This is a genomic window from Kitasatospora cineracea (genome assembly GCF_003751605.1).
GTDB classification, from domain to species: Bacteria; Actinomycetota; Actinomycetes; order Streptomycetales; family Streptomycetaceae; genus Kitasatospora; species Kitasatospora cineracea.
Genome location: NZ_RJVJ01000001.1, coordinates 1477172 through 1592514, shown reverse-complemented (window position 1 = coordinate 1592514; position 115343 = coordinate 1477172). Strand labels below are relative to the sequence as shown.

General features: G+C 73.9%; 97 protein-coding genes, 2 tRNA genes and 3 pseudogenes (2 of these 102 running past the window's edge). 56 read left to right on the top strand and 46 right to left on the bottom strand.

What is annotated here, in order from left to right; all coding sequences use genetic code 11:
* From EDD39_RS07195 to pyrE, 9 genes are all read left to right on the top strand, one after another.
* On the top strand, positions 1 to 825 hold the 3' portion of the coding sequence (locus tag EDD39_RS07195) for a LysR family transcriptional regulator (RefSeq protein WP_123554111.1). 105 nt of this gene lie to the left of the window's left edge; 825 of the gene's 930 nt are visible here — the last part of the coding sequence; its start codon lies beyond the left edge, outside the window; it ends in the stop codon at positions 823 to 825.
* 101 nt (positions 826 to 926) lie between these two features.
* The gene (gene clpB / locus EDD39_RS07190) at positions 927 to 3530 is read left to right on the top strand and encodes an ATP-dependent chaperone ClpB (protein WP_123560198.1); all 2604 of its coding nucleotides are present in this window, start codon (positions 927 to 929) and stop codon (positions 3528 to 3530) included.
* A gap of 179 nt (positions 3531 to 3709) precedes the next feature.
* Positions 3710 to 4270: a type III secretion system chaperone family protein gene (locus EDD39_RS07185; RefSeq protein WP_123554109.1), complete on the top strand. Its 561-nt coding sequence runs from the start codon at positions 3710 to 3712 to the stop codon at positions 4268 to 4270.
* A 129-nt stretch (positions 4271 to 4399) separates the two neighbouring features.
* Positions 4400 to 5716: a DUF4419 domain-containing protein gene (locus EDD39_RS07180; RefSeq protein ID WP_123554107.1), complete on the top strand. Its 1317-nt coding sequence runs from the start codon at positions 4400 to 4402 to the stop codon at positions 5714 to 5716.
* Positions 5717 to 5784: 68 nt separating this feature from the next.
* A complete protein-coding gene (locus EDD39_RS07175; RefSeq protein ID WP_123554105.1) occupies positions 5785 to 6954 on the top strand; it encodes a pyridoxal phosphate-dependent aminotransferase in 1170 nt (389 codons plus the stop codon).
* A 484-nt stretch (positions 6955 to 7438) separates the two neighbouring features.
* Positions 7439 to 8026, top strand: a complete 588-nt coding sequence (locus tag EDD39_RS07170) for a DUF2617 family protein (RefSeq protein WP_123554104.1) — start codon at positions 7439 to 7441, stop codon at positions 8024 to 8026.
* 79 nt (positions 8027 to 8105) lie between these two features.
* Positions 8106 to 9791 carry a spermine/spermidine synthase domain-containing protein gene (locus EDD39_RS07165; RefSeq protein WP_208765460.1) on the top strand — a complete coding sequence of 562 codons (1686 nt, stop codon included), beginning with the start codon at positions 8106 to 8108 and terminating at the stop codon, positions 9789 to 9791.
* A 174-nt stretch (positions 9792 to 9965) separates the two neighbouring features.
* Positions 9966 to 10847: an SRPBCC family protein gene (locus EDD39_RS07160; RefSeq protein WP_123554102.1), complete on the top strand. Its 882-nt coding sequence runs from the start codon at positions 9966 to 9968 to the stop codon at positions 10845 to 10847.
* Positions 10848 to 10909: 62 nt separating this feature from the next.
* On the top strand, positions 10910 to 11446 hold the full coding sequence (pyrE, locus tag EDD39_RS07155) for an orotate phosphoribosyltransferase (RefSeq protein ID WP_123554101.1): 537 nt from the start codon (positions 10910 to 10912) through the stop codon (positions 11444 to 11446).
* 98 nt (positions 11447 to 11544) lie between these two features.
* Here pyrE and EDD39_RS07150 read toward each other — a convergent pair whose 3' ends face one another.
* Entirely contained in the window at positions 11545 to 12273 is a 729-nt protein-coding gene (locus tag EDD39_RS07150; protein ID WP_030457554.1) for a DedA family protein, read from the bottom strand.
* Between the two features lie 267 nt (positions 12274 to 12540).
* Between EDD39_RS07150 and fbaA the strand changes: the two genes are divergently transcribed.
* The 4 genes from fbaA (at position 12541) to EDD39_RS07130 (ending at position 16258) form a co-directional block, all read left to right on the top strand.
* Positions 12541 to 13563: a class II fructose-bisphosphate aldolase gene (gene fbaA / locus EDD39_RS07145; RefSeq protein WP_123554099.1), complete on the top strand. Its 1023-nt coding sequence runs from the start codon at positions 12541 to 12543 to the stop codon at positions 13561 to 13563.
* Between the two features lie 184 nt (positions 13564 to 13747).
* Positions 13748 to 14173, top strand: coding sequence for a DUF3151 domain-containing protein (locus EDD39_RS07140; protein ID WP_100837278.1), 426 nt, complete (start codon positions 13748 to 13750; stop codon positions 14171 to 14173).
* A 293-nt stretch (positions 14174 to 14466) separates the two neighbouring features.
* Complete coding sequence (locus EDD39_RS07135; protein ID WP_123554097.1) at positions 14467 to 15306, top strand: DUF3152 domain-containing protein; 840 nt, start codon at positions 14467 to 14469, stop codon at positions 15304 to 15306.
* A 91-nt stretch (positions 15307 to 15397) separates the two neighbouring features.
* The gene (locus tag EDD39_RS07130) at positions 15398 to 16258 is read left to right on the top strand and encodes a nucleic acid/nucleotide deaminase domain-containing protein (RefSeq protein ID WP_123554095.1); all 861 of its coding nucleotides are present in this window, start codon (positions 15398 to 15400) and stop codon (positions 16256 to 16258) included.
* 18 nt (positions 16259 to 16276) lie between these two features.
* Here EDD39_RS07130 and EDD39_RS07125 read toward each other — a convergent pair whose 3' ends face one another.
* The 4 genes from EDD39_RS07125 to purS all read right to left on the bottom strand — a co-directional run bounded on the left by EDD39_RS07125 (position 16277) and on the right by purS (position 20362).
* Entirely contained in the window at positions 16277 to 17089 is an 813-nt protein-coding gene (locus EDD39_RS07125; protein ID WP_162869960.1) for a maleylpyruvate isomerase family mycothiol-dependent enzyme, read from the bottom strand.
* An 89-nt stretch (positions 17090 to 17178) separates the two neighbouring features.
* A complete protein-coding gene (purL, locus tag EDD39_RS07120; protein WP_123554091.1) occupies positions 17179 to 19434 on the bottom strand; it encodes a phosphoribosylformylglycinamidine synthase subunit PurL in 2256 nt (751 codons plus the stop codon).
* Positions 19434 to 20111 (bottom strand): phosphoribosylformylglycinamidine synthase subunit PurQ, encoded by a 678-nt coding sequence (gene purQ, locus EDD39_RS07115; protein ID WP_123554089.1) that lies wholly within the window; start codon positions 20109 to 20111, stop codon positions 19434 to 19436. Before purQ ends, purL begins: the two co-directional genes overlap by 1 nt.
* The gene (purS, locus tag EDD39_RS07110; RefSeq protein WP_033250393.1) at positions 20108 to 20362 is read right to left on the bottom strand and encodes a phosphoribosylformylglycinamidine synthase subunit PurS; all 255 of its coding nucleotides are present in this window, start codon (positions 20360 to 20362) and stop codon (positions 20108 to 20110) included. The genes purQ and purS overlap by 4 nt, the downstream gene beginning before the upstream one ends.
* Before the next feature lie 422 nt (positions 20363 to 20784).
* Here purS and EDD39_RS07105 point away from each other — a divergent pair, with 422 nt between their 5' ends.
* The 7 genes from EDD39_RS07105 to EDD39_RS07075 all read left to right on the top strand — a co-directional run bounded on the left by EDD39_RS07105 (position 20785) and on the right by EDD39_RS07075 (position 25383).
* Positions 20785 to 21102 carry a histone-like nucleoid-structuring protein Lsr2 gene (locus EDD39_RS07105; RefSeq protein WP_014136949.1) on the top strand — a complete coding sequence of 106 codons (318 nt, stop codon included), beginning with the start codon at positions 20785 to 20787 and terminating at the stop codon, positions 21100 to 21102.
* A gap of 151 nt (positions 21103 to 21253) precedes the next feature.
* Positions 21254 to 21326: transfer RNA gene (locus EDD39_RS07100), tRNA-Gly, on the top strand.
* 52 nt (positions 21327 to 21378) lie between these two features.
* Positions 21379 to 21454: transfer RNA gene (locus EDD39_RS07095), tRNA-Gly, on the top strand.
* A gap of 222 nt (positions 21455 to 21676) precedes the next feature.
* Positions 21677 to 22666, top strand: coding sequence for an ABC transporter ATP-binding protein (locus EDD39_RS07090; RefSeq protein ID WP_123554087.1), 990 nt, complete (start codon positions 21677 to 21679; stop codon positions 22664 to 22666).
* Entirely contained in the window at positions 22663 to 23475 is an 813-nt protein-coding gene (locus tag EDD39_RS07085; RefSeq protein ID WP_123554085.1) for an ABC transporter permease, read from the top strand. The genes EDD39_RS07090 and EDD39_RS07085 overlap by 4 nt, the downstream gene beginning before the upstream one ends.
* 49 nt (positions 23476 to 23524) lie before the next feature.
* Positions 23525 to 24772, top strand: a complete 1248-nt coding sequence (locus EDD39_RS07080; RefSeq protein WP_123554083.1) for a sensor histidine kinase — start codon at positions 23525 to 23527, stop codon at positions 24770 to 24772.
* The gene (locus EDD39_RS07075) at positions 24769 to 25383 is read left to right on the top strand and encodes a response regulator transcription factor (protein WP_030905727.1); all 615 of its coding nucleotides are present in this window, start codon (positions 24769 to 24771) and stop codon (positions 25381 to 25383) included. Before EDD39_RS07080 ends, EDD39_RS07075 begins: the two co-directional genes overlap by 4 nt.
* A 31-nt stretch (positions 25384 to 25414) precedes the next feature.
* On the opposite strand, the gene EDD39_RS07070 is transcribed toward EDD39_RS07075, so the two are convergent.
* The 4 genes from EDD39_RS07070 to purD form a co-directional block, all read right to left on the bottom strand.
* On the bottom strand, positions 25415 to 26314 hold the full coding sequence (locus EDD39_RS07070; protein WP_123554080.1) for a phosphoribosylaminoimidazolesuccinocarboxamide synthase: 900 nt from the start codon (positions 26312 to 26314) through the stop codon (positions 25415 to 25417).
* 58 nt (positions 26315 to 26372) lie between these two features.
* Positions 26373 to 27914: a N,N-dimethylformamidase beta subunit family domain-containing protein gene (locus EDD39_RS07065; RefSeq protein ID WP_123554078.1), complete on the bottom strand. Its 1542-nt coding sequence runs from the start codon at positions 27912 to 27914 to the stop codon at positions 26373 to 26375.
* A gap of 163 nt (positions 27915 to 28077) precedes the next feature.
* On the bottom strand, positions 28078 to 29568 hold the full coding sequence (locus EDD39_RS07060) for a hypothetical protein (RefSeq protein ID WP_123554076.1): 1491 nt from the start codon (positions 29566 to 29568) through the stop codon (positions 28078 to 28080).
* Between the two features lie 428 nt (positions 29569 to 29996).
* Positions 29997 to 31250 (bottom strand): phosphoribosylamine--glycine ligase, encoded by a 1254-nt coding sequence (gene purD, locus EDD39_RS07055; protein WP_123554074.1) that lies wholly within the window; start codon positions 31248 to 31250, stop codon positions 29997 to 29999.
* Between the two features lie 485 nt (positions 31251 to 31735).
* Between purD and EDD39_RS07050 the strand changes: the two genes are divergently transcribed.
* On the top strand, positions 31736 to 32521 hold the full coding sequence (locus EDD39_RS07050; RefSeq protein WP_030457575.1) for an SLATT domain-containing protein: 786 nt from the start codon (positions 31736 to 31738) through the stop codon (positions 32519 to 32521).
* 16 nt (positions 32522 to 32537) lie between these two features.
* On the opposite strand, the gene EDD39_RS07045 is transcribed toward EDD39_RS07050, so the two are convergent.
* From EDD39_RS07045 to EDD39_RS07035, 3 genes are all read right to left on the bottom strand, one after another.
* Entirely contained in the window at positions 32538 to 33185 is a 648-nt protein-coding gene (locus EDD39_RS07045; protein WP_123554072.1) for a hypothetical protein, read from the bottom strand.
* Positions 33186 to 33229: 44 nt separating this feature from the next.
* A complete protein-coding gene (locus EDD39_RS07040; RefSeq protein ID WP_123554070.1) occupies positions 33230 to 34126 on the bottom strand; it encodes a GntR family transcriptional regulator in 897 nt (298 codons plus the stop codon).
* A gap of 131 nt (positions 34127 to 34257) precedes the next feature.
* Positions 34258 to 35055, bottom strand: coding sequence for a carbon-nitrogen family hydrolase (locus tag EDD39_RS07035; RefSeq protein WP_123554068.1), 798 nt, complete (start codon positions 35053 to 35055; stop codon positions 34258 to 34260).
* Between the two features lie 159 nt (positions 35056 to 35214).
* Between EDD39_RS07035 and EDD39_RS07030 the strand changes: the two genes are divergently transcribed.
* Positions 35215 to 36042, top strand: coding sequence for a maleylpyruvate isomerase family mycothiol-dependent enzyme (locus EDD39_RS07030; protein ID WP_123554066.1), 828 nt, complete (start codon positions 35215 to 35217; stop codon positions 36040 to 36042).
* Positions 36043 to 36060: 18 nt separating this feature from the next.
* Here the strand turns inward: EDD39_RS07030 and EDD39_RS07025 are convergent, their stop codons facing one another.
* Entirely contained in the window at positions 36061 to 37419 is a 1359-nt protein-coding gene (locus EDD39_RS07025; RefSeq protein ID WP_123554064.1) for an MFS transporter, read from the bottom strand.
* 65 nt (positions 37420 to 37484) lie between these two features.
* On the bottom strand, positions 37485 to 38708 hold the full coding sequence (locus EDD39_RS07020) for a M64 family metallopeptidase (RefSeq protein ID WP_148089403.1): 1224 nt from the start codon (positions 38706 to 38708) through the stop codon (positions 37485 to 37487).
* Between the two features lie 266 nt (positions 38709 to 38974).
* Between EDD39_RS07020 and EDD39_RS07015 the strand changes: the two genes are divergently transcribed.
* Entirely contained in the window at positions 38975 to 39238 is a 264-nt protein-coding gene (locus EDD39_RS07015) for a helix-turn-helix domain-containing protein (protein ID WP_123554060.1), read from the top strand.
* Positions 39239 to 39317: 79 nt separating this feature from the next.
* Here EDD39_RS07015 and EDD39_RS07010 read toward each other — a convergent pair whose 3' ends face one another.
* Genes EDD39_RS07010 through pdhA form a run of 3 tightly spaced genes read right to left on the bottom strand, consistent with a single transcriptional unit; the run spans position 39318 to position 42896 of the window.
* Entirely contained in the window at positions 39318 to 40757 is a 1440-nt protein-coding gene (locus tag EDD39_RS07010; RefSeq protein ID WP_123554058.1) for a dihydrolipoamide acetyltransferase family protein, read from the bottom strand.
* Between the two features lie 13 nt (positions 40758 to 40770).
* Positions 40771 to 41745, bottom strand: coding sequence for an alpha-ketoacid dehydrogenase subunit beta (locus EDD39_RS07005; RefSeq protein ID WP_425269653.1), 975 nt, complete (start codon positions 41743 to 41745; stop codon positions 40771 to 40773).
* Positions 41745 to 42896, bottom strand: coding sequence for a pyruvate dehydrogenase (acetyl-transferring) E1 component subunit alpha (gene pdhA / locus EDD39_RS07000; protein ID WP_244256628.1), 1152 nt, complete (start codon positions 42894 to 42896; stop codon positions 41745 to 41747). The genes EDD39_RS07005 and pdhA overlap by 1 nt, the downstream gene beginning before the upstream one ends.
* Before the next feature lie 311 nt (positions 42897 to 43207).
* Between pdhA and EDD39_RS06995 the strand changes: the two genes are divergently transcribed.
* Both EDD39_RS06995 and EDD39_RS06990 read left to right on the top strand, forming a co-directional pair.
* Positions 43208 to 43867, top strand: coding sequence for a response regulator (locus EDD39_RS06995; protein ID WP_030457586.1), 660 nt, complete (start codon positions 43208 to 43210; stop codon positions 43865 to 43867).
* A gap of 58 nt (positions 43868 to 43925) precedes the next feature.
* Positions 43926 to 45011 carry a phosphotransferase enzyme family protein gene (locus tag EDD39_RS06990; RefSeq protein ID WP_123554054.1) on the top strand — a complete coding sequence of 362 codons (1086 nt, stop codon included), beginning with the start codon at positions 43926 to 43928 and terminating at the stop codon, positions 45009 to 45011.
* 14 nt (positions 45012 to 45025) lie between these two features.
* On the opposite strand, the gene EDD39_RS06985 is transcribed toward EDD39_RS06990, so the two are convergent.
* From EDD39_RS06985 to EDD39_RS06965, 5 genes are all read right to left on the bottom strand, one after another.
* Entirely contained in the window at positions 45026 to 46732 is a 1707-nt protein-coding gene (locus EDD39_RS06985) for a protein kinase domain-containing protein (protein WP_123554052.1), read from the bottom strand.
* Positions 46733 to 46911: 179 nt separating this feature from the next.
* The gene (locus tag EDD39_RS06980; RefSeq protein ID WP_123554050.1) at positions 46912 to 48225 is read right to left on the bottom strand and encodes a protein kinase domain-containing protein; all 1314 of its coding nucleotides are present in this window, start codon (positions 48223 to 48225) and stop codon (positions 46912 to 46914) included.
* 103 nt (positions 48226 to 48328) lie between these two features.
* On the bottom strand, positions 48329 to 48949 hold the full coding sequence (locus EDD39_RS06975) for a bacterial proteasome activator family protein (RefSeq protein WP_380370763.1): 621 nt from the start codon (positions 48947 to 48949) through the stop codon (positions 48329 to 48331).
* Positions 48950 to 49069: 120 nt separating this feature from the next.
* Positions 49070 to 50047 carry a hypothetical protein gene (locus EDD39_RS39380; RefSeq protein ID WP_162869959.1) on the bottom strand — a complete coding sequence of 326 codons (978 nt, stop codon included), beginning with the start codon at positions 50045 to 50047 and terminating at the stop codon, positions 49070 to 49072.
* 103 nt (positions 50048 to 50150) lie between these two features.
* Positions 50151 to 51143 carry an NAD(P)H-quinone oxidoreductase gene (locus EDD39_RS06965; RefSeq protein ID WP_123554048.1) on the bottom strand — a complete coding sequence of 331 codons (993 nt, stop codon included), beginning with the start codon at positions 51141 to 51143 and terminating at the stop codon, positions 50151 to 50153.
* 226 nt (positions 51144 to 51369) lie between these two features.
* Between EDD39_RS06965 and EDD39_RS06960 the strand changes: the two genes are divergently transcribed.
* Positions 51370 to 52428, top strand: a complete 1059-nt coding sequence (locus tag EDD39_RS06960; protein WP_425269740.1) for a potassium channel family protein — start codon at positions 51370 to 51372, stop codon at positions 52426 to 52428.
* 72 nt (positions 52429 to 52500) lie between these two features.
* Here the strand turns inward: EDD39_RS06960 and EDD39_RS06955 are convergent, their stop codons facing one another.
* The 3 genes and pseudogenes from EDD39_RS06955 to EDD39_RS06940 all read right to left on the bottom strand — a co-directional run bounded on the left by EDD39_RS06955 (position 52501) and on the right by EDD39_RS06940 (position 55696).
* Positions 52501 to 53733: a molybdopterin molybdotransferase MoeA gene (locus tag EDD39_RS06955; RefSeq protein WP_244256627.1), complete on the bottom strand. Its 1233-nt coding sequence runs from the start codon at positions 53731 to 53733 to the stop codon at positions 52501 to 52503.
* Positions 53730 to 54732: pseudogene (locus EDD39_RS42655) on the bottom strand (NTP transferase domain-containing protein). The gene EDD39_RS06955 and the pseudogene EDD39_RS42655 overlap by 4 nt, the downstream one beginning before the upstream one ends.
* A gap of 10 nt (positions 54733 to 54742) precedes the next feature.
* Positions 54743 to 55696, bottom strand: coding sequence for an MBL fold metallo-hydrolase (locus EDD39_RS06940; RefSeq protein ID WP_123554041.1), 954 nt, complete (start codon positions 55694 to 55696; stop codon positions 54743 to 54745).
* A 197-nt stretch (positions 55697 to 55893) separates the two neighbouring features.
* On the opposite strand from EDD39_RS06940, the pseudogene manA reads away from it, so the two are divergent.
* Positions 55894 to 57095, top strand: a pseudogene (manA, locus tag EDD39_RS06935) (mannose-6-phosphate isomerase, class I).
* A gap of 23 nt (positions 57096 to 57118) precedes the next feature.
* On the opposite strand, the gene EDD39_RS06930 reads toward manA, so the two are convergent.
* A complete protein-coding gene (locus EDD39_RS06930) occupies positions 57119 to 57670 on the bottom strand; it encodes an HD domain-containing protein (RefSeq protein WP_123554039.1) in 552 nt (183 codons plus the stop codon).
* Between the two features lie 104 nt (positions 57671 to 57774).
* Here EDD39_RS06930 and EDD39_RS06925 point away from each other — a divergent pair, with 104 nt between their 5' ends.
* On the top strand, positions 57775 to 58986 hold the full coding sequence (locus EDD39_RS06925; RefSeq protein WP_123560186.1) for a GNAT family N-acetyltransferase: 1212 nt from the start codon (positions 57775 to 57777) through the stop codon (positions 58984 to 58986).
* A gap of 27 nt (positions 58987 to 59013) precedes the next feature.
* On the opposite strand, the gene EDD39_RS06920 is transcribed toward EDD39_RS06925, so the two are convergent.
* Complete coding sequence (locus EDD39_RS06920; RefSeq protein WP_123554038.1) at positions 59014 to 60453, bottom strand: acyltransferase family protein; 1440 nt, start codon at positions 60451 to 60453, stop codon at positions 59014 to 59016.
* Positions 60454 to 60596: 143 nt separating this feature from the next.
* Positions 60597 to 63263 carry a replicative DNA helicase gene (dnaB, locus tag EDD39_RS06915; protein WP_244256626.1) on the bottom strand — a complete coding sequence of 889 codons (2667 nt, stop codon included), beginning with the start codon at positions 63261 to 63263 and terminating at the stop codon, positions 60597 to 60599.
* A 442-nt stretch (positions 63264 to 63705) separates the two neighbouring features.
* Between dnaB and EDD39_RS06910 the strand changes: the two genes are divergently transcribed.
* The gene (locus EDD39_RS06910) at positions 63706 to 65058 is read left to right on the top strand and encodes an MATE family efflux transporter (RefSeq protein ID WP_123554036.1); all 1353 of its coding nucleotides are present in this window, start codon (positions 63706 to 63708) and stop codon (positions 65056 to 65058) included.
* A 73-nt stretch (positions 65059 to 65131) separates the two neighbouring features.
* Here EDD39_RS06910 and rplI read toward each other — a convergent pair whose 3' ends face one another.
* The 4 genes from rplI to rpsF all read right to left on the bottom strand — a co-directional run bounded on the left by rplI (position 65132) and on the right by rpsF (position 66892).
* Positions 65132 to 65578: a 50S ribosomal protein L9 gene (gene rplI, locus EDD39_RS06905; RefSeq protein ID WP_030457604.1), complete on the bottom strand. Its 447-nt coding sequence runs from the start codon at positions 65576 to 65578 to the stop codon at positions 65132 to 65134.
* Between the two features lie 17 nt (positions 65579 to 65595).
* Entirely contained in the window at positions 65596 to 65832 is a 237-nt protein-coding gene (gene rpsR / locus EDD39_RS06900; protein WP_030457605.1) for a 30S ribosomal protein S18, read from the bottom strand.
* Between the two features lie 68 nt (positions 65833 to 65900).
* On the bottom strand, positions 65901 to 66500 hold the full coding sequence (locus EDD39_RS06895) for a single-stranded DNA-binding protein (RefSeq protein ID WP_123554033.1): 600 nt from the start codon (positions 66498 to 66500) through the stop codon (positions 65901 to 65903).
* A gap of 101 nt (positions 66501 to 66601) precedes the next feature.
* Positions 66602 to 66892, bottom strand: coding sequence for a 30S ribosomal protein S6 (gene rpsF, locus EDD39_RS06890; protein WP_030457607.1), 291 nt, complete (start codon positions 66890 to 66892; stop codon positions 66602 to 66604).
* Between the two features lie 236 nt (positions 66893 to 67128).
* On the opposite strand from rpsF, the gene EDD39_RS06885 reads away from it, so the two are divergent.
* The 3 genes from EDD39_RS06885 (at position 67129) to EDD39_RS06875 (ending at position 69882) form a co-directional block, all read left to right on the top strand.
* Positions 67129 to 67449, top strand: a complete 321-nt coding sequence (locus EDD39_RS06885) for a hypothetical protein (RefSeq protein WP_123554032.1) — start codon at positions 67129 to 67131, stop codon at positions 67447 to 67449.
* 188 nt (positions 67450 to 67637) lie between these two features.
* A complete protein-coding gene (locus EDD39_RS06880) occupies positions 67638 to 68756 on the top strand; it encodes a lipid II:glycine glycyltransferase FemX (RefSeq protein WP_123554030.1) in 1119 nt (372 codons plus the stop codon).
* Between the two features lie 94 nt (positions 68757 to 68850).
* A complete protein-coding gene (locus EDD39_RS06875) occupies positions 68851 to 69882 on the top strand; it encodes an alanine racemase (protein ID WP_123554028.1) in 1032 nt (343 codons plus the stop codon).
* Between the two features lie 93 nt (positions 69883 to 69975).
* On the opposite strand, the gene EDD39_RS06870 is transcribed toward EDD39_RS06875, so the two are convergent.
* Together EDD39_RS06870 and EDD39_RS06865 are read right to left on the bottom strand one after the other, a co-directional pair.
* A complete protein-coding gene (locus EDD39_RS06870; RefSeq protein ID WP_123560182.1) occupies positions 69976 to 71538 on the bottom strand; it encodes a glycosyltransferase family 87 protein in 1563 nt (520 codons plus the stop codon).
* 103 nt (positions 71539 to 71641) lie between these two features.
* The gene (locus EDD39_RS06865) at positions 71642 to 74392 is read right to left on the bottom strand and encodes a transglycosylase domain-containing protein (protein ID WP_244256625.1); all 2751 of its coding nucleotides are present in this window, start codon (positions 74390 to 74392) and stop codon (positions 71642 to 71644) included.
* Between the two features lie 296 nt (positions 74393 to 74688).
* Between EDD39_RS06865 and EDD39_RS06860 the strand changes: the two genes are divergently transcribed.
* The gene (locus EDD39_RS06860) at positions 74689 to 75351 is read left to right on the top strand and encodes a PadR family transcriptional regulator (protein WP_123554026.1); all 663 of its coding nucleotides are present in this window, start codon (positions 74689 to 74691) and stop codon (positions 75349 to 75351) included.
* 145 nt (positions 75352 to 75496) lie between these two features.
* Positions 75497 to 76579 carry an inositol-3-phosphate synthase gene (locus EDD39_RS06855; protein ID WP_123554024.1) on the top strand — a complete coding sequence of 361 codons (1083 nt, stop codon included), beginning with the start codon at positions 75497 to 75499 and terminating at the stop codon, positions 76577 to 76579.
* Positions 76580 to 76725: 146 nt separating this feature from the next.
* On the opposite strand, the gene EDD39_RS41945 is transcribed toward EDD39_RS06855, so the two are convergent.
* The gene (locus tag EDD39_RS41945; protein WP_123554022.1) at positions 76726 to 78543 is read right to left on the bottom strand and encodes a peptidoglycan-binding protein; all 1818 of its coding nucleotides are present in this window, start codon (positions 78541 to 78543) and stop codon (positions 76726 to 76728) included.
* 163 nt (positions 78544 to 78706) lie between these two features.
* On the opposite strand from EDD39_RS41945, the gene EDD39_RS06845 reads away from it, so the two are divergent.
* Together EDD39_RS06845 and EDD39_RS41940 are read left to right on the top strand one after the other, a co-directional pair.
* Positions 78707 to 79999, top strand: a complete 1293-nt coding sequence (locus EDD39_RS06845) for an MFS transporter (protein WP_123554020.1) — start codon at positions 78707 to 78709, stop codon at positions 79997 to 79999.
* Between the two features lie 65 nt (positions 80000 to 80064).
* Positions 80065 to 80775 carry an LppU/SCO3897 family protein gene (locus EDD39_RS41940; RefSeq protein WP_123554018.1) on the top strand — a complete coding sequence of 237 codons (711 nt, stop codon included), beginning with the start codon at positions 80065 to 80067 and terminating at the stop codon, positions 80773 to 80775.
* A 6-nt stretch (positions 80776 to 80781) separates the two neighbouring features.
* Here the strand turns inward: EDD39_RS41940 and EDD39_RS06835 are convergent, their stop codons facing one another.
* On the bottom strand, positions 80782 to 82218 hold the full coding sequence (locus tag EDD39_RS06835; RefSeq protein ID WP_123560178.1) for a CCA tRNA nucleotidyltransferase: 1437 nt from the start codon (positions 82216 to 82218) through the stop codon (positions 80782 to 80784).
* A gap of 264 nt (positions 82219 to 82482) precedes the next feature.
* Here EDD39_RS06835 and EDD39_RS06830 point away from each other — a divergent pair, with 264 nt between their 5' ends.
* The 7 genes and pseudogenes from EDD39_RS06830 to trxA all read left to right on the top strand — a co-directional run bounded on the left by EDD39_RS06830 (position 82483) and on the right by trxA (position 93255).
* Positions 82483 to 84846: a DUF6049 family protein gene (locus EDD39_RS06830; protein ID WP_123554016.1), complete on the top strand. Its 2364-nt coding sequence runs from the start codon at positions 82483 to 82485 to the stop codon at positions 84844 to 84846.
* Between the two features lie 51 nt (positions 84847 to 84897).
* On the top strand, positions 84898 to 87300 hold the full coding sequence (gene murJ, locus EDD39_RS06825; protein ID WP_244256624.1) for a murein biosynthesis integral membrane protein MurJ: 2403 nt from the start codon (positions 84898 to 84900) through the stop codon (positions 87298 to 87300).
* Positions 87301 to 87587: 287 nt separating this feature from the next.
* A complete protein-coding gene (locus EDD39_RS06820) occupies positions 87588 to 89720 on the top strand; it encodes a protein kinase family protein (protein WP_123554014.1) in 2133 nt (710 codons plus the stop codon).
* Between the two features lie 115 nt (positions 89721 to 89835).
* Positions 89836 to 90564: pseudogene (sigM, locus tag EDD39_RS06815) on the top strand (RNA polymerase sigma factor SigM); the annotation flags it as partial.
* Between the two features lie 137 nt (positions 90565 to 90701).
* Entirely contained in the window at positions 90702 to 91628 is a 927-nt protein-coding gene (locus EDD39_RS06810) for a hypothetical protein (protein WP_123554010.1), read from the top strand.
* Between the two features lie 153 nt (positions 91629 to 91781).
* The gene (gene trxB, locus EDD39_RS06805; protein ID WP_123554008.1) at positions 91782 to 92753 is read left to right on the top strand and encodes a thioredoxin-disulfide reductase; all 972 of its coding nucleotides are present in this window, start codon (positions 91782 to 91784) and stop codon (positions 92751 to 92753) included.
* A gap of 175 nt (positions 92754 to 92928) precedes the next feature.
* Positions 92929 to 93255, top strand: coding sequence for a thioredoxin (trxA, locus tag EDD39_RS06800; RefSeq protein ID WP_014137010.1), 327 nt, complete (start codon positions 92929 to 92931; stop codon positions 93253 to 93255).
* Positions 93256 to 93466: 211 nt separating this feature from the next.
* Here trxA and EDD39_RS06795 read toward each other — a convergent pair whose 3' ends face one another.
* The 9 genes from EDD39_RS06795 to rpmH form a co-directional block, all read right to left on the bottom strand.
* Positions 93467 to 94084: a GNAT family N-acetyltransferase gene (locus tag EDD39_RS06795; protein ID WP_030457631.1), complete on the bottom strand. Its 618-nt coding sequence runs from the start codon at positions 94082 to 94084 to the stop codon at positions 93467 to 93469.
* A 118-nt stretch (positions 94085 to 94202) separates the two neighbouring features.
* Entirely contained in the window at positions 94203 to 95255 is a 1053-nt protein-coding gene (locus EDD39_RS06790; RefSeq protein WP_123554006.1) for a ParB/RepB/Spo0J family partition protein, read from the bottom strand.
* Complete coding sequence (locus tag EDD39_RS06785) at positions 95252 to 96217, bottom strand: ParA family protein (protein WP_279638434.1); 966 nt, start codon at positions 96215 to 96217, stop codon at positions 95252 to 95254. The genes EDD39_RS06790 and EDD39_RS06785 overlap by 4 nt, the downstream gene beginning before the upstream one ends.
* A 278-nt stretch (positions 96218 to 96495) precedes the next feature.
* Positions 96496 to 97272: a 16S rRNA (guanine(527)-N(7))-methyltransferase RsmG gene (gene rsmG, locus EDD39_RS06780; protein WP_123554002.1), complete on the bottom strand. Its 777-nt coding sequence runs from the start codon at positions 97270 to 97272 to the stop codon at positions 96496 to 96498.
* A gap of 139 nt (positions 97273 to 97411) precedes the next feature.
* Positions 97412 to 97933 carry a Jag family protein gene (locus EDD39_RS06775; protein WP_030457635.1) on the bottom strand — a complete coding sequence of 174 codons (522 nt, stop codon included), beginning with the start codon at positions 97931 to 97933 and terminating at the stop codon, positions 97412 to 97414.
* Positions 97934 to 97991: 58 nt separating this feature from the next.
* On the bottom strand, positions 97992 to 99158 hold the full coding sequence (gene yidC, locus EDD39_RS06770; protein ID WP_123554000.1) for a membrane protein insertase YidC: 1167 nt from the start codon (positions 99156 to 99158) through the stop codon (positions 97992 to 97994).
* Positions 99159 to 99161: 3 nt separating this feature from the next.
* Complete coding sequence (gene yidD, locus EDD39_RS06765) at positions 99162 to 99476, bottom strand: membrane protein insertion efficiency factor YidD (RefSeq protein ID WP_030457637.1); 315 nt, start codon at positions 99474 to 99476, stop codon at positions 99162 to 99164.
* A complete protein-coding gene (gene rnpA, locus EDD39_RS06760; RefSeq protein ID WP_123553998.1) occupies positions 99473 to 99901 on the bottom strand; it encodes a ribonuclease P protein component in 429 nt (142 codons plus the stop codon). Before rnpA ends, yidD begins: the two co-directional genes overlap by 4 nt.
* A 19-nt stretch (positions 99902 to 99920) precedes the next feature.
* A complete protein-coding gene (rpmH, locus tag EDD39_RS06755; protein WP_030457638.1) occupies positions 99921 to 100058 on the bottom strand; it encodes a 50S ribosomal protein L34 in 138 nt (45 codons plus the stop codon).
* 428 nt (positions 100059 to 100486) lie between these two features.
* Here rpmH and dnaA point away from each other — a divergent pair, with 428 nt between their 5' ends.
* The 4 genes from dnaA to recF all read left to right on the top strand — a co-directional run bounded on the left by dnaA (position 100487) and on the right by recF (position 106879).
* The gene (gene dnaA, locus EDD39_RS06750) at positions 100487 to 102352 is read left to right on the top strand and encodes a chromosomal replication initiator protein DnaA (RefSeq protein WP_123553996.1); all 1866 of its coding nucleotides are present in this window, start codon (positions 100487 to 100489) and stop codon (positions 102350 to 102352) included.
* 1203 nt (positions 102353 to 103555) lie between these two features.
* Entirely contained in the window at positions 103556 to 104686 is a 1131-nt protein-coding gene (gene dnaN, locus EDD39_RS06745; protein WP_030457640.1) for a DNA polymerase III subunit beta, read from the top strand.
* A 144-nt stretch (positions 104687 to 104830) separates the two neighbouring features.
* On the top strand, positions 104831 to 105706 hold the full coding sequence (gene gnd, locus EDD39_RS06740) for a phosphogluconate dehydrogenase (NAD(+)-dependent, decarboxylating) (RefSeq protein WP_030457641.1): 876 nt from the start codon (positions 104831 to 104833) through the stop codon (positions 105704 to 105706).
* 36 nt (positions 105707 to 105742) lie between these two features.
* Entirely contained in the window at positions 105743 to 106879 is a 1137-nt protein-coding gene (gene recF, locus EDD39_RS06735) for a DNA replication/repair protein RecF (RefSeq protein ID WP_123553994.1), read from the top strand.
* Between the two features lie 43 nt (positions 106880 to 106922).
* Here the strand turns inward: recF and EDD39_RS41935 are convergent, their stop codons facing one another.
* Positions 106923 to 107939: a helix-turn-helix domain-containing protein gene (locus EDD39_RS41935; RefSeq protein WP_123553992.1), complete on the bottom strand. Its 1017-nt coding sequence runs from the start codon at positions 107937 to 107939 to the stop codon at positions 106923 to 106925.
* Between the two features lie 333 nt (positions 107940 to 108272).
* On the opposite strand from EDD39_RS41935, the gene EDD39_RS06725 reads away from it, so the two are divergent.
* The 9 genes from EDD39_RS06725 to EDD39_RS06685 form a co-directional block, all read left to right on the top strand.
* The gene (locus EDD39_RS06725) at positions 108273 to 108566 is read left to right on the top strand and encodes an Os1348 family NHLP clan protein (RefSeq protein ID WP_123817860.1); all 294 of its coding nucleotides are present in this window, start codon (positions 108273 to 108275) and stop codon (positions 108564 to 108566) included.
* A 185-nt stretch (positions 108567 to 108751) separates the two neighbouring features.
* Positions 108752 to 110122 (top strand): B12-binding domain-containing radical SAM protein, encoded by a 1371-nt coding sequence (locus tag EDD39_RS06720; protein WP_162869958.1) that lies wholly within the window; start codon positions 108752 to 108754, stop codon positions 110120 to 110122.
* Positions 110115 to 110927, top strand: coding sequence for a GNAT family N-acetyltransferase (locus tag EDD39_RS06715; protein ID WP_148089401.1), 813 nt, complete (start codon positions 110115 to 110117; stop codon positions 110925 to 110927). Before EDD39_RS06720 ends, EDD39_RS06715 begins: the two co-directional genes overlap by 8 nt.
* Positions 110921 to 112156: a hypothetical protein gene (locus EDD39_RS06710; protein ID WP_123553984.1), complete on the top strand. Its 1236-nt coding sequence runs from the start codon at positions 110921 to 110923 to the stop codon at positions 112154 to 112156. The genes EDD39_RS06715 and EDD39_RS06710 overlap by 7 nt, the downstream gene beginning before the upstream one ends.
* Positions 112153 to 113463 (top strand): class I adenylate-forming enzyme family protein, encoded by a 1311-nt coding sequence (locus EDD39_RS06705; protein WP_123553982.1) that lies wholly within the window; start codon positions 112153 to 112155, stop codon positions 113461 to 113463. The genes EDD39_RS06710 and EDD39_RS06705 overlap by 4 nt, the downstream gene beginning before the upstream one ends.
* Positions 113453 to 113749, top strand: coding sequence for an acyl carrier protein (locus EDD39_RS06700; RefSeq protein ID WP_123553980.1), 297 nt, complete (start codon positions 113453 to 113455; stop codon positions 113747 to 113749). Before EDD39_RS06705 ends, EDD39_RS06700 begins: the two co-directional genes overlap by 11 nt.
* 75 nt (positions 113750 to 113824) lie before the next feature.
* The gene (locus EDD39_RS06695) at positions 113825 to 114541 is read left to right on the top strand and encodes a 2OG-Fe(II) oxygenase (RefSeq protein WP_123553978.1); all 717 of its coding nucleotides are present in this window, start codon (positions 113825 to 113827) and stop codon (positions 114539 to 114541) included.
* Positions 114538 to 115233 carry a 2OG-Fe(II) oxygenase gene (locus tag EDD39_RS06690; RefSeq protein WP_123553976.1) on the top strand — a complete coding sequence of 232 codons (696 nt, stop codon included), beginning with the start codon at positions 114538 to 114540 and terminating at the stop codon, positions 115231 to 115233. Before EDD39_RS06695 ends, EDD39_RS06690 begins: the two co-directional genes overlap by 4 nt.
* On the top strand, positions 115233 to 115343 hold the start of the coding sequence (locus tag EDD39_RS06685) for an MFS transporter (RefSeq protein ID WP_162869957.1). Its footprint extends 1203 nt past the window's final position; the window shows 111 of its 1314 coding nt (coding positions 1–111); the start codon lies at positions 115233 to 115235; its stop codon lies off the right edge, out of view. Before EDD39_RS06690 ends, EDD39_RS06685 begins: the two co-directional genes overlap by 1 nt.

The window sequence follows — 115343 nt, the reverse complement described above, 5'->3', positions numbered from 1 at the left end:
CAGCCCGCCGCCAGCGCCCGGATCAAGGGCATGGAGCGGCAGATCGGGGTGGCGCTGCTGGAGCGCTCGCCGCGCGGCTCCCGGCCCACCGAGGCGGGCCGGCTGGTGGTCGAGTGGGCCCGGCAGGTGGTGGAGGCCGCGCAGGCGCTGGACGCCGGGATCGACGCGCTGCGCGGCCGCCGGGACGCCCGGCTGCGGGTGGTGGCCAGCCTGACCGTCGCCGAGTACCTGATGCCGGGCTGGCTGCTGGCCCTGAACGAGGCCAGCCCGGGCACCGCCGTCACGCTGCGCACCGCGAACTCGCACGACGTCGCCGCCCAGGTGCTGGCCGGCGAGGCCGACCTGGGCTTCGTCGAGGGCACCTCCACCCCGGCCGGCCTGTCCGGCGCGGTGGTGGCCGCCGACCGGCTGGTGGTGGTGGTCTCCCCCGAGCACCGCTGGGCCCGCCGCCGCGCCCCGGTCACCGGCGCCGAGCTGGCCGCCACCCCGCTGGTGCTGCGCGAGGTCGGCTCCGGCACCCGGGAGGTGCTGGAGGAGGCGCTGGCCCCGTACGGCGGCCCGGCGGCGCCCCGGCTGGAGCTGGCCTCCTCTACGGCGCTGAAGGCGGCCGCGATGACCGGAGCGGGCCCGGTCTGCCTGAGCGAGCTGGCGGTGAAGGAGGAGCTGGCCACCCGCCGGCTGGTGGCCGTTCCGCTGGACGGGCTGGAGCTGCAGCGCCCGCTGCGCGCGGTCTGGCCGGCCGGTCAGCGCCCGGCCGGACCGGCCCGCCAGCTGCTCGGGCTGACCCGGGCGGCCCGGCCCGCCGGGACCGCCCGGAAGAACTGAGCGGAAACCCTTCGCAAAACCTGAGCGGAATAGACTCAACTTAGTGCATGCTGTAGTCAGCAGACTCGCACCAGTCCCGAGACGAGAGGGGTATGCCCGCAGTGGACGCCAGTAAGTTCACCAGCAAGACGCAGGAGGCGCTGTCCTCCGCCATCCGGCAGGCCAGTGCCGCGGGGAACCCGGACGTCAAGCCGGTGCACATCCTGCTGGCCCTGCTCGACCAGCCGGAGGGCCTGGCCCGCCCGCTGCTGGAGGCCGTCGGGGCGGACGCCGCGCGCGTCACCGCCGCCGCCCGCCAGCAGGCCGCCGCCCTGCCCGCCGCCCAGGGCTCCACCGTCGCCGCGCCGAACCTCGCGCGCGACACCCTGGCCGTGCTGGAGGAGGCCGGGAAGCGCGCCGCCGACCTGGACGACCAGTACGTCTCCACCGAGCACCTGCTGGTCGGCCTGGCCGCCGAGGGCGGGCAGGTCTCCGAGCTGCTGAAGCAGCAGGGCGCCACCGCCAAGGCGCTGCTGTCCGCGTTCAAGGAGGTCCGCGGCAGCGCCCGGGTCACCTCGCCGGACCCGGAGGGCACCTACAAGGCCCTGGAGAAGTACGGCTCCGACCTGACGCAGGCCGCCCGGGACGGCAAGCTCGACCCGGTGATCGGCCGCGACCAGGAGATCCGCCGGGTGGTGCAGGTGCTCTCCCGGCGCACCAAGAACAACCCGGTGCTGATCGGCGAGCCCGGCGTCGGCAAGACCGCCGTGGTCGAGGGCCTGGCCCAGCGGATCGTCGCGGGCGACGTGCCCGAGTCGCTGCGCGGCAAGCGCCTGGTCTCGCTCGACCTGGCGGCGATGGTCGCGGGCGCGAAGTTCCGCGGCGAGTTCGAGGAGCGGCTGAAGGCCGTCCTGAACGACATCAAGGCCTCCGACGGCCAGGTGGTCACCTTCATCGACGAGTTGCACACCATGGTCGGCGCGGGCGCCGGCGGCGACTCCGCGATGGACGCGGGCAACATGCTCAAGCCGATGCTGGCCCGCGGCGAACTGCGGATGGTCGGCGCCACCACGCTGGACGAGTACCGCGAGCGGATCGAGAAGGACCCGGCCCTGGAGCGCCGCTTCCAACAGGTGATGGTCGGCGAGCCGACCGTCGAGGACACCATCGCGATCCTGCGCGGCCTCAAGGGCCGCTACGAGGCGCACCACAAGGTGGAGATCACCGACGCCGCCCTGGTCGCCGCGGCGACGCTGTCCAACCGGTACATCACCGCCCGCTTCCTGCCGGACAAGGCGATCGACCTGGTCGACGAGGCCGCCTCCCGGCTGCGGATGGAGATCGACTCCTCCCCGGTCGAGATCGACGAGCTGCAGCGCTCGGTCGACCGGCTGCGGATGGAGGAGCTGGCGCTGGAGAAGGAGTCCGACCCGGCCTCGGTCGAGCGGCTCGGCAAGCTCCGCCGCGACCTCGCCGACAAGCAGGAGCAGCTGAGCACCCTCAACGCCCGCTGGGAGCAGGAGAAGAAGTCGCTCAACCGGGTCGGCGAGCTCAAGGAGCGCCTCGACGACCTGCGCGGCGCCCTGGACCGCGCCCAGCGCGACGGCGACTTCGAGCGCGCCTCCAAGCTGCTGTACGCCGAGATCCCGGCCGCCGAGCGGGAGTTGACCGAGGCGCAGGACCGCGCGGCGGACGAGCCCAGCACCACCATGGTCAAGGAGCAGGTCGGCCCGGACGACGTGGCCGACGTGGTCGCGTCCTGGACGGGCATCCCGGCCGGCCGGCTGCTGGAGGGCGAGAGCGCCAAATTGCTGCGGATGGAGGAGGAGCTCGGCAAGCGCCTGATCGGCCAGCACGAGGCCGTCCGCGCCGTCTCCGACGCGGTGCGCCGCACCCGCTCCGGCATCGCCGACCCGGACCGTCCGACCGGCTCGTTCCTGTTCCTCGGCCCGACCGGCGTCGGCAAGACCGAACTCGCCAAGGCCCTGGCCGACTTCCTCTTCGACGACGAGCGCGCCATGGTCCGGATCGACATGAGCGAGTACGGCGAGAAGCACTCGGTCTCCCGCCTGGTCGGCGCCCCGCCCGGGTACGTCGGCTACGAGGAGGGCGGCCAGCTCACCGAGGCGGTCCGCCGCCGCCCGTACAGCGTGGTCCTGCTGGACGAGGTGGAGAAGGCCCACCCCGAGGTCTTCGACGTGCTGCTCCAGGTGCTCGACGACGGCCGGCTCACCGACGGCCAGGGCCGCACGGTGGACTTCCGCAACGCGATCCTGATCCTCACCTCCAACCTCGGCTCGTCGTACCTGGTCGACCCGAACACGCCGGAGGAGCGGAAGAAGGAGCTGGTGCTGGAGACGGTCCGGCAGTCCTTCAAGCCCGAGTTCCTGAACCGGCTGGACGACATCGTGGTCTTCGACCCGCTGGGCACCGAGGAGCTCAGCCGGATCGTCGACCTCCAGGTCGCCGCGCTGGCCCGCCGACTGCACGAGCGCCGGCTCACCCTGGACGTCACCCCGGCGGCGCGGGACTGGCTCTCGCTCACCGGCTACGACCCGGCGTACGGCGCCCGGCCGCTGCGCCGGCTGGTGCAGTCCGCGATCGGCGACCAGCTGGCGAAGGAGATCCTCTCCGGCCGGGTGCACGACGGCGAGACGGTCGTGGTCGACCACGACGGCGTCTCCGACCGGCTGAGCGTCGGGCCGCGCACCTCGCTGGACAAGTGACGATCCGTCACCGGATGCCGGTGCCGCCACGGCCGGCGGCACCGGCGGCACGGCCCGCCGGGACATGATCACGCGGCGGGCCGCACCCTGTGCCGCGGGCCCCGAATGAGGCAGGATGGAGGCCAGGAAAGGCGGCCCCCCATCGGCAGCCGACCGTGCACCGTGAAAGGGACACCCCCGTGAGCATCGACCCGTCGTCCATCCCGTCCTTCGGCCTGCCTCAGCCGCCGCAGGGGGGCGGCCAGCCCGGTGGCGCTCCGGCCGGACCGCCGGTGATCGTCCCGGACCAGAACCTGGTGGCCCAGCTGCTCGACCAGATGCAGCTCAAGCACGTGGTGGACGAGGAGGGCGACCTCACCGCCCCCTGGGAGAACTTCCGCGTCTACTACATGTTCCGCGGCGACCACAAGGAGCTGTTCGCGGTCCGCGCGTTCTACGACCGCCCGTTCCCGCTCGAGCAGAAGCCCGAGATCCTCGCCCTGATCGACGAGTGGAACCGCGAGACCCTGTGGCCCAAGGTCTACACCCACACCCACGACGACGGCATCGTCCGGCTGATCGGTGAGTCCCAGATGATCGTCGGCAGCGGCGTCAACCTGGAGTACTTCGTCGGCACCACCGCCAACTGGACCCAGGCCGCGGTCGGCTTCGAGCAGTGGATGGCCGAGCAGCTCGGCGACCAGGCCAAGCCCGCCGACGGCGAGGCCGCCCCCGAGGACGGCCCGGCCGACGAGGCCTGAGCCCCGCCCCGCACCCCGAACGGGCCCGCCCCTGCACCCGCAGGGGCGGGCCCGTCCGCGTGAACGCCCCACCCGCACCACGACGCCCCGCCCGGAGGACGCGCCCGGGCCCGCTCCCGGGAGGCCGCGATGGCCGTCGAGATCGACCTGCCGCTCGCCGCGGACCCCGCGGCGGACGCCCGGGCGGCCCGGCTCGCCGAACTCGGCAACGACGCCTTCCTGCGGGCCGCCGTCGGCGAGCCGCACACCGTCCACCACCGCTCCACCGACCGGCTGCTCGGCGACCCGCAGGCCCCCCGGTCCGCGGACTCCGCCGCCAGCCTGCTGATCCGCGCCCTGCACCTGTGCTTCGGCGCGCACCTGCCGCTGAGCCTCTCCCCCGACCTGCTCTGGTACGCGGTGGTGCACGAGGTCGCCGTCCACGTCCGGCTGAACGCCGACACCCACGCCGGGCTGTTCACCGACACCCCCGGCGCGAAGCCCGCCCTCACCGTCCGGGACGACGAGCTGACCGGCTCCGCCGACTGGCGGCGCTCGCTGCACCTCGTCCAGCAGCCGCTCCGGGAGCGGATCGGCGCGGACACCGCGGAGCTGTTCCGGCCGGACTTCTCCACCACCGGCCCCGCCGAGTCCTGCGCCGCCCTGGTCGCGCTGATGGACGTGGTCAGCCCGTACTACGACTTCCGCTGGGTCACCCTGTGCGGCATCCCGCGGATCCGGCTGGAGGGCACCGCACGGGACTGGCGGCTGCTGGCCGACCGGGTGGACGGGCTGGCGGAACGCTTCGCGGGCCTGCGGCCCTGGCTGGAGGCGCTGCGGCCGGTGCTCGCCGAGATCGCCGCCACCGCGGCCGGCGGGCCGGTCGACCGGGGGTTCTGGCGCTCGATCTACAAGTGGGAGTCCCGCTCCGGCTCCGCCGCGGTGACCGGCTGGATCACCCGGTTCTTCGCCCACCGCTACGACGGCGGGGCGCCCGTCCCGGCCGTGGCCGGGCGGATCGAGGACGGGTGCTTCCCCGCCCACCTGTCCGTGGTCCCGTTCGAGTGGCAACTGCCGGGCGGCACCCACCGGATGGCCTTCGTCGGCGGCGTCCTGGGCATCGAGCGCGACCAGGAGTGGGTCCGCCCCCGGCTCGGCTTCGCCGTGCTCCTCCGCACCGCCCCGCCGCTGCCCGCCGACTGGACCCTCGACGACGTCCGCGCCGCCACCGGCCGCAGCGACGTCACCCTGCTCACGGGCGGGCAGGTGGTCGGCTTCACCGCGGAGCACCGCCCGCTGCCCGCCACCCGCGCCCTGGTCTTCGGCGACCCGGGCGGCGACGCCTGCACCGCGCTGCTGGAGTCCGGCGGGCTCTGGTACCCGGCCGAGTGCTACGGGCCCGAGATCGTGGCCCGGGACACCGCCGGCAGGACGCTCGCCGAGGCGCTCCGGGCCGTCCCGCGCTGAGGGGCCTTGGCGGGTGCTGCGCGCGGCTGGATGATGGGGCCCGACCACCCGTCTGTGAGGAGCCACCGATGAGCACCAGGCCGCTGCTGAACCGCCGGCTGGAGGGCATGGGCACGACGATCTTCGCCGAGATGTCGGCCCTGGCCACCGCGACCGGTTCGATCAACCTCGGCCAGGGCTTCCCGGACACCGACGGGCCGGAGGAGGTCCGCGAGGCCGCGGTGCGGGCGCTGCGCGCGGGCCTGGGCAACCAGTACCCGCCGGGGCCGGGCGTCCCCGAGCTGCGCGCCGCGATCGCCGAGCACCAGCAGCGGTTCTACGGCCTCTCCCACGACCCGGACACCGAGGTGCTGGTCACCGCCGGCGCCACCGAGGCGATCGCCGCCGCCCTGCTGGCCCTGTTGGAGCCCGGGGACGAGGTGATCGCCTTCGAGCCGTTCTACGACTCCTACGCCGCCTGCATCGCCATGGCCGGCGCGGTCCGCGTCCCGCTCACCCTGCGCGCCCCCGCGTTCCGGCCCGACCTGGACGAGCTGCGCTCCCTGATCACCCCGCGCACCCGGCTGCTGCTCGTCAACACCCCGCACAACCCGACCGGCACCGTCCTCACCCCCGAGGAACTCGCCGCCGTCGCCGAACTCGCCGTAGAGCACGACCTGTTGGTCATCACCGACGAGGTCTACGAGCACCTGGTCTTCACCGGCGCCCACCACCCGCTCGCCGCCCTCCCCGGCATGCGCGAACGCACCGTGGCGATCTCCTCGGCCGGCAAGACCTTCTCCTTCACCGGCTGGAAGGTCGGCTGGGTCACCGGCACGCCCGCACTGGTCTCCGCCGTCCGGACCGCCAAGCAGTACCTCACGTACGTCTCGGCCGGCCCGTTCCAGTACGCCGTCGCCGAGGCCCTGCGCCTGCCCGACAGCTACTACGCCGACTTCCGCGCCGACCTGCACCGCAAGCGCGACCTGCTCGCCGCGGGCCTCGCCGCCGCCGGTTTCCGGGTCTTCGAGCCGCAGGGCACGTACTTCATCACCACCGACATCACCCCGCTCGGCGAGAAGGACGGCACCGCGTTCTGCCGCACCCTCCCCGAGCGCTGCGGCGTGGTCGCCATTCCGAACGCGGTCTTCTACGACGACACCGAGGCCGGTCTCAGCCAGGTCCGGTTCGCCTTCTGCAAGCGGACCGAGGTGCTGGAGGAGGCGGTGGAGCGCCTGCACGGCCTGCGCGCCCGGTAGCGGACCCGCCCGGCCCCGGTGACGGCAGCACGCCGTCACCGGGGCCTTCGCACGCCCGTCACCGGGTTCCTCGGCCGGTGCGGCGCGGTCCAGGCCGGCGGCCGCCCCGGTTCCCGGGGCGGGACGGAGCGCCCGGCGACGGCCGGGGGCGGGCGGGGACGGGTGGGCGCTGGGGTGTGCGGGGTGCACCACCGGCGCGCACGGCGCGTGACACCCGCGCAGGGGAGTGCGGTGAGCAGAGTGCAACTCGGGACCGATCACACCCAGTCGGGCACAGGCCCCAGAACGGTGAATGAGTGCCAAACATGGGTAAATCCCTGACGGACCCGGAGAATTCGTGCTTCTCTGCTGCTGAATCTCCAGCCGGAATCCTTCCTTCCACGGTCGGCCGCGCCCCGGATCGGACAGTCTCGAACAGCCTCACGGATGAGGGGCGGACTCCGGTCCCAGGGGGCGCGCACGGAGCTGAAACGCGGAGCCGAGCATGCTCACCACCCTGCAGACCTCCTACACGGACACCCGCGCCGGCGACCTGGCCTGGCAGCTGGGCGGCGAACCGCTGCCCGCGCTGGCCGTCCGCGACCTCAGACTCGACGGCGCCCCCGGCGCCCCGGACGGCCTCCGGGGCACCCTCCAGCTGCGGCTGCTGGGCGCCTCGCACCAGGTGGTGCTGGCGGCCGGCCCGGGCGACTGCCTGGAGACGGTGGCCTGCCTGCCGGGCCGCCGCACCCCGCTGCCCGCCCGGGTCGCGGAGCAGGTGGCCGGCTGGGAGTACGAGTTCGCCGCCCGGATCGAGGAGCTGCCGCCGTACGTGTTCGAGGCCCGGGCCCAGGAGCTGCTGGCCCTGGTCGAGGGGCACCCGCGGGCGCTGGCGGGGGTCTTCCCGGGCGACCCGAGCGCCTTCACCGCGCTGGTCGCGCACTGCGAGGACCGCCGGGTGCACTGGCGGACGTGGCACGCCTACCCGCAGGAGGGCCGACTGGTGTGCACCCGTTCCTCGCTCTCGCTGCCGGGCGTCGCACCGGCCGACGGCCCGGCCGGGCCCGGGGAACCGGCGCAGGTCGGCTGGTGAGCGGACGTCAACCCGGCACCCCGCCCTGTCCCCCGGATGGGTGCAGCCATTCACCCGGGCTCTCGCCTAGCGTTCATTCATGATCAACCACCCGGTCGGACGGCCCGCGCAGCCGGGTCCGGACGCCGCCCCGCCCCCGCCCGCGGCCGACCCCCGGCCCACCGCCCCGCGCGCCGCGGGCCCCGGCGGCGCGGTCCGGGCCGGCGGCGCCGTACCGACGGCGGTGGCTCCCCGTCCGGCCCGGATCCTGGTCCTGCTGGCCGCGTTCGTCTGCGCGGCCTGCGGCCTGGTGTACGAACTCGAACTGGTCGCCCTCGGCGGCTACCTGCTGGGCGACTCGGTCACCCAGACCTCCGTGGTGCTGTCGGTGATGGTGTTCGCCATGGGCGTCGGCTCGCTGCTCGCCAAGGGCCTCACCCGCCGCCCGGCCACCTCCTTCGCGCTGGTCGAGTACGCGCTGTCGCTGGTCGGCGGCCTGTCCGCGCTCGCCCTGTACTGCGGCTGGGCCTGGCTGCACCAGCCGCGCGCCACCCTGGTGGCGCTGATCGCCGCCACCGTGCTGATCGGCCTGCTGATCGGCGCCGAGATCCCGCTGCTGATGACGCTGATCCAGCGGATCCGGCAGGAGCACGCCGGCCGCGCCGTCGCCGACCTGTTCGCCGCCGACTACGTGGGCGCGCTGATCGGCGGCCTGGCCTTCCCGTTCGTACTGCTGCCCGCCCTCGGCCAGACCGCCGGGGCGCTGCTGACCGGCGCGGTGAACGCGGTGGCGGGCGCCGCCGTGGTGCTCTGGCTGTTCCGCACCGAGCCCGCCCCGCGCACCCGGCTGCTGCTGTGGACCGGCTGCGGCCTGGTGCTGGCCCTGCTCGCGCTGGCCGCCGCCTGCACCGGCGCGATCGAACGGGCCGCCCGGCACGCGCTGTACGGCGGCCCGATCCGGTTCGCCACCCAGAGCCGCTACCAGGAGATCGTGCTGGCCGGCGGCGCGGACGAGGCCCCCCGGGTGCCCGCGCAGCGCGGCGCGCCGCCGCTGGAGCTGTTCCTGGACGGCCGGCTGGCGGTCTGCGGCCCCGACGAGTACCGCGACCACGAGGCGCTGGTGCGCCCCGCGCTGGCCGCCGGGCCGAGCGGCCGGGTGCTGGTGCTGGGCGGCGACGGCCTGGCGCTGCGCGAGGTGCTGCTGCACCCGGCGGTGCGCAGCGTGCTGGTGGTGGAGCGGGACCCGGAGCTGTCCGGGCTGGCCCGCCGGGACGCCGCGTTCGCCGCGCTCACCGGGAACGCCTTCGACGACCCGCGGGTGCGGCTGGTCCAGGCCGAGCCGATGGGCTGGCTGCGCGGGTCCGCCGAGCGGTTCGACGTGATCGTCTCGGACCTGGACGGCGCCGTCTCGGGCGGCAAGTACCGCTCGCTGGAGTTCTTCGGCCTGGCCGCCGGACGGCTGGCCCCCGAGGGCCGGCTGGCGGTCCGCGGCGGGGCGCCGGACGCCCCGGGCGGCGGGCTGTGGGCGGACGAGTCCGGGCTGGCCGCCGCGGGCCTGTCGGCCGTCGCGTACCGGGCGGGCGGACCGTCCGGCGAGGACTGCGGGGAGCCGGGCCCGGCCTCGGCCTTCCTGCTGGCCGCCCGCACCGCCCCCGGCCTGGGCCTGTCCCCGGACGTCCCGGCCCCGCGCTCGCTGACGGTGCCCGCGCTGCGGGCCGCCGAGGCCCGGCTGGCCGCCGGCCGGCCGTCCCCGCTGCCGCCGCCGCACACCCTGCTGGGGCCGTGAGCCGCACACCCTGCCGGGGCCGTGAACCGGCCTGCGCCACCGGGCAGTTCGGGCCGCGCACCGGGCCGCCGGGGCGGCCGGGCCCGGTGCGCGCTGCGCCCATTGGCGGGTTGGTCGGCCCGGCTTCGCGTGGAGGGCTCGGCACGGCGGCGGGCGGTCGGTAGGCTCGCCGGTATGGAGCATGAGGTTGTCGTCCCGGTGCCCGCCGAGGTGGTCCGGGAAGCGCTGCTGGACCGTGAGCTGCTGGCCCGCTGCGTGCCGGGGCTGAGCGCGGTCGCGTCGGCGTCCGCCCCCGAGGGGGCCGACAGCCGGCTCAGGATCCGGGTCGCCGGGTCCACCATCACCTTCGCCGGCCGGCTGACCGTGGGCGACTGGCAGGACGGCGCGCTCGCCGTGCGGCTGAGCGGCGAGGAGATCCGCGGCGCGGCCCCGGTGGCCGCCGGCCTGCGGATCACCCTGGCCGAGCGCACCGGCGAGACCGCGGTCCGGTTCGCCACCGAGCTGACCGCCGCGGGCCGGCTGGCCGGTTTCGAGGCCGAGGCGCTGGAGGCGACCGGCCGCCGGCTGATCGACCGGGCGGTGGCGGCCCTGGTCGCCGAGGTGTCCGAGCCCGCCGACCGGGACGGCGAGGACGCGGACGACGACCCGGCCGACGGCGCGACGGTGGTCTTCCTGGACGAGCGCGAGCGCGGCCAGGACCTCGACGACGACCTCTCCGACCTGATCTCCTTCGACGACGCGGACGACCTGCCCGCCCCGGTGCCCGCCGCCCCGCGCCCGGAACCCGGCTACGACCAGGAGGGCGCCCCGGTGCGGCGCAGCATCGTCGGCCGCTCCGCGGAGGAGGTCGACCACGCCCCGCCGCACGGCCGGTACGCGCCCGCCCCGCCGGCCCACAGCGCCCGGGCCCGGGCGGCCTCCCGCTGGGGCGGCTCGGAGCCGACGCTGCTGCCCGGCGCGCACGGCGAGCGCAGCGCGCTGCCGTGGATGATCGGCGGCGGGGTGGCGCTGATCGGCGGCGCGGTGGTGCTGGTCCGGGCCCTGCGGCGGCGCTGAGTGCCGTAGTGGGTGCCCGCGACGCCGCCCTCCATGTGCCGGTCGGTCTAAGCTGGCTGTCCATGAGCAACGACCGCGACGCCCTGCTGGCGCAGATCAAGGACAAGGCCGTCGTGCACGGCAAGGTCACCCTCTCCTCCGGCCTGGAAGCCGACTACTACGTCGACCTGCGCCGGATCACGCTGGACGCCGAGGCGGCGCCGCTGGTCGGCAAGGTGATGCTGGACGCGGCCGCGGACCTGGAGTTCGACGCGGTGGGCGGCCTGACCCTGGGCGCCGACCCGGTGGCCGCGGCGATGCTGCACGCGGCGGCGGCCCGCGGCCGCAAGCTGGACGCCTTCGTGGTCCGCAAGGCGGGCAAGGCGCACGGCCTGCAGCGCCGGATCGAGGGCCCGGACGTGAAGGGCCGCCGGGTGCTGGCGGTGGAGGACACCTCGACCACCGGCGGCTCGGTGCTGACCGCCGTGGAGGCGCTGCGCGAGGCGGGCGCCGAGGTGGTCGGCGTCGCGGTGATCGTGGAGCGCGGCGCGGCCCCGGCGATCGCCGGGGCGGGCCTGCCGTACGTCACCGCCTACACCCTGGACGACCTCGGGCTCTGAGCCTCCGGCCGGCCCGCGTTCCACGTGGAACAACGGCGAGGGCCCCGACCACCGGGTGGTGGTCGGGGCCCTCGCCGTTGCCGGGCCGGGGCCGCGGCTCAGTGCTTGCGGTGGCGGCCGCTGGAGACCGGCTCGCCCTGCTGCGCGGCGGCGGTGCCGCCCTCGGCCGCGGCGGCCTTCTTCTTCTTCCGGTCGCGGATCACCTCGACGAAGATCGGCGAGACCGAGATCAGGATGATCAGCGCCATCGCGGGCAGCAGGTACTTGTCGATCACCGGGGCGAGCTGGTCGCCGGTGAAGTAGCCGATCAGCAGCATGGTCTCGGTCCACAGCACCGCGCCCACGACGTTCCAGACGAAGAAGGTCTTGGCGGGCATCTGCAGGGTGCCGGCGACCGGGTTCAGGAAGGTCCGCACGATCGGGATGAAGCGGGCCATCACCACGGCCTTGGCCGGGCCGAACTTCTCGAAGTACTCCTCCGCCTTGCCCACGTACTCGGGCCGGAAGATCTTCGAGTTCGGCTTGTCGAACATCTTCGGGCCGACCTTGCGGCCGAGCAGGTGCCCGAGTTGCGCCCCGACGATCGCGCACAGCGGCGCGCCGATCAGCAGGACGGCGATGTTCATCTGGGCCCCGGGGCCGAGCACCTTCTCGGCGGCACCTGAGGCGGCGACGCCGGCCAGGATCAGCAGCGAGTCACCGGGGAAGAAGAACCCGACCAGCAGGCCGGTCTCGGCGAAGATGATCGCCAGGATCCCGATGGCGCCGACGGAGGCGACGAGCTGTTTGGCGTCAAGGACATTGACGGCGAGCTGGATGTGTTCCACGCGCGCAGGATAGCCCGTACTGCTTTGCGAAGCCTTAACCGGCGGCCCGCGGGCGGCGGCGCGCGGGGGTTCCACCGGTCGGCCGTCCCAAGTGGCGGGCCGCTGGGTGTGTCCGGAGGGGGAGTCTGGGAGGATGGCCGAGGTGTCCGGCCCGCGGTCGAGCTGCCACCCTCATCGCTCGTACCGCATCGATGTCGTGAACCACAGGCGTATCGAGCCTTCGGACAGCGTCGTCCGATCGCCCCACACCGACAGGAGCGGATTCGCATGCCCATCGCAACTCCCGAGGCCTACAACGAGATGCTCGACCGGGCCAAGGCGGGCAAGTTCGCCTACCCGGCCATCAACGTCACCTCGACGCAGACCCTGCACGCCGCCCTGCGCGGCTTCGCCGAGGCCGAGAGCGACGGCATCATCCAGATCTCCACCGGTGGTGCGGAGTTCCTGGGTGGCCAGTACAACAAGGACATGGTGACCGGCGCCGTCGCGCTGGCCGAGTTCGCGCACATCGTCGCGGCCAAGTACGACATCACCGTGGCCCTGCACACCGACCACTGCCCGAAGGACAAGCTGGACGGCTACGTCCGCCCGCTGATCGCCGTCTCCGCCGAGCGGGTGGCCCGCGGCGAGAACCCGCTGTTCCAGTCGCACATGTGGGACGGCTCGGCCGAGACCCTGGCCGACAACCTGGCCATCGGCCAGGAGCTGCTGGCCCAGGCCGCCGCCGCCCGGATCATCCTCGAGGTCGAGATCACCCCGACCGGCGGCGAGGAGGACGGCGTCACCCACGAGATCAACGACGAGCTGTACACCACCGTCGCCGACGCGGTGCGCACCGCCGAGGCCCTCGGCCTGGGCGAGAAGGGCCGCTACCTGCTGGCCGCCTCGTTCGGCAACGTGCACGGCGTCTACAAGCCGGGCAACGTCGTGCTCCGCCCGGAGCTGCTCGCCGACCTGCAGGCCGAGATCGGCAAGCAGTACGGCAAGCAGGACCCGTTCGACTTCGTCTTCCACGGCGGCTCCGGCTCCACCGAGCAGGAGATCCTGACCGCGCTGGAGAACGGCGTCGTCAAGATGAACCTCGACACCGACACCCAGTACGCCTTCACCCGCCCCGTCGTGGACCACGTGTTCCGCAACTACGACGGCGTGCTGAAGGTCGACGGCGAGGTCGGCAAGAAGAGCACCTACGACCCGCGCACCTGGGGCAAGCTGGCCGAGGCCGGCATGGCCCACCGCGTCACCGAGGCCGCGCAGCAGCTGCGCTCGGCCGGCAAGCGCATGAAGTAGGGCGCCCGCGCGCCCGCCGCCGGAGCCCCCGCGTCCCAGCCCCGGGACGCGGGGGCTCCGCCGTTCCCGGGGCGTTCCGGGCCACCGGGGTGTTCCGGGCCACCGGGCTTCCGCTGCCGTCCGGACCGGAAGTTCCGGCCGGACCCGGTCGGTCCGGCCGGGACGGGTGGCAGACTGGCACACCATGGAGATGCACAAGAACCTGCTCGACGGCCCCGAGCCGACCCTCCTGCCCGAGGAGGAGCAGCCCTACCGGATGCTCGCCGAGGAGTCCGCCTCGCCGACCCAGGTCGCCGCCGAGTACCCGGCGTTCTGCCTGGCCTGGGCGATGCTCGCGGACGACGCCTTCGCCGCCGGCCGGACGGTGGAGTCCTACGCCTACGCCCGCACCGGCTACCACCGCGGCCTGGACGCGCTGCGCCGCAACGGCTGGCACGGACACGGCCCCGTCCCGTGGGAGCACCGCGGCAACCGCGGCTTCCTGCGCTGCCTGGCGGCGCTCGCCCGGGCCGCCGGGGCGATCAAGGAGACCGAGGAGGAGGCCCGCTGCTGGCAGTTCCTGAAGGACAGCAGCGCCGAGGCGTACACCGTGCTCAAGCAGGAGCACTGAGCGGCGGCCCCGTGCCTACCGGACGGGCCGTCCCCCACCAGGGGGGCGGCCCGTTCCCGTGGGCGGGCCCGGCTCTCGACTCCCCGTCGCCGCAAGGGACTGGCCCGGTCCGCCGACCGCTGCCCCGGCCCGGCCGTCCGCCGGCTGCCGGTGCCGCCCCCGCGCCGAGCGGGGAGCCGGACGACCGGATCGGGGGCCGACCCGGAACCAAACGGGGCCATACCGCGTATGTTCTCGATGCGGCCCGCTCCCGGGTGGGCCGTCCACACTGTCACCACCCCGGGGGGACCCAGATGCGCGCAGCCCGCAGGAGCATCCGCCGTCGGCGTGCCCGCCGCCGGGCGGTCCTCGCCGTGGGCTGCGTCCTGGCCTTCGGCGTGCTGGGCACCGCCGGGTACGTCGCCCTGCGCCCCACCGTCGCCGGGCGGGCCGACGACGCGTCCCTGCAGGCCCGCCCTCTCACCCCGCCGCTGACCGACTCCCCCTCCCCCGCGCCGTCGCCGACACCGTCCCCGACGCCTCCGCCGAGCACGTCGCCACCTGCCTCCAGTGCGCCGCCGCAGATCGTCGGGCACGGCAGCGGCGACTTCACCAGCGCCACCGCCTCCGGCGGCCGGGTCGGCAGCGGTGCGACCCTGCGCCGCTACCGGGTGGAGGTGGAGGACGGCATCGGCATCGACCCGAACGGCGCCGCGGCCGCCGTCCAGGCCGTGCTCGCCGACCCGCGCAGCTGGACCACCGACAGGCGCGACAGCTTCCAGCTGGTCTCCTCCGGCAGCTACGACTTCACCGTCAAGATCGCCTCCCCGGACACCGCGGACGCCATCTGCGCGACCGGCGGCCTCAACACCCGCGGCGAGGTGAACTGCGACGTCGGCAAGCAGGTGGTGGTCAACTCCAAGCGCTGGCTGACCGGTTCACCCGAGTTCGACGGCCCGCTGGCCGACTACCGGGCCCTGATCATCAACCACGAGGTCGGCCACCGGATCGGCCACGGCCACGAGACCTGCCCCGGCAAGGGCAAGCCCGCCCCCGCGATGATGCAGCAGATCTACGGCCTCAAGGGCTGCACCGCCAACGCCTGGCCCTACGACGCCGACGGCAGCTACCTGAGCGGCCCGGCCGTCCCCTGACCCCGGCCCCTCGCACACCTCGCACCCCTCGCGCACCGGACTCCGCCGGCCCGTCGGCTACGGTTGCTGCCCCCGACCGAACGACGGAGCCATGACCACCGAACCCACCCAGCGCCTGCTCGACCGCTTCGGCCCGACCGGCCTGCACCGGCCCGCCCCCGCCGAACTCGCCGCCACCGCGGTGCCCGCCGAGGCGGCCGCGCTGCTCTCCGCCGCCGGGCTGCCGCTGCAGGTCGGGCCGTACTTCGCCGCCGACCCCGGCCGGCCGGTGCGGCTCGCCGACTGGGCCCGCGCGGTCGGCCGGTCCGTGGACGGCCGCCCCGAGGCCGACTGGGCCCGGCTGGGCAGCGACCGCGGGGCCGAGCTGTGCGTGGACGACGCGGGCCGGGTCCGGGCGGTGTACGTGGCCCTCCAGGGGCCGTCGGTGCCGGTCAACGCCTCGCTCGGGGCGTTCCTCGACAACCTGTGCACGCTGGACGAGAACCTGCGGGCGCTGGCCGCCGCCGAGCAGCCGGACGAGGTGTTCCGGCTGTTCTCGGCCGCGGAGGGCCGGCTGCGCGGCACCGACCTGCGCGCCTTCGAGAGCGACGAGCAGTGGTGGCCCCGGGTGCTGGAGGACGTCCGGCACACCCGGGGCGTGCCGGGCTACGCGGCGTTCAAGGTCCGCGGGCAGGACGGCGAGCCGCAGATCGTCACCGCCGACGGCTCGCTCGCCCTGCACGCCGAGGAGGCGCTGTGGCACCGGCTGTCCGCGGCCGGCCTCGACCCGGACGACGTGCTCGAGGTCTACACCGAACTGCAGGCCTGCCTGATGCCGGGCCACTACTGCGCCGTGTGGCTGGGCCGGACGTTCCCGAACGCCGCGTTCAGCCACAGCTACGACTACGGCGACACCGCGGCCGAACGCGAGGCGGGCGTAAGGGAGTTGGCCGCCGCGCTGACCGAGGGCTGAGCGTCGGGGGCCGAGCGCTCAGCCCAGCACCGGCAGGTAGCCGCTGAGGTCGCTGCGCTCGCCGCTGGCGGTGAGCGCGGTGTCGAGGGCGTCGGCCCAGGCGAGGCGGCCGGTGGCGAGCCGGATCCAGGTCAGCGGGTCGGTCTCGACCACGTTGGGCGGGGTGCCCCGGGTGTGCCTGGGGCCCTCGACGGCCTGCACCACCGCGTACGGCGGGATGCGCAACTCGACTGCGCCGCCCGGCACTTGGACGGCGAAGGCGTCGGCGAGCAGCCGGGCGGCGGAGGCCAGCGCGAAGCGGTCGTGCGGGAAGGCGTCCAGGCCCAGCGCGTCGGCCAGGTCGTCGGCGTGCACCACCGTCTCGACCAGCCGGGTGACCAGGAAGTCCGCCAGCGGCATCGGGCCGAACCGCATCGGGATGATCCGGCCGGGCTCGCGGCCCTCGTCGCTGTCCAGGGCCTTCCACAACTCGCCGATCTGCCGGTCGAGTTCGCCGGACACCTGGGCGGCGTCCCCGGCGAACTGCTCGGCCACCAGCTCGACCGCGGTGGCGTCGATGACGGCGGCCGCGGTGCGGGTCTGCGAGGCCCAGTACAGCGGGGTGATCGGGGCCTGCGGCGGCAGCGGGTCGTGCAGGTGCAGCGGCACCCAGCTGGCCACCATGCCGAGGTGGGCGACGAGTTCGCGCACCCGCCACTCCCCCAGCCGGGTGGGATGGGCGAGCCGCTCGTCGTCCAGTTCCCGGACGGCGGCGGCGATCGCGTCGAGCTGCCCGGTGAGCGCGGCGCGCACCTTCACCGGGTCGTAGGTTCGGGGCTTCACGGTAGGCATGCCCGCAGCGTACAAAACGCCGACGGGCGGCCGGCCCGAATAAATCCGGTCCGACCGCCCGCAGGGTGACGCGCCGTCAGCGCGGAACGTCAGGCGAGCAGCGCCTCGATGACGCCGGTGTGGGCGTCGCGCAGCTCGGCCAGGGTGACGGTGAACTGGCCCTGGACCTCCAGCGCCTCGCCGTCCACCACGCCGATCCGGGCGGCGGGCAGGCCGCGGGCGCCGCACATGTCGTTGAACCGGAGCTCCTCGCTGCGCGGGACGGCCACCACGGCACGACCGGCGGACTCGGAGAACAGGAACACGAACGGGTCGGTGCCCTCGGGGACGACCACGCGGGCGCCCTTGCCGCCCTTGAGGCAGCTCTCCACCAGGGCCTGCGCGAGGCCGCCGTCGGAGAGGTCGTGCGCGGCGTCGACCATGCCGTCGCGGGAGGCGGCGATCAGGATCTCGCCGAGCAGCCGCTCGCGCTCCAGGTCGACCTTGGGCGGCAGGCCGCCGAGGTGGTTGTGCACGACCTGCGACCAGGCGGAGCCGCCCAGTTCGTCGGCGGTGTCGCCGAGCAGGTAGAGCAGCTGGCCCTCCTCGGCGAAGCCGACCGGGGTGCGCCGGGTGACGTCGTCGATGACGCCGAGCACCGCGACCACGGGGGTCGGGTGGATGGCGACGTCGCCGGTCTGGTTGTACAGCGAGACGTTGCCGCCGGTGACCGGGGTGCCGAGCACCTGGCAGGCGTCGGCCAGGCCGCGAGTGGCCTCGGCGAACTGCCACATCACGTCCGGGTCCTCGGGGGAGCCGAAGTTGAGGCAGTCGGAGACCGCGAGCGGCTTGGCGCCGCCGGCCGCGACGTTCCGGTACGCCTCGGCCAGCGCCAGCTGGGCGCCGGCGTACGGGTCCAGCTTGGCGTAGCGGCCGTTGCCGTCGGTGGCGACCGAGACGCCGAGGTTGGTCTCCTCGTCGATCCGGATCATGCCGGAGTCCTCGGGGGTGGCGAGCACCGTGTTGCCCAGCACGTAGCGGTCGTACTGGTCGGTGATCCACGCCTTGGACGCCTGGTTCGGCGAGCCGGCGACCTTGAGCAGCGCGTCCTTCAGCTCGGCGCCGTTGGCCGGGCGGGCCAGCCGCTCGGCGGTCGGGGCGTCGGCCTGCAGGGCGTCCTGCCAGGACGGGCGGGCGAACGGGCGGTGGTACGTCGGGCCCTCGTGGGCGACGGTGCGCGGCGGCACGTCGACCACCAGCTCACCGTGCCAGAAGATCTCCAGCCGCTCGCCGTCGGTCACCTCGCCGATGACGGTGGCGATGACGTCCCACTTCTCGCAGATCTCCAGGAAGCGGTCGACCTTGCCGGGCTCGACGATCGCGCACATGCGCTCCTGCGACTCGCTCATGAGGATCTCCTCAGGAGAGAGCGTGTGGTCGCGCAGCGGGACGGTGTCCAGCTCGATCCGCATGCCGCCGGTGCCGGCGCTCGCGAGTTCGCTGGTCGCGCAGGACAGACCGGCGCCGCCGAGGTCCTGGATGCCCGCGACCAGGTCTTCCTTGAAGATCTCCAGGGTGCACTCGATGAGGAGCTTCTCCTGGAACGGGTCGCCGACCTGGACGGCGGGGCGCTTGGCCGGGCCGGTCGCGTCGAAGGTCTCCGAGGCGAGCACCGAGACGCCGCCGATGCCGTCGCCGCCGGTGCGGGCCCCGTACAGGATGACCTTGTTGCCGGGGCCGGAGGCCTGCGCGAGGTGGATGTCCTCGTGCTTCATCACGCCCACGCAGAGCGCGTTGACCAGCGGGTTGCCCTGGTAGCAGGAGTCGAAGACGACCTCGCCGCCGATGTTCGGCAGGCCCAGGCAGTTGCCGTAGCCGCCGATGCCCGCGACGATCCCGGGCAGCACCCGACGGGTGTCCGGGTGGTCGGCCGCGCCGAAGCGCAGCGGGTCCATCACGGCGACCGGGCGGGCGCCCATCGCCAGGATGTCGCGCACGATGCCGCCGATGCCGGTGGCCGCGCCCTGGTAGGGCTCGATGTACGACGGGTGGTTGTGCGACTCGACCTTGAAGGTGACCGCGTAGCCCTGGCCGACGTCGACGACGCCGGCGTTCTCGCCGATGCCGACGAGCATCGCGTCGTTCTCCGGGGCCTTCTCGCCGAACTGCTTGAGGTGGACCTTGGAGCTCTTGTACGAGCAGTGCTCCGACCACATCACCGAGTACATGGCGAGCTCGGCGCCGGTCGGGCGGCGCTCCAGGATCTCCCGGATCCGCGCGTACTCGTCCTCCTTGAGGCCGAGTTCGGCCCAGGGCTGGGCCGCGTCCGGGGTCTGCTCGGCGTTCTTGACGGTGTCGAGGCTCATCAGGCGTTCACCAGCTGCTTCAGGACGGAAGTGAAGAAGCCCAGGCCCTCGGTGGTCGGACCGGTGAGCGGCTCCACGGCGTGCTCCGGGTGCGGCATCAGGCCGACGACATTGCCGGCCGCGTTGGTGATGCCGGCGATGTCGCGGTACGAACCGTTCGGGTTCACCTCGAGGTAGCGGGCCACGATCCGGCCCTCCGCCTCGAGTTCGTCGAGGACGTGCTCGTCGGCCACGAACCGGCCCTCGCCGTTCTTCAGCGGAACGACGATTTCCTGGCCGGCCGAGTAATCCCGGGTCCAGGCGGTGGAGGCGTTCTCGATGCGGAGCTTCTGGTCGCGGCAGATGAAGTGCAGCGAGTCGTTCCGGGTGAGCGCACCGGGCAGCAGGTGCGATTCGCACAGCACCTGGAAGCCGTTGCAGATACCGAGGACCGGCATTCCGAGCTTCGCCTGCTCGATGACGGTGTCCATCACCGGCGAGAAGCGGGAGATGGCACCGCAGCGCAGATAGTCGCCGTAAGAGAATCCGCCGGGCAGGACGACGGCGTCGACCTGGTGGAGATCCTTGTCACGGTGCCAGAGGGCGACCGGCTCGGCGCCGGCCAGGCGGACCGCGCGCTGGGCGTCGCGGTCGTCGAGGGAACCGGGGAAAGTGACGACGCCGACTCGGGTGGTCACTTCCCCTCCTCCTCGACGCGGACGGTGAAGTCCTCGATCACGGTGTTGGCGAGGAAGGTCTCGGCGGCCTCGCGGATGCGGGCGAGCGCGGCGTCGTCGACCGGCCCTTCCAGCTCCAGCTCGAAACGCTTGCCCTGGCGGACGTCGGCGATCCCGGCGAACCCGAGACGCGGCAGTGCACGCTGCACCGCCTGGCCCTGGGGGTCGAGGATCTCCGGCTTGAGCATGACGTCGACTACGACGCGTGCCACTGGCACTCCCGGTGGTGATTGCGTGAAGGCGGGGGAACTCCAGACTACCTGGGCGGCGGGGGCGTCTTGCGGGCCACCAGCGGCAACGCGCGTAGACCCACACCCCTTACGCCCCAAGGGCCGCGGGCTCCCGCCGCCTCCGGGACGCATCCGATTTCGCCGGTTTAATCCCGTCTCCGGCGGACGGGTATCGGCCCGGGTATCCGCCCCTGGCGGAAGCACGTGAATATCCCGAAAAAAGGAATCCCCAACTCTACGATTTCACTGGCCCCCGGGTGCAGAATAGGGCGACCGGCAGCCGAACGCGCCGCATCTCGGCGTGGGCTCCCCTGCCCTCCGGCGGATGCCGCGATCCCGGCCCAGCGGACCGGCGGGGCATCCGAGACCCCCGACGGCCGAATTGCCCGAGAGGATTGACACCCATGGCTCAGCGTGTAGTCGTCACGCTCTCCGACGATCTGGACGGCGGCACCGCCGCGGAAACCGTTCACTTCGGCGTGGACGGGAAGTCGTACGAGATCGACCTGTCCGCCGACAACGCGGAAAAGCTCCGGGAGGCCCTCGCCCCGTTCGTCGCCGCCGGCCGCCGGCAGAGCCGCAGCGGAAAGTCCTTCCGCCGCACCGCGCTCACCCCCGACCCGGCCGCCGTCCGCGCCTGGGCCCAGTCCAACGGGCACGAGCTGCCCGCCCGCGGCCGCATCCCGAAGCACGTGTACGAGGCGTTCGCCGAGAGCAACTGACCGTCGCCACGGGCCCGTTCCGGGCCCGCCGGCCTTCCCCGGCCGCGCCGCCGGGGAAGGGTGGGGCGAGCAGGCCGATCGATGTTGTAGAGTAATTCTCGTCGCCGCAACCGGGGGAACCCGAACGGGGCGGCCGGCGCCCAGGCGCCGTGCGGACGTGGCTCAGTTGGTAGAGCATCACCTTGCCAAGGTGAGGGTCGCGAGTTCGAATCTCGTCGTCCGCTCGCAGTCAGCGTGAACAGACTGGTGCAGTACAGCAGTACAACTCCATATCCTGCGGACGTGGCTCAGTTGGTAGAGCATCACCTTGCCAAGGTGAGGGTCGCGAGTTCGAATCTCGTCGTCCGCTCCAGTACCGAAGGCCCCCCTCCACCGAGGGGGGCCTTCGGCGTTCCCGCCCGGTTTCCCGCCGTCCGGTTTCCGGCCGCCGGTTCCCCGCCCGTTCCCCGTCCGTTCCCCGTCCCGTCCGGCCCGGCACCCGATGACATTTGTCACCGCCGACCCGTGCGGACGCACCGGCGCCCGGTGAAGGACCGCACTACTGGCGGGCCCCGGCCGCCGGGAGGCTGGAGCCATGACCGACACCAGCCGCCCCCGCCCCGCCGTCACGGCCCGCGGGCTGCACCGCCGTTACGGACCGTCCGGCCGGGACGGCTTCGAGGCCGTCCGCGGCCTGGACCTCGACGTCGCCCCCGGCGAGCTGTTCGCCCTGCTCGGCACCAACGGCGCGGGCAAGACCTCCACCCTGGAGGTGCTGGAGGGCCTGGCCGCGCCCAGCGGCGGCGAGGTCCGGGTGCTCGGGCTCGACCCGCTCCGGGAACGGGCCGCGCTGCGCCCGCGGATCGGCATCATGCTCCAGGAGGGCGGCTTCCCCGGCGAACTGACCCTGGCCGAGACCGGCCGCTGCTGGGCCGGGCTGACCACCGGCGCCCGGGCCGTCGACGAGGCGCTCGACCTGGTCGGCCTGCTGCCCCGGCGCACCGTGCGGGTCAAGCAGCTGTCCGGCGGCGAGCGCCGCCGGCTCGACCTGGCGATGGCCCTGCTCGGCCGCCCCGAGGTGCTGTTCCTGGACGAGCCGTCCACCGGCCTGGACCCGGAGGCCCGGGCCTCGGTGTGGCGGCTGATCCGCGAACTGCGGGCGGCCGGCACCACGGTGGTGCTCACCACGCACTACCTGGAGGAGGCCGAGGAGCTCGCCGACCGGCTGGCGATCATGCACCACGGCCGGGTCGTCACCGGCGGAACGGTCGCCGAGGTGCTGGCCGCCCACCCCGCCCGGATCAGCTTCGAACTCCCCGAGCGCACCGGCCCGCACGCCGCGCTCGACCTGCCGGTCCTGCCCGGCGCCGTCCCCGAACTGGACGGCCGCCGGGTGCTGCTGCGCACCCCCGACCTGCAGGGCACCCTGACCGAGCTGCTCGGTTGGGCCGCCCGCCACCGGGTCGAGCTGGCCCGGCTGGACGCCCGCAGCGCCTCCCTCGAGGAGGCGTTCCTCGCCGTCGCGGCCTCCGCCGACCCGGCCGCCGCCCCCGTCGCCCCGTCGCAGATCGGACGTGCCGCATGACCGCCACCGCGCCCGCCCTCACCCCGTTCTCCCGGCTGCTGGCCCTCGGCCGGGCCGAGACCGTGCTGCTGCGCCGCAACCGCACGGCGGTGTTCCTGGCCCTGGTGCTGCCGTTCGTCCTGGTCGGCTCGCTCCGCTCGGTCCTGCGGGCCGCCGCCGAGCGCACCCCCGGGTTCGACGTGAACGGCAACCTCGTCACCAGCTCGATGGGCATCGTCCTGCTGGTGGTCGTCTACACCAACCTGACCACCGCCTACACCGCCCGCCGCAACGACCTGGTGCTGAAGCGGCTGCGCACCGGCGAGGCCGCCGACGCCGAGGTCCTGCTCGGCACCGCCGTCCCCTCGATCGGGCTGGCGCTGCTCCAGTGCCTGCTGCTCGGCGTCGGCGGCTTCGCCCTGCTCGGCCTGCGCGCCCCCGCGAACCCGCTGCTGGTGCTGGCCGGACTGGCCCTGTCCGCCCTGCTGCTGACCGGCCTGGCCGCGCTGTCCAGCGCGGTCACCAAGACCGTCGAGACGGCCGGCATCACCACCCTCCCGCTGCTGCTGGCCGCCCAGTTCGGCTCCGGCCTGATGATCCCGCTGGAGTCCATGCCGGACGCCGTGGCGAACGTCTGCCGCCTGCTCCCGACCACCCCCGCCTTCCAGCTCCTGCACATCGGCTGGCTCGGCACCGCCGGCACCGGCCCGTCCGAGGGCTTCCTCGGCAGCTGGGGCCCGGCCGCGCTGCCGCTGCTGCTGGCCCTGGCCTGGGCGGCGGTGGCGGCCTGGGCGGCCCGCCGCTGGTTCCGCTGGGAGCCGCGCCGCTAACCGCTAGATTCGTCGGACGATCATCCTGTAACGACGAGGGGGCCCAGCCGTGCGGGTCAGCAGCCCACGACCGGTCCGCCGCTGGCGGGCGCTGTCCAAGCCGCAGCGCACCGAGCTGTACGTGCGCTGGTCGCTGTACGCGGTGGCGCTGGTCCAACCGGTGGTGACGCTCGGCGTGGTGGCCGGGAGCTTCGGCCGCGACGGGGTGACGGACGCCGAGTCTGCGGTGGCCGTGGTCGGCTCGCTGGCGGCGGCGGCGCTGAACGGGGTGCTGGTCCGCGTCGGCATGGCCGCCTACCTGGGGCGGCGGGGACGCCCGTACGCCTGGGTGGCCGTGGCGGGCACGGCCTCGGCGGCCGTCTCGGTGGCGGAACTGCTGCTCGGGCCGCCGGTGGAGGCGGAGGGCGCGTCGTTCCCGCTGACGGTCTCGATCCTGACGATGACCTTCTGGATCGCCGCCACCGCGGTCGCCCTGTCGGTCCTGGAGACGGCCGCGGCCGCCGTGGCGGGCCTGCTGCTGGTCGCGCTGCCGCTCCTGCTGACGGGCGCCTCCCCCGGGTTCGTGGCCGGGCTGCTGACCGGTTGCCTGCTCGGGTCGTCGATCGCCGCCTGCACCGCCCGCGGCTCGGCCTGGACCGCGAAGGTGGTGTGGGAGCTGGACGCCGCCCGGGAGGCCCAGGCCCGGCTCGCGGTCGCCGAGGAGCGGCTGCGGTTCTCCCGGGACCTGCACGACGTGCTGGGCCGCAACCTGGCCACCATCGCGCTGAAGAGCGAGCTGGCGGTGCAGCTGGCCCGCCGCCGGCGGCCGGAGGCGGTGGACCAGATGACCGAGGTGCAGCGGATCGCGCAGGACTCGCAGCGCGAGGTGCGCGAGGTGGTGCGCGGCTACCGCACCGTCGAGCTGCACACCGAACTGGCCGGCGCCGCCTCGGTGCTGCGGGCCGCGAACGTCGACTGCCGCACCGAGCTGTCCGGTGCGGGCGGCCTGCCCGCCGAGGCGCAGTCGGTGCTGGGCTGGGTGGTCCGGGAGGCCGCGACCAACGTGCTGCGGCACTCGGAGGCCGCCAACTGCCTGTTCCGGCTGCGGGTGGCGGGCGGCACCGCGGTGCTGGAGGTGGAGAACGACGGCGTCCCGGCCGTTCCGCCGCCGCGCGCGGAGGGCGCGGGCAGCGGCCTGCGCGGCCTGGGCGAGCGGCTGGCCGCGCAGGGCGGCACCCTGAGCACGGCCGGCAGCGGCCCCGGGCGGTTCCGGTTGACCGCCGAACTACCGATCACAGCAAGGGGACTGGCGTCATGACCGACCTGGTGCGGGTGCTGCTCGCGGACGACGAGCACCTGATCCGCGGCGCCCTGGCGGCGCTGCTCGCCCTGGAGGACGACCTGACGGTGGTCGCCGAGGCGGCCTCCGGCCCGGAGGCGCTGGCGATGGCCGCCGCGCACCGCCCGGACGTGGCGGTGCTGGACCTGCAGATGCCGGGCCTGGACGGCCTGGAGGTGGCGGCCGAGCTGCGCCACCGGCTGCCGGAGTGCCGGGTGATGATCGTGACCGGGCACGGCCGCCCGGGCTACCTGAAGCGGGCCCTGGAGGTCGGGGTGCGCGGCTTCCTGCCGAAGACCGTCTCGGCCTCTGACCTGGCCGGGATCATCCGCACGGTCCGGGCCGGCGGCCGCTACGTGGACCCGGAGCTGGCGGCCGAGGCGATCAGCGCGGGCGACTCCCCGCTGACCCCGCGCGAGACGGACGTGCTGGAGCTGGCCGCGAACGGCTCCTCGATCGCCGAGATCGCCGACCGGGCCGCGCTCTCGCCGGGCACGGTACGCAACTACCTGTCCTCGGCGGCGGGCAAGCTCGGCGCGGAGAACCGGCACGCGGCGGTCCGGATCGCCCGCGAGCACGGCTGGCTGTGACCCGGAGGCCGCAGCCGGCCGCGCGGGGGCGTCACTTCCAGTCGAGGCCGGTGAGCTTCTCGTAGGCGTCGATGTAGCGCTGCCGGGTGTGGGTGACCACCTCGTCGGGCAGCCGCGGCGGCGGGTTCTCGCTCCTGCGGTCCCAGCCGGAGGCGGGCGAGGTCAGCCAGTCGCGGATGATCTGCTTGTCGAAGGACGGCTGGTCGTGGCCGGGCTCCCACTCGTCGGCGGGCCAGAACCGCGAGGAGTCGGGCGTGAGCACCTCGTCGCCGATCACCAACTCGCCGTCCAGCAGGCCGAACTCGAACTTGGTGTCGGCCAGGATCAGGCCGCGCTCGCGGGCGATGTCGCGGGCCCGGGAGTACACCGCGAGGGTGGTCTGGCGCAGCGTGGCGGCGAGTTCGGCGCCGATCCGGCGGGCGGTCTCCTCGTAGGGGACGTTCTCGTCGTGCTCGCCGACCTCGGCCTTGAGCGCCGGGGTGTAGATCGGGCCGGGCAGCTCGGAGCCGTTGTCCAGGCCCGCGGGCAGGCCGACGCCGCACACCGTCTGGGAGACCCGGTACTCCTCCAGGCCGGAGCCGGCCAGGTAGCCGCGGGCGACGCACTCCACCGGCACCATGTCGAGGCTGCGGCAGACCAGGGTGCGCCCGGCCCAGTCGGCGGGGGCGCCCGCGGGCAGCTCGGTGGAGACCACGTGGTTGGGGACGATGTCGGCGATCCGCTCGAACCACCACAGCGAGAGCTGGGTGAGGACGCGGCCCTTGTCGGGGATCTCGTTGGGCAGCACCCAGTCGTACGCGGAGGTCCGGTCGCTGGCCACCATCACCAGGTTGCCGTCGGCGTCCCGGTACAGGTCGCGCACCTTGCCGGTGTGCAGGTGGACCAGGCCGGGCACCTGGACCGGCTCGGGCTTGGTGACGAATCCGCTCACGCTCAGTCAGTCCTCACAGCTGGGGGGCTCTGCGGCCGAGTCTTTCACGCCCGCCCGCTCAGGAGCCGGTGCGCCCCTCCTTGCAGAGGTGGTCGAGCAGGTTGGCGGTGGCGCGCTGGATCCGCTCGTCGGTGTGCCCGGGCCGGTCCAGCGCGGGCGACCAGGCGAACGTCCCGGCGGCGAACACGTACGCGCCGCTGGGCGCCCGGTACAGCGAGGTCTCCTGGTGGCTGGGCCGCCCGGCGGCGTCCCGGTACGGGGAGTGGGCGAGCAGGACGCGTTCGGTGTGCGCGGGCAGCGGGACCTTCGGGTAGTAGCGGTCGGCCTCCCCGGCGACCAGGTCGGGCAGTTCGTCGCCGTCCGCCAGCCCGGTGCCCTGCCAGAGCCAGTGGCCGGTGTTGCGGGCCACCAGCGGCACCGGGGCGGGCACGCTGCCCGCGTACTGGATGCCCAGCAGGTGCTGCTCGGGCTCGCCGGCGTCCCGCCAGAGCGCGGACACCGCGCCGGGCACCCCGGCGGCGGGGTGGTCGGGCGCGACCCGCTGGCGCTTGCGGCAGTTCAGCAGCCGGGACGGTTCGCCGTTCGCCCCGGCCGACAGCTCGACCCGCCAGTACACGGCGTTCGCGGACAGGAACACCAGCGAGGTGCCGCCGTCCCGGGCCCGTTCGGCGGCCCGCCGCATCGGCTCCGACCAGTACTCGTCGTGGCCGGGGAAGACCAGCGCCTTGTAGCGGGAGGCGTCGACCAGGCCGGCGTGCAGGTCGGTGGCGGTGGCGTAGCCCAGGTCGTAGCCGTAGCGCTCGGCCCAGCGGATGAAGTCGTAGGCGTGCCCGACGTGCAGCGGCAGCCCGGCCCCGGCGTGCGGCCGGTCGAAGGAGACCGTGACGGCCGCCTCCCCCTCCCCCGCCAGGCGCCCCGCGCCGTCCCAGGCGTGGTAGAGGCTGGCCCCCAGGTGCCCGTCCTCGGGGAACAGGTTGTACGCCTGCCAGGTCACGTCGGGCAGCACCAGCAGCAGGTCGGCCGGGTCGAAGTCCCGCACGGTGAACGGGATGTGGCTGCGGTGGCCGCCGTCGGCGGTGGTCAGCACGGCGACGTACGCGCCGGAGCGCCAGTCCGCGGGGACCTGCAGCCGCCAGGACTGCCACCAGTGGTGGCAGGAGACGGTGCGGTCGGCGACCATCGGGGCGGGCTGGGCCAGGCCGGAGATCAGCGGGCTGGAGTACACCTGCCGGGCGCCGTCGCCGCCGTCGTGGCCGATCCGGTAGACGTCGACCTGGAACTCCTGCGGCGGGTTGACCGTGACCCGGAAGTCCACCGCGCCGCCGGGCCGGGCGGTGCCCGCCGAGGCGAAGCCCTTGATCTGCTGGCGCACGTCGTCGGAGTTGCGCGGGCCGCTGACCGCCGGACGCGGCCGGGCCGACCCGTCCACCGGGCGCTGCCCCGGGGCGTCCACGCTCACGTACCAGGGGACCACGCCCTCGCCGTCGGCCAGGTAGTGGTCGGGGCTGCGGAGCCAGGGCAGCGGGCCCTGCCCGAACGGGTCCGAGACCCCGTGCGCCAGCGTGCCGGACTCCCACCGGCGGTTGGATTCCGTCCCCACACGCCCTCCCCACCCTTCGCCCATCCACCGAGGGTTTTGGCAATTGCCATGCGGATGTGCGTGCGGACCAGCACACCACAGTTGGACGGCGAAGCGTCACCCCACCGTAGCAATTGGTACGGATGAAACCGGGTTTCCCGAGACACTCCCGAACCGTCCTGGTTCAGCCCGAAAGGCGCACCGGGCGCTCCAGCCGGACCCCGGCCCGTTCCAGCCAGGCGCGCAGCGGTCCGTCCTGCCCGTCCTCGACCGCGCGGGCCACCGCGGGGGCCAACTCGGCCCGGGGGGCGGCCGGGCAGACCAGCACCGGGCCGTCCAGCCAGTCCAGGCCGGGAGTGGCGGTGCCGGCGTCCACCGCGGCGCAGCAGACGGTGGCGGTCAGGTGCTCGACCAGCAGGTCGCGGCCGCTGCGCACGGGGGGCAGCGGGGGCGCGACCCGGGCGGCGCGCGCCACCTGGCCGGCCAGCGCGGCGGACAGCTCCTCGGCCTCGCCGGCGGCCAGCCGGGCCAGCAGCTTGTCCAGCGCCGGGCCGGTGTGCGGGCGGTCGTCGCCGAGCGCGGCCTGCAGCGCGGCGGCCTGGGCGCGCCAGCCGCGGTCGACGACCCGGTGCGGGTAGTCCGCCCAGTCGAGCGGCTGCCAGCCGCCGGCCGGCTCCTCGTGCAGCAGTTCGGCGGCCAGCCGGGACACCCGGGTGTCGACCAGGCCGGGTTCCTCCAGCAGGTCGCAGGCGGGGCGGTCGCCGAGCCGGTTCTCGTAGCCGTCGGCGAGCCGGTCGCGGCGGGAGAGCTCGGTGAGCGCGGAGACCACGCCGGCGTTCAGGTGCGCGGGGTGCAGGCCGAGCCGCCAGGCGGGCAGCGCGACCCGGGTGAGCAGCCGGTCCCAGCCCGCGTAGGCCAGGCCGACCTGGGCCTGGGCGGCGATCCGCGGCCCGTAGTCGACGGCCCGGGCCTGCTCGGAGGCCCAGGCGGCGACGGCGTGCTCGAGTTCGGCGGAGTGCTCGCGGCAGGCGCCGAGCAGTCGGCGGTCGACCGCGCCGGCCAGCGCGGCGGGGCCGCGGCGGCGCTCGCCCAGTGCGGCGTCCAGGGTGCGCACCCAGCGGCGGGCGGCGGCGATGTCGGGGTCGGCGGCCGCGGCGGTGCCGGCCACCACGGGGGCCAGCAGGGCGCGCAGTTCGCCGGCCCGCATCCACCACAGGAAGGGGGAGCCGATCACCAGCACCGGGGCGGCGGGGCCGGTCCGGCGCCCGGCGGGGTGCGGTTCCTCCAGCCAGCTGTCGCAGTCGGGGGTGAGCGCGATCGCGGCGGGCGCCGGCACGTCCAGGCGCTCGGCGAGCTCCTCGATCAGCCGGTACAGCTCGGGGGCGTCGGCCCGGGCCAGCGGCACCGCGGGGGTGACCGGCGGGACGGCCCGGCGGTGGCCCCGGGCGACCAGCGCGGCCAGGGCCAGGGTCAGCGCGGCGACCGCGCAGACCGCCCATCGGATGCCGTCCCAGAGCGGGGCGTCCGGCGCCCCGGGGGCGCCTATGTGTCCGGTGAACCGCCCGGCCAGCAGCACCGCCGCGCAGGCGGCGGGCAGCGCGGCGGCGGCCACGGCCCGTCCGCGCAGACGCAGGACGGCATGGGCTCGTGCGCGTGCGGTGTCCACTGCAGCCATCGCCGCGGCACCCCCTTCGCAGCCGACTCGACTCGATCAATTCCGGTACGGGAAGCGGCGGGTGCCGAACCCGGTGGTACGACTCGCGTGGCGCTCTCCCGCCAGTCTCGACGCCCCGGTGCGGGCGGGTGTTCCGGAAGTCCGGCGATTCCACCCGTCCTGGTGACACCGCGGCGGGGTGCGCCACGCTCCCAGCATCCCCCCGGCGCACCGGCGCGACGAGCCGCGTCCGCGCCGGTGCCCCCGCCCCGGCGCGATGCAGCGCACCCTAAGGCCCGCGCTCCCGCCCCGTCAGCGGGATGCCCGGGGCATCACCCGAAGGGCTGGTTTTCCGACCGCGGCGCTGACCGCGGCGACCTCGGGAAACGCCGCGGGGCGCTGCGTCCGGACGGGTCGGTCCGGGCGCAGCGCCCCGCGGGCGCGTTCTGCTACGGGAGTTGCTGCCCGGCGGCGGCCGCCGCGATGTCGGTGCGGTGCTGGGCCCCCTTGAAGGAGATCTCCGCGACGCCCGCGTACGCCTTCGCCCGGGCCTCGGCGAGGTCCGCGCCGACGGCGGTCACCGACAGCACCCGGCCGCCCGCGGTCAGCACCTCGCCGGCCGGGCCGGACCTGGTGCCGGCGTGCAGCACGGACGCGCCGTCGGCCTCCGCCGCGTCCAGGCCCTCGATCGGGTCGCCGGTGCGCGGGCTCGCCGGGTAGCCCTCGGAGGCCATCACCACGGTGACCGCGGCCTCCTCGGACCAGCGCAGCGGCTCCAGTTCGCCGAGCGTGCCGTCGGCGGCGGCGAGCAGCACGCCGGCCAGCGGGGTGCGCAGCCGGGCCAGCACGACCTGGGTCTCCGGGTCGCCGAAGCGGGCGTTGAACTCGATCACCCGGGTGCCGCGCGAGGTCAGCGCCAGGCCCGCGTACAGCAGGCCGGAGAACGGGGTGCCGCGGTGGCGCAGCTCGTCGACGGTGGGCTGCAGGACGCTCTCCAGCACCTCCGCGACCAGGCCCTCGGGGGCCCAGGGCAGCGGCGAGTAGGCGCCCATGCCGCCGGTGTTGGGGCCCTGGTCGCCGTCCAGCGCGCGCTTGAAGTCCTGCGCCGGGACGAGCGGGAGCACCGTGCTGCCGTCGGTGATGGCGAACAGCGAGACCTCGGGGCCGTCCAGGTACTCCTCGATGACCACGCGCTCGCAGGCCGCGGCGTGCTCCAGCGCGGCGGCCCGGTCCTCGGTGACCACGACGCCCTTGCCGGCCGCCAGGCCGTCGTCCTTCACCACGTACGGGGCGCCGAACGCGTCGAGCGCGGCGGCGGCCTCCTCCGGGGTGGTGCAGACGTAGGAGCGCGCGGTGGGGACGCCGGCCGCGGCCATCACGTCCTTGGCGAACGCCTTGGAGCCCTCCAGCTGGGCGGCCTCCCGGCCGGGGCCGAAGACCGGGATGCCGGCCGCCCGCAGCGGCTCGGCGACGCCGGCCACCAGCGGGGCCTCCGGGCCGACCACCACCAGGTCGGCGCCCAGTTCCCGGGCCAGCGCGGTGACGGCGGCGCCGTCCAGCTGGTCGACCGGGTGCAGGGCGGCGACCCGCGCGATCCCGGCGTTGCCCGGGGCGCAGTGCAGCTCGCTGACGGCGGGGTCTTGGGACAGTGAGCGGCACAGGGCGTGTTCGCGGGCGCCGGTTCCGATGACGAGGACCTTCACGCCTGCCAAGCCTAGTCGGTGGCCGGTTCCGCCCCGTCGGCGGCTCCGGTCGGAAGCTCCAAGTGCAGGGGCGGTCGACACCCGGTGATTCGTGGGAACGCACAAGCGTCCCCCCGAACGGCGGCCGCGTCACGTCGACGTCCCCGGCCCGGCTCGCTCGGACGGGTGAAATCCGGCCACCCGGCGCAACCCTCCCACCTCGGCTTCCGGAGGTGAAATCACATAACGATCACTGCGGAAGCGCCCCCACGCTCAGCCATTTGGCGGTAAGAAGTGCTGTTGGACCAGGACCCGGCCCCGCCGCCGGGCACGGCACCATGGGCGGCTCCAGACCCGCGCGCGGCGCCACGGGTCCGCACCGCCACGCAACGAACCGCGGGTTCCGCGCGCCGACGGCCCGACCCGCCGGGCCGTTCGGGTTCCGTACCGTCAGTCCCGGTGCCCGCCGGGCCTCCGCAGTCACCCCGCCACAGGGAGCGCCACAGGTGAGCCAGCCGGAAATGCAGCCCGAGGAGAGCCCCTGGGGCAAGGAGGTCGCCGACGACGACCAGTCCGTCCCGGGTGCCGCCGGACGGACCCCGACCCGGCGCCGCGCCGACCTGAGCGCCCGTCAGTTCCCGCTCGGCGACTGGGGCGAGCCCGCCGAGCGGCTGGAGGAGCTCTACCGCTGGTCGGAGGAGCGCGCGGTCGAGGCGATCGACTGGTACCGCCGGGACCGGGTCTGGAAGCGCCGCTGGGCCCGCCTGCTGCGGTTCTCCGCCACGGTGTTCGGCGTCGGCGGCGTCACCGCCCCGCTGGTCTCCCTCACCGGCGAGCTCCCGCACGCCATGGAGTGGGGCTACACCGGCCTCGCGCTGGCCGCCGCCTCGCTGGTCGCCGACCGCGCCTTCGGCCTCACCTCCGGGTGGATGCGCGACGTCTCCACCTCGCAGGCGCTGCAACGCCGCCTGGAGGCCTTCCAGTTCGACTGGGCCTCCGAGTGCGTCCGGGAGGTCCTGGGCCCCACCGAGGGCACCGCGGGCGAGGCCGCCGAGCGCTGCCTGGGCGTGCTGCGCCGGTTCTGCGAGGACGTCTCCGACATGGTCCGCACCGAGACCTCCGAGTGGATGCTGGAGTTCCGGGCCGGCATGAGCCAGCTGCCCACCCAGGCCCCCGGTTCCTGGGGCGGCCGCAACGAGGGCGGCTCCGGCGCCCAGGTCCGGGTCCTCCCCCCGCCGGGCACCCGTCCCACCATGCCCCGCCAGCGCCCCCCGGAGGGCCCGCTGCGCTGACCGGCCCGCCCGGCCGCTACGCGAAGACGACCATCGAGCCCTGGGTGACGCTGCGGGTGGCCGCCGTGTAGAGGCCGGACCAGGCGTGGCGTTCGCGGGCGTAGGGGTGGAAGTCGTCGATCGGCGGCCCGAAGGGCTGCTCGAGCCGGGTGGGGCCGAGCGGGCGGGTGGGCAGCGGCGGGTCGAGCGGGTCGATGCCCAACAGCGGTGCCACCGCCTGGAGTTCGCGCAGCAGCCCGTAGGATGAGCCCAACGGGCCGCCCGCGGCGAGGAGTTCGTCGGCGACCAGCGGGAGCTGGAAGTCCACCGGCAGGTACGCGCCCGCGTGGTCGAAGTGCCAGACCAGGTGCGACTGTTCGGCGGTGGTCTCGAACATCTCGAGCAGCTGCTCGTAGTCGCTGCCGAGCGCGTCCACCGGGGTCACCTCGAACCCGGTGAGCCCCAACAGGTAGGCGCGGCGCAGGAAGTGGAGCGAGTCGTAGTCGAACGCGGCTATCGACTCGACCTCCCCGGAGAAGCCCGGCACGTACGGGTGCACCGGAACCGGCGGCAGCCCGTGCTGGGCGAGCACCGCGTTGTAGCGGTCGAGGTCCTCGCGGAACGGGTTCTCGGGGCTGTGGGAGAGCACGTCCACGAGCGGGACGAGCCAGAGGTCGCAGGCCATGGGCCGGCTCATCCTCTCGGGTGGCGGGGCAACGGGCCCCAACCCTACCGGCCCGCGGCGGGCTCCCCGCTGCCCGGGCGGAACGGCCGGGCGAAGCGTCCGGGCGGCACGAAGCGGGGCATCGGCACCCGGCCGAGGCCGACCGCGGCGGAGGCCGGCCGGGGGGCGGCGGCGGGCGGCCGCTCGGCCGGCGCGGGCGGCGGCGGGATCAGCGGTTCGCGCAGCAGCCGGAGCACCGCGACGCCCTCGAGCGGCTGGCCGAGCCGCCGGGCCAGCAGCTCGACGGTGGCCAGGTTGTAGTCGTTGACGATCCGGTGCGCCCCGGCCCGGTCCCGGGCCTCGATCCGGTCGACCAGCTCGCCGTGCCGGTCCCAGCAGACCCCGGCCAGGTCGCCGCCGGCCCGCAGGTGCGGGGCGGCGAACATCCAGGACTGGATCCGCAGCCAGCCCAGGTAGTCGGCGATCCGGCCGTTGCACAGCACCCCGGCGGCCTCCTGCCAGAACCGCAGGTCGCAGCCGACCAGGACGTCGAGCTGCCCGGCCCGGGCGGCCCGGGCGGCGGCGTCGGCCCGGCGGCGCAGCGAGGACAGCCGGGACCAGTCGTAGCCGTGCGGCCGGCCCGACAGGTGGCGCAGCGCGTTGTCGGTGAGCAGGGTGCGGGCCTCGAAGATCTCCAGGAAGTCGTGCCAGCTGAACTCGGGGACGGTGAAGCCCCGGTGCGGTTCGCTGACCAGCAGGCCCTGGGCGGCGAGGTCGACCAGGGCCTCCCGGGCGGGGGTGGCGGAGACGCCGTAGATGTCGGCGATCTCCTTGACGGTGAAGTTCCGTCCGGCCGGGAGCCGACCGGCCATCATCTCGTCGCGCAGGGCGTCGGCGATCTGCTCGCGGAGGCTGTGGCGCCGGATCAGGGCGCGCCCGCCCCCGGTTCCCGCAGCGGTCATGGCCGCCCCCTCTCCGTGCCGCGCGCGCCCTCCTGCGGCCGGGACCCGGCGCGCAAAACGCGCACAGAGTACCCCGGAATGGTCAATCCGGACCAAGGGCACGGAAAATCCGCGCCCCCGTTCCGGCGGGGTCAGCGTTGCACGGGTGCGGGGATGCCGAGCAGCCGGTCCCGGTGGACCGGGAAGTCGGCCCGGCACGCGGCGACCTCGGCCGGGTCGAACTCGACGGTGAGCACCTGCTCGTCCGCCCCGGCCTCGGCCAGCACCCGGCCCCAGGGGTCGACCACGATGCTGCGGCCGGCCTGCTCGACCCCGCCGTGGGTGCCGGCGGTGTTGCAGGCGAGCACGAAGGCCTGCTCCTCGACGGCGCGGGCCCGGGCCAGCAGGTTCCAGTGCTCGGCCCGCCGGGCGGGCCAGGCGGCGGGGACCACCAGCAGTTCGGCGCCGGCGTCCAGCAGGGCCCGGAACAGCTCGGGGAAGCGCAGGTCGTAGCAGGTGGCCAGGCCCAGCACGGCGGGGCCGGCGTCCGCGGTGACGATCTCCTGGCCGGCGCCCATCACCACCGCCTCGCCGCTGTCGAAGCCGAAGCGGTGGATCTTGCGGTAGGTGCGGACCAGTTCGCCGTCGGGGGCGAACAGCAGCGAGGTGTTGTAGATCGGCCCGTCCGGGTCCCGTTCGACGATCGACCCGGCGTGCAGCCAGCAGCCGACCGCCTTCGCGGCGGCGGACATCGCCTCCGCGGTGGGGCCGTCCAGCGGTTCGGCGCCGGTCGGCCAGGCGTCGTAGGCGAAGCCCCCGACCGGCCACAGTTCGGGCAGCACCACCAGGTCGGCGCCGTCCTGGGCGCGGACCATCGCCGCCGCCCTGGCCCTCCGCTCGGCTGCCGGCTCGGCGTCCGACACGGCGAGTTGGATCAATGAAGCGCGCACAGTACCACCGTCCACGACAAGAGTCCTACGATCGTCACCCGAAAGCGCTGCCCTGCTCTCACCCGGCAGCGTAACGTGCCGTATGCGCGTCCGTGCGGAGGTCTCGGCAGCCCGGGCGACGTGGGACGACGCAAGCCGACGGAGGGGCCGGAGATACCCGTGACGGACAAGCAGACCGTGCAGGCGTACACCGATGCGTGGACGCAGTCGATCGAGTCCATATCCGAGCTGCTCGCCCCGCTGCCGACCGACGCCTGGAACCGGGCCACCGAGTGCCCGGGCTGGTCCGTGCGGGACGTGGTCTCGCACATCATCGGCGTCGAGTCCGAGCTGCTCGGCGACCCGCGCCCGATCCACGCGCTGCCGCGCGACCTGCGGCACGTCACCGACGACTTCTCCCGGTACATGGAACTGCCGGTCGACAAGCGCCGCTGCTGGACGCCGGTGGAGGTGACCAGCGAGCTGGAGTACACGGTGATCCGCCGCTCCCGGGCGCTGCGCAACGCCCGCCACGAGCCGACCGACCTGGTGCGCTGGCCGGCCGGCCCGCTGGCCCGGGACGTCCCGTACGCGACGCTGCTGCGGCTGCGGGCCTTCGACGTGTGGGTGCACGAGCAGGACCTGCGCCGCGCGCTGCAGACGCCGGGCAACCTGGACTCCCCGGCCGCCGTGGTGACCAGGGACCTGCTGATCGCTTCGCTGCCCAAGCAGGTCGCCAAGCAGGCCGGTGCGCCGATCGGCGCCACGGTGGCCTTCGACGTCGCGGGCGCGCTGCCGTTCCACCGCACCGTGCGGATCGGCCCGGACGGCCAGGGCACGGTGGACGACTCGGTGGTGCTGGCCCCCGAGGTGCGGCTGTCGATGGACTGGCAGACCTTCGTGCGGCTGTGCTGCGGCCGGGTCCGCCCGGAGACCGCGATCGTGAACGTGATCGGCGACCAGGAGCTCGGCAACCGGGTGCTCGCCCACCTGACGAGCACTCCCTGACGAGCACCCCCTGAGCCGCTACCGGTCCAGCTTGCGGCGCAGCCGCAGGATCATCGTCGTCCCGAGCAGCAGCGGCAGCAGCTGGAAGCAGAACGCCAGCTGGTAGGCGTGCGCGCCGTAGCTGTCGCTGCCCGGCTCGGCGAGCGCGTCCAGCAGGACGCCGATCCCGAGCAGGGTGATCATCGAGCCGATGAAGCCGCCCATGTTGGCGATGCCGGAGGCGGTGCCCATCCGCTCGGCCGGGTTGTACGCGCGGGCGTAGTCCAGGCCGATCAGCGAGGCCGGGCCGTTGCTGCCCATGACCAGCATCAGCACCACCAGCAGCCACAGCGGCGGGTGCCCGTGCGGCCAGGCCAGGGTCGCGGTCCAGCAGAGCGCGGTGACGGCGAGCACGGTGAACGCGATCGGCAGCCGGGAGGCGGCCGAGCGGGACACCAGCCGGCCGAACAGCAGGCCGAAGGCCATCCCGCTGAGCACCAGCAGGCTGAGCATGCCGCCCGCCCCGGCCCGGGACATGCCCTGCCCCTCGACCAGGTAGGGCAGCCCCCACAGCAGGCCGAACGCGGACGCCGGGAACGCCGTGGTGAAGTGCACCCACATGCCGAGCCGGGTGCCGGGCTCGGACCAGGCGGCCCGGATCTGCTGCCCGACCGGCAGCCGCAGGCTCTCCTGCCGCACCGGCACCGGCCCCGGCAGTCCGGGCGGGGCCTCCTTGAGCAGGGCCAGCACGGCGACGAAGACCGGCACGCCGGTCAGCGCGATCGCGCCGAAGGTGGTGCTCCACCCGGCGGTGTGCAGCGCCTGCGCGAGCACCATGGTGGTGACCAGGTTGCCGCCGGTGCCGACCAGGCCGGTGAGCTGGGCGACGAACGGGTTGCGGGCGGCCGGGAACCAGCGGGCGGCGACCCGCAGCACGCTGATGAAGGTCATCGCGTCGCCGCAGCCGAGCACCGCGCGGGAGGCCAGCGCGGGCGCGAACGCGGTGGAGAAGGCGAACGCCAGCTGCCCGGCGCTCATCAGCGCCACGCCCAGCAGCAGCACCCGGCGCGGGCCGATTCGGTCGACCAGCAGCCCGACCGGGACCTGCATCCCGGCGTACACCAGGACCTGCAGGATGGAGAAGGTGGACAGTGCGGAGGCGCCGATGCCGAACCGGGCGGCGGCGTCCAGCCCGGCCACGCCGAGGCTGGTGCGGTGCACCACGGCGAGGACGTAGACGGTGACGCCGACCGTCCAGGCGAACCAGGCGGCGCGGCCGCCCGGCGGGTGGAGGACGGCGGGCGGGGTGGCGGACGGGGCGGCGCCGGGGGCGTCGGCGGGCCGGCGGGGAGCGGGTGCGGACAGGGACGGTGCGGTGCGGGCGGGGTCCACGCTCATAGTGGCACCAGGCTAGTCATCCCATGACCTGACCTTTGTCCCGGGGTGCCCCCGGGCGTCCGGTTTCAGCCGGTGAGCGTCCAGCTCTCGGTCCGGGTCATGTACTGGTTGCGGAAGCCCTCGTCGCGGACCCAGTCGGTGGTGTCCCGCACCGTCGCGGTGACGGTGTGCCGGCCGCCCGGCTCCAGCCCCAGCGCCCCGGTGTCCAGCCAGGTGCCGTCCGCGCTGCCGGCGTCCACCGGCCGGCCGTCCAGCGTCCAGCCGATCTGCAGCTGCCGGGGGCCGGTCAGCGCCAGCGGCCGCACGTGCAGCCTGGGCCGCCCGGACACCGGGCCGGGGGCCGGCTCGGGCGGGTCGGCCGGCTTCACCCGGCGGTACAGCTGCTCGACGATCGCCTCCCGGGAGGGCAGGTTGTAGCTGCCGCCGAGGGTGCGCATCACCGAGTCCGCGGTCGGCCGGTACAGGCCGTTGGCACTGCGGTAGGCGCCGATCACGCCGCCGCCGTCCGGCGACTGGGTGCCCAGCCAGTGCCACCACTTGGTCTTCTCGCGGAGCATGTCCTCGGCGTCCACCGTGGACAGGTTCGGGTAGTCCGGGTCGTTCGGCGCCGAGTCGTACTCGTCGCCGAGGGTGCCGATGGTGTGGCCGATCTCGTGCTGGATGATCCGCCCGGCGTCCGGGCTGCCGCCGGACAGCGTGGTCACCCCGGTGCCGCCGGCCCCGCCGTACTCGGTGGAGTTGGCCAGCGCGATCAGGTACTGCGGGCCGTCGCCCTGCCCGGCCCAGCGGGCGGTGGCCTCCTCGTCCGCGCACAGCAGGCGGGCGGTGCCCTCGCACCAGAAGCGCATCCCGAGCGGGGTGGCGGGGGACTTCCCGGCGCTCTCGGTCTCCGCGATGCCGGGCACCGGGGAGGCCACGTCCACCCGCCGTATGTTGAAGAACCCCTGGTAGGTGCGGAACGGCTCGATCTCCAGCAGCGCCCGCCAGGCCCGGTCCGCCTGCTCGTGGAACAGCTGCTGCTGGGCCGCGGTGTAGCCGTCGCCGAGCAGCACCAGGGTGATCCGGTTGGACGCGTCGCCGGTCAGCCGCAGGTCCACCGAGGGCGCGCCGGGGGCCCGCAGGTCGGGGCGGGCCGCGGGCGGCGCGGGCCGGTCCGGGCCGGGCGGCGGGCCTATCGCCGTCGAGGGCGCGGGCGAGGCCAGCTCCACCGCGGCGGGCAGCACGGCGGCGGCCACCAGCAGCAGGGCGGCGGCAGAACGCATCACGGGGCCGGGGGCACCAGTCGGCATACGCGGGGGTCCTCGCTGCGACGGTCACCCGGCCTGGCTGCGCGGGTGGATTGATCGCACACACGTACCCATCCGGGCCGGGGGCCCGGCGGGGCCGGCGCGAAACTCCCTCGGGCGGCCCAATGCACGACCCGCCCGGACGCGTTCCGCCCGGACGCCACCGGGGCCCCCAAGTGCCGACCAGCACGCCGGAGTTGGAAATCCGACCGGCCGCCCGCCGCGCGGGATACGCTGCCGAACGGGGCAACGACAGGGGGGAACACCGCATGGAGACCCGGCAGCGCACCGACCCGCGCGAGACGTTCGGACGCGCACTGCGCGGCCACCGGCAGGAGGCCCGGCTCACCCAGCAGGAACTCGCCGCCAAGGCCGGGCTCGGCGTCCGCACCCTGTCCGACCTGGAACGCGGCGCGGCCGGCCCGCGCCCCGCCACCGCCGCCCTGCTCTGCGCCGCCCTCGGCCTCGGCGCCCCGGACGCGGAGGGCTTCCACGCGCTGGCGCTGGCCAGCTGGCACGCCGCCCGCCGCTGACCGGCCCCAGGAAGGGCCCCGGAAACGGCCACGGGCCCCGCTCCGGCACGCGGAGCGGGGCCCGTGGGGCGGGGCGGGATCAGCCCCAGGTGATCAGGCGCTTCGGGTGCTCCAGGACCGCGGCGGTGTCCGCCAGCACCTTGGAGCCGAGCTCGCCGTCGACCAGCCGGTGGTCGAAGGAGAGCGCCAGCGTGGTGACCTGCCGGGGCACCACCTTGCCCTTGTGCACCCAGGGCAGCTCCCGGACCGCGCCGAAGGCCAGGATGGCGGCCTCGCCGGGGTTGAGGATCGGGGTGCCGGTGTCGACGCCGAACACGCCGACGTTGGTGATCGTGATGCTGCCGCCGGACATGTCCGCCGGGGAGGTCTTGCCCTGGCGCGCGGTCTCCACCAGGTCGCCCAGCGCGACGGCCAGTTGGGGCAGCGTGCGGGAGCCCGCGTCCTTGATGTTCGGGACGATCAGGCCGCGCGGGGTGGCCGCGGCGATGCCGAGGTTGACCGCGCCGCGGACGACGATCTCCTGGGCCGCCTCGTCCCAGCTGGCGTTGACCTCCGGGTGCCGCTTGACGGCGGTCAGCAGCGCCTTGGCGACCAGCAGCAGCGGGCTGACCCGCACCCCGGCGCCGAGCTCGCCGCTCTCCTTGAGCTTGCGCACCAGCTTCATCGTCCGGGTCACGTCGACCTGGACGAACTCGGTGACGTGCGGCGCGGTGAACGCCGAGGCCACCATCGCCTGCGCGGTGGCCTTCCGGACGCCCTTGACCGGCACCCGGACGTCCCCGGCCGCGGTCGGCACCGGCAGCGCCACCGCGACCGGCTCGGCCGCGGGGGCCGCGGGGGCCGCCACCGGCTCGACGACCGCCTCGGCGGCGGTGTTCGCCGCGGCGTGCACGTCCTCGCGGGTGATCACGCCGTTCGGGCCGGTCGGCACCACGGTGCGCAGGTCGATCCCGAGGTCCTTGGCGAGCTTGCGCACCGGCGGCTTGGCCAGCGGGCGCTCCCCCTCGGCGACGGCCGGGACCGGCGCCGCGACCGGAGCGGGTGCCGCGACCGGAGCGGGCGCGGCGACCGGAGCGGGCGCCGGAGCCGCGACGGGCGCGGGCGCGGCGACAGCGGCGCCCGCCCCGTTGGTGCGGCGGGCCCGGCGCTGCGCCGAGCCGGTGCGCGGGCCGTAGCCGACCAGCACCTCGCGGCGCTCCGGCTCCGGCTCGGCGGCCGGGGCCGGGGCGGCGGCGGGTGCGGCGGCCGGTGCGGGCGCGGCGCCCGCGACGGCCACCGCGATGATCGAGGTGCCGACGTCGACGGTGGCACCCGCCGGGAAGTGCAGCGCCTCGACCACGCCGGTGAACGGGATCGGCAGCTCGACGGCGGCCTTGGCGGTCTCCACCTCGCAGACCACCTGCCCGTCGGTGACGGTGTCGCCCGGCTTCACGTACCAGGTGAGGATCTCGGCCTCGGTGAGGCCCTCGCCCACGTCGGGCATCTTGAACTCGCGGAGCGAGTGAACGTCAGTGGTCATCTCCGCCCCCTGTTCAGAACGCGAGCGCGCGGTCGACGGCGTCGAGCACGCGGTCCAGGTCGGGGAGGTAGGTCTCCTCGACGCGCGACGGCGGGTACGGGGCGTGGTAGCCGCCGACCCGCAGGATCGGCGCCTCCAGGTGGTAGAAGCAGCGCTCGGTGAGCCGGGCGGCGAGTTCGGCGCCCAGGCCCAGGAAGACCGGGGCCTCGTGCACGACGATGCCGCGGCCGGTCCGCTTGACGGACTCCTCCACGGTGGCGAAGTCGACCGGCGACAGCGAGCGCAGGTCGACCACCTCCAGCCGGCGGCCGTCCTCCTCGGCGGCCTGCGCGGCCTCCTGGCAGACCTTGACCATCGGCCCGTACGCGATCAGCGTGGCGTCGGTGCCGGGCCGCACGATCCGCGCCGAGTGCAGGGGCAGCATCGGGTCCTCGCCGACCTCGCCCTTGTCCCAGTAGCGGCGCTTGGGCTCCAGGAAGACCACCGGGTCGTCCGACTCGATGGCCTGGCGCAGCATCCAGTGCGCGTCGTGCGCGTTGGACGGGCTGACCACCCGCAGGCCGGCGGTGTGCGCGAAGTACGCCTCGTGCGACTCGCTGTGGTGCTCGACCGCGCCGATGCCGCCGCCGAACGGGATGCGCACGGTGATCGGCATCTTGACGTGGCCGAGCGCGCGGGCGTGCATCTTGGCGAGCTGGGAGACGATCTGGTCGAAGGCCGGGTACACGAAGCCGTCGAACTGGATCTCCACCACCGGGCGGTAGCCGCGCAGCGCGAGGCCGATCGCGGTGCCGACGATGCCGGACTCGGCGAGCGGGGTGTCGATCACCCGGTCGTCGCCGAAGTCCTTCTGCAGGCCGTCGGTGATCCGGAAGACGCCGCCGAGCTTCCCGATGTCCTCGCCCATCAGGACGGTCTTCGGGTCGCTCTCCAGCGACTTGCGCAGCGCCTCGTTGAGCGCCTTGGCGATGCTGAGCTGGCCGGCCATCAGTGGTGCTCCCCACCCTCGAAGGAGGCGGCGTACGCCTCGTACTCGGCGCGTTCCTCGTCGACCAGCGGGTGCGGCTCGCTGTAGGCGTGGTCGAAGATCAGGGTCGGGTCCGGGTCCGGCATCGAGCGGACGCCCTCGCGGACCCGCAGGCCCAGCTGCTCGCTCTCGGCCTCGATCCCGGTGAAGAACGCCTCGTCGGCGAGGCCCTCCTTCTCCAGGTGCGCCTTCAGCCGCAGGATCGGGTCCTTGGCCTTCCAGGACTCGGTCTCCTCGGACTGCCGGTAGCGGGTCGGGTCGTCGGAGGTGGTGTGCGCGCCCATCCGGTAGGTGAACGCCTCGACCAGGACCGGGCCCTGGCCGGTGCGGGCGTGGTCGAGCGCCCAGCGGGTGACCGCGAGCACGGCGAGCACGTCGTTGCCGTCGACCCGGACGCCGGGGAAGCCGAAGCCGGAGGCGCGGCGGTACAGCGGGATGCGGGTCTGCACCGTGGTGGGCTCGGAGATCGCCCACTGGTTGTTCTGGCAGAAGAACACCACCGGCGAGTTGTAGACCGAGGCGAAGGTGAAGGCCTCGTTGACGTCGCCCTGGCTGGAGGCGCCGTCGCCGAAGTAGGCGATCACCGCGTCGTCCGCGCCGTCCTTGGTGATGCCCATCGCGTAACCGGTGGCGTGCAGGGTCTGCGCGCCGATCACGATGGTGTAGAGGTGGAAGTTCTTCTCGTTCGGGTCCCAGCCGCCGTTGTTCACGCCGCGGAACATGCCGAGCAGGTTCAGCGGGTCGACGTCGCGGCACCAGGCCACGCCGTGCTCGCGGTAGGTGGGGAAGGCGTAGTCGCCGGTGCGCATCGCGCGGCCGGAGCCGACCTGGGCCGCCTCCTGGCCCAGCAGCGAGGCCCACAGGCCCAGTTCGCCCTGACGCTGGAGCGAGGTCGCCTCCGCGTCGAAGCGCCGCACCAGGACCAGGTCCCGGTAGAGCGAGCGCAGTTCCTCGGGCGTCACGGTGAGCGGGAATTCCGGGTGCTCGACCCGGTCGCCCTCCGGGGTGAGCAGCTGGACGAGCTCCGGTTCGGCGGTGGAGCCGGCCCGGGCCGGGTCAGGGACGCCGGGGGCGGCCTTCTTGCGCGCCCTCGACGTGCTTTTGACGGTCACGTTCACTCCTCGGTCTGTCCGGCCACCCGGGGTCGCCGGCGACCGGTCCGGTCGCCCCTCCGACCCGCGCGCGTGGGTGTGCGCACCGGTGCGGACAGGCGGTGTTCCCTTTCCGACGGCGTCCTCACGAGAACGTTACCCAGCGACGCCCTTTGGCGCGCTTGCGCTAGGACGTCCTAGTTGTTCTCCGGTAGGGAAACCGACGGTGTGACGCGGCTTACCCGTTCCGGTCAGGACACCAGCGCACGGTATCCGGGCACGGCCCGCTGCGAAAGGGGGTAACGGGCATCGATTTGTGCGACGCTTTGCAAATGACTGATAACGGACATATCAGGGTGTTTCTCCTCGATGATCACGAAGTGGTCCGACGCGGCGTGCACGACCTGCTCTCCATGGAGGGCGACATCGAGGTGGTCGGCGAGGCGGGAACGGCGGCCGAGGCGCTCAACCGCATTCCGGCGGTCCACCCGGACGTGGCGGTGCTCGACGTCCGGCTCCCCGACGGCAACGGCGTCGAGGTGTGCCGGGAGATCCGCTCCCAGGACCCCTCGGTGAAATGCCTGATGCTCACTTCCTTCTCCGACGACGAGGCGCTGTTCGACTCGATCATGGCGGGGGCCTCCGGATATGTCCTGAAAGCGATCCGCGGAACCGATCTGCTCTCCGCGGTGCGCGATGTCGCGGCCGGCAAATCCCTGCTCGACCCGGTGGCCACCAGCCGCGTGCTGGCCCGGCTCCGCGACGGGGGCGAGAAGGAGGACGAGCGGATCGCGCAGTTGACGAAGCAGGAGCGCCGGATCCTCGACCTGATCGGCGAGGGAATGACCAACCGGCAGATCGGCAACGAGCTGCACCTGGCCGAGAAGACGGTGAAGAACTACGTCAGCAGCCTGCTCGCCAAGATGGGCATGGAGCGCCGCACCCAGGCCGCCGCCTACGTCGCCCGCCGGCAGGCCGACCAGCAGCACTGAGAGCAGATTCGCACACGCTGTGTCAAGTCACCATCACGCCGAGTAATAGGCTCTGTGCGTGACGGACGGTCAGACCCTCTCCCTCGCGCCGGCCCGCCCGGACGCCACCGCTCCCCCCGTCGGAACCCTCAGCCCCCCGGTCGCGCACGCCGCCGTGGCCGGGGTCCTGCGCGCCTACCGCACCCCGCCGCCCACGGCGGTCGTGCCGGTCGCGGAGGGCCTGCTCAACCGGGGCTACCGGGTCACCACGGCGGCGGGCGCGTACTTCCTCAAGTGCTACGTCGACCGGGCCACCGCCAACCGGCCCGCGATCACCGCCCAGCACCGCGCCACCACCGCGCTGGCCGCCCGCGGCCTGCCGGTGGCCGCCCCGCTCGCCAACACCGACGGACGGACCGTCACCGCGCACGGCGGCCGGCTGTTCGCGCTCTACCCGTGGGTGGCCGGAAACCACCGGCACGGCACCGGGCTGCCCCCCGCCCGGTGCGGCGAACTCGGCACCCTGCTGGGGGCGTTGCACGGCGCGCTGGCCGACGTGTGCGCCCCGCTGCGGCAGCCCGCCGGGGTGCTCAGCGCCGAGGCCGAGGAGACCGAGCGGATCGTCGCCGAACTCCGCGACCTGGCCCGCACCCACCGCCCCTACGGCGCCTTCGACCGGCAGGCCGAACAGCACCTGACCCAGCGCCTGGACCTGCTCGCCGCCCACCGCCACCGCCGCCCCGGTCCCGCCGACGCCCCGCCCACCGGCTGGACCCACGGCGACTTCCACGGCCTGAACGTGCTCTACCGGGGCGACACCGTCAGCGCCGTCCTGGACTGGGACAAGCTCGCCCCGCACCCGGTCGCCGAGGAGGCCGTGCGGGCCGCCACCCTGCTCTTCAACGACCGCACCACCGGTGTCCTCGACCTGCCCCGGGTCCGCCACTGGGCCCGCGCCTACCGGGCCACCGGCGCCGCGGACGCCGAACAGGTCGCCCGCGCCGTCCACCGGGTCTGGTGGGAACGGCTGAACGACCTGTGGATGCTGCAGTGGCGCTACCAGCGCCGCGACCACCGCGCCGACCCGCTCTTCCCGGCCGCGGCCGGGCAACTGGCCTGGTGGTGCGAGGAGTACGAGCAGGTCATCGACGCGTTCGCCAACTGACCCGCCCGCACCGGCTACGGATGGACCGGCAGTTCCCCGATCCCCACCGAGGTGCCGGACGGGTTCGCGCTGGGGGACGTGGGCGCGGACGGGGTCGTCGATCCGCTGGGCTTGGTCCCGGTCGGGCTCGCCGACGTGCTCGCCGTCGCCGAGTGCGACGGGCTGGCCGAGGCGGACGCGGACGGGCTGGCCGAGGGCGAGGCGGTCGGCGACGGCGTGCTGCTCGGCGTCTCCTGCTGGTGGGTGCCGCCGCCCGAACTGCGGGTCGGCGCCGCGCTGCTGGGCCGCTCGACCGGCTCGTCGGTGGCGTGGGCGCTGGGGCTCTGCACCGGGGCGGTGGTCTGCTGCTGCTGCTTCTGCGGGTCCTCGGTGTGGTCCTTGTTGGCGGTGATCGCCAGCGCGACCCCGACGGTGGCGGCCAGCACCAGCGCGACCGCGCCCAGCACCCAGCCCCACGGGTTGCGCCGCCGCGGCGGCTCCGGCTCCTCGCCGTCGCCCCCACCGCCGCCGGCCCCGACCGCCGCCGGGTAGGGCTGCGCGGGCGTCCGGTACGCCGAGGTGGCCTGGTAGGGCAGCGCCTCGGTGGCGGCCGTCCCGGCGACCGGGTTCATCGGCTCGGTGAGCGAGGCGGACCCGGCGGGCGGGGTGCCCTCCCAGGCCCCGGCCGCGGCGGCGGCCGCCAGCCCGGCGGCGCCCGCCGGGTAGCCCGCGCCGGCCGCGCCGTGCATCTGCCGCAGCGCGTGCTGCACGTGGGCGCGGAACTCGTCGGCGCTCTGGAACCGGTCGTCCGGGTTCTTCTCCAGCGCCCGCAGCACCAGCGCGTCCAGCGGCACCGGCACCCGGTCGTTGGCCCGGGACGGCGGCACCGGCGCGTCCTGGACGTGCTGGTAGACCACCGAGAGCGGGGTCTCGCCGACGAACGGCGGCCGCAGGGTGAGGAGTTCGTACAGCATGCAGCCGGCCGCGTACAGGTCGGAGCGGTGGTCGACGGGCTTGCCGAGGGCCTGCTCGGGCGACAGGTACTGCGGGGTGCCCATCACCATGCCGGTCTGCGTCATGGTGGTGGCGCCGCCGGACAGCGCCCGGGCGATGCCGAAGTCCATCACCTTGACCGCGCCGTTCGTGGTGATGATGACGTTGGCGGGCTTGATGTCCCGGTGCACGATGCCGTGCCGGTGGCTGTAGGCCAGCGCCTCCAGCACCCCGGCGGTGATGATCAGCGCCTGGTCGACCGGCGGCGCCTCCTCGTCCACCAGCAGCTCGCGCACGGTGCGGCCCTCGACCAGCTCCATCACGATGTACGGGGTGGACTCCCCGCCGTGCTGCTCCTCGCCGGTGTCGTAGACCGCGACGATCGAGTGGTGGTTGAGCGCGGCGACGGCGTGCGCCTCGCGGGTGAAGCGGAGCCGGGCGGTGTCGTCCTCGGCGAGTTCCGAGCGCAGCAGCTTGACGGCGACGGTGCGGCCCAGCCGGATGTCCTGGGCGGCGAACACCTCGGCCATCCCGCCGCGGCCCAGCCGCCGGGTCAGCCGGTAGCGGCCGTCGCCGATCGTGGGGAACGGAACGGCGCTGCCGCGTCCGGGAGTTCGGGCCCCGGCCGGGAAGACCTCGGTGGGTCCGGTGGGCTCTTCCGGGTGGCCCGCGTCCTCGTCCCGGGCGTCCGCGCCGGGCACCTCCGGCTGCTGGTCCCCACCGTCGTCCGGTCGTTCGCTCTGACCCATCGCTCCTCGCCCCGGGCACCCGCTCGGCGCGCGCTCGCCCTGTCGGTTCTTCTTCAGCACGCTACCGTCTCGGGCCCTCCGACGTGGAACGAGACGGCGCACGCGGGGGTCGGTTCGGGTCGCGCGAGCCCGCCGGCACCCCGGTTCGAGTACCGTGTCGAGCGACTGCGCCCTGTGCCTCAGGAGTTGCCGGCGCTGGCCACCACGACCATCAGGATGATGAACGCCAGCATCAGCACGCCGGCGATGACGCAGATCACGATCGCCGCGGTCGAGCAGCCGTTGCGCTCGTTGGCCCGCGGGGCCGGGTAGGGCACCGCCATCGGCGGCGGGGTGGTCTGCGGGAAGACCGGCGCCTGCGGGAACGGCGGCGGGGTCTGCCCGAGCTGCGGGAACGGCTGCGGCGTCGGCGCGGCCGGCGGGAACGGCTGCGGGGTCGCGTACGGCGGCGGGGTCTGCGGGCCGGGCACCGGCTGGTACGGCTGCTGCACCGACGGCGGGCCCGCCTGCGGGCCGGGCACCGGCGGGAAGTTGGTCAGCGACGGCGCGGCGTGCACCGAGCGCGGCCCCTCGCCGATCACCAGCGGGGTGGACGCCTGCAGCGGGGTGTTGCCGCCGCCCTGCCCCCCGGCCAGGACCCGCTCCACCTCCTCGCGCATCGCCTCCGCGGTCGGGAACCGCTGCGCCGGGTCCTTGCGCAGCGCCCGCTCCACCAGCGCGTCGATCCCCGGGGTGACCGCCCGGTTCAGCGTGGACGGCGCCGGCGGGGTCTCCTGCACGTGCTTGTACGCGATCGAGAAGGCCGAGTCGCCGTCGAACGGCAGCTGCCCGCTGAGCAGTTCGAACAGCATGCAGCCGACCGAGTACAGGTCGGACCGGGCGTCCACGCTCTTGCCGAGCGCCTGCTCCGGCGACAGGTACTGCGGGGTGCCGACCACCATGCCGGTCTGCGTCATCGAGGTGACGCCGGACTGCAGGGCCCGCGCGATGCCGAAGTCCATCACCTTGACGACGCCCTTGGTGGACACCATCACGTTGGCCGGCTTGATGTCGCGGTGCACCAACCCCTGGTCGTGCGAGGCCTCCAGCGCCGCCAGCACCGCCGCGGTGATCTTCAGCGCCTGCTCGTTGGGCATCGCCCCGAGCGTGGTCACCTGCTCGTCCAGGACGTCCTTGAGCGAACGGCCCTCGACGAACTCCATCACGATGTACGGCGTGGTCGTCCCGTCCGGTGCGACGTCCTCACCGGAGTCGAACACCGAGACGATGTTGGTGTGCTGGAGCCGGGCCACCGCCTGCGCCTCGCGCCGGAACCGCTCCTTGAACGAGGCCTCCCGCCCCAGTTCGGTGTGCAGCGTCTTCACCGCGACCTGCCGGTCGAGCACCGTGTCGTGGGCGAGGTGGACCGAGGCCATGCCGCCCTGCCCGAGCATCCGCTGCAGCACGTACCGGCCGTGCCCGAGCGCGTACCCCTCGGTGGTGCCCTCAGTCATGGTCCCAGCTCCCCCTCGGCGCGCGGTACTTCCGGACACCGGTCAGGGTAGCGGTTCGGGGCCGCGCCGAAGCGCGGCCCCCGCAAGGCCACCGTGGGTAGGGCTACAGGTACGGACCGGAACGGATGCCGCGGCCCGGGCCGCCCTCCTCCGGCTCGCCCTCCGCCCCGTTCAGGCCCGGCGGGAGCGCCCGCCGCATCTGCTCCAGCTGGGCCCGCGCCGCCATCTGCTGGGCGAACAGCGCGGTCTGGATGCCGTGGAACAGGCCCTCCAGCCAGCCCACCAACTGCGCCTGGGCGATCCGCAGTTCGGCCTCGGTCGGGATCGTGTCGTCGGCGAACGGCAGCGACAGCCGCTCCAACTCCTCGACCAGCTCCGGGGCCAGGCCCAGCTCCAGCTCCTTGATCGAGCTGGCGTGGATGTCCTTCAACCGGGCCCGGCTCGCCTCGTCGAGGGGCGCCGCCCGCACCTCCTCCAGCAGCTGCTTGATCATGCTGCCGATCCGCATCACCTTGGCCGGCTGCTCGACCATCTCGGTCACCGGCAGCTCGCGCGGCTCGTCGTCCCCGTCGCCCCGCCCGAGCCCGCCGGCCGGCGCGGTGCCCACCGCCATCCCGTCCGGTCCGACGATCAGCACCTTCGGGCTGTCCTCTGATCTCCCGCCCGCCGCCTGTGACGCCTGGAAGGGATCCTGGTTCGACCGCTCGTTCATCGGGTTGGTCATAGCTCCTTCATATGCTTCGTCCGCCACGGAGGTCAACGAAGCCGGTCCGCCGATCGTCCCGCCCCGACCGGCCCCGCTCCGTTTCGGTGCCGTCCCCGCCCGTGTTCCGCTCCTACCCCGTCACCGCCGGCGCAGACGCAGCCCGACCAGGCCCAGGCCCAGGCCGATCAGCCCCAGCCCGGCCCCCAGCGGGAGCAGCCGCACGGACGGGTCGCTCCAGTGCAGCGAGGGCACCACCGGAACCACTGGCCCGGCCGCCAGCACGCCGTCGGCCTCCGCCGCCGCGGTCGCCTCCGGGTCCGCCGCCACCGCGTCCCCGTCCGCCACCGTGCCCGGGTCCGCACCGGGCAGCGCCGCGTCCGGCACCGGCAGCCCGTTCACCGCGCCGTCCCCTCCTCCGGGCCCCGCCCCGCCGCCCGTCCCGTCGTCCGAGGGCGCCGGCGACGGCGGGAGCAGCGGCACCACCGCCTGCTGGTGCCGCCCGTGCCCGACCGCGACGGGGGCGGGCACCGAGGACGGCACGGGCTCCACCGGCGCCTCGGGGGACGCCGAGGGCGAGGGCTCCGCGGACGGCGAGGCCGAACCGGACGGGGACGGGGACGCCGAAGAAGAAGGAGAAGGAGAAGCAGAAGGAGAAGGGGACGCGGACGGGAGCGGGGACGGCTCGGTCGACTCGACCGGGTCCGCCGGCTCCGCCGGGGCGGCCGGGACCGCCGGGGCGCTCGACGCGGCCGGGGCGGTGCGGGTGGCGGTGGCGGGCGGGGGCGTGCTGGCGGCCGGCGCCGACGGCACGGGCGGCGCGGACAGCGTGGGCGGCCCGGATATCGCGCCGCCCGGTGCCGGGACCACGGGTACCGCCGTGGCCCCGGCCACCTGCTGCCGCGCGGCGTCCAACTGCGCCCGGGCCTGCTGCCGGGCCGCGTCCAGCTGTGCCTGCGCCTGCTGCCGGGCCCCGGCCGCCGGGTCGGCGGCCAGGGCCGGGGCGGCCAGCAGCAGCGGGATCGCCACCCCGGTCAGCGCCGCCCAGCGGCGCAGCGCGGGCGGGCAGGCGGTGGCACGGGCCGGGACGGCGGGCACGGGGCGGCGGCGAGCGAGCATGGAAAGCAGGTCCTCCCGACGGCCGCTCGCAGTGGGACGCGGGCGGAGGCGGAACAGCTTGTGACCAGACTCACATACTCGGGCACTCCGGGCATTTCGACCCTCAGCGGGCGGCTCCGGGCACCTCCAGGAGCACCTTGCCGACCTGGGCGCCGGACTCGATCACCCGGTGCGCCTCGGCGGCCTCGGTGACCGGCAGGACCCGGTCGACCACCGGGCGGACGGCGCCCGCCTCGATCAGCGGCCAGACGTGCTCCCGGACGGCGGCGACGATGGCGGCCTTCTCCCCGAGCGGGCGTCCGCGCAGGTTGGTGGCGACCAGCGCGGCCCGCTTGGCCAGCATGGCGGAGAGGTCGACCTCGGCCTTGGTCCCGCCCTGCAGTCCGATCACCACCAGGCGGCCGTTGACCGCCAGGGCGTCCACGTTCCGCTGCAGGTACTTGGCGCCCATGATGTCCAGGATCACGTCGGCCCCGGCGCCGCCGGTGGCCTCCCGGACCACCTCGACGAAGTCCTGCTCGCGGTAGTCGACCAGGATGTCCGCGCCCAGCTCGGCGCAGCGGGCCAGCTTCTGCGCGCTGCCGGCCGTCACCGCGACCCGGGCGCCGACCGCCTTGCCCAGTTGGATCGCCATCGTCCCGATGCCGCTGGCCCCGCCGTGCACCAGCAGGGTCTCGCCGGGCCGGAGGTGGGCGACCAGGAACACGTTCGACCACACCGTGGCGGCCACCTCCGGCAGGCCCGCCGCCGTCACCAGGTCGACGCCCTCGGGAACCGGCAGCAGCTGCCCGAACGGGACCGCGACCTTCTCCGCGTACCCGCCGCCGGCCAGCAGCGCGCAGACCTCGTCGCCGACCGCCCAGCCGGACACCCCGGGGCCGAGGGCGGCGATCCGCCCCGAGCACTCCAGCCCCGGGTAGGGGGAGACCCCGGGCTTCGGGCTGTAGTGGCCCTGGCGCTGCAGGAGGTCGGCCCGGTTGACGGCGGTGGCCGCCACCTCGACCAGGACTTCGCCCTCACCGGGCACGGGATCCGGCACGTCGGCCCAGCGCAGCGCTTCCGGCCCGCCGAACTCAGGAAGAGTCATTGCATGCATGCCCCCGACGCTACTGCGGCCGACCGCGCGGACGGCCGGTTTCCGCGCGGTCGGCGGGGCCCGTTCGCCGCGGTGTCAACGGACACTCCGTCAGGGCGCGCGGGGGCGGCCCGACAGGGTGGCGACACTCCGGCCCCGGCGTCACCCCGGGGCGGGCCGACCCCCCATCCTTGTCCCTGTGCCGACATCCATCCCGCCCCAGGACACGGGTGCCCGACCGTCCCGTCTGACGCTCAGTCGCTTCCGGGACGCGGGCACCGACACCACCGACCCCACCCGCCGGATCGCCCTGCCGTCCCGGCCGACCCGGCCGCCGACCCTCCAGGTGGCCCGCCGGCTGCTGCTCGCGCTGGGCGTGCTGGTGGCCACCACGCTGATCGTGTACGCGGACCGCGCGGGCTACCACGACAGCGCGGACCCCTCGGTCAGCCTCCTCGACTCGGCGTACTACGCCACCGTCACCCTCTCCACCACCGGGTACGGCGACATCACCCCGGTGAGCGACAGCGCGCGACTGGTGAACATCTTCGTGATCACCCCGCTGCGCGTGCTCTTCCTCATCATCCTGGTCGGCACGACTCTCGAAGTGCTCACCGAACGCACCCGCCTGCAGTGGCGGATCGAACGCTGGAGGCACACCGTGCGGGACCACACCGTCGTCATCGGCTACGGCACCAAGGGCCGCAGCGCCGTGGACACCCTGCTCGGGCAGGGCGTCCCGAAGGAGTCCATCGTGGTGGTCGACCCGCAGGCCAAGGCCGTCGACCAGGCCACCCACGACGGGCTGGTCGGCGTGCTCGGCGACGCCACCCGGGCCGCCACCCTGATCCGGGCCGAACTGCCGCGCGCCGCCCAGGTGGTGGTCGCCCCCGAGCGCGACGACACCGCCGCCCTGATCACCCTGACGGCCCGTCAGCTGAACAAGGGCGCCACCGTGGTCGCCGCCGTCCGCGAGGACGAGAACGCCCCGCTGCTGCGGCAGAGCGGCGCGGACGTGGTGGTCACCTCCTCCAGCTCCGCGGGCCGGCTGCTGGGCATGTCGATGCTCAGCCCGAACGCGGGCGCGGTGATGGAGGACCTACTGACCTACGGCAACGGCCTGGACGTCACCGAGCGCCCGGTCACCAAGGCCGAGGCCGGGCTCAGCCCGCGCGAGCTGGACGACCTGGTGGTGGCGGTGGTCCGCGGCCGCCGGGTGCTCAACTACACCGAGCCGGAGGCCGCCGTGCTGCAGCTCACCGACCGCCTGATCGTCATCAAGCCGGGCACCCCGGTCACCCACTGACCGGGAAGGACGGCGGAGGCGGAACCGGGGCCACCGGTTCCGCCTCCCGCCGTTCCACGTGGAACATCCCGCTCAGGACAGCGGCAGCGCCAGCACCTCCGCGTACTCCCCCGCCGCCAGGCCACCGGGCGGGACGACCGCCAGCGCCTCGGCCCGGGCCAGGCCGCGCAGCATCGCCGGGCCGTCGTGCGGCAGCGGGGCCAGCCCGGCGGCGCTCCGGCGCACCGGGTGCAGCCGGGTGTCGACCGGGTGGCCGGGCAGCGCGGCGGCCAGCGGCTCGGCCGGACCGGCGGCCGGTGCGGTCCGGCCGGACAGCGCGTGCAGCAGCGGCAGCGCCAGCGTGACGGTACCGGCCACCGCGGCCAGCGGATTGCCGGGCAGGCCCACCAGGTGGCGGCCGCCGGGCAGCGCCGCCAGCAGCATCGGGTGCCCGGGCCGCACCGCCACCCCGTCCACCAGCGGGTGCCCGCCGGTGGCCTCCAGCGCGGCGTGCAGGAAGTCCACCGGCCCGGCGGCGGTGCCGCCGGTGGTGAGCACCAGGTCCGCGGGCGAGCGCCGGATCGCGTCCCGCAGCAGCCCGAAGTCGTCCCGGACGTAGCGGCTGCCCAGCAGTTCGGCCCCCGCCCCGGCCAGCCAGGGCGGCAGCAGCGGGCCCAGCGCGTCCCGCACCCGCCCCGGGCCGGGCAGGCCCGCCACCAGCAACTCGTCGCCCAGCACCAGCAGTTCCACGGTCGGGCGGCGGTGCACCGCCAACCGGTCGTGCCCGGCCGCGGCGGCCAGCCCGAGCACGGCCGGCGTCACCGGCAGCCCCGCGGGCAGCAGCTCCTCGCCCCTGCCGCACTCCTGCCCGCGCGGCCGGACGTCCTGCCCGGGCACCACCTCGCCGCGCAACTGGGCCGCGCCGTCCGGCAGTTCGGTGAGCACCCCGTGCTCGCGCCGGAGCACCCCGGTGGCGCCGGGCGGCAGTTGGGCACCGGTGGCGATCTCCACCGCCGCGCCGTCCGCCAGCGGCAGGCACGCCTGTCCCGCCAGCACCCGGCCGGACAGCCGCCACGGTCCCGGACCGGCCACCGCCCAGCCGTCCATCGCCGAGGTGTCGAAGGCCGGCAGGTCGGTGAGCGCCGCCAGCGGCTCGGCCAGCGTCCGCCCCGCCGCCGCCGCCAGCTCCACCCGCTCCACCGGCAGCGGCCGCGGCACCGCCGTCCGCGCCGCCCGCCGGGCCGCCGGCCACGGGCAGCCGCGCAGGGTGGCCCCCGCGGAGGTCACCCGGACCTCGTCGGCCGGACCGACCGGCGCCCGGTTCATCGCCCGTCCGCTGCGTCGGGTCCGGCATCGGCCGCCGCGGCGGCCCAGCGCTCGGCCAGCGCCGTCACCCTGGCGTTCGCCTCGGCCACCGCCGCCGCCCCGCCGCCGTTCGCGGCCGCCGCGTAGCCGACCAGGAACGCGGTGAGCGGAGCGGCGGGGCGCTCGACGCCGTGCGCGACCACCCGGGTCATGTCCAGCAGCCCGCGAACGTCCACCGCCAGGTCCAGGCCCAGTTCGGCACCGGCCGCGGTCATCCACTCGTCCAATGTGCGCTCCATGACGCCCATGCTGCCCGATCCGCCCGCCCGCAAGCCGCTTCCCCCGTGAGCGCCACGCGTCGTTTCCCTCACCGCCCGCCCGCGGCCCCGGTGAACGGCCCGCCGCGCCCCGTCAGCCGCGCCCCGCCCGGTCGCGCCCCGCCCGGTCGCGGGCCGCGGCGAGTTCGTCCCAGGTGTCGCAGTCGAAGGCGGCGCCCGCCGGGTCGGGCAGCCGGGTCAGCCGCAGCGGGGCGAGCAGGCCGCGCAGCGGGCGGCCGGCCGGGTCGCCGAGCGCGGTGCGGGCCGCCCGCAGGGGCGCGGTGCGGTAGGCGGCGGCCAGCGGCTGGTCGCGGCCGTCGGCGTCGACCAGCAGGGCCCCGTCGCAGCGGTCGCCCCCGTCCCCGTCGAGCGCGGCCAGCAGCCGCCGCACCGTCGCGGTGTCCAGGAACGGCAGGTCGGCGGCGAGCAGCAGGACCCGGGGCGCGGTCACCGCGGGCAGGGCGGCGGCCACCGCCGCCAGCGGGCCGCCGCCCGGCGGGTCCTCGCGCAGCCAGCGGACCCCGGCCCGTTCGGTGGGCCGCTCGGGGCCGACCACCAGAGTCTGCCGGGCGTCCGCGCAGGCCGCCAGCACCCGGTCCAGCAGGGTGCGCCCGCCGACCGTCAGGGCGGGCTTGTCGGCCCCGCCGAGCCGCCGGCCCGCCCCGCCGGCCACCACCACCGCGTCGTACCCGTCGTCCGTCACCCCGGCAGTATCACTGCTCGCCGTCGACGATCTCCGCGTCGACCACCTCGTCGTCGTCGGCCCCGTCGCCCCGCACGCCCCGGGTGTCCCGGTCCGCCGCCCGGCGGCGGGCGACGTTCGCGGCCGCGCCGTGCTCCAGGATGGCCGGCAGGGTCAGGCCGCCGTAGCGCTCGTTCATCGCGGCGGCCAGCGCCTCCGCGTCGTCGGGGTGGTCGTGCAGCGCCTCGTCGAAGTCGCGCAGGTAGCCGGCGGTGAAGGCGAGCACCCGGTGCGCGGCGTCGTCCGTGCCGGGGGCGCGGTGCCCGGCGATCACCCGGTCGACGCCGAGGTCGGCGATCCGGCCCAGGTTGTGCGACCACTGGCCGCGGGCGTCCGGGTCGGTGTCGGCGGTCCAGACGTGGGTGCCGTTGTAGACGAAGTCGCCCGCGACCACGGTGCGGATGCTCGGCAGGTGGGCGACGGTGGAGCCCGCGCTGTCGCCCTGGCCGAGCTGCAGGATCCGGATCAGCTGGCCGTCGATCATCAGCGGCTGCGGCATCAGCAGCCCGGGCAGCAGCGGCTGGTCCGGGATGTCGTCGCCGTACACCGGCTTCCACTGCGCGACCTTCGCCGCCGCGGTCTGCCCGATGCCCTCCACCACCGAGGGCGCGGCCAGCAGTTGCGCGGCCGGGAACAGCCGCAGCACCTCCTCCGCGCCGAAGTAGTGGTCGGGGTGCTGGTGGCTGACCACGATCGCCAGCAGCTCGCGGCCCTTGCCGGCGATCCACTCGGCGAGCTCGCGCCCGGCGCTGCGGGTCAACTGGGCGTCGACCAGGATCGCCGTGCGCTCGCCCATGATCAGGCTGGAGGTGGCGAAGAACGCGCTCTCCGGCCCGGTGAAGACCTCGACCTCCAACGGGCGGAAGGCCGGCGCGGCGCCCGCCCGGTGGCCGTGGGCGCTCTCCTCGGGCAGTGACGCGGTCACGGCTGCTCCCCTGATCGGTGCGGCGGCGGGCACGGGCCGGCCCGTCCCGTCCAGCCTGGCCGGAAGGCCCCCGGGCCGCCGGGTGGGAGCGCCCAGGAGGGTGATCACCGCGACCCCCCGGCCCGCCACGGGCGTCGACTATTGTCGTGGGTCCCCGCACACCGGGCACCTCGCACACACCACCCCGGGAGTACCTGATGGACCGGCTCGACAACACCGTCCGCGACTACGCCTGGGGTTCGGCCACCGCCATCCCCGAGCTGCTCGGACGGCCGGCCACCGGTTCCCCCAGGCCGAGCTGTGGATGGGCGCCCACCCCGGGGCGCCGTCCCGGGCCGACCGCGGCGGCGGCCCGGTCCCGCTGGACCGGCTGATCGCCGCCGACCCGGTCGGCGAGCTGGGCGCCGCGTCCGTCGAACGGTTCGGGCCGACGCTGCCGTTCCTGGCCAAGGTGCTCGCCGCCGCCCTGCCGCTCTCCATCCAGGCCCACCCGACCAGGGCGCAGGCCCGGGCCGGGTACGCCGACGAGGAGGCCCGCGGCATCCCGCTGGACGCCCCGCAGCGCAACTACAAGGACGACAACCACAAGCCCGAACTGATCTGCGCGCTCAGCGAGTTCGAGGGCCTGTGCGGCTTCCGCACCCCCGCCGGAGCGGCCGCCCTGATGGCCTCGCTCGACGTCCCCGGGCTGGAGCCGCTGATCGACCTGCTGCACACCAAGCCCGAACCGGAGGCGCTCGGCGGGGCGCTCGCCGCGGCCCTGGGCCTGACCGACGACGCGGGCCGCGAGACGGTGGCCGCCGTCGCCCGCGCGGTCACCGCCGCCGCCCCGGCCGACCCGACCGGCGAACTCGCCGGGTACGCCTTCGCCGCCGCCGAGCACCCCGGCGACCCCGGGCTGGTCGCCGCGCTGCTGCTCAACCACGTCCGGCTGCAGCCCGGCGAGGCGCTCTACCTCGGCGCCGGGCTCCCGCACGCCTACCTGCGCGGCACCGGCGTCGAGATCATGTCCAACTCCGACAACGTGCTGCGCTGCGGCTTCACCCCCAAGCACGTGGACGTCCCCGAGCTGCTGAAGGTGGTCGACTTCCGGGCCGGCCGCCCGGAGGTGCTGCGCCCCGAGCCCGGCCCGGACGGCGAACGGCACTACCCGGTGCCGATCGACGAGTTCCGGCTCTCCCGCTACGAGCTCGCCGACCGCCCCGCCACCCTGCCCGGCGACGCCCCGCAGATCCTGCTCTGCACCGCCGGAACGGCCCACCTCGCCTCGGGCGGCCAGGAGTTGACGCTGCGGCACGGCGAGTCCGCCTTCCTGCCGGCCGACGGCACCCCGACCCTGCTCACCGGCCCCGGCGCGACCGTCTTCCGCAGCACCGTCACGCTCGGCCAGAGCAGCTAGAGCAGCCAGAGCGGCCAGAGCAGCTAGAGCGGGTGGCGCGCCTGGTACGCCAGGCGCGGGCCGGCGTCCGCGCCGAGGGCGGTGAGCAGTTCGTCCAGGGCCAGGAACCAGGCCCAGCGCTCGCCGCCGCCCGCCCGGGCCAGGGCCCCGACCAACAGGTCCTCCAGCTCCGGGACGCGCTTGTCCTTCCACACCTTGTCGGCCAGCGCGACCAGCAGGTCCTCGGCGGTGGAGGACGGGCCCCAGTCGGCGTGCCCGGCCGCGAACCGGGCCAGCTGCGGGGCCACCCCCGCCGCCAGCAGCAGCTCCCGGCCGGCCGGCTCGTGCGCCGAGCCCGGGCCGGACAGCTCGGAGCGGTGCACCGCCTTGCCGATGTCGTGGGTGGCCGCCCCGAACAGCACCGCCGACCGGTCCACCGCCAGCTTCGGGCAGCGCTCCGCCGTCCAGTCCGCCAGCCGCGCCGCCACGTCGTGCACCAGCCGCAGGTGCGCCACCAGCCGGGGCGGCGCCCCCGCCCCGGTCAGCAGCGCGACCGCCTCGTCCGGCAGCGGGAGCAGTTCCAGGTCCTCGTCCATGGCGGGCGACCCTACCGGACCCGGTTAATCGCTTGACCGTGCACCGGCAAGGCGGCTGCACTGAACCGGACAGGCGACCGCGACCGCGGAAGGCGGCGGCATTGATCGACATCCGGCTTACCACCGAGCAGGACCTCGACCTGTTCGTCGAGACCATGCACGCCGCGTTCGGGATGTTCGTCGACCCGCCCGGCGAGGGCGGCACCGGCGTCTGGTGGTCGGCCTTCGAGCCGGAGCGCGGCCTGCTCGCCCACGACGCGGACGGCCGGCCGGTCGGCACCGCCGGGGCGTACACCCTCGAACTCACCCTGCCCGGCGGGCGGATCGTCCCGGTCTCCGGGGTGACGGCCGTCGGCGTGCTGCCCTCGCATCGGCGGCGGGGCGTGCTCACCGCGCTGATGCGCCGCCAGCTCGCCGGACTGCGCGAGCGCGGCGAGGTGCTGGCGGTGCTGCTCGCCTCCGAGTCGGTGATCTACCGCCGCTTCGGCTACGGGCCCGCCACCTCCACCCAGAACTACGCCGTGCCCCGGCAGCGCGCCGCGCTCGCCCCGCTCCGGGCCGGGGACGCCGACCCGGGGACGGTCGAACTGCTGCACCGCGACAAGGCGGTGGAGCTGCTGGAGCGGGTCTACGACGAGTACCGGCGGCTGCGCCCCGGCTCGGTCTCCCGCCCGCACCGCTGGTGGGAGCGCGGCGCCGGCCAGCCCCCGATCGCCCCCAAGCCCCGCTACGTCGCCCTGCACCGGGACGCCGCCGGCCGGCCCGACGGCTACGCCAGCTACCACGTCGACGACGACCGCACGCTGCGGGTCGACGAGACCATCGCCGTCACCGACGCCGCGTACACCGCGCTCGCCCGCTACCTGCTCGGCCACGACCTGGTCCAGCGGGTGGTGTTCCGGCACGTCCCGCCGGACCACCCGCTGCCCTGGCTGCTCGCCGACCACGGCGCCGGCCAGCCCGAGAAGTACACCGACTGGCTCTGGGCCCGGGTGCTGGACGTCCCCGGCGCGCTCACCTCCCGCGGCTGGAGCGCCGACGGGGAACTCGTCCTGGACGTCGACGACCCGTTCCTCGGCGAGCACCACCGCCACCTGCTGACCGTCCGCGGCGGCGAGGCCGCGTGCGTGCCCACCGACCGCGAACCCGACCTCTCGCTCGACGTCAGCGACCTCGGCACGATCCTGCTCGGCGGCACCGCCCCCAGCACCCTGGCCCGGGCCGGCCACCTCCGCCTCCACCACCCCGACGCCGCCGCCCGCGCAGACGCCCTGTTCCGCGCCGAGCGCGCCCCGCACTGCCTGCACTGGTTCTGAACGCCCCGCCCCGGGAGGGGGCGGTGCTCAGTCCGTCCGCGTTCCCCCGCCGCCCGGGGCCGAGCCGGTCAGCGCCGGCTCGGCCGCCGCAGGAGCCGCAGCGGCGGCCGGGGCGGCGGCCGGGGCCGGGAGCTGCGCCGGCCGCTCCAGCGACTGCGGAGGCCAGCGGCGGTTCATCGCCTTGGTCAGCTTCCGGCCCAGGTTCTGGAACGGCACCTCCACCAGCCGGTACACCACCCAGCAGACCGCCAGCAGCACCGCGACGTACCCGGCCACCCAAGACCAGCGCTCGGCGAACGGCATCGCGGCCAGCTTGTTGTAGTAGTAGTTGCTGTCCCAGCCGAGCTGCCACAGCAGGAACCGCTTCACCGGCCAGTGCAGCAGGTACACCGAGAAGCTCACCGCGCCCAGCCAGGTCATCACCCGCGGCAGCCGCTTGTTGCGCAGCAGGAAGAACAGTCCGAACGACGCCCACGCCCCCAGGTACGCGTAGGACCAGGCCGGCCAGGTGAAGGTCGCGGTCGCCCGCCCCATCGCGTCCCGGTTGTACATCCAGCCCACCAGGGCGCCCGCCGCCACCACGAACCCGACGGTCAGCCAGGCTTCGATCCGCTCGATCTGCCCGTGCTGCGCGCGGTAGATCACCGTTCCCGCGAACATCGTCGCCAGGATGGTGAAGGTCTCGTACGCGGGCGTCCGGCCGTTGGTGAACACCAGCAGCAGGCCGAACCCGCCCAGCAACAGGCCGCCGATCCGGGCCAGCGCCGCGTTGCCGCTGAGCATGCAGACCAGGCCCGCGACGACGATGAGCACGGCCGCGGCCACCAGGTGCTGGAGCTCCGGCAGGGTGTGGGTCAGGCTGTACGACGGGACCCACACGCCCAGGACGAGCGCGATGCCGCCCGCCGTCACGGAGATCATCGAGCTGCGCCGGTGCCAGGCCACCGTGAAGAGACTGCTGACGAAGAAGTAGAAGAGCATCTCGTACGTGAGCGTCCAGGAGATGCCGAGCGCGTTGACGACGCCGAGCATGTCCGACAGCATCAGGCCGTTGCCCGCCAGCCAGAGCTTGTCGTGCCCGTAGCCGTCGAAGGTGAGCACCTGGTAGTCGTGCGGCAGCAGGAACTCGGCGAGCAGCATGCTCACGATCAGCGCCGGGTAGATCCGGAAGATCCGGCCGATCCAGAAGGCGCGGACGTCACCGCGGCGCTCCAGAGAGGCCGGGATGATGTACCCGCTGACGATGAAGAACGCGATGACCCCGTAGAAGCCGAGGTCGAAGTGCGCGGCTATGGTGCCGCCGTAGGGGATCAGCCGCATGATCTCGAAGTGGTGGGCCGCCACGGCCAGCGCGGCGATCCCCCGCAGCGCGTCCAGCCAGCCCAGCCGGCTCCCCGCTGCGGCGGCGCGCTCTCCCCGCCCCGCCCGCCGGGCCCCCCAGCGAGTCAGCAATCCCTTGGTCGTCATTCGCCGGAGACTAACCCATACGAAGCGTCCGCTCCCGGCCGGGGTCCGGATGCACTTTCCGGCCCCGACCTGCGGCCCGCCGGTCGCGTACCGCTGTGCAGCCGGCCCCGGGGACCGTGCGGCGAGATGCGCGGACCTACGGGTCAGGTCACGTCCCTGGTCATGTCGACGAAGCGCGAGTAGTGGCCCTGGAAGGCCACGGTGATGGTCGCGGTGGGGCCGTTGCGGTGCTTGGCGACGATCAGGTCGGCCTCGCCGGCCCGCGGGGACTCCTTCTCGTAGGCGTCCTCGCGGTGCAGCAGGATCACCATGTCGGCGTCCTGCTCGATCGAGCCGGACTCGCGCAGGTCGGAGACCATCGGCTTCTTGTCGGTGCGCTGCTCGGGGCCTCGGTTCAGCTGGGAGAGCGCGATCACCGGGACCTCCAGCTCCTTCGCCAGCAGCTTGAGGTTCCGGGACATGTCCGAGACCTCCTGCTGGCGGCTCTCGGCCCGCCGCGAGCCGCCGGACTGCATCAGCTGCAGGTAGTCGATGACCACCAGCCGCAGGTCGTTGCGCTGCTTGAGCCGCCGGCACTTGGCCCGGATCTCCATCATCGACAGGTTCGGCGAGTCGTCGATGTACAGCGGCGCGGCGCTCACCTCGGGCATCCGCCGGGCCACCCGGGTCCAGTCGTCGTCCGTCATGTTCCCCGACCGCATGTGGTGCAGGGCCACCCGGGCCTCCGCGGACAGCAGGCGCATGGCGATCTCGTTGCGGCCCATTTCGAGCGAGAAGATCACGCTCGGCAGGTTGTTGTGGATCGAGCAGGCCCGCGCGAAGTCCAGCGCGAGGGTCGAGTTGTGAGTGGGCACCATCGACCGGGTGGCCAGGTACAGGTGGTCGGGGTTGTCGACCTCGACGCACCGGACGCGCACGCTGTCGACCTCGCGGACGTCGACCACGTAGCGCTGCCGGAGCCTCGGGGTGGCCGGGCGCCGGCGCTCGGCGTGGACAACCCGCTCGCGCGCCGGCCCGAAGACCTCGCCGGTCGGGGTGAAGGTGACGGTCCAGACCGTCGGGGACTCCTCGGACCGGCCGTTGACCCGCTCGGTGGCGACGTCGCACCGGTGGCCCAGGCCCACGACCAGGTCGCGGAAGCCCTCGGCGAGCTCCCGGTTCGCCACCGCGAACTGCACCGAGCCGGTGGCGCTGACGGTGCCGTCGGTGTCCAGCAGCCCGGCCAGCAGGGCCCGCCGCTGGGCGACGGAGCCGCGCAGGTAGGCCGCCGGGACGTGCTTGCGCCCGAGCACGCCCAGCTCGCGCAGGGCGGCCGCGCAGGCCCGCTCGGAGGTCTCGGGTTCCGCCGCGCCGTGGCACAGCGCGTAGGTCGGGGTGTCGCCGATCCGCCGCGCCGTCAGGCCGTCCGCGGCGAGGCGCTCCAGCACCTCCGGGTCGGTGGTGGTGATCCGGGCGGCGTCGGTGTGGCCGCCGCCCAGCCAGGCGCCGAGGGCGTAGGGCGGGATCGGGAGGTCCTGCTCGGGCAGGTCGAGCGCGGCGGTGTTGCGCACCGAGTGGTTGGCGCGGCCGTCCGAGGTGTCGCAGCGCAGGGTGGCCGCGATCTCCTTGGTGGTGACGACCCGTCCGCTCCCGCCGGCGCGGCGGACCGCCCGGGTCTCGGTCAGCCACTGGTGGTCGGCGTCGGCGATCACGGTGGTGCCGTCGTCGAAGCAGACCTCGTAGCAGGGCCGGCCGGTCATCACCTCGGTGGCGGCGACCACCCGGGTGGGCCGGCCGTCGGCGTCGAGCAGCAGGTCGCCCACGGCGACCCCGCCCATGGTGGTCCAGCCGTCCGGGGTGGGCAGCGGGGTGTCCAGGGCGAGCGCCTTGCCCATCGCCGGGCGGGCCGCGATGACGATCATCTGGCCGGGGTGCAGGCCGTTGGTGAGCTGGTCGAAGTCGGCGAAGCCGGTGGGGACGCCGGACATCTGGCCGGAGCGGGAGCCGATCGCCTCGATCTCGTCGAGGGCGCCCTCCATGATGTCGGCGAGCGGGGCGTAGTCCTCGTTGGTGCGCTGCTCGGTGACGGCGTAGATCTCGGCCTGGGCGGCGTTGACGATGTCGTCGACGTCGCCCTCGGCGGCGTAGCCCATGCCGGCGATCCGGGTGCCGGCCTCGACCAGGCGGCGCAGCACGGCGCGCTCGTGGACGATCTCGGCGTAGTACTCGGCGTTGGCCGCGGTGGGGACGGAGTTGACCAGGGTGTGCAGGTAGGAGGGGCCGCCGACGCGGGCGAGCTCGCCGCGCTTGGTAAGCTCGCCCGCCACGGTGATCGGGTCGGCGGGCTCGCCGCGGGCGTAGAGGTCGAGGATCGCGCCGTGGATCAGCTCGTGGGCGGGGCGGTAGTAGTCGGCGGGCTTGAGCACCTCGACGACGTCCGCGATGGCGTCCTTGGAGAGCAGCATGCCGCCGAGCACGGACTGTTCGGCCGCCAGGTCCTGCGGGGGGACCCGCTCGAAGCCCTCGCCGCCGCCGAAGCCCGGCTCGCGCTCGCCGTCCCGGTCGCGGCGTTCGCCCTTGCCGGGGAAGCGGTCGCCGCCCTTGCCGCCGTCCCGCCGCTGGAAGCCGCCACCGCCACCGCCGCTGCTGCCGCCGCTGCCGGAGCCGGAGCCCGAACCCTCGCGGCCCGCCGGGGTGTTCGCCCGGCGGGAGACCGGCAGGCGGTCGCCCGGCACGTCGGGGAAGGAGTCCAGCGGGAAGGCGTCGTCGGACGGCTGCCAGTCGTCCTCCGGCGGCGGGGCGTCCTGGTCGTCGTACTGGGGGCCGGTCACGCGTGTTCCCCGTTCAGCGAGCGGTGCGAGTGGGAGCGGGCCTGTCCGGTGACGTACCGACTTCGGCGCCTGTCCTTCTTACGGTACCGATCCGACAGGGCCCGCCCCGCGCGGGTCGGTGCTGAGCGGCCGCCGGGCCGGGTCCGCGGGGCGGTGGGCGGGGCCGACGGGCGGGGAAGGTTATCCACAGGGCATGTGGATAACCGTCCGCAGCCTGTGGAGAACTCCGCCAAAGCTGTGCACAACCCTGTGGATAACCATCCAATCGCCCCAATGTCAACTCGCTGACCTGGGACTACTCCCCGTTTAGCCTGTGCATGAGAAATTCTTCACACGACCAGGACCGCCACCGAAGAGGTGTTCGACACACTCTCCGTCCACAGCCTCAGTAAGTGGCGCAGGACACCTACAGCCATTACCTGTGGATGAGTAGGCTGAGCCCATGCCCGCCCCCGGACCACCCGCCGCCAGACCGCCCGCCGCCGAACGCCGCCGCCACGACCGGGAGATCCTCGCCCTGGCCCTCCCGGCCTTCGGCGCCCTGGTCGCCGAACCGCTGTTCCTGATGGCCGACTCGGCGATCGTCGGCCACCTCGGCACCGCCCAGCTCGCCGGCCTGGGCGTCGCCTCCGCCGCGCTCACCACCGTGGTCGGAGTGTTCGCCTTCCTCGCGTACGCCACCACCGCCGCGGTGGCCCGCCGGATCGGGGCCGGCGACCGGCGGGCCGCCGTCCAGCAGGGCATCGACGGGATCTGGCTGGCGCTGCTGCTCTCGGCCGGCCTGGTGGCGCTCACCCTGCTGCTCGCCCCGCAGGCCGCCCGGCTGCTCGGCGCCTCCGCCACCGCCGAGCCGTACGCGGTCACCTACCTGCGGATCAGCGCGCTCGGGGTGCCCGCGATGCTGCTGGTGCTGGCCGCCACCGGCGTGCTGCGCGGCTTCCAGGACACCCGCACCCCGCTGCTGGTGGCGATCGGCGGGTTCACCGCCAACCTGCTGCTCAACCTCGGCCTGGTCTACGGTGCCGGCCTCGGCGTGGCCGGCTCCGCCTGGGGCACCGTGATCGCGCAGAACGCGATGGCCGCGGTCTACGTCGCGGTGGTGGTCCGCGGCGCCCGCCGGGAGGGCGCGACGCTGCGGCCGGACGCCGCCGGGATCCGCGCCTCGGCCCGGGCCGGCGGCCCGCTGCTGGTGCGCACCCTGAGCCTGCGCGCGGTGCTGCTGCTGGCCACCGCGGTGGCCGCGCACCTGGGCGACGCCGAGGTGGCGGCCCATCAGATCACCATGACCGTCTGGTCCTTCGTGGCCTTCGCGCTGGACGCGGTGGCGATCGCCGGGCAGGCGATCATCGGCCGCTACCTGGGGGCCGGCGACCTGCCGGGCACCCGGGCGGCGACCCGGCGGATGGTCGAGTGGGGCCTGGGCGCGGGCGTGCTGTTCGGGCTGCTGATGGTGCTCGGCCGGCCGCTGTACGTCCCGCTGTTCAGCTCCGACCCGGCCGTCCGGCACCAGTTGTCCACCGCGCTGCTGCTGGCCGCGCTGACCCAGCCGGTGGGCGGGCTGGTGTTCGTGCTGGACGGCGTGCTGATGGGCGCGGGCGACGGCCGCTACCTGGCCTGGGCGATGCTGGCCACCCTGCTGCTGTTCGTTCCGGCCGCGCTGGCGGTGCCCGCGCTGGGCCTGGGGCTGGCCGGGCTGTGGTGGGCGATGAACCTGTTCATGCTGAGCCGGGCCGCGTTCCTGGTCGGCCGGGTGCGCACCGGCCACTGGATGGTCACCGGCGCCGTCCGCGCCTGAGCGGCCGGGAGAACGGCCGGAGGGCCGGACCCCGTGACGGGGTCCGGCCCTCCGGACTGCGTTACTGCTGCGCTCAGGCGGCGACGACGTTGACGTCGAGGTTGGCCTGGACGTCGGAGTGCAGCTTCACCGAGACCTTGTGGGTGCCCACGGTCTTGATCGGCGAGGCGATCGCGACGGCGCGCTTGTCCACGGCCGGGCCGCTGGCGGCCTTGATGGCCTCCACGACGTCGGCCTGGGTCACCGAGCCGAACAGGCGGCCGGCGTCGCCGGAGCGGACGGCCAGCTTGACCTGAAGGCCCTCGAGCTTGGCCTTGACCTCGTTGGCGGCCTCGAGGGTCTGGATGGCGTGGATCTTCCGGGCGCGACGGATGGCGTCGACGTCCTTCTGCCCGCCCTTGGTCCAGCGGATGGCGAAGCCGCGCGGGACCAGGAAGTTGCGGGCGTAGCCGTCCTTGACCTCGACGACCTCGCCGGCGCTGCCGAGGCCGGGGACCTCGTGAGTGAGGATGATCTTCATTGTTCGGTCACCCTCTCTTAGCGCGTGGTGGAGGTGTAGGGCAGCAGCGCCATCTCACGGCTGTTCTTCACGGCCGTGGCGACGTCACGCTGGTGCTGGGTGCAGTTGCCGGTGACCCGGCGGGCACGGATCTTGCCGCGGTCGGAAATGAACTTCCGCAGCAGGTTCGTGTCCTTGTAGTCCACGTAAGTGGCCTTGTCCTTGCAGAAGACGCAAACCTTCTTCTTCGGCTTGCGAGCAGGCGGCTTCGCCATTGTGTGCTCCGTTGAGTACGAGATCTGTCAGCGTTTCCGGGCCCGCGGGGGGCACGGCCAAGCACCGCTTAGAACGGGGGTTCTTCCGAGTAGCCGCCGCCGGAGTTCCCACCCCAGCTGCCGCCGCCACCCTGGTTGCCGGACGAGGGGGCGCTGGACGCCCACGGGTCGTCGGACGGGCCCTGGTTGCCGCCGCCGGAGTTTCCACCCCAGTTGCCGCCGCCCTGGTTGCCGCCGCCGGAGTAGCCGCCGCCACCCTGCTGGCCGCCACCGAAGCCACCGCCGCCGCCGGGACCGCCGGAGCGGTTGGCGCGGGTGACCTTGGCGGTCGCCGAGCGCAGGCTCGGGCCGACCTCATCGACCTCGACCTCGAAGACCGTCCGCTTCTCGCCTTCCTTGGTCTCGTAAGACCGCTGGCGCAGTCGGCCCTGCACGATCACGCGCATGCCGCGCTGCAGCGACTCGGCCACGTTCTCCGCCGGCTGACGCCAGACGTTGCACGTGAGGAAGAGGCTCTCGCCGTCCTTCCACTCGTTGGTCTGGCGGTCGAAGGTGCGCGGGGTGGACGCGATACGGAACTTGGCCACCGCGGCACCCGACGGGGTGAAGCGCAGCTCGGGGTCGTCGACGAGGTTGCCGACGAGGGTGATGACGGTCTCGCCTGCCATGTGGTGATGACCTCTCGGAAAGGAGTTCTGCGGTGCTCGTCAGCGGTGTTCCACGTGGAACACCGGACGTGAGCCCTCCGGCGCGGACGCCGGAAGTGGACTCAGTGGGTGTCCGGGCGCAGGACCTTGGTCCGCAGAACCGACTCGCTCAGGCTGAACTGGCGGTCGAGCTCCTTGACGACCTCGGGCGTGGCCTTGAGGTCGATGACCGAGTAGATGCCCTCGGACTGCTTGTTGATCTCGTACGCCAGGCGACGACGACCCCAGGTGTCGACCTTCTCAACCTTGCCGCCGCTGGTGCGGACGACGTTGAGGAAGCTCTCGATCAGGGGGGAGACAGCGCGCTCCTCGACCGAGGGGTCGAGGATGACCATCACCTCGTAGTGACGCATGTGTAACCCACCTCCTTTGGACTCAACGGCCACGGCGTTTCCGTGGCAGGAGGGTTGTGCGCGTCAGCACTGGTCTTCCGGGCATGCGAGCACGCCTCTACACCAGTGCAGAGGGGCCAGCCTACCGGGTCAGCCGACCGGCGGACAAAACAGTTGGCTCCCGGGGTTGTCACTTCGGTCACAACGGCCGCAACCTGGACAGAACGAACGTTCCCTCCCCCAGGAGGTGGGTCCCCATGGCACAGGCCGCACCCAGGCCGCAGCACCACCGGCCGCAGTTCACCCTCAACACCGACGGACACCCGCACCCGCGGGAGAACGCCCTGGTCGGCGTGACCGTCCTGCTCGGCGCGATCGCCTTCGTCACCTCGTTCTTCCACAACCTGCACCTCCTGACCTCGTGGACCGGCCTGTTCGGCGTGCTCACGGGGCTGGTGGGCCTGTTCTTCTCGGTGACCACCGCCGAGCGCTTCGCCGTCGTCATCGGCACCGGCGCGGCCGCGTTCGGCCTCTTCCTCGGAGTGGCGCACGGCGGCCTGTTCGGGGGCGTGTGGTGACGGCACCCGGGCGCGGGACGGGATGAACCCGCCGCCCGGTGCGCAACCCCCGGTGCCCTCCCGACGTAGTACCTGTACCAGCGGGTGCGAACGGGGGGCATCACCATGTCGGATCGGTTCCCGGTCGAATCGGACCATTCGGGCGATAGGGTCACCTTGGACGGATCCGACGAGGAGGAGCACCGAGCATGAGCCTGCGGCTGCGGACGATCACGCGCGAGGAACACCTGGCTTTCGTGCAGAGCCGGCCCTCGGCCAGCCACATGCAGGTGCCCTCCTGGGCCGACGTGAAGGCGGAGTGGCGCGCGGAGAGCCTGGGCTGGTTCGACCCGGCCGGCGAGCTGGTCGGCGCCGGGCTGGTGCTCTACCGCCAGCTGCCCAAGGTGAAGCGGTACCTGGCGTACCTGCCGGAGGGCCCGGTGATCGACTGGTTCGACCAGGACCTCGACCGCTGGCTCAAGCCGATGCTGGCGCACCTGAAGTCGCAGGGCGCGTTCTCGGTGAAGATGGGCCCGCCGGTGGTGGTGCGCCGCTGGGAGGCGCCCACCATCAAGGAGGCGATCGCCGGCCGGCAGGCCAAGCGGCTGCGCGACCTCGAACCCGACTTCACCGAGCCCCGCGCCCTGGAGACCGCCGAGCGGCTGCGCCGGGCCGGCTGGCTGCAGGGCGAGGACGGCGGCGCCGGCTTCGGCGACGTCCAGCCCCGGTACGTGTTCCAGGTGCCGCTGGGCGGCCGCTCGCTGGACGACGTGCAGCGCGGCTTCAACCAGCTGTGGCGGCGCAACATCAAGAAGGCCGAGAAGAGCGGCGTCGAGGTGGTCCAGGGCGGCTACGAGGACCTCGCGGTCTTCCACAAGCTGTACGTGGTCACCGCCGAGCGCGACCACTTCACCCCCCGGCCGCTCTCCTACTTCCAGCGGATGTGGACCTCCCTCACCGCCGAGGACCCGAACCGGATGCGGCTCTACCTCGCCTACCACGACGGCGAGCCGCTGGCCGCCACCACGATGCTGGTGGTCGGCGAGCACGTCTGGTACTCCTACGGCGCCTCGGCCAACCACAAGCGCGAGGTCAAGCCGTCCAACGCGATCCAGTGGCGGATGATCCGGGACTCCTACGCGCTCGGCGCGAGCGTCTACGACCTGCGCGGGATCAGCGACACCCTGGACGAGGAGGACCACCTGTTCGGGCTGATCCAGTTCAAGGTCGGCACCGGCGGCCAGGCCGCGGAGTACCTCGGCGAGTGGGACTACCCGCTCAACAAGCTCCTGCACAAGGCGCTCGACCTCTACATGTCGCGCCGGTGAACCACCCGCCGGTGCGCCGCCCGGCACTGCGCCGCCCGGCACCGCGCCGCCGCCCGCCACGGCGCCACCTGAAGAACACCACGGGGAGAACGCGATGACCTTGACGATGTACGTGGACACCGACCGCTGGCGGGCGCACCAGCGCGGCCTGCTGGCCGAGTTCGGCGGGCTCGTACCGGTCGCCAAGGGCAACGGGTACGGCTTCGGCAACGCCCGGCTGGCCGCCGAGGCCGCCCGGCTGGGCGTCCCGATGCTGGCGGTGGGCACCGCGGACGAGGCGGCGGCGGTGGCCGGCGACTTCCCCGGCGACCTGCTGGTGCTCACCCCCCACCGCTCCGGCGAGCCCGCGGTCGAGCTGCCCGCCGGGCGGGTGGTGCGCACCGTCGCGCACACCGAGGCGCTGGCCGCGCTGCCCGAGGGGACCAGGGTGGTCGTCGAGTGCATGACCTCGATGCGGCGGCACGGCGTCGCGGTCGGCGAGCTGTCCCGGCTGCCGGTGCGGCACCTGGCGGTGGAGGGCTTCGCGCTGCACCTGCCGCTGGACCGGCCGGACGGCTCCGACCCGGTGGACGAGGTGTCCGGCCTGGTCCGGGCGATCGACGAGGCCGGGCTCCCCACCGGCACCGTCTACCTCAGCCACCTGTCCGCCAAGGACGGGCTGCGGCTGGCCGAACGGCACCCGGACACCGGGTTCCGCTCCCGGATCGGCACCCGGCTGTGGCTCGGCGAGGTGGAGGCGCTCTCCTCCCGCGCCACCGTCCTGGACGTCACCCCGGTCTCCCGCGGCGAGCGCTACGGCTACCGGCAGCACAAGGCCCCCTCCGACGGCCACCTGCTGGTGGCCACCGGCGGCACCGCGCACGGCGTCGGCCTGGAGGCGCCCAAGTACGTGCACGGGGTGCTGCCCCGGGCCAAGGGCCTGGCCCGGGCCGGCCTGGCCACCGTCAACCGGACGCTGTCGCCGTACTCCTGGCAGGGCAAGCAGCTGTGGTTCGCCGAGCCGCCGCACATGCAGGTGTCGATCCTGTTCCTGCCCGGCGAGCTCAAGCCGCCCGCGATCGGCGACGAACTGGCCCTGACCGTCCGGCACACCACCACCCACTTCGACCGGGTGGTCGAGCGCTGAGGCCCCGCCCGGGGCCTCGGCGGACGGAGAAGCCCTGCCCGCCGTGACGGCGGACAGGGCTTCGGCGCGTCCGGGGCCGGAGCGCTCCCCCGGCTACCTGCCGGTCTGCGGCTCGGCGCCGAGCTCGACCACGGGCTCCGGGTCCTTGCTCAGCCAGTCCCCCTGCGGCGCGTACTCGGCGTACGTCTCCGCCTCGCGCAGGCCGCGGGCCGAGCCGAGCACGAAGCGGTCCGGGGCGCCGTCCAGCACGCCGCCCGACGGGTCGTCGCTGCCGTCCCAGCGGACCGGGTCGCGGTCCGGGTAGAGGATGTCTCGGACCACCATGTAGCAGAGGTACAGGGTGCCGACCAGGTGCAGGGCGATGGCGAAGTGGTACCACTCCTGGTCGATTCCGTGGTGCTTGCCGTCCCCGTTGTAGGCCAGGAACGACCAGACGCCGAGGAAGTACAGCACCTCGCAGGCCTGCCAGATCAGGAAGTCGCGCCAGCGCGGCCGGGCCAGCACGGCCAGCGGGATCAGCCAGAGCACGTACTGCGGCGAGTAGACCTTGTTGGTCAGGATGAAAGCCGCCACCACCAGGAAGGCCAGCTGGGCGAAGCGCGGGCGGCGCGGGGCGCTGATCGCCAGCCAGCCGACCGCCAGGCAGCTGAGCACCAGCAGGACCGCGATCCAGGTGTTCAGGGTCTCCAGGTTCTTGCCGTTGCGGAGGCCCTGCATGAGGATCAGCCAGAACGAGCCGTAGTCCTCCTTGCGGGTCTGGCTGAAGCTGTAGAAGGTCAGCCAGCCCTTCCAGTTGGCCAGCATGATCGGCAGGTTGACCACCAGCCAGGCACCGACCGCGCCGCCGAACGCCTGGCCGAACTCCTTCCACTTGCCGGCCCGCAGGCAGAGCACCAGCAGCGGGCCGAGCAGCAGCACCGGGTAGAGCTTGGCGGCGGTCGCCAGACCGATGAAGACGCCCGCCCAGACCGGCCGGGAGCCCGACCAGTAGGCCATCGCCACGGCGGCCAGGGCCACCGCCAGCAGGTCCCAGTTGATGGTGGCGTTCAGCGCCAGGGCCGGGGCCAGCGCGAACAGCAGCGCGTCCCACGGGCGGCGGCGCTGGGCGCGGGAGGTGGCGACCACCGCGACCACGGCGCAGATCATCAGCATGCCCGCGTTGACCATCCAGAACCACTGCTCACGGCTCATCAGGTCGCCGCTGTGGGTGGTCAGCCAGGCCGCGATCTGCATGAACAGACCGGTCAGCACCGGGTACTCCAGGTACTGCATGTCCGGCGAGCCCTGCGGGATCCGGTCCAGGTACGGGTGCAGCCCGTCGGCGAAGCCGCGCCCGGAGAACAGGTGCGGGATGTCGCTGTAACAGGCCTTCGTGTACTGGGTGGTGGCGCCGTGGAACCAGCCGTCGTTGTAGCACGGCGCCTTCTGGAACAGGCCCAGCACGTAGACCGCGATCACGGCCAGCGCGAGGAACTTGGCCGGCGTCCACCAGGACACCCCCAGCAGCGCCCGCCGTCCCGGCGGACCGCCGAACAACTCGCTGCCGGCCTCCGCGACCGGGTCCTCGTCCGCGGGCACCACCACGGTGTTGGGCAGCGGACCGTCGGCCGGCGCGGGGCCGGGCGGCGAGGTCTCGTCACGAAGGCTGGAGGTCATGGCCGACATACTGCCGCACCGCTGTGCGCAATCGAAGAGGGGCACGGGATCGCCCTCGCGATCCGTGCCCCTCTGCGGTGTTTGCCCCGGGATCCGGCGGCCGCTAGCCGGTGGTGGTGCCGCCGGTCTTGCCGGTGGTGGTACCGGTGCCGCCGGCTCCTCCGGCGCCGTTGCCGCCCGTTCCGGTGCCGCCGGCCGCCCCGCCGCTCGGGCTGGAACTGGGGCACAGGCCGAGCAGGCAGGACGGGCTGGAGGACGGGCTGGAGGACGGGCGGCCGGTCGGGCGGCCGGTCGGACGCTGGGACTCGGTCGGCGACGGGTCCGCCGTCTGGGTCGGCGTCTCGGCCGTCGGGGAGGCTTCCACGGTGGCCGAGGCCGAGGCCGAGGTCGAGGGCGAGGCCGAGGCGGTGGACGGGGCGCCGGAGGAGTCGACCTCCTGGCCCCAGGGGGTCGGTGCGGTGAAGTTCTTCGGGTTGCCCGGGCCGATGATCTTCATGTAGCGGGTGAAGATCTCGGTCGGGAAGTCACCACCGTGGATCTCGCTCTTGCCGCCGGTGCCGTCCAGCGACTCCAGACCGGTCTGCTTGGCCACGTCCTCGCGCCACATGCTGACCGAGGTGGTCAGGCTCGGGGTGTAGCCGATCCACCAGGCCGACTTGCTCTTGTCGGTGGTGCCGGTCTTGCCGGCCACCGGGAAGCCCAGCTCCGCGGTCTTGCTGCCGGTGCCGTTCTTCGCCACGTTCTGCAGCACGTCGGTGATGTTGTCGGCGACCTGCGGGTCCAGCACCGTCTTCAGCGCCGGCCTGTCGAAGTTCGGCAGGTCCTTGCCGCGGAACTGCACCGCGGTCACCGAGTACGGGTCGGCCTGCTGGCCGTGCGCCGGGAACACCGAGTAGGCCGCGGCCATCCGGATCGCGCTCGGCGTCGAGGTGCCCAGCGGGAGGGTCAGCGTGTTGGCGGGCGACAGGGTCTTGTCGTCGTGCAGGCCGAACTTCACCGCCATCGCGCGCACCTTGTCGCCGCCGACGTCCTGGCCGAGCTGCACGAACGGCACGTTGTACGACCACTGCATGGCCGTCCGCAGCGTCACGTACCCCTTCTTGCCGGGGTCGCTGTTGCGCTGGTGGTACGGCTGGCCGTCGTCGCCGATCGCCTTGCTGCCGTCGGCGCGGTAGATCTGCGCCATGTCGTCGGCCAGGTAGCGGGAGTCCTGGTTGATCTGGACCGGCTTGCCGTCCGGGCCGTTCTTGGTGAGCACGCCCTCCTGCATCGCGGTCGCCAGCACGATCGGCTTGAAGGTCGAGCCGACCGGGACGCCGGCCGCGTCGGCGTTATTGGTGAAGTGGCCGTTCTCGACGCCGGGGCCGCCGTAGATGGCCACGATCGCGCCGTCGCCGGGCACCACCGAGGCCGCGCCGATCTGGACGTTGCGGTCCAGCTCCTTGTTGGCCGGGTCCAGTCTGGCCGCCTCGAAGTCGTCGACCGCCTTCTTCATGGCGTCGACCTTGTCCTTCTGGAAGGTGGTGTGGATCTGGTAGCCGCCGCGGTCCAGGGCCGCCGTGGTGATGCTCGAGTCCTTGCTGGTCACGTACTGCTTGGCGGTCTCGACCAGGTATGAGATCTCACCGGTGGTCTTGGTGGCGGTCTTCGCGTCGATCGGCTCGGGGAAGTCCTTGCACTTGGCCCGCTCGTCGGCGGACAGCACCTTGGTGGTGACCATCCGGTCCAGGATCCAGTTCCAACGGCCCACCATGCGCTCGTGGTTGGCCGGGCCCAGGCTCGGGTCGAAGAGGCCCGCGCCCTTGAGCAGGCCGGCCAGCATGGCGCCCTGGCAGACGTCGATCTTGCTGGCGTCCACGCCGTAGTAGGCCTGCGCGGCGGCCTGGATGCCGGTGGCGCCGCGGCCGAACCAGCTGGTGTTCAGGTAGCCGGTGAGGATCTGGTCCTTGGTCTTCTCACCGTTGACCTTCAGGGTGATGAAGAATTCCTTGGCCTTGCGGGAGAGCGTCTGGTCCTGCGACAGGTAGACGTTCTTGACGTACTGCTGGGTGATGGTCGAACCGCCCTGGGTCTCGCCGCCGGTGGCCATCTTGTAGACGGCGCGGGCGATGCCCTTCGGGTCGATGCCGGAGTCGGTGCGGAAGGTGTCGTTCTCCGCCGCGATGACCGCGTCCTGCGCCGGGCGGCTGATCTGCGAGAGCTCCACCAGCTGCTGGTTCTCGTTGCCGGTGCGGGCCATCTCGGTGCCGTCGGCCCAGTAGAAGACGTTGCTCTGGATCTGCAGCGGGGTCTTCTCGTCCGGCACCTGGACCATCGCGTACGCGGCGCCGACGGCGGCCACGCCACCGCCGAAGAAGATCAGGAACAGGCTCAGCACCTGCTTCCAGGACGGCATCCAGCGCCGGAAGCCGGACTTGCCGAACCGCGGGTAGTCGATCATCCGCTTCTTGCCCGGCCGGCCGCCCTGGCCGGCGCCGCGGCCGCTCGGCGGCCCGCCCGCGCTGCCGCCGCCGCCCTTGCGGGACTGCTTGCGCATCTCCGCCCGGGTCAGCCGGGGCTGCTCGGCGGTCTCCCGGGCGGCCCTCCGGCCGCCCTGGCCGGGCACCTGACCGGAGCCCTGACCGGGGCCTCCCGGAGCACCGGCGCGCCCGGGCCCGCCGGAGCGGCCGGGCGTGGCGGCGCGGCTCGGGGTCGCGGCCCGGCCGGGCCCGGCGGCCCGACCCGGAGCACCGGAACCGTACTCGGGTGCGCCCTCGACCGGGTTCCCGTACGCGTACGGCCGTTCCGGGTCGGGCCTCCGCGGTGGCTGCTGCTCGCCTCCGGGGTTGGCCGACCTGCGCCGGTGTTCGCTCATCTCTCCGCAGCTCCTCGGTCAGGGTGCACAGGCGAAAGAGTACGGCTCCCCGAAAGCCGCCTAATCGGGCATTGGAAGCCAACCGGGACGAACCGACCGGGATTCATTACACGCCCGTTGCCCAGGGGCCTTGTGATTCCAGTTACGCGTGCCCCCCTTGCTCCTGCCGTGACCCAGGGTTACTGTTGCCGATATATCGAGCCGATACATCGGCGCGACACATCGGTTCGGCATACACTGCCGGACCGGGGCCCGCATCCGGCGAGCAGGAACCCTCACGGAAGGAGGAAGGCGGTATGAGCCGACGCTCCGGCGTCCTCGAATTCGCCGTCCTCGGCCTGCTCCACGACGCGCCCATGCACGGGTACGAGCTGCGCAAGCGGCTCAACGTCCTGCTGGGCTCGTTCCGGGCCTTCTCGTACGGAACGCTCTACCCCTGCCTGAAGAGCCTGGTCGCCCAGGGCTTCCTGGTGGAGGACAACCCGGACGTCGAGTACGTCCCGGCCACCGCCCTCAACGGCAAGCGGTCGAAGATCGTCTACCGGCTCTCCCCCGAGGGCAAGGAGCGCTTCGAGGAACTGCTCGCCGAATCCGGTCCGGACGCCTGGGAGGACGAGCACTTCGGCGTCCGCTTCGCCTTCTTCGGCCAGACCGACCGGGCGGTCCGGATGCGCGTGCTCGAAGGCCGCCGCAGCCGGTTGGAGGAGCGGCTGGAGCGGATGCGCAGCTCCATCTCCCGCACCCGCGAACGCTTCGACGACTACACCCTCGAACTCCAGCGCCACGGCCTGGAGTCGGTGGAGCGCGAGGTCCGCTGGCTCAACGAGCTGATCGAGACCGAGCGCGCCACCAGAACCGGACGCAGCGCCGCGTCCCCGCACACTTCGGACGGCCGTGGCCCGGCCGACGGGTCCTCCGACCCGCCCGGGCCACCGTACGACCGCCCGGGGCGCTCCTGACCGGAGCGCTGCACCACCGCGCCGGCCCCGCCGCCCGCGGCGAGGCGCGGGCGCCCCGTGCGCCCGAACAGACAGTCAGAACAGATGTGGAACGAGGCTCCCGCCACAGCACGGCGGACCTCATGAGATTCAGGGAGCAACCGGAATGGGTTCGGTTCGCGTAGCCATCGTCGGCGTGGGCAACTGCGCCGCCTCGCTGGTGCAGGGTGTCGAGTACTACAAGGACGCCGACCCGGCCGGTAAGGTCCCCGGCCTGATGCACGTCCAGTTCGGCGACTACCACGTGAAGGACGTCGAGTTCGTCGCCGCCTTCGACGTGGACGCCAAGAAGGTCGGCTTCGACCTGGCCGACGCCATCGGCAACAGCGAGAACAACACCATCAAGATCTGCGACGTGCCGCCGACCGGCGTCACCGTGCAGCGCGGCCACACCCTCGACGGCCTCGGCAAGTACTACCGCGAGACCATCGAGGAGTCCGACGAGGCCCCGGCCGACGTCGTCCAGGTCCTGAAGGACCGCCAGGTCGACGTCCTGGTCTGCTACCTGCCGGTCGGCTCCGAGGCCGCCGCCAAGTTCTACGCCCAGTGCGCCATCGACGCCAAGGTCGCCTTCGTGAACGCCCTCCCGGTGTTCATCGCCGGCACCAAGGAGTGGGCCGACAAGTTCACCGAGGCCGGTGTCCCGATCGTCGGCGACGACATCAAGTCGCAGGTCGGCGCCACCATCACGCACCGCGTGATGGCGAAGCTCTTCGAGGACCGCGGTGTCGTCCTCGAGCGCACCATGCAGCTGAACGTCGGCGGCAACATGGACTTCAAGAACATGCTCGAGCGCGAGCGCCTGGAGTCCAAGAAGATCTCCAAGACCCAGGCCGTCACCTCGCAGATCCGCGACCGCGAGCTGGGCGCCAAGAACGTCCACATCGGCCCGTCCGACTACGTCGCGTGGCTCGACGACCGCAAGTGGGCGTACGTCCGCCTCGAGGGCCGCGCGTTCGGCGACGTCCCGCTGAACCTCGAGTACAAGCTCGAGGTCTGGGACTCCCCGAACTCGGCCGGTGTCATCATCGACGCCGTGCGCGCCGCGAAGATCGCCAAGGACCGCGGCATCGGCGGCCCGATCCTCTCCGCGTCCTCGTACTTCATGAAGTCCCCGCCGGTGCAGTACTTCGACGACGAGGCCAAGGAGAACGTCGAGAAGTTCATCCGCGGCGAGGTCGAGCGCTGAGCGCAGCGAAGCCTGCTCGCTGTCGGTGCTGAAGCGCCGAGCGCAGCGAAGCCTGCCCGCTGTCGGTGCTGAAGCGCCGAGCTGGGTTTCGACGTCGGAGGGCCGTCCCGTTTCGTGCGGGGCGGCCCTCCGGCGTTCGCGTGCGGTCAGGACCAGGCCGCGTTCCAGGTGGCCGGGCCGACGATGCCGTCCGCGCCGAGCCCGTGGCGCTGCTGGAAGGCGCGGCAGACCTGGGCGGAGGCCGGGCCGTACCAGCCGTCCGCGCTGATCGACCAGCCGCGGGCGGCCATCCGCCGCTGCCACATCAGGACGTCGTCCCCGTGCAGCATCGGCGACTGCACCTTCAGGTACCGGCCGGGCCAGCGCGGCGCCCCGGAGGACGGGGTGGTGGCCTGCGCCGAGGTGCGGGCCGCCGGGATGCCGCCGAGCGCGGGGTCGGCGGAGACCGTCCCCTCCGGGAAGGCCGGGACCCCGTAGCCGTACGGCGAGCCCGGGCCGCGCCGCGGACGGGACTTGAGGTAGACGCCGTCGCCCTCGGTGGAGCCGGTGTCGTTGGTGTTGTGGGTGGGGATGAAGTCATCGGTGACGAACAGCCGGGAGGGCGCCGACACCGCGATGCACTGCACCTCTTCGTCGCGCACGTACGCGACGGAGACGACCCGGCGGGCCCATGCGGCGTTCCGCGGGACGAAGCGCTCGGCCTTGCGGGGCGTCCTGAACGGGTTGAAGTGCGGCATGTCGACGTTCCGCACGCGGTGGGCGTCTTCGGCGGGGGTGCGGTTCGACTGCCGGGGCGAGGTGGAGCGCACGTTGCGCCCGGCGTTCACCGCGGCCCGGCCGCCGAGCGAGCGGACGAGTTCCTGAACGTCCCTGGCCAGGCGCTCGGAGGCCGAGGTGAACGCGATCCGTCCCCGGTCGTCGATCGTCCCGCCGGTATCCATCAGTCCTTGGAGGAGCGCCAGCCGGTCCTTGACACCGGCCCTGCGGTAACGGGCGGGCAGGAACCCGTGCGGGGCCGTGATGCCCGTCAGGCCGAGCGCCCGCAGCTCCTCGATCACCTGGTTCCCGCCCCGGCCTTCGGTCCCGACGATCCGCCAGGTCCCCTCCGCCGCACGCCCGTCGGCGATGTGCGGAACCAGCCGGTGACCGTCCGGAAGGGTCGAGCGCAGTCCGGCGAGGACGTCGGGGTCGGTGCTGGTGAAATGCGGTCCGCCGCTGCCGGTACCGCCGTCCCCGATGAGCAGCCCGAGCAGGTACGGGTCGATCGGGAGCGGCTCACCGGTCTGCTGGTACTCGACGGGCTCGAGAAGGGGCACGCGCACCCGGGAGCCCGGACGGGAGACCAGGGCGGCGAGTTCCAGGGTCGTGACCACCCTCGGGCGGGCCCGGCCGTCGATCCCGATCTGCCAGAGGTGCTCCTCGCACGCCTCGGCAACGGACCCGTCCTGGAGGGTGATCCGGTGCACGGGGCGGACGCCCTTGGGGTGGACGCCGGTGACCTGGGAGGGCCGGCCCTCCGGGTCCACGACGGGGTCTCCGACCCGCAGGTCGCCCATCCTCCGGTAGCCGGTGGGGGTGAGCACCCCGGCGTGCAGCGGGAGGGCGTTCCCCTCCACGGTCTGGATGGTGTCGGCGTCGTAGGCGACGACGACGCCGGTGTGGCTGCCGCCGTCGGGGCCGAGGTAGAAGGGGCCGCCGAGGACCGGGTAGTCGGTCCAGCGGTTGTGGTTGCGCCACCAGGCGACGGCCGTGAGGCAGGACGCCGTCATCGGCCAGAGCGCGTCCATGCCGGTCCGGTGGGCGGCCCAGGCTTCGAAGGTGGCGCACCAGGGCTGGCCGTCGGACCACTCCAGTCCGGGGGTCTCGGTGCTGTAGCGCTGTCGGTTGTTCCAGGTGCCGTCGGGGTCTCGGCCTTCGTGACGGCCGACCTGGCCGAGCAGTAGGGCGGTGAACTCGTCCCGCATGGGAGCCTCCCGTTGTCCGAGGTGGTTCTTCCCTCCCTGACTGCTCAACGAGCCTGCCGGCGGGGGGTCATCGGTTGTGCGGGAGCACGCGGGGGGCTTCCGGTCGCCGGAAGTTGCCGGATGTTTCACGTGGAACCGACCGGCCTCGTGGCACCCTTGGCGGGTGATCACCGAACGGCCCCCGCGGGAGGCCCCCCTGCTCGGGCTGTTGCGCGGCCGAGGTTTTCGGCAACTGCTGACGGTCCGACTGCTCTCCCAACTGTCGGACGGGGCGTTCCAGGCCTCGCTGGCCGCCTCGGTGGTCTTCTCCCCGGAGAAGCAGTCCTCCCCCGCCGACATCGCCGCGATCGCCGCGGCGACGCTGCTGCCGTTCTCGGTGGTCGGCCCGTTCGCCGGGGTGCTGCTGGACCGCTGGCGGCGCCGGCAGGTGCTGCTGATGGGCAACCTGCTCCGGGCCGGGCTCGGCCTGGCGACGGCCGCGCTGCTGCTGGGAGAGGCCCCGAAGTGGGTGTTCATCTCGGCGGCGCTGGTGGTGACGGCGGTCAACCGCTTCATCCTGGCGGGCCTCTCGGCCTCGCTGCCCCGGGTGGTGGCCCCCGCCGAACTGGTCACCGCCAACGCGGTGTCGCCGACCCTGGGCGCGGTCGCGGCGGCCGGCGGTGCGGGCGCCGGTTTCCTGGTGCACCTGGTGGTGCCGGCCGGCCCGCGCGCGGACGCGCTGATGGTCACGCTGTCCGCGCTGCTGTACCTGTCCGCCGCCCTGGCCGCCCAGCGGATCCCGGTCGACCGCCTGGGCCCGGACCAGTTGGACGGGCTCCCCCCGCTGCGCGAGGCGCTGACCGCCACCTGGTACGACCTGCTGGCCGGCCTGCGGCACCTGGTGCGGGACTGCCGCCCGGCGGTGCGCGCGCTGGCCGCGGCGACGCTGACCAAGTTCTGCTTCGGCGTGCTGACCGTCGTGGTGCTGATGCTCTCCCGGTACACCTTCAACAGCGCCTCGGACGAGACCGGCGGCCTGGCCAGTCTGGGCTGGGCGGTGGCGATGTCGGCGGCGGGCATGTTCCTGGCCGCGGTGATCAGCCCGTGGTGCACCCGGAAGCTCGGCCTGAACGGCTGGGTGACGACCTGTCTGGCCGGTTCCGCGGTGCTCGTCCCGGCGCTCGGCCTGACCTTCCGGGAGGCCCCGGCGATGGCTGCGGCGCTGCTGCTCGGCCTGACCACCCAGAGCACCAAGATCTGCGCCGACACCCTGGTGCAGAAGTCGGTGGAGGACGAGTACCGCGGCCGGGTGTTCGCCGTCTACGACGTCCTGGTGAACGTGGCGTTCGTCGCCGCGGCCGGCGTCACCGCGCTGGTCCTGCCGCTGGACGGCCGTTCGGCGGCGGTGATGCTGGGTCTGGCGGTGCTGTACGCGCTCGGGGCGCTGCTCTACTTCCGCGCCTCCCGCCGCCCCTGACGGGGGATCGGCCGCTAGGGTACGTGGGCGCACGGCAACCGCCACAGCCGCCACGGGGGGATCATATGAGCACACCGCAGCCGCCAGGGCCCTACGGGCAACCGGCCCCGTACGCCCAGCCCGGCCAGCAGCCGCCACCGCCGTACGGCGGCCCGTCCGGCTACGGCCAGCCCCAGCCCGCGTACGGCCAGCCCCAGCCCCCGGCCTACGGACAGCCGCCGGCCCCCGCCTACGGCCAACCGCCCGCCTCCGGGTACGCCCAGCCGCAGCCCGCGTACGGCCAGCCCCAGCCGCCGTACGGCCAGCAGCCCGGCTGGGGACAGCAGCCCCCGGCCTACGGCCAACCGCCCGCCGGGGACGGGCAGTTGCCCGCCTGGGGGCAGGAGCCGCAGCGGGCCCCGGCCAAGCCCGCCGGGCCGGTCACCACAGGCACCAAGATCCGCCGGATGGCGCTCGGCGTGGTGCTGCTCGGCATGGTGGTCGGCGGCCTCCTGGTGCTCGCCGCGGCGTTCGGCGCCGGCGACAAGGGCCCGGTCGCCGGGGACTGCCTGACCACCGGCCACAAGAAGGTGGCCTGCACCGCCGCGGACGCCCACTGGCGGGTGCAGTACCGCAAGACCGGCGGCATCCTCTCCTCGCTCAACTGCGGCCGGGACTACCCGGGGACGACCTCCTACGACAGCCAGTACCGGTCGAAGAAGAAGACCACCCGGTACCGGCTCTGCCTGAGCCCGCTGAACGCCGCCCCCGGCGCGGTCAACACCACCAAGCACTGAGCCCGGCTACGCCTCCGGCTGCTCCGCCCACCAGGCGCGCAGCGCGGCCACCGCCTCCTCGTGCGCCATCGGGCCGTGCTCCAGGCGCAGTTCGAGCAGGTGCTTGTAGGCCCGGCCGACCGCCGGGCCGGGGCGCAGGCCGAGCAGCTCCATGATCTCGTTGCCGTCCAGCGCGGGGCGGATCGCGTCCAGCTCCTCCTGCTCCTGGAGCGCGGTGATCCGCTCCTCCAGCGAGTCGTAGGTGCGGGCCAGCGCGGCGGCCTTGCGCTTGTTGCGGGTGGTGCAGTCGGAGCGGGTCAGCTTGTGCAGCCGGGACAGCAGCGGGCCGGCGTCGGTGACGTAGCGGCGCACCGCGGAATCGGTCCACTCGCCGCCGCCGTAGCCGTGGAAGCGCAGGTGCAGCTCGACCAGCTTGGCGACCTCGTTGACCAGCTCGTTGGAGTACTTGAGCTCGCGCATCCGCTTGCGGGTCATCTTGGCGCCGACCACCTCGTGGTGGTGGAACGAGACCCGGCCGTCGGACTCGAAGCGGCGGGTGCGCGGCTTGCCGATGTCGTGCAGCAGCGCGGCCAGCCGCAGCACCAGGTCGGGGCCCTCGGTCTCCAGCGCGATCGCCTGCTCCAGGACGGTCAGCGAGTGCTCGTAGACGTCCTTGTGCCGGTGGTGCTCGTCGCTCTCCAGGCGCAGCGCCGGGAGTTCGGGCAGCACGTGGTCGGCCAGGCCGGTGTCGACCAGCAGGCGCAGGCCCTTGACCGGGTGCTCGGCGAGCAGCAGCTTGTTCAGCTCGGCCTGGACGCGCTCGGCGGAGACGATGGTGATCCGCTCGGCCATCGCGGTCATCGCGGCGACCACCTCGGGCGCCGGTTCGAAGTCCAGCTGGGCGGCGAACCGGGCGGCGCGCATCATCCGCAGCGGGTCGTCGGAGAAGGACTCCTCGGGGGTGGCGGGGGTGCGCAGCACCCGGGCCTCCAGGTCGTCCAGGCCGCGGTGCGGGTCGACGAACTGCCGTCCGGGCAGGTCGACGGCCATCGCGTTGACGGTGAAGTCGCGGCGCACCAGGTCCTGCTCGATCGAGTCGCCGTAGCTGACCTCGGGCTTGCGCGAGCTGCGGTCGTACGCCTCGCTGCGGTAGGTGGTGATCTCGATCAGGAACGAGCCCTCGGCAGTGTCCTTGCGGGCGCCGACGGTGCCGAACGCGATGCCCACGTCCCAGACCGCGTCGGCCCAGCCCTTGACCAGCTTGAGGATCTGCTGCGGGCGGGCGTCGGTGGTGAAGTCGAGGTCGTTGCCGAGCCGGCCGAGCAGGGCGTCCCGGACCGACCCGCCGACCAGCGACAGCCGGTGGCCGGCCTCCTGGAAGCGGCGGGCGATCTCGTCGGCGACCGGGGAGACCCGCAGCAGCTCCTGCAGGCCGAGGGTCTGCGCCTCGGTCAGCCCCGGCAGGGCGACCCGGTCGGCGGAGCTGGAATGATTGGCGCTGGACGCATTGGCAGTGGACACGGCTCACAAGGGTACGTGCCCGGCCTGCTCCGCCGCCCTCCCGTTTCGCTCCCCCGGTCCGTCCGGCAGCTCCCGGGCCGCAGCACTGCGGACCGGACGGCGTCGTTACCATGCCGGGTGGACGCTCCCGGTGGGGGGACCGCACGGCCGGGTCGGCCGCGGCGGTGCGTGGAGTGATCGAGACGATCGGGAACGGCGAGGACGCGCGTGGACGAGCGGACCGGGCGGAACGCGGCAGTGGCGGCGCGTCGCGGACGGTGGACGGGCCGACTGGCCAGGGGCACCGCCGCGCTGCTGGCGGGCGGGCTGGCCGGTGCGCTCGGCGCCGCCCCGGCGGCGGCGGTACCGGGCCTGCTGCCGGCCGCGGCGGCCGAGTACCCGGCGACGGTCCGGATCGACGCCCTGTCGCAGCAGGTGGCCTCCGAGAACAGCACCGTCACCGTCACCGGCACGATCACCAACTCCGGCTCGGCGAGGTTCAAGTCGCCGACCATGAAGGTCCGCCAGCCGCAGGCCCGGCCGATGAAGACCCGCAGCGAGATCGAGATGGCGGAGTCCCGGACCACCCCGAGCACCCTGGACGGCATCTCGCTGGACAGCCCGGCCCAGCGGCTCCAGGACCTGGACCCGGGGCAGAGCGAGCCCTTCTCCCTGGCGGTCCCGGTCTCCGCGCTGAAGGTCGACGAGACCGGCACCTACGAGCTCGCGGTGGACGTCTGGAGCAGCACCGGCGACGAGAAGGCCCACCCGCTGGGCATCGCCCGGACCTTCCTGCCGTACCAGGGCCGGGAGCCCGCCCAGCCCTCGCAGCTGGCCGTGGTCTGGCCGCTCACCCACGCGCCGGTGCTGGTCGCCCAGACCATGGCGGACGCCGACCAGACGCCGGTGCTGCGCGACGACAGCCTGACCGCCGAGCTGACCGGCGACGGCCGGCTGAACCGGATGGTCGAGCTCGGCGCCGACCTGCCCGGGCTGACCTGGGCGATCGACCCGAACCTGCTGGACACCGTGTACGCGATGACCAAGCCGTACCGGGTGCAGAAGCCGGGCACCTCCGGTGAGTCCGCCGGCGAGGAGAACACCGTCCCCGGCACCGGCCGGGACGTGGCGACGGCCTGGCTGGCGAAGCTGCGCACGGCGCTGGCCAAGCCGGACACCGAGGTGCTGTCGCTGCCGTACGCGGACCCGGACCTGGCGTCGATCGCGCACAACGGCGCGGGGCTGACCGGCATGGACACCGCGCTGCGCAAGGCGGTGACGGCCGGTCAGATCACCACCGAGGCCCGGCTGTCGGTGGACGCCGAGTCGGACGTCGCCTGGCCGTACCAGGGGCTGCTGGACCAGCGCACCGCGGCGGTGGCGGGTGCGGCGGGCGGGCGGATCCTGCTGGTCGACGGCCGGTCGATGCCGGAGTCCGACAAGTTGTACTACACCCCGAACGCGGCCCGCCCGGTCGGCAACGGGCAGACCGCGGTGGTCTCCGACGCCGTGCTGGCCTCGCTGTTCCGGCCCGACCTGAACTCGGCGGGCGCCCGCACCCTGGCGGTGCAGCGCTTCCTCGGCGAGACCCTGACCATCGCCCACCAGGAGCCGGAGCACCCGCGCGGCCTGCTGGTGCTGCCGCCCCGCGCGCTGAGCGTCGGCAGCGCGCAGGCGCTGCACGACGCGGTGAAGGGCGCGGCCGGCAGCGGCTGGGTGGCGCCGACGGTGCTGCGGAAGGTCGCCGAGCAGAAGCCCGACCCGGCCGCGAACGCGTCCGTCCCGGAGGGGTACCCACGCGAGGCGACCGCCGACGAGCTGTCCGCCGAGGAACTGGCGGCCACCATGCAGCTCCAGGACGGCGTGGACCAGCTGATGATGATCCTCACCGAGCCGGAGCGGGTGCGCGGCCCGTTCAGCGCCGCGATGGTGCGCGCGATGTCCACCGAGTGGCGCGAGCAGCCGAAGACCGGCACCGAGTACCGGCGCGGGGTGCGCACCTACCTGGACAACCTCAAGTCCGCGGTCCGGGTGCCGAAGAAGACCGTGGTGACCCTGCCCGGCGACAACGCGACGCTGCTGGTCAGCGTGCGCAACGGGCTGACCCAGTCGGTCGGCAACCTGGAGCTGAAGATCACCTCGGCCCAGCCGAACCGGCTGCGGGTCGACTACCCGATCCAGCCCGTGGTGATGGACGCCGGCACCAGCCGCACCTTCCGCTTCCCCGCCGAGGCACAGGTCAACGGCCCGGTCCAGGTCACCGCGCAGCTGTGGACCACCGGCCCGGACGCCCGGCCCTACGGCGAGGCGGTCGTGTTCACCGTCGACGTCACCTCGGTGGCCAGCGGCGTGACGTACGTGATCGCCGGCGGCACCGTGCTGATGGTCCTCGCCGGCGTGCGGTTCTACCTGCAGCGCAAGAAGCGCCGGGCGGCCGGCGAGGTCGACGAGGACCCGGACCGCCCCGCCGACGGCTCCTCCGACGGCCCCGCGGGCGCGCCGGAGGGCGCCGAGCCGCCGTCCGACGCGGACCCCTCCTCCGCCGCGGGTGACACCGATCGGGTCGCCGGTGATGAGAAGGTGGATCACTAGGCCGCCCCACCCCCCGGGCGCCCATCCCCCTCTCTGACGTGGATTGGTGGCATGAACGAGCGGAGCGAGCGAGCAACCCAGGACCAGGGCGGAGGCCGACCCCAGGACCGCGCGGGCGGCCCCCGATCCGCCGCCCCCGCGGAGCCGGCCGCCGACTGGTACGTCGCCAACACCTACGCCCACGACCCGTACGCGCCCGAGGCGTTCGGGAGCGCGGACCCGTACGGCGCGATCGACCTGCCGGGCGCCGGGCCCGACGAGACCGACACCCCGGAGGGCTCGGCCGCGGTCCCCGGCCAGAGCGACCGCGCACCCGAGGCCGCCCTGCAGCTGACCGCCCCCGCCCCGCGCTGGGCGTCGATCGCCGCCGAGGTCGCGGCGGAGGCGGTCGCCGAGGTCCCCGCCGCCGCGGCGCCCGCGGAGGACACGGCGGCGCGGAGCGCGTCGGCGGACACCGACGGGAAGCCCTCCGGCGAACGCTGGAAGGTCACGCCCGCCGCCGAACCGGCCGACGCCTACGTCGGGGTGGACTCGCTGCTGTCGAAGCCCGCGGACGCGGAGGCCGAGGCGGACGCGGACGCGGGCGAGGACGAGGGCGGGGACGAGCGCCCCGAGGCGGCGGGCCCGCACCCGTACGTGCCGCCGATCGAGTTCGACCCGCCGCTCTCCGAGGAGGAGGCGGTGATGCGGGCCGACGCGGCCGTGCTGGAGGCGAACGCGGCCGCCGCCCCGGCCACGACCGCCGCCGCGGTGGACACCGGGACCGAGTCCGAGACCGGGCCCGACCGCGGCAGCACCGACGGCGGGGCGGGCCGGGTCGCCGGGCTGCTGAACTCCAGCGCCGTGATGGCCGCCGGCACCCTGGTCTCCCGGGGCACCGGCTTCCTGCGCACCATGGTGATCGCCGCCGCGATCGGCGTGGCCTCGATGGGCGACTCGTACAACGCCGCCAACACCCTGCCCACCCTGCTGTACATCCTGATCGGCGGCGGCGCGCTGAACGCGGTGTTCGTGCCGCAGTTGGTGCGCAGCATGAAGAACGACGAGGACGGCGGCACCGCCTACGCGAACCGGCTGCTCACCCTGGTGGTGACCGGCCTGGCGGGCGTGGTGTTCGTGGCGGTGCTGGCCGCGCCGGTGCTGGTGCAGCTGATCTCGCACGCGCTGATGCGCGACGCGGCGAGCGCCGACACCACGGTGGCGCTGGCCCGGTACTGCCTGCCGACCATCTTCTTCATGGGCGTGCACGTGGTGATGGGCCAGATCCTCAACGCGCGCGGCCGGTTCGGCGCGATGATGTGGACGCCGGTCCTGAACAACGTCGTGGTGATCTTCACCTTCGTGATGTACATCGCGGTGTACGGCACCTTCCAGCACAGCGAGGTCACCCCGCAGTCGATCTCCCCCGAGGGCGTCCGGCTGCTCGGCATCGGCACCATGCTGGGCCTGGCGGTGCAGGCGCTGTCGATGATCCCGTACCTGCGGGCGGCGGGCTTCTCGTTCCGGCCCCGGTTCGACTGGCGCGGCCACGGCCTGGGCAAGGCCGCCCGGCTCGCCAAGTGGACCTTCCTGTTCGTGCTGGCCAACCAGGCGGGTTTCCTGGTGGTCACCCAGCTGGCCACCGCCTCCGGCAAGGCCGCCGAGCAGGACGGCCACCTCGGCGTCGGCCTGGCCGCGTACTCCAACGCGCTGCTGATCTGGCAGCTGCCGATGGCCGTGGTCACCGTCTCGGTGATGAGCGCGGTGCTCCCCCGGCTCTCCCGGGCCGCCGCCGACCAGGACTCCGGCGCCGTCCGCGACGACCTCTCGTACGGCCTGCGCACCTCGGCGGTGGCGATCGTCCCGGCCGCGTTCCTGTTCCTGTCGCTGGGCCCGGTGATCGGCTCCTCGATCTACGGCCTGGGCAACGGCGGCGCGGTCGCCCACGGCACCACCGCGGTCGGCTACATGCTCTCCGCGTTCGCCCTCGGCCTGATCCCGTACTCGGTGCAGTACGTGCTGCTGCGCGGCTTCTACGCCTACGAGGACACCCGCACGCCGTTCTCCAACACCGTCTGGGTGGCGCTCACCCAGGCCGCCACCGCGGTGCTGTGCTGGCTGGTGCTGCCCGCGCAGTGGGCGGTCACCGGCATGGCGCTGGGCTACGGCCTGGCCTACGCGGTCGGCGTGTCCGTCGCGGTGCCGAAGCTGAAGGCGAAGATCGGCGGCCTGGACACCGCCCGGATCACCAAGACCTACGTCCGGCTGGCGATCGCCTCGCTGCCCGCCGCCGCCGTCGGCCTGGTCCTGGAGCTGCTGGCCCTGCAGGTGCTGGACGGCTGGATCGGCAGCGTACTGACCCTGCTGGTCGCGGCCGGCGCACAGCTCGCGGTCTTCCTGGTGCTGGCCCGGAAGATGCGGATCGAGGAGCTGAGCGCGCTCACCGGAATGGTCCGCAGGCGGCTCGGCCGCTGAACCGCCCGCGGGCCCCGGGTTGACGTGCCGTCAACCCGGGCGAGAACGGACCGCCGGATCCTCAGTACGCTTTCCCTGGGCCGGAGTCGGGGCACACCCCCGATTCCGGCCCATTCGTCTGCTGTTCCACCGGAAGTGGGCAATCGGGCAACCTCCCGCCACTCTCAGAGGTCGTACCTGACGTCCGGTAGTGGGCACAATTGACCCTGCACGGCCGACCGCTCCGGTACGGAGCCGTCGACCGTCCTGGGATTGACCGGGGCGACACAAGGGGAGGCAGGACCACGGTGGCTGACGGCACCAAGGCGATCGTCGACACGTCCGAGGCGGACGGGGCGGCGACCGAGGCCGCACCGACGGGCCCGGAGCGCGACGCCGACTCCGAGCGCGGGTCCGCGCCCGGCTCCGACCGCGAGTCCGACCGCGGCGGGGCCGCCAAGAGCCCGGCGAAGGGCTCCCCGAACGGCGCGGTCAAGGCCGCCGCCAACGGCTCGGCGAAGGCCGGCGGCAAGGGCGGCCCGAAGAACGGCAACCGGAGCAACGGCAGGGACAGCTCCAAGGCGGACCCGAAGACCACCCCGCTGCGCGCGGCCAACGCGAAGCCCGCCCCGCCCACCGGCACCGGCACCCCGGCCGCCGCCCCGGCCGCCCCGGCTGCCCCGACGCCCCCCGCGGCCGAGGCCACCGCCCCGCTCTCCGCCCAGGAGATCGACGCCGAGCTCACCGCCCAGGGCGCCCGCCCGGAACGCCCCTCCCGCAGCCGCGGGGTGCGCCGCCCGCTGCCGCCGGTCGAGCCGTCCGAGCCCGCCCCGCCCACCAGCACCGAGACCCTGGACGCCGACACCGCCACCCTGCCCACCGTGCTGCCCGCCCCGCAGCGGCGCAGCGGCGACAAGATCGGCGCCCGCTACCGGCTGGAGGAGTGCATCTCCGAGTCGGAGACCTTCACCAGCTGGCGCGCCGTCGACGAGAAGCTCCGCCGCGCCGTCGGCGTCCACCTGCTCGCGGCCGGCCACCGCCGCGCCAAGTCGGTCCTCACCGCGGCCCGCAGCGCCGCCCTGCTCGGCGACCCGCGCTTCGTCCAGGTGCTCGACGCGGTCCAGGAGGGCGAGCTGGTCTACGTCATCCGCGAGTGGCTGCCCGGCGCCCGGGACCTCGGCGAGCTGCTGGCGGGCGGTCCGATGGAGCCGTACGACGCGTACCAGATGGTCCGCCAGGTCACCGACGCGATCGCCGCCGCCCACGAGCGCGGCCAGGCGCACCTGCGGCTCACCCCCAAGTGCGTGCTGCGCACCGACGGCGGCCAGTACCGGATCAACGGCATCGCGGTGGACGCGGCGCTGCGCGGCCTGCCCGCCGAGGACGCCGAGCTGACCGACGTCCGGGCGATCGGCGCACTGCTGTACGCGGCGCTCACCCACCGCTGGCCCTACCCCGAGGACCGCTACGACCTCCAGGGCCTGCCCAAGGACCTCGGCTGCGTCCCGCCGGACCAGGTCCGGGCGGGCGTCCACAAGGGCCTCGCCGAGCTCGCCGCCCGGATCCTGTGCGACCAGCCCCCGCACCACAAGGAGCCGATCACCAGCCCCGCCGGGCTGGCCGCGGAGATCGCCCTGATGCCGAAGATCCGGCAGCCCGAGCAGCCCGCCCCGCCCGCGCTGCGCGCCCTGCCCGCCGCCCGGCCGCGCTACGCCGGCAACGCGCCAACCCAGGCCCTCCCCCGCGCCGAGGCCGCCCCCGCCCCCGGACCGGCGCCCGCTCCGGGACCGGCCCCCGCCCCGCGCCGCCGCGGGCTGCGCCGCCTGCTCAAGTGGACCGCCTCGCTGGTCGCGCTCTCCGCGGTGGCGGTCGGCTCCTGGCAGCTGGCGCAGTACGTCAACAACCGGGACAGCACCACCGGCAACCACAGCACCCCCGCGCCCGCCCCGACCGGCAGCGCGCCCGCCGTGACCGGCGAGAAGCTCACCATCTCCTCGCTCGCGCCGTTCAACGCGTTCGGCGACAACAAGGACGAGCACAGCAACGAGCTGGCGAACGCCACCGACAACAACCCCGCGACCGCCTGGACCACCCAGCGCTACAACGACCAGTTCGGCGGGTCCTACCGTCCCGGCACCGGCCTGCTGATCGACCTCGGCTCGGCCCGCCGGATCGACTCGGTGGACGTCCAGTTCATCGGCGACACCAAGGCCGAGCTGAAGGCCGCACCCACCGGCACCGCCACCGCCCCGTCCCCCGACGACGCCGGCTTCCGCAGCTTCGGCGCCTCGCTCGCGTCCGGCTCCGGCAGCAAGTTCACCCTGAAGCCCGGCAGTCCGGTCACCACCCGGTACCTGCTGCTCTGGCTGACCAACGTCCCGGTCAACGAGGACGGCGGCGGCTTCCGCGGCAAGGTCGCCGAGGTCCAGGTCAACGGCTAGAACCGGTCTCCGGATCCCGCCGGGCACCGATCACCCCTTGATCCGCTCCGGCGCATCCCCAACGATGTGACCCACGGCCGCCGGAGCGGACGGCCGAACCGCAAGGAGGGGGCGGATGGCCGAGGAGCCCACCGACGCCGAACTGCTCGCCCGGCACACCGCGGGCGACCCGGACGCCTTCGGGCTGCTGGTGCACCGCCACCGGGACCGCCTGTGGGCGGTCGCGGTGCGCACCCTCGGCGACCGCGAGGAGGCCGCCGACGCGCTCCAGGACGCCCTGGTCTCCGCGTTCCGGGCCGCCGCCGGGTTCCAGGGGCGCTCGGCGGTCACCACCTGGCTGCACCGGATCGTGGTCAACGCCTGCCTGGACCGGGCCCGCCGCGGCGCGGTCCGCCGGGCCGAGTCGCTCGACCAGCGGCCGGAGGGCACCGCGGAGCGCGCGCTGGGCACCGCCGAGGGCGCGGAGAGCCACGCGGTGCGGGCCGAGACCCGGCGCGAGGTGGCCGGCGCGCTGGCCGCGCTGCCCGCCGACCAGCGGGCCGCCCTGGTGCTGGTCGACATGCAGGGCTACCCGGTGGCCGAGGCCGCCGAGGTGCTCGGCGTCCCGGTCGGCACCGTGAAGAGCCGCTGCGCCCGCGGCCGGGCCCGCCTGCTGCCGCTGCTGCGCCACCTCGGCCCGGCCGCCGCCGCCCGGGGAGCCGGGCCGGACGACCGCCGTACCGCCGTTCCACGTGGAACCGCCCCCGCGCCCACCGCCGTTCCACGTGGAACGGCCCCGGCGACCGTTCCACGTGAAACCGGGCCGACCGGCCCCGCCGGAGCGGCGGACGCCCGGGGCGCCGGTGTTCCACGTGGAACACCGGCCGGACCGGCGGGCGGCGGCACCGCCCCGCCGGTCCCCCGGGGCGGGAACCCGAACCCGCCCTCCCCCGTCCCATCCACGGATCCCTCGCCCGCGCTGGAAGGAGATGCGACCCCGCGATGACGCCGCACCCGCCTTCCGAGCACCCCGACCTGGACGCCCTCGCCGACCTCGCCGAGGAGCTGCTGCCGCCCGAGCGGGCCGCCGCCCTGCACGCGCACCTGGCCGACTGCCCGTCCTGCGCCGAGGACTTCGCCGCCCTGAGCGGCCTCCCCGAGCTGCTGGCGGACCTCCCCGCCCCCGCGCTCCCGCAGGACGTCGCGGACCGGCTGACGGCCGCCCTGGCCGCCGAATCCGCCGCCCGCACCGAGCGCCACCCCCGGCCCGGCCCCGCCGACCCGGCCCCGACCTCGCCGACCCCGGCCTCGCCCACCGCATCCCGCCGCACCGGCGCACCGCCGTCCGCCCCGGCCGGCTCCCCGGCCGGCGCCACCGGCCCCGGCCGCCCGGCCCGCCGCCGACGCGGCGCCCGGCTGCTGCTCACCACCGCCGCGGTCGCGGTAGTGGCGCTCGCGGTGGGCCTGGGCGGCTCGCTGCTGGACCGGGGCAGCGGCGGGAAGGACAGCTCCACCAGCGCCGCGGCGCCCGCCGACGCGACCGGCCGGCCCTCCGCCGGCGGCTCCCCGGCCCCCGCCACCGCCCCCCACCAGGTCGCCCCGGGCGGCGGCACCGGGGAGGGCGGCCCGGACTTCACCGCCGACCGACTGCCCACCCAGGTCCGGCAGTTGATGGAGGGCAAGTCCCCGCACCAGCTCGGCGCGGCCAGCCCGGACGGCCCGGCCGCGGCCCCGGCCTGCGCGCTGGCCGCCGCCGGGCACCCGGACGAGCAGCCGACCGCCACCGGCCCCGGCCGCTACCAGGGGCGTCCGGTGCTGGCCCTGGTGTTCCGCCCGCCCGGCGGCAGCGGGCCGCTGGACGTCTACCTGGCCACCCCGGACTGCCCCGGATCGACGATCCTGCTGCACAGCACCGTCCCCGCCCCCTGATTCCTCGTCGGCCCGGCCCCACCGCGCCCGGAGTGCGGGCGGTGGGTGCGGTCGGGCCTGGGAATGCGGGAGACTGGTGAGTCGTTGTCCGGGGCGGCGGAGCAGACCGCCCTCCCCCGCGCGAGCGGGACGCCAGGCGAACCAGGAGATGCAGTGAGCGACGTCGTCCGAAACGTGATCGTCATCGGTTCCGGCCCGTCCGGATACACCGCCGGGCTGTACACCGCGCGTGCCTCCCTCCAGCCGCTGGTGTTCGAGGGCGCGGTCACGGCCGGCGGCGCGCTGATGAACACCACCGAGGTGGAGAACTTCCCGGGCTACCGGGACGGCATCATGGGCCCCGAGCTGATGGACAACATGCGCGCCCAGGCCGAGCGCTTCGGCGCCGAGCTGGTGCCGGACGACGTCGTCGCGGTCGACCTGACGGGCGAGATCAAGACCGTCACCGACTCCGAGGGCACCGTGCACCGCGCCCGCGCCGTGATCGTCGCCACCGGCTCGCAGCACCGCAAGCTCGGCCTCCCGAACGAGGACAAGCTCTCCGGCCGCGGCGTCTCCTGGTGCGCGACCTGCGACGGCTTCTTCTTCCGCGACCAGGACATCGCGGTGGTCGGCGGCGGCGACACCGCCCTCGAGGAGGCCACCTTCCTGTCCCGCTTCGCCCGCAGCGTCACGGTGATCCACCGGCGGAACTCGCTGCGCGCCTCCAAGGCGATGCAGGAGCGCGCCTTCGCCGACCCGAAGATCACCTTCGCCTGGGACAGCGCGGTCGAGGAGATCCACGGAGACCCGAAGCTCTCCGGTCTGACCCTGCGCGACACCAACACCGGAGACCTGCGCGAGCTGCCCGTCACCGGCCTGTTCATCGCCATCGGCCACGACCCGCGCACCGAGCTGTTCAAGGGCCAGCTGGAGCTGGACGCCGAGGGCTACCTCAAGGTCGACGCCCCCTCCACCCGCACCAACCTGCCCGGCGTCTTCGCCGCCGGCGACGTGGTGGACCACACCTACCGCCAGGCCATCACCGCGGCCGGCACCGGCTGCTCCGCCGCGCTGGACGCCGAGCGCTACCTGGCCGCGCTGGCCGACGCGGACGAGGCCCCGGCCACCGTCCTCGCGGTCTGACACCCCTCCGCAGCACCACCCGGCCGCACTCACCACACACCCGCGGCCCCCGCAGCACCCGGCGGAACGGGTGGGCCTGACACCGCGTCAGGCCCGCCCGGGCGGGAGCAGAAACAGATCCGCCCCCGCCGTTGTTATCACCGACGCACCTCTCCTCCGACCCCAAGGAGTTCCCGTGGCCGGCGCCACCAAGGAAGTAACCGACGCCACCTTCGACGCCGAGGTCCTCAAGAGCGACAAGCCCGTCCTCGTCGACTTCTGGGCCACCTGGTGCGGCCCGTGCCGCCAGGTCGCCCCGGTCCTGGAGGACATCGCGGCCGAGCACGGCGACAAGCTGACCGTCGTCAAGCTCGACGTGGACGCGAACCAGGAGACCGCCGCGGCGTACAACGTGATCTCCATCCCGACGCTCAACGTCTACAAGGGCGGCGAGCTGGTGAAGACCATCACCGGTGCCCGTCCGAAGGCCGCGCTGCTGCGCGAGCTGGCCGAGTACCTGTAGGCCCCACCGTCGCCGAGGCGGCCCTGGCGGAGACCTCCGTCCGGGCCGCCTCGGCGTTTTCCGGGCCGGCCGAGGCTTCGTCAGGAAGCCCCGAGAGCCGGGCCGCCCGCCGCCCGTCCTCGCCCCCGCTCCTCCGGAGGCTTCTCCCAGAAGCCCTGAGCGCGGCGGCGGCCGCCCGCGGACGGCCGCCCCGGAGCGGAGAACGGCTCCCTCAGAACGGCCGCAGCGCCGGTTCCTTCCGCCGCCCGCCCAGCAGCCGCTCCAGCGCGCCCTCCACGTCCCCCTTCCAGGACAGCGTGGTGCGCGCCTCCAACCGCAGCCGCGGGTACCGGTGGTGCGGCCGAACGGTCTTGAAGCCCACCGCCAGCAGGTGGTCGGCCGGCAGCACGCAGCTCGGCACCTCCCGCCCCTGCGCGCCGAACGCCTCGATCGCCCGGAAGCCGCGCCGGATCAGGTCCTTGGCCACCGACTGCACCAGCACCCGCCCCAGTCCCTGCCCCTGGAACTCCGGCAGCACCCGGGAGACCATCAGCTGCACCGCGTCCGGCGAGATCGGGCTGGTCGGGAAGGACTGCCCGCGCGGCACGTACGCGGGCGGGGCGTAGAGCACGAACCCGGCCGGGCGGTCGTCCACGTAGGCGACCCGCCCGCAGGAGCCCCACTCCAGCAGCACGGCGGAGATCCAGCCCTCCTTCTCCAACTCCCCCTTGCCGGCGTCCTGCGCGTCCCGCCCGCTGACCGGGTCGAGCTCCCAGAAGACGCAGGAGCGGCAGGGGTCCGGCAGATCCGAGAGGTTGTCCAGCGTCAGCGGAACGACCCTTCGTCCCACGCCCGCACCTCCTCCTCCAGGCCGAAACGGTCCAGACCCCAGTCTGCTCCGGACAGCGCAACGGGTGCACGTTTCACGTGAAACATGCACCCGTGGTTCGCCGTTCGGGGCGGCCGGGTCAGGCCAGCGGCAGGCCCCGCTCGCCCGGGGCCAGGCTGTCCAGGATCCGGTTCAGGTCCTCGACCGAACCGAACTCCAGTACCACCTTGCCCCGGCCGAACTTGCCGCCGTTCTGGGCGACCTCGACCTTGACCCGGGTCTCGAAGCGATCCGACAGCCGCCCGGCCAGCTCGTCGAAGGCCGGGGTGGGCAGCGGCTCGGCGCGCGGGGCCCGCTTCTTCGGCTCGATGCCCGCCAGCAGCTTGGCGATCTCCTCGGTGGCCCGCACCGTCAGGTGCTCGGCCACCACCCGGGTGGCCAGCTTCTCCTGCCGCTCGGCGTCCGGCACCATCAGGATCGCCTTGGCGTGCCCGGCGGTGACCTCCCCGGCCGCCACCTTCAGCTGCACCGACACCGGCAGCTTCATCAGCCGCAGCGTGTTGGAGACGTGCGGCCGGGACTTGCCCACCCGGTCGGCCAACTCGTCGTGCGTGCAGCCGAAGTCGCGCAGCAGCTGGTCGTAGGCGGCCGCCTCCTCCAGCGCGTTCAGCTCGGCGCGGTGCAGGTTCTCCAGCAGCGCGTCCAGCAGCAGCTTGTCGTCCTCGGTGGCCCGGACGATCGCCGGGATGGCGTCCAGCCCGGCGAGCCGGGAGGCCCGCCAGCGGCGCTCGCCCATGATCAGCTCGTAGCGCTCCGGCCCGGTCTGACGCACCACCACGGGCTGGAGCAGGCCGACCTCCTTGATCGAGGAGACCAGCTCGGCGAGCTTCTCCTCGTCGAACACCTCCCGCGGCTGGCGCGGGTTGGGGCTGATCGACTCCAGCGGCAGCTCGGCGAACCGGGCGCCGTCCACCGGGGCGAGCGCCGCCTCCAGGACGCTGCGGCGCTGGTCGCCGGCCAGCTCCCGCAGGCTCTCCGCGGCGGCCTTGGCGGCCACCGTGCCGCGGTCGGTCGGCACCACCGGCACCGCCGCGACCGGCACCGCCTCGGCCGGGGCTCCCCCGGCGGTCGGCTGGGTCGCCGGGATCAGCGCTCCCAGACCCCTGCCCAGACCCCTGCGCGTGCCACTCACCGATTGCCCTCCATCGAACTGTGCTGTGCCGTCGGCGCGGACGTCTCCCCGCCGCTCTGCGGCGGAACGACCGCCGCACCCGCCCGGTGCCGCCCGACCGTCGTCTTGGCGACCTCGGCCCGCAGCGCCAGCTCGCGGGCCGCCTCCAGGTAGGAGAGCGCGCCGGTGGAGCCGGGGTCGTAGGACAGGACGGTCTGCCCGTAGCTGGGAGCCTCGGAGATGCGCACCGACCGCGGGATGGCGGTGGCCAGCACCTCCTTCTCGAAGTGCGTCCGCACCTCCTCGGCGACCTGCGCGGCCAGCCTGGTCCGGGCGTCGTACATGGTGAGCAGGATCGTCGACACGTGCAGCGACGGGTTCAGGTGCGCCCGCACCAGCTCCACGTTGCGCAGCAGCTGGCCGAGGCCCTCCAGCGCGTAGTACTCGCACTGGATCGGGATCAGCACCTCCTGGCCGGCCACCATCGCGTTGACGGTCAGCAGCCCCAGCGAGGGCGGGCAGTCGATCAGCACGTAGTCCAGCGGCTGCTCGTACGCGGCGATGGCGCGCTGCAGCCGGCTCTCCCGGGCGACCAGCGAGACCAGCTCGATCTCGGCGCCCGCCAGGTCGATGGTGGCCGGGCAGCAGAACAGCCCCTCCACGTCGACCACCGGCTGCACCACGTCGGCCAGCGGCTTGCCCTCGACCAGCACGTCGTAGATCGACGGCACCTCGGCGTGGTGGTCGATGCCGAGCGCGGTCGAGGCGTTGCCCTGCGGGTCGAGGTCGATGACCAGCACCCGCAGCCCGTGCATGGCCAGCCCGGCGGCCAGGTTGACGGTGGTGGTGGTCTTGCCCACCCCGCCCTTCTGGTTGGCGACCACCATCACCCGGGTCGCGGCGGGCCGGGGCAGCGCCTCCCCGGCCTGCCCGGCGACCGGGACGGCGGTGTGCGCGGCCCCTGCGACGGGGGTGTCATCCACCTGATCGACGATCTCCGACTCCTGCATGGGGGTCAGTGTTTCACGTGAAACCGGAGCCGCGACAGTCACCTCGGGGTGACGGTCTGGCGTCCGATTGAGTCCTTGGTCAAGTACGCCGGAGAGCAGGAAGCGACGTTTCACGTGAAACACGATGCCCGGAATGCCGGAATCCACCGGCCCGACACTCCGGGCCCGCGCCGAACGAAACGGGGCGGGCGGCCTCCCGGCCACCCGCCCCGAACACCAGTTCCGGAACCGGACTCACGTCCACTCCGGGCTCAGCGCCGCCCGCGACTCCCGCCCCGCCGGCCCGCGCCCTCGCCGCCCTTGCCGCCACGTCCCGCCCGGGCCGCCCTGGCCCGGCGGGTGGCCGCTTTGACGCCGCCGGGGCTCTCCCCCGCCTCCACCCGGACCACCCGGGTCGGGGTCACCAGCACGCCCTCGCCGACGCCGATCACCGACCACTTCACCGCGCCGAGCCGGGTCAGCGCCGCCCGCGACTCCACCAGCTCCTGCTCGGCGGTGTCGCCCTTGAGCGCCAGCATCTGCCCGTACGGGCGCAGCAGCGGCATGCCCCAGCCGGCCAGCCGGTCCAGCGGCGCGACCGCCCGGGCGGTCACCACGTCCACCCCCAGCTTGCCGACCATCTCCTCGGCCCGGCCGCGCAGCACCGTGACGTTCTCCAGGCCGAGTTCGCGCACCACCTCCTCCAGGAAGGTGGTGCGCCGCAGCAGCGGCTCCAGCAGGGTCACCGACACGTCCGGCCGGGCCAGCGCCACCGGGATGCCCGGCAGCCCGGCGCCCGAACCGACGTCGCACAGCGAGACCTCGGCGGGCAGCAGCTCGGCCAGCACCGCGCAGTTGAGCACGTGCCGGTCCCACAGCCGGGGCACCTCGCGCGGGCCGATCAGCCCGCGCTGCACCCCCGCGGTCGCCAGCAGCTCGGTGTAGCGCACGGCCAGCGGCAGCCGATCGCCGAAGATCCGCCCCGCCGCCTCCGGCGCCTGCCCCGGCCCCTCCAGCGGCGCCTCGGGCTCCGTGCCGTCCCTGTCCATCTCTGCCTCTCCGCTCACCGTCGAATCCACCCGCCGTACCAGCACTGTTCCACGTGAAACGCCACTCCGCCGCAGAGCCGACGACCCCGCCCGCGCGAGGCGGGCGGGGTCGGACGCCGGAACGGCAGCACCACCGGCGTCAAGCCGGCAGCACGACCACGCAGCGCTGGGGCTCCTCGCCCTCCGACTCGCTGCGCAGCCCCGCGGCGGCCACCGCGTCGTGCACCACCTTGCGCTCGAACGGGGTCATCGGCCGCAGCTTGACCTGCTCGCCGGTGCTCCTGACCCGCTCGGAGGCCTCCGCGCCCAGCTCCGCGAGCTCGGCCCGCTTGCGCGCCCGGAAGCCCGCGACGTCCAGCATCAGGCGGCTGCGCTCCCCGGTCTCCCGGTGCACGGCCAGTCGGGTCAGCTCCTGGAGCGCCTCCAGCACCTCGCCGTCCTGGCCCACCAGCCGCTGCAGCGCCCGGTCGTCGCCCTCGCCGACGATGGAGACCAGCGCCCGGTCCCCCTCGACGTCCATGTCGATGTCGCCGTCCAGGTCCGCGATGTCCAGCAGACCCTCCAGGTAGTCGGCAGCGATGTCACCCTCGTGCTCCAGACGCGAGAGGACGCTCTCACCGGCCGGCGCGGTGTCGACGGCGGAGGTGGTGCCATCCGTCACAGGTGGACTCCTTCGGAAACGAGGCCCTCGGGTGGGGCCGAGAACGAGGGTGGGGGACTTACTTCTTCTTCGGCCGCTGGCCGCCCTGGCCACCGCGCCGCGGCTGCTGGCGCTGGCCCTGGCCCGGCTGGGCCCCCGGCTTCGCCCCGCCCGCCTTCGGACCGGACTTCCCCGCCGACGCGGCCCCGGCCGGCGTGGCCTCCGCCTGGTCCGTCGTGGCGTCCGCCGCGTCCGCGTGCTCCGCGGAGTGCGCCTGGTGGGCCCCGGTCGCCTGCCGCTGCGCCTTGCTCTGCTTGCGCGGCTGCTGCCGGCGCACCTGCACGCTCTCCTCGACCGCCGCCTGGGCGTCGGCCGCCGCGCCCTTGGAGCCGCCCTTGAGCATGGCCGCCAGGCCGCCCTTCTGGATCGAACCGTCCGGGTTGATCCGGCCCTGCTTCTTCAGCCGGACCTGGCGCTCGTCCCACGCCTTGCTGCCCGGCGTCGGGTTGTTGCGGATGACGACCAGCTGCTGGCCCATCGACCAGACGTTGGTGGTCAGCCAGTAGACCAGCACACCGACCGGGAAGTTGATGCCCATCACGGCGAACATCACCGGGAAGACGTACATCAGCATCTTCTGCTGCTGCATGAACGGCGTCTTGACCGACAGGTCGACGTTCTTGGTCATCAGCTGGCGCTGGGTGATGAACTGCGACAGCGACATCAGCACGATCATGACCGCGCAGACGATCTGGATGTGGATGCTGTCCGCGCCGACGAACTTGGCCGACAGCGGGGCACCGAAGATGTGCGCCTGCTTGGCGCTGTCCAGCAGCGGCTTGTCGATGACGCCGATCGTCTTGTCGTTGGCGATCGAGGCGAGCACGCCGTAGAGGGCGGTGAAGAACGGCGCCTGCACGAGGATCGGAAGGCACGAGGAGAACGGGTTGGTGCCCGCCTCCTTGTACAGCTTCATCATCTCTTCGGACTGGCGCTGCTTGTCGTTCTTGTAGCGCTCCTGGATGGCCTTCATCTTCGGCTGGATCGCCTGCATGGCCCGGGTCGACTTGATCTGCTTCACGAAGAGCGGGATCAGGCAGATCCGGATGACGACCACCATCATCACGATGGACAGACCCCACGCCAGGCCACCGTCGGGGTCGAAGACGTGGCTGAACAGCGAGTGGAACTGGACGATGATCCAGGACACCGCTGTGTAGAGGGGACTCAGAAAACCGAAGGTCACCGGTCAGACTCCTTGGGCATCGGGCTTCGCCACCGGCTCCGGCTCGGCGGTCCCGCTCGTGGGGTTCAGCAGATTGCGCAGCCGGCGGTGCCACACCGGGTGCTTTCGCGGCGGAACATGGTCGACCCCACCGGGAGACCAAGGATTGCAGCGCAGGATGCGCCAGACGGTCAGCCAACCGCCCTTGATCGCGCCGTGGACGCGCACCGCCTCGTACCCGTAGCGGGAGCACGAGGGGTAATAACGGCACACCGGACCGAGCAGCGGACTGATCGTCCACTGGTAGAGCCTGATCAGGCCCATCAGCAGGTACTTCATCGCCCTGTTCCCGTCGGGGCACTGCCGGTCGGTTCCGACCTGAGCAGGCGGCGCAGGGCCGCGTCCAGGTCGTGCTCGAGGTCCGGGTACGGGGCCGTCGCCGCAGCCGGCAGCGCCCGTACCACTATCAGGCTACCTGCGGGCAACCGGGACAGGCGTTCGCGGACCAGGTGACGCAGACGACGCTTGACCGCGTTGCGGACCACGGCCGGCCCCACGGCCTTGCTCACGACGAAACCCGCACGCGCCGAAGGAAGCCCCTCGGCGACGTGCGGGTGGAAGTCGCTGTTCCGGTCGGCTCCTCCGTCGGGCGCCGCCTCTCTGTGGAGGTGGACCACCAGCAGGGGCCGACCGGCACGCCGACCGCGTTTCACCGCGGTCGTGAAGTCCTGGCGCCGCCGCAGCCGATTCTCGGTGGGCAGCACTGCAGACCCTCTGCGCGGATCAGGCGGACAGGGCGCTGCGGCCCTTGGCGCGGCGGTTCGCCAGGATGGCGCGGCCGGCACGGGTACGCATGCGCAGCCGGAAGCCGTGGGTCTTGGCGCGACGACGGTTGTTCGGCTGGAAGGTGCGCTTGCTCACTCGGGGGCTCCTGGGGTGAATCGTAGGATGACGGGCGGTCGCTTGGCCGTCACCGTGCGTCCGCGCGATCTCCCCTTGCACTTGGGAAATCCGGTCCCGGGCCCAGATCTGCTGGGCTGAGGAACACCACGGCGCCCGTGCTGCGCGCGTCATGGAAGCGGGCGGACCCGCGGACATGCGGCAGCGGCCATCGACAACTCGACCTGGTTACGGTACGCGGGAGCGGGTCCGAGGGTCAAACCAGGTGGCCGCCACGCCGTTGCCCACAGCCTGTGGACAGAAACTTGAATCAGCTCTGCGCGCTGACTACCGTTGCAGGACTTGTCTCTTTTGTTCTGTGCCCGCGGCCGCTCCGCCGCCGCGCCACCCGAACCCCTCCTTGACCTTGCCTGGCTGCCCCTGCTCGGGGAACGAGAAAGCGTGTACCAGTGGCTGATGTCAACAGCGATCTCGTCCTGATGTGGTCGAGGGTCGTCGAGCGACTGGTCAGCGACAGCGATGTCGTGGAGAAGGACAAGAACTGGGTGCGCCGCACCCAGCCGATGTGGATGATGCATGACACCGCCCTGCTCGCGGCGCCCAACGAGTTCGCCAAGCAGGTGCTGGAGGGCCGGCTGCTGCCGCAGCTGACCGACGCCATCTCGCAGGAGTTCGGCCGGCAGGTCCGGATCGCGGTGATGGTGGACGCCAACGCCGCCCCGGCCGGCGAGCCGGACCCGGAACCGGAGCTCGACCCCGAGCCCGTCCCGGAGTGGCCGCACCCGCGCCCCGAGCAGTCCTACCCGGCGCACGCCGAGCAGCCCTACCCCGTCCGGAACGAGCAGCCGTACCCGGGCGGGCCCGGCTACCCGCAGCCCGGGCCGCCGCCCGGGAGCTGGCCGGGCCGGGGCGGGGACGACTACCAGCGCTCGCCGTACCCGTCGGGCTACCCGGCGGCCGAGCCCTACCGGACGCCCGCCCAGGCCCCGTACCGCGACCACCAGCCCGGTGCGGAGGCCGGTGGCTGGGGGGAGCCCGCCCCGATGCCCGAGCGGCGGCCGGACCCGGCCCCGCGGCGCTCGCACCGGCCCGGGCCGGACTCCGCGCAGGGCGACCTGTTCGGCGGGGCGCTCGGCTCCCCGGACGAGGACCGGCCGCGCCAGGGCGGCTCCCGCCGCGGCGCCCGGCCCGCCGCCCCGTCCCACGCCCCGGTCGAGCGCGCCCCCGGTGTCCCGGCCCCGCCCGGCGCTCCCCCGGCCGGCGGCTCGCGCAAGGACGAGCCGAACGCCCGGCTGAACCCCAAGTACCTGTTCGACACCTTCGTGATCGGCGCCTCCAACCGCTTCGCGCACGCCGCGGCGGTGGCGGTGGCCGAGGCGCCGGCCAAGGCGTACAACCCGCTCTTCGTCTACGGCGAGTCCGGGCTCGGCAAGACCCACCTGCTGCACGCCATCGGGCACTACTCGCGCAGCCTGTTCCCGGGCACCCGGGTGCGGTACGTGAGCTCGGAGGAGTTCACCAACGAGTTCATCAACTCGATCCGGGACGGCAAGGCTGACGCGTTCCGCAAGCGCTACCGGGACATCGACATCCTGCTGGTCGACGACATCCAGTTCCTGGCCAGCAAGGAGTCGACGCAGGAGGAGTTCTTCCACACCTTCAACACCCTGCACAACGCGAACAAGCAGATCGTCCTCTCGTCGGACCGGCCGCCCAAGCAGCTGATCACCCTGGAGGACCGGCTCCGCAACCGCTTCGAGTGGGGTCTGATCACCGACGTCACCCCGCCGGAGCTGGAGACCCGGATCGCCATCCTGCGCAAGAAGGCGATCCAGGAGCAGCTGAACGCCCCGGCCGACGTGCTGGAGTTCATCGCCTCCCGGATCACCCGGAACATCCGGGAGCTGGAGGGCGCGCTGATCCGGGTCACCGCCTTCGCCAACCTGAACCGGGCCCCGGTCGACCTGGAGCTGGCCGGCATCGTCCTGAAGGACCTGATCCCGGGCGGGGACGAGGACGCCGGGCCGGAGATCACCGCGCAGGTGATCATGCAGCAGACCGCCGCGTACTTCGGGCTGGGCGTGGAGGACCTGTGCGGATCCTCCCGCAGCCGGGTGCTGGTGACGGCCCGTCAGATCGCCATGTACCTGTGCCGGGAGCTGACCGACCTGTCGCTGCCGAAGATCGGCGCCCAGTTCGGCGGCCGGGACCACACCACGGTGATGCACGCGGACCGCAAGATCCGCTCGCTGATGGCCGAGCGCCGGTCCATCTACAACCAGGTCACCGAGTTGACCAACCGCATCAAGAGCTAGCTAACAAAAGCCGGACGCCGCCGGGAGCAACTGCACCGGGGTCGGCACGGCAGCTCAAAAGCCTTGAGCAGCAAGGCAGTTGACGCATCACAGGGGAGTCGGACCGAGGCGGTCCGACTCCCCTTCCGCATGCCTCGGGCGTTACCCGGACGAGTGGTGCGGCTGCGACGCGGAGCACTCGTCCGGGTGCCCGGGACGGGCTTCGGCGGACTGCCGCGGGGGGCCTGTAGTAGAGGGCCGCCGGTCGAACGAGGGACGGGCCGACGGGTGGCCGGATCCGTTCGGTCCGGGCCGGCCGGGCGGCCCGCGGGGGTGTGGACCGGCCTCCGACGGGGCAGGAATCCGCGGAACGGCGCCTTCTCCGGCCCCGCCGCCGCACCGAACGTCTGCGCAGCCAATCGAACGGTTCGGGTCCGCACTCCGGTTGTCCACAGGAACGGGTGGGTTTTCCCCGTCCACAGGGTGCACGGGCCCCGGTTATCCAGAGGTTCCTCCACAGCCCGATCGGGGCTACGCTCTTCCGCGCAGGTCAACCCCCTGTGGACTTGTGCACAACAGTTATCCACAGCCTGTGGAGAACTGAGGGCCCGTCAGCACGTCCACAGAGTTATCCACCGGCTGTCCACAGGAATGGGTGGGTTATCCCCAGGTTTTCCACAGCTGTGTCCACAGTTCGGCAACATCAACTTCCCCGTCACCCCTGCGTGTGAAAGGCGTCACGCGAAGTTGATCCGGGCCGGTGGATAACTCCCCCGTTTTCTGTGGAAACAGCTGTGGATAACCTGTGGATACTCAGCGTGCCCTGTGGATTACTCTCCGCTGTCCACAGGAGGGCCTGGTTGTCCACAGCCGCCGTCCACAGGACCTGTGGACAAAATACGGCCTCTGACCTGCGGAAACGGGGTTATCCACGGTATCCACAGGCCCTACTACTACTGCTACACATAGAGAGCTCGGAGCATGATCAACAGTGGGGGTGGCCCGAATCTGTGGACAACCGGGCCCCGACATTTGTTCGGTCCGCTTGTGCCCATCTGCCCCGGCTGTCAGCCGAGTACGTCAGACTGTCCTTCGGCAACCGGAAGCAGGACGGGGCGGAGCTGATCCGCCCGGCCGGTCGCCCGACGAGGATCAGACGATCGACAGCACGGATCGGCGGTACCGGCCGACCGTGCGGCGACAGCAGCCAGGAGGCGGTTACCGGTGAAGTTCCGGGTGGAGCGTGATGTCCTCGCGGAGGCGGTGGCCTGGGCTGCCCGCAGCCTCCCCGCGCGGCCGCCGGTGCCGGTGCTGGCCGGCCTGCTGCTGACCGCGCAGGAGGGCACCCTGGCGCTGTCCGGGTTCGACTACGAGGTGTCGGCCCGGGTCGAGCTGGAGGCGGACGTCGAGGAGGCCGGCACCGTCCTGGTCTCCGGCCGCCTGCTGAACGACATCTCGCGCAACCTGCCGAACCGCCCGGTGGAGATCTCCACCGACGGCGCCCGGGTCAGCGTGGTCTGCGGCACCTCCCGCTTCACGCTGCCGACCCTCCCGGTCGACGAGTACCCGGCGCTGCCGCAGATGCCGACCGCCACCGGCACCGTCCCGGGCGACGTATTCGCCTCGGCGGTCAGCCAGGCCGCGGTCGCCGCCGGCCGCGACGACACCCTGCCGGTGCTCACCGGCGTCCGGGTCGAGATCAACGGCAGCGGGATCACGCTGGCCGCCACCGACCGGTACCGCTTCGCCGTCCGCGAGCTGCTCTGGAAGCCCGAGCAGGACGACATCAACGCGGTCGCGCTGGTCCCCGCCAAGACCCTGCAGGACATCGCCAAGTCCCTGGGCAGCGGCGACCAGGTCACCATCGCGCTCTCCACCGGCGGCGCCGGCGAGGGCCTGATCGGCTTCGAGGGCGCCGGCCGGCGGACCACCACCCGCCTGCTGGAGGGCGAGTTCCCCAAGTTCCGGTCGATCTTCCCGACCGAGTTCTCGGCGGTCGCCGCGGTGCAGACCCAGCCCTTCCTGGAGGCGCTCAAGCGCGTCTCGCTGGTGGCCGAGCGCAACACCCCGGTCCGGCTGAACTTCGAGCAGGGCGTGCTCACCCTGGAGGCCGGCTCCGGCGACGACGCCCAGGCCACCGAGCGGATCGACGCCGACCTCGAGGGCGACGACATCTCGATCGCCTTCAACCCCGGCTACCTGGAGGAGGGGCTCAAGGCGATCGACGCCGGCTACGCGCAGCTGAGCTTCACCACCCCGACCAAGCCGGCCCTGCTCACCGGCAAGCCCGCGGTCGACGCGGAGCCGGACGAGGCCTACCAGTACCTGATCATGCCGGTCCGCCTCTCCGGCTGACCGGGCACCGACCACCAGGGGCGCGAGGGGCGAGCAGCCTCCGCGCCCCTGTGGCTGCCCGGCGAGCCCTCGGCGTCGGCGTAGGCTCAGTGGGTGCGGCAACGGCGCCGCCATCAGGCACGACACCACAGTGAAGGACTTGTCATGGAGCTCGGCCTCATCGGTCTCGGCAAGATGGGCGGCAACATGCGCGAGCGCATCCGCCGCGCCGGCCACACCGTCATCGGCTACGACCGCAACCCGGACCTCGCCGACGTCGACAGCGTCGAGCAGCTGGTCGCCAAGCTGGAGGCCCCCCGCGTGGTGTGGGTGATGGTCCCGGCCGGCGGCCCGACCCAGGAGACCGTCGAGCACCTGGCCGAGCTGCTGGCCCCCGGCGACGTGGTGGTCGACGGCGGCAACTCCCGCTGGACCGACGACGTCAAGCACGCCGAGCTGCTCGCCGAGAAGGGCATCGGCTTCGTCGACTGCGGCGTCTCCGGCGGCGTCTGGGGCCTGGAGAACGGCTACGCGCTGATGTACGGCGGCGACGCCGCGCACGTGGCCAAGGTGCAGCCGGTCTTCGACGCGCTCAAGCCCGAGGGCGACTTCGGCTCGGTGCACGCCGGCAAGGTCGGCGCCGGCCACTTCGCCAAGATGGTCCACAACGGCATCGAGTACGCCATGATGCAGGCCTTCGCCGAGGGCTGGGAGCTGCTGGAGGCCGCCCCCGAGGTCACCGACGTGCGCGAGGTCTTCCGCAGCTGGCAGGAGGGCACCGTGATCCGCTCCTGGCTGCTCGACCTGGCCGTCCGGGCGCTGGACGACGACGAGCACCTGGCCAAGCTCAAGGGCTGGGCCGCCGACTCCGGCGAGGGCCGCTGGACGGTCGAGGCCGCCATCGACCACGCGGTGCCGCTGCCCGCGATCACCGCCTCGCTGTTCGCCCGGTTCGCCTCCCGCCAGGACGACTCCCCGCAGATGAAGATGATCGCCGCGCTGCGCAACCAGTTCGGCGGCCACGCGGTCGAGTCCAAGTAAGCAGCTCCGGACAGAAGGCGAGCGCAGTCCACCGTCATGCACGTCGCGCACCTGTCGCTCGCCGACTTCCGTTCCTACGCCCGGGTCGAGGTTCCGCTCGACCCGGGCGTCACCGCGTTCGTCGGGCCCAACGGGCAGGGCAAGACCAACCTGGTCGAGGCGATCGGCTACGTCGCCACCCTGGGCAGCCACCGGGTGGCCACCGACGCCCCGCTGATCCGGCTCGGCGCCGAGCGGGCGGTGATCCGGGCCAGCGTGGTCGCCCAGGGCGGCCGCACCACCCTGGTCGAGCTGGAGCTGACCGCGGGCAAGGCCAACCGGGCCCGGCTGAACCGCTCCGACAACGTCCGCCCGCGCGACGTGCTGGGCGTGCTGCGCACCGTGCTGTTCGCTCCCGAGGACCTCGCCCTGGTCAAGGGCGACCCGGGCGAGCGCCGGCGCTTCCTGGACGAGCTGCTGACCGCCCGGGCCCCCCGGCTGGCCGGGGTGCGCTCCGACTACGAGCGGGTGCTCAAGCAGCGCAACGCCCTGCTGAGGACCGCCGCGATGGCCCGCCGGGCCGGCGGCGGCAAGTCCGCCGACCTGGCCACCCTGGAGGTCTGGGACGGCCACCTGGCCCGCGCCGGAGCGGAGTTGACGGCCTTTCGGATCCAGCTGGTGGCCGCGCTGCAGCCGCTGGTCGCCGAGGCATACCGGCAGCTCGCCCCCGGCGCCGGCGACACCGTGCTGGAGTACCGCTCCTCCTTCGAGGGCGAGCTCCCCACCAGCCGCGAGCAGGCCGAGCAGCAGCTGCTGGACGCCCTGCGGGCGACGCGCAGGCAGGAGGTCGAGCGCGGCCTGACCCTGGTCGGCCCGCACCGCGACGAACTGCTGCTGCGGCTCGGCCCGCTGCCCGCCAAGGGCTACGCCAGCCACGGCGAGTCCTGGTCCTACGCGCTGGCGCTGCGGCTGGCCTCGTACGAGCTGCTGCGCTCCGAGGGCGGCGAGCCGGTGCTGGTGCTGGACGACGTGTTCGCCGAGCTCGACGCCCGGCGCCGGGACCGGCTGGCCGAGCTGGTGGCCGGCGGCGAGCAGGTGCTGGTCACCGCCGCCGTCGCCGAGGACGTGCCGAAGGCGCTGCAGGGTGCCCGGTACGGCGTCTCGGACGGCACGGTGGACCGGCTGACCCCGTGAGCCCCCGGCGGCCGCGCACGGGGGCCTGACGGGGCCGGGCGGGTCAGCGGGCGACGGGCCAGGAGTCGTGGGCCCGGACCGCGTCCCCCAGTTCGTTCGAGAGCCGGTTCCAGGCCCTGGAGTAGTGGCTCGCCACCTCGGCCAGCGCCTTGGCGCAGTGCGGCGGCACGGCTCCGAACAGCTGCTCGGCGGCGTCCAGCCCGCGGGCCTGGCTGCTGAGCCAGCGCAGCAGCGCGCGTCCGCTGTCCGTGAAGCGGATCGAGGGGTCGTGGGCGAGGACCTCCAGGGCCTTCAGGCACAGGTCGTCGTCCTTCGGGAAGGGCTCGGCCGCGCTCCTCTCCGGCTCGTCCGCGGCGGGCCGGGCGGCGAGGACCATCCGGCGGACGGTCCGGGGCCCCGACTGCGGGGGGATGCCCGGGTACCGCCCGGACCGTTCCGCGGTGGCGCGGTGGGCGGCGTCGGACCGCAGCTCCTGCCGCAGGCGGTGGACGGTGCTGATCGAGATGCCGGTCTCCTCGGCCACCGCCCGCAGGGTCACCCCGGGGCGTTCCACCAGCAGGCAGCGCGCCCGCTCCCGCCGGGCCCGGATGTCCACCGGCCGGAGCCGGCCGTCCTTGCCCAGTCGGGCGGCGAGCGGATTCGACTGAGGAGTCTCCCCGGTCGAAAGCCTCCGCCGGGCCGCGCCGACGGTCTTCGGCGAGACGCCCGCGACCGCGGCGACGGCCCGGTCGGACCAGTGCGGGTGGGTGGCCAGGATGCGGTTGACCGCCGTCCTGCGGTCCGCGGGCGTCAGCGGCAGCCCGTGGCGGGCGTTGACCTGGACGGAGCGGACGAAGAGGTCGGCGGGCGACCCCTCGACGTACTGCACCGCGATGTGCTGCTCCCCGCGCAGGACGGTGGCCCGGAGCCGGTGCATGCCGTCGACCACCCGCTGCTCGTCCCGGCGCACCAGGATCGGCGGGAAGTCGGTGTCGCTCTCCGCCATCGCCCGTGCGTGGGTCTCGTCCACTCCGGCCAGCCGGGGCGAGTCCGCGGGGAGCAGTGCTTTGACCGGCACCATTCGGACCGACTGTCCAGCGTCCCCGAACGACCGCCCGTGTTCCCTCGCCATGCTTTTCACAGCTCCCCCCGATGCCATGCTGCTGTCACGCCTATCAACATGATGCCGACCTCGGCTGTCAAGCACCCGTCAAGTTCGTACCGATTTGCAACGGCCGCGCGGTGCGTCGGGCCGTGCGGCCGGGGGTCGGAAGGAAAATCTTCGCAAAGGATTCCGGGGCGGGCGGGAATTTTCACCACACGAGGTTCACCTGCCGCGGAAATCGACGTTGACTTTCCCTCGAGTCCTCCTAGGCTTCCAATCTCCTTACCCAAACCAAAGGAGGTGTTCCAGGTGGCTGAGACCATTCAGCTCACGCGGGGCCAGGTCGAGTCCGCGATGCGTGCGGCCATGACCATGGACGCGATCGTCGGGCGTCTCACCTACGACGAGGAATTCGCCAAGGACCTCTCTTCGGACCCGCGCGGGACCATGGAGAAGGCCGGCCTGTCCTTCGACAAGGAGGGCATGGACAGCCTGATGACCATGGACTCCAAGCGGTTCGACAGTGCGGCCGAGGCGCTGTTCAACCTCGTCGACTCCGAGTTCCTCTACAAGGTCGCGGGCCCGTCCTGCGACCCGCTGTAAGCGGATAGGGCGATCAATCCGGTGCCACCGGCCGCCGGTCGGCACCAGCCGTATGTCCGGGTGATTCCCTGAAAAGGGGTCGCCGACGTCGTGGCCCGGCGACGAATGTTGCCGGGCCATGACCAGTGTTCCCGTGAAGGAATGCCATGACCGCCGTTCTGCTCGTGAATCTCGCCAGTATTCCCATGCCCGGAAACGAGCCGATTTTCCCGATCGGCCTCCGGTGCATCCAGGACGCACTGGACCGGGAGAACCACCGGACCCGCCTGGTCGACTTCGTCGAGGACCCGGGCGCCTTCACCGACCTGTCCTGGATCGCCGAGCCGTGGGACGTGATCGGGTTCACGATCAGGAACATCGACCCGGTCGACCTGAACTGCGACAGCCACGTGCCGCACTACGAGGCCTTCATGGACCGCGTCCGCGCGGCCCTGGGGGACCGCCGGCCGCTCCTGGTGGGCGGCGGGCCCGGCTACAGCCTGTTCGGCCAGGAACTCATCGAGCGGCTCGGCTTCGACGTGGGCGTGGTCGGTCCGGGCGAGCAGCCGATGATCGACGTCGTGGCCGATCCCGAGCGGTACCGGGGGCTGGGGCAGAACCTCCCGGGCGACCGCTACCCGGGATTCACGGCCAACGTCCTGGACCACCCGGCGTCCCTGCTGGCGGCCTACGCCTCCCGGGGCGGGTCCATCGGCGTGGAGACCAAGCGGAAGACCTGCTACCAGGGCTGCGTCTACTGCCCGTACGCCTACATCAGCGGCGAGAACGCGGGGGACCTGAAGCCGACCGAGGCCATCGTCGAGGAGCTGCGCACCGCCTACGCGAGCGGGATCCGCGACGTGTTCTTCACCGACGGCATCTTCAACAGCGAGCTGTCCTACGCCAAGCAGGTGGTGCGCGCCGTGACCGCCGCCGACCTGCCGGGGCTGACCTGGACGGCGTACTTCACCCCGAAGCCCTTCGACGACGAGTTCGCCGAACTCCTGGCCGCCAGCAATGTCGGGCCGGTGATGATCTCGCCGGACAGCCTGGACGACCCCGTGATGCGGCTGCTGGGCAAGAGCTTCGACACCCGGCACGTGACCAGGTTCATCGACCGCTGCCGGCGCCACGACCTCAGGTTCACGGTCAGCGTGGTGTTCGGCGGACCGGGGGAGGACCGGGAGAGCGTCCGCACCACGGCGCGGTACATCAACGAGAACCTGGCGGCCGGGGAGCTGATCCTGAACGTCGGGTACCGGGTCCTGCCGGAGACCGCGCTGGCCCGGCAGCTCGGCCTGGAGAAGTCCGAGATCCTCGACCCGACGTTCCACCCGCTGGACCCGGACCTGTTCTCGTGGATCATCGGCGACCTCGACAGCCGCTTCCTGGCGACCCGCCCGATGCTCAACCTGATCGCCGGCCGCAACTCCAGCCGGAAGATGCAGAAGGTCGCGGTCGGCGCCCCCGCCGGTGCGCCCTCCGGCGAGGGCCGGGAGTACGTCGCACTGCGGCGGCGCCTGCTGCCGGTCGCCGAGGTCCGGGGCGGAGGGGCGGGGCGCTGTGCGGGTGAGTGACGTCCGGCCGCGACGGCTGGTGGCCGCGGACGCCCCGGCCGTGCACGCGCTCACCGGCGGGTTCGGACTGACCCCGGAACTGCTGCGCCGGGAACTGGCCGCCGACGGGGACTTCCGCTGGGCCGGGCTGGACGACCCCGCCGGCCGGCTGTGCGCCGTCCACCGGAGCCTGCGGTGGGGGCCGTACCTCTTCCTGAAGGGCGTCTACGTCCGCGAGGACGTGCGCGGCTCGGGAGCCGCGGTGCAGCTGGCGTTCGCGCTGCGGGACGCCGCCCGGGCGGAGGGCCTGCCCGGCGTCGCCGCCTGGTTCGAACCCGGGATGCCCGAATCGGCGATCGCCGAACTCCTGGGGCTGCGCCGGCAGGCGCCGATGGTGCACCGCTTCGCCCTCCCGCTGGCCCCCTCCGGCGGCCCCGCGCCGACCGCGGGCGCCGCCGCCCCGCCGCCGCTCCGCGGTGAACTCGAGCTGCCCCGGGAGTGCGCCGCCGACCGGTCGGCGGCCGTCGACCTGTTCGGAGCGCCCGCGGACGGACCGCTGCGCGTCCACTGGGTGCTGGACGGGCGCCGACTGGTGGCGAGCGCCGGCTTCGGGGCGGACCGGGACGGGCTCGCCGCGCTGCTCGCCGCCTTCGGGCCGCTCGCCGCGGCCCACGGGGCCGACACGCTGGAGTTCCCGGTGCGGGCGTCCGACATCATCGGTGTCCTGCAGCTCATGCACGGCAGGGCGGAGCGCCGCAACCGGGTGCCGGTCTGCCTCGGGGCGCTGTCCTTCGCGCAGCGGGAGCCCGGGAGCCCGCCGTGCTGACCGACCCGGACCCGTACGAGGTCCGCCGGCTCTGCCGTGCGGACGACCCGGCCGGGGCGCTGGACCTGCTGGCGCGCACCGGGTTCGACGCGGCGGCGCTGCGCCGCCTGCTGACCGGGCGGGCACCCGGTCCGGGCCCGGTGCCCGGGACCCGCGAGGTGCTGCTGCGCGACGAGAACGGCCGGACCACCGAGATGGCGGTCCACACCCCGGCGGGGGCGGTCGGCGGCCGGACCGGCGCGCTGGTCCTCCTGCACGGGGTCGGCGGCAGCGGACCGCGGATGCTGAGCCGGTTCCGCGACCTCGCCGAACGGCTGGACGTCTCCGTGCTCTGCCCCACCGCCCAGCCCGTGCACGAGCGGTCCAACCGCCTCGACCTGGCCGGGCTGTTCGGCAACGCGTTCGACGCGCCGTGCTGGAACCTGAGCGGCGCCGACTTCCCGCTCGCCGCGCTGCGCTGGGCGCGGACCGAACTGGACGCCGACCCCGACCGGTGCCTGATCGCGGGGCACTCGATGGGCGCGCTGGCCACCTGGAACCTCGCCATGCGCTTCGGGGACCGCTTCTGCGCCGCCGTGCCGGTCAACGGGGCGCTGTCGATGTGGGAGCTGTTCGGCACCGACCGCAGGAAGCGGGCGCTGCTCCCGAACCTGCTGCCGCTGCCGGTGTTCGTCCTGCACGGCGACGCCGACCGGCAGATCGCGCCCCGGTTCGACCGCGAGTCCGTCGCCGCCCTGCGCGGCCTCGGGCACCCGGAACTTCGGCACGCCGAGATCCGGGGCGGCGGCCACACCCTGGAGTCGCTCGACCTGACCGGCCGGAACGCCCCGCTCCGCAGCGAGCTGGCCGACTGGCTCTCCGCCCGGCGGCGCGGCCGCGTCCCGGCCGCCGTCCGCCACCGGGCGCTGGACGGCTCCCACGGCCGGGCCCACTGGATCGCGGTCGACCGGATCGCCCCGCAGGCCGTGGCGGAGGTCCGGGCCGAGCGCCGGTCCGCGACCGCGATCGACGTCGCGGTCACCGGCGCCCGGGAGGTGCGGCTGCACCTGCGCGGCGACCTCTTCGCACCCGGTCGACTCGACGTGGCGGTCAACGGCGTCCGGCACGCGGTCGCGTTCCGCCCGGACCCGGACCGGTTGCTGCACTCCTACCGGGAGACGGCCGACCCCGCCCTGCTCGACGAACAGGTCGTCGTGCTGCCGGTGCCCGACGACCGGGAGGAATCGTGACGGACGACCGCGGCGCCCTGGCCGCACTCGTGCTCTCCGCCGGCTCGCGGGTCGACGGCCGTCCGGTCGGCGGGGCGGACGGCCTCGTCGACCGGGCCCGCGCGGCCCTCGACGGCGCCGGGGTCCGGCCCGGCGACGTGGTGCTGCTGACCGACCTGGAGCCCGGCGCCCTGGTGGCCGCCACCGTGGCGGCCTGGCAGCTCGACGCCGTCCCGCTGGTGGCGCCGAACGACCGGAACCTGCCCGCCGGCCTGCGGGGGACCTGCCGGCTGCGGCACGGGCTGGAAGCCGTCCCGGCCACCGGGGCCCGGACCGCTCCGGGCCTGGAGCGGACGGCCGTGCTGATGCCGACCTCGGGCAGCACCGGCACCCCCAAGCCGGCCCGCCGGGGGGTGGCCGGCGTCCTGGTCGAGGCCGCCGGCTACCAGGGGTACCTGGGGCTGACCGCGGCCGACCTGGTCGCGGTGCCGGTCCCGCTCACCCACTCCTACGGCTGGGGCGTGGCCATGAGCGCCCTGCTGGCCGGCTGCGACCTCGACACCACGCCGCCCACCCGGCCGATGGCCCTGGCCGGCCTGCTGGACACCGGGACGGTCGCCGTGGTGGCGCTCACGGCGGGCATCGCCCGGCTCCTGGTGGACACCCGGCGCACCGGCGAGGGGCGGGTGCGCGCCGCCCTGGCGGGAGCCGGCCCGGTGCCCGACGCACTGGACGCCGCCTTCCGCGGGCGCTTCGGCCGCCCGCTGGAACGCGGCTACGGCTCCACCGAGACGGGCGGCGTGTTCCTGGGGCCGCGGGGCATCGGGCGGCCGATCGACGGCATCACGGTCAGCTCGCCGCCGGCCGGGGAGCGCGGCGAGCTGGTCCTCGCCACCCGGGTCCCGGTCGAGGGGCTGCTGGGCAGCGAGCCGACCCGCCTGTGGCGCACCGGGGACCTCGTCGAGCGCGACGCGGACGGAATCTTCCACCACGTCCGCCGGCTCGGTTCGGCACTGCGGGTGAACGGCCGCTGGGTGGATCCGGACGAGGTCACCCGGGGGCTGGGCGCGCTCCCCGGGGTCACCGAGGTGCACCTGCTGGTGCTGGGCCGCGAGCGGACCCCCGGGATCGAGGACCTCCACGCGGTCGTCGAGACCTCGGCCGCCGTGCCCGCCGCCGCGGTGGAGGACCGGCTGTCCGCCCTGCCCGCGGGCGTGCCGCGCCCGCGGGTCCTGCTGTGCCCGTCCGTCCCGCGCAACGTCGTCGGAAAGCTCGACCGGGACGCGCTGATCGCCCTGGTCCGACAGGAGGAACACCGTGCGAAGTGACGACTTCGGCGCGCTGGTCGCCGAGCAGCTCGCCGCGATGCTGGACGAGCTCGGCGGCCCCGCCCTCTCCCCCGCGGAGATCCTGGGCGACGAACGCACCCGCAACCGGGACCTGACCGAACTCGGTCTGGGCTCCCTGGACTGGATGCGGCTGGCCGTCCGGATCGGGAACGAGACCGGGCTCGAACTGCCGCAGTCCGCCCTGGTCGACCAGGGCTCCCGCACGGTGGCGGGATGGGCCCGGGCCCTCGCCGCCGTCGCGGAACCCGGGGCGCCGGCCCGCTAGGCCGGCCGAACAGCCCGCGCGCGGCCCCGGCCGCGCGCATTCCGGTGGAACGACTACGGAGGAGGACCCACCACCATGCAGGTCACGCAGCGAGGCGGACGGTTCGTCGTCGTCGACGACTTCCTGGACGCCGCGACCCTGGCGGAACTACGGCGGCTCATGGAGCGCTCGACCTTCTCGGAGGTGGACAGCGTCCTCTACCCCGAGACGGACGGGAAGGCGTTCAGGTCGCGGGGGACGTACGTCAAGGGCGGCGGACAGGGCGAGGACGGCGCGCCGGGCCGGTCCAGGGCGTTCGAGCGGATCCTCCAGCAGGTGGTGGCGGAGCCCGGCATCTTCGGCACCGCCGGACAGGACTGGGACCGGGCCGGGTTCACCTTCTGGCGCTACCCGGCGGGGAGCCGGCTGAGCTGGCACAACGACGCCGGCGGCGGCCGCACCGGGGAGTTCATCGTCTTCCTGCACGAGGAGTGGCGCGCCTCCTGGGGCGGCGAGTTGATGATCCTGGACGAGGAGCCCGTGACCTCCGTCCGGGACGGGGACTTCCTCGCCCAGATGGAGCTCCAGGTGCGGGAGTCGGCGTCCAGCCCGGTGGCGATCGTGCCCCGGCCCAACCGGCTGGTGCTGGTGAAGGCCGGGACGGTGCACCAGATCAACCGGGTGGACCCCACCGCGGCCGCCCCCCGCCGCACCCTCACCGGCTTCATCTCCAAGCAGACCGCGGAGTCGGGCGCGCAGGCCCGCGACGCGCTGCTGCGGCTGGTGGACCGCTCCGCCAGGGAGGGGCAGTGACCGTGCGGGCCACCCTGCGGGGACGGCGCTTCGCCGTCCTCGACGACTTCCTCGACGGCGCGGCGCTGGAGGAGGTCCGCCGCACGATGGCCGCCAGCGCCTTCTCGGCCGCCGAGAGCCCCCTGCTCACCGGGCAGGACGGTGCCCTGCGCTCGCGGGGCACCGTGGTCCGCGGCGCCGCGGCCGACCTCGGTGCCGCGGGGGACCCGGCGGCCTACGGCCTGGTCAGGTCCGCCGTCGCCGCCGAGCCGGAGCTGTTCGGCCGGCCGGGCGAGGACTGGGACCGGGTCGGCTTCACCTTCTGGAACTACCCGGTCGGGTCCGGGCTCGCCTGGCACGGCGACGCGGGCGGCGGCCGCCGGGGCTCCTACGTGCTGTTCCTGCACGAGGAGTGGCGTGCCTCCTGGGGCGGCGAACTGATGGTCCTGGACGAGGAGGAGGCCGACACCGGCACGGTGGAGCTCCAGGTGCGGGAGTCGGGGTCCAGCCCGGTGGCGATCGTGCCCCGGCCCAACCGGCTGGTGCTGCTCAGGGCCGGGACCCCGCACCGGATCAACCGGGTGGACCCCACCGCGGCGCTGGTCCGGTGCAGCCTCACCGGCTTCGCCATGAAGCGCCCGGACGGGGCGGGCGCGGACGCCCGGGACCGGTTCCGGGAACTCGTCGGTGCGCTGAAGGGGGCCTCCGAGTAGTGGCGACCGACACCGGGGACCCGCCGCGGCGGCTGGTCCGGATCCTGCACGCGGCGACCTGGCGCGAGGAGGTGCGCAGCCCGGTCGAGCGGCGGCTGGCGGTGGCCCTC

Bases quoted from the DNA above. Each gene is read 5' to 3' on its own strand.
- EDD39_RS07180 (WP_123554107.1), top strand. From the start codon at position 4,400: ATGGCCGTCGAGATCGACCTGCCGCTCGCCGCGGACCCCGCGGCGGAC.
- EDD39_RS07175 (WP_123554105.1), top strand. From the start codon at position 5,785: ATGAGCACCAGGCCGCTGCTGAACCGCCGGCTGGAGGGCATGGGCACG.
- EDD39_RS07170 (WP_123554104.1), top strand. From the start codon at position 7,439: ATGCTCACCACCCTGCAGACCTCCTACACGGACACCCGCGCCGGCGAC.
- EDD39_RS07165 (WP_208765460.1), top strand. From the start codon at position 8,106: ATGATCAACCACCCGGTCGGACGGCCCGCGCAGCCGGGTCCGGACGCC.
- EDD39_RS07160 (WP_123554102.1), top strand. From the start codon at position 9,966: ATGGAGCATGAGGTTGTCGTCCCGGTGCCCGCCGAGGTGGTCCGGGAA.
- pyrE (WP_123554101.1), top strand. From the start codon at position 10,910: ATGAGCAACGACCGCGACGCCCTGCTGGCGCAGATCAAGGACAAGGCC.
- fbaA (WP_123554099.1), top strand. From the start codon at position 12,541: ATGCCCATCGCAACTCCCGAGGCCTACAACGAGATGCTCGACCGGGCC.
- EDD39_RS07140 (WP_100837278.1), top strand. From the start codon at position 13,748: ATGGAGATGCACAAGAACCTGCTCGACGGCCCCGAGCCGACCCTCCTG.
- EDD39_RS07135 (WP_123554097.1), top strand. From the start codon at position 14,467: ATGCGCGCAGCCCGCAGGAGCATCCGCCGTCGGCGTGCCCGCCGCCGG.
- EDD39_RS07130 (WP_123554095.1), top strand. From the start codon at position 15,398: ATGACCACCGAACCCACCCAGCGCCTGCTCGACCGCTTCGGCCCGACC.
- EDD39_RS07125 (WP_162869960.1), bottom strand. From the start codon at position 17,089: ATGCCTACCGTGAAGCCCCGAACCTACGACCCGGTGAAGGTGCGCGCC.
- purL (WP_123554091.1), bottom strand. From the start codon at position 19,434: ATGAGCCTCGACACCGTCAAGAACGCCGAGCAGACCCCGGACGCGGCC.
- EDD39_RS07105 (WP_014136949.1), top strand. From the start codon at position 20,785: ATGGCTCAGCGTGTAGTCGTCACGCTCTCCGACGATCTGGACGGCGGC.
- EDD39_RS07090 (WP_123554087.1), top strand. From the start codon at position 21,677: ATGACCGACACCAGCCGCCCCCGCCCCGCCGTCACGGCCCGCGGGCTG.
- EDD39_RS07085 (WP_123554085.1), top strand. From the start codon at position 22,663: ATGACCGCCACCGCGCCCGCCCTCACCCCGTTCTCCCGGCTGCTGGCC.
- EDD39_RS07075 (WP_030905727.1), top strand. From the start codon at position 24,769: ATGACCGACCTGGTGCGGGTGCTGCTCGCGGACGACGAGCACCTGATC.
- EDD39_RS07060 (WP_123554076.1), bottom strand. From the start codon at position 29,568: ATGGCTGCAGTGGACACCGCACGCGCACGAGCCCATGCCGTCCTGCGT.
- EDD39_RS07045 (WP_123554072.1), bottom strand. From the start codon at position 33,185: ATGGCCTGCGACCTCTGGCTCGTCCCGCTCGTGGACGTGCTCTCCCAC.
- EDD39_RS07040 (WP_123554070.1), bottom strand. From the start codon at position 34,126: ATGACCGCTGCGGGAACCGGGGGCGGGCGCGCCCTGATCCGGCGCCAC.
- EDD39_RS07025 (WP_123554064.1), bottom strand. From the start codon at position 37,419: ATGAGCGTGGACCCCGCCCGCACCGCACCGTCCCTGTCCGCACCCGCT.
- EDD39_RS07020 (WP_148089403.1), bottom strand. From the start codon at position 38,708: ATGCCGACTGGTGCCCCCGGCCCCGTGATGCGTTCTGCCGCCGCCCTG.
- EDD39_RS07015 (WP_123554060.1), top strand. From the start codon at position 38,975: ATGGAGACCCGGCAGCGCACCGACCCGCGCGAGACGTTCGGACGCGCA.
- EDD39_RS07010 (WP_123554058.1), bottom strand. From the start codon at position 40,757: ATGACCACTGACGTTCACTCGCTCCGCGAGTTCAAGATGCCCGACGTG.
- EDD39_RS07005 (WP_425269653.1), bottom strand. From the start codon at position 41,745: ATGGCCGGCCAGCTCAGCATCGCCAAGGCGCTCAACGAGGCGCTGCGC.
- EDD39_RS06995 (WP_030457586.1), top strand. From the start codon at position 43,208: ATGACTGATAACGGACATATCAGGGTGTTTCTCCTCGATGATCACGAA.
- EDD39_RS06985 (WP_123554052.1), bottom strand. From the start codon at position 46,732: ATGGGTCAGAGCGAACGACCGGACGACGGTGGGGACCAGCAGCCGGAG.
- EDD39_RS06980 (WP_123554050.1), bottom strand. From the start codon at position 48,225: ATGACTGAGGGCACCACCGAGGGGTACGCGCTCGGGCACGGCCGGTAC.
- EDD39_RS06975 (WP_380370763.1), bottom strand. From the start codon at position 48,949: ATGACCAACCCGATGAACGAGCGGTCGAACCAGGATCCCTTCCAGGCG.
- EDD39_RS39380 (WP_162869959.1), bottom strand. From the start codon at position 50,047: ATGCTCGCTCGCCGCCGCCCCGTGCCCGCCGTCCCGGCCCGTGCCACC.
- EDD39_RS06965 (WP_123554048.1), bottom strand. From the start codon at position 51,143: ATGCATGCAATGACTCTTCCTGAGTTCGGCGGGCCGGAAGCGCTGCGC.
- EDD39_RS06955 (WP_244256627.1), bottom strand. From the start codon at position 53,733: ATGAACCGGGCGCCGGTCGGTCCGGCCGACGAGGTCCGGGTGACCTCC.
- EDD39_RS06930 (WP_123554039.1), bottom strand. From the start codon at position 57,670: ATGGACGAGGACCTGGAACTGCTCCCGCTGCCGGACGAGGCGGTCGCG.
- EDD39_RS06920 (WP_123554038.1), bottom strand. From the start codon at position 60,453: ATGACGACCAAGGGATTGCTGACTCGCTGGGGGGCCCGGCGGGCGGGG.
- EDD39_RS06910 (WP_123554036.1), top strand. From the start codon at position 63,706: ATGCCCGCCCCCGGACCACCCGCCGCCAGACCGCCCGCCGCCGAACGC.
- rplI (WP_030457604.1), bottom strand. From the start codon at position 65,578: ATGAAGATCATCCTCACTCACGAGGTCCCCGGCCTCGGCAGCGCCGGC.
- rpsR (WP_030457605.1), bottom strand. From the start codon at position 65,832: ATGGCGAAGCCGCCTGCTCGCAAGCCGAAGAAGAAGGTTTGCGTCTTC.
- EDD39_RS06895 (WP_123554033.1), bottom strand. From the start codon at position 66,500: ATGGCAGGCGAGACCGTCATCACCCTCGTCGGCAACCTCGTCGACGAC.
- rpsF (WP_030457607.1), bottom strand. From the start codon at position 66,892: ATGCGTCACTACGAGGTGATGGTCATCCTCGACCCCTCGGTCGAGGAG.
- EDD39_RS06885 (WP_123554032.1), top strand. From the start codon at position 67,129: ATGGCACAGGCCGCACCCAGGCCGCAGCACCACCGGCCGCAGTTCACC.
- EDD39_RS06880 (WP_123554030.1), top strand. From the start codon at position 67,638: ATGAGCCTGCGGCTGCGGACGATCACGCGCGAGGAACACCTGGCTTTC.
- EDD39_RS06875 (WP_123554028.1), top strand. From the start codon at position 68,851: ATGACCTTGACGATGTACGTGGACACCGACCGCTGGCGGGCGCACCAG.
- EDD39_RS06870 (WP_123560182.1), bottom strand. From the start codon at position 71,538: ATGACCTCCAGCCTTCGTGACGAGACCTCGCCGCCCGGCCCCGCGCCG.
- EDD39_RS06865 (WP_244256625.1), bottom strand. From the start codon at position 74,392: ATGAGCGAACACCGGCGCAGGTCGGCCAACCCCGGAGGCGAGCAGCAG.
- EDD39_RS06860 (WP_123554026.1), top strand. From the start codon at position 74,689: ATGAGCCGACGCTCCGGCGTCCTCGAATTCGCCGTCCTCGGCCTGCTC.
- EDD39_RS06855 (WP_123554024.1), top strand. From the start codon at position 75,497: ATGGGTTCGGTTCGCGTAGCCATCGTCGGCGTGGGCAACTGCGCCGCC.
- EDD39_RS41945 (WP_123554022.1), bottom strand. From the start codon at position 78,543: ATGCGGGACGAGTTCACCGCCCTACTGCTCGGCCAGGTCGGCCGTCAC.
- EDD39_RS41940 (WP_123554018.1), top strand. From the start codon at position 80,065: ATGAGCACACCGCAGCCGCCAGGGCCCTACGGGCAACCGGCCCCGTAC.
- murJ (WP_244256624.1), top strand. From the start codon at position 84,898: ATGAACGAGCGGAGCGAGCGAGCAACCCAGGACCAGGGCGGAGGCCGA.
- EDD39_RS06810 (WP_123554010.1), top strand. From the start codon at position 90,702: ATGACGCCGCACCCGCCTTCCGAGCACCCCGACCTGGACGCCCTCGCC.
- rsmG (WP_123554002.1), bottom strand. From the start codon at position 97,272: ATGGACAGGGACGGCACGGAGCCCGAGGCGCCGCTGGAGGGGCCGGGG.
- yidD (WP_030457637.1), bottom strand. From the start codon at position 99,476: ATGAAGTACCTGCTGATGGGCCTGATCAGGCTCTACCAGTGGACGATC.
- gnd (WP_030457641.1), top strand. From the start codon at position 104,831: ATGGAGCTCGGCCTCATCGGTCTCGGCAAGATGGGCGGCAACATGCGC.
- recF (WP_123553994.1), top strand. From the start codon at position 105,743: ATGCACGTCGCGCACCTGTCGCTCGCCGACTTCCGTTCCTACGCCCGG.
- EDD39_RS41935 (WP_123553992.1), bottom strand. From the start codon at position 107,939: ATGGTGCCGGTCAAAGCACTGCTCCCCGCGGACTCGCCCCGGCTGGCC.
- EDD39_RS06720 (WP_162869958.1), top strand. From the start codon at position 108,752: ATGCCCGGAAACGAGCCGATTTTCCCGATCGGCCTCCGGTGCATCCAG.
- EDD39_RS06695 (WP_123553978.1), top strand. From the start codon at position 113,825: ATGCAGGTCACGCAGCGAGGCGGACGGTTCGTCGTCGTCGACGACTTC.